Raw genomic sequence first — 115,343 nt, forward strand, 5'->3', positions numbered from 1 at the left:
GGCGGGGCCGAGGCCGCCTCGATCAATTTGCGAAAGAATCTTGACGGTACCGACCAACATGTTGAGACGCCCGCTTATTGCCCGGTCGTAAGCCGCAATAAACTAGGCAGCAGCCTCGCTGACTTTTCCTGAAAGGCCTCAGTGGCGAGTCTCGAAGAAGCGGAAGACGGCCTCATGTTGAATCTGCCGCATCGCTTATAGCCAACACAGCACAGGTCAGAGCGCCGCCGGGGACTAAAGCAGGCCCGCTCCCTCTCCCCACCCCAACATTCCCCAGAAAGTTCGCTGATGTTGACTGGGGTTCCCGTAAAATAAACCCCAACAAAAAATGTGCGGAGTGCTGGCCTGGAGCTGCCTTTGGACCCTATTGGCTGCTCACCGAGAGGCTCCGCTATGAAACGACCCCTTTACTACCTGCTCTGCGCGATCGCGTGCACGTCCATGGTCAGCTCGACGATGCCCATGGCAGCCGTCGCGGAAGCCATCCAGCCTCAGGCAGCCGCAGTGCAGCAGGCGCAAGCCGACGCCGCGAGCAGCGACGCAGGCAAGGCCGAAGACGGCCCCAACACAAATGCGACAGCAGATACCGTAGAGGACAGCACCGCAACATCCACCGGCACCAGCGCCGTCAACACGGAAAGCGCCGACGGCACCGCCGCCGCAACAGGCACCCCCGCCCCATCCCTACGAGCCCAAGCCAATCCCGCGCCCGAGGCGATCTCCGCCACGTCACAAACCGGCTACGCCCACTCCGCCACCGCAAGCCAAAACGGCGTCACCTTCACCGTCTCGTGGAACGACGCCCCCGCGGGCACCGCGACGACCTTCCACGTAACCCAGGCCAACGGCTCGTCCCAGGCCAAGGCGCGCATGGACGTGCCCACCTATTGGGACGGCGGCAGCCAGGAAAGCGTCTGCGACCCGTCACGCCCGGCATGGGCCAGCTACTACAGCCTGGGCACCGCGGGCCACGACTTCACCTTCGACTTCACGGCATCGGGCACGTACCGCATCCACTTCTACTTTATGGACAACGACAGAAACGACCCCCAAAACGACAAGGGGATCTACTACCTGCGCACCACGGCGGAGGTGACCGTAAACGACGCCGCACGCCCAAGCGTCACGCAGATCCTCAACAACGCCGTGGCTCTGTGCAGGCAAGAGACAAACGGCTCGGAATACGACATGGCGCTGTGGCTCCACGACTGGACGCTCGACCAGCTGGAGTACGACCACAGCCTCAACTGGTGCTCGGCCGAAAGCGGCCTCACGCGCCACCAGGGCACCTGCGAGAGCTACCAGCGCATCTACTCCAAGCTCCTTGACGCTGCGGGCATCGCCAACGGGCGCATCACCGGCAACGGCCACACCTGGAACGCCGTAAAGATCGACGACAAATGGTGCCAGATGGACCTAACTTGGGACGACACCAGCGACAACTGGTACGGGGGCCTGGACCAGCGACATCTGTACTTTGGCCTGACCGACGAACTCATGGCTATCGCCCACTCCGACCACACGGCCAACTATCAAAAGGACGACTACGCCTACCGTTCAACTGATCTGTCCAACAATTACTTTGTGCGAAACGGCAAAGCAGATGAATGGACAGAGAAGTGCGCCGCAGCCAATGCCAATATTTGACTGCGACGCGAAGCAGGCGGTTGCCATAAATGGGCACCGAAACCCAAGCTAATCCCGTTGCCCAAGTGCTAAATTGCCGTTATTGTACTTAGATATAGCAGAGATGATATGAACCCCGGTGCTTTATTGTTTATCGTAAAACGGATACTGGGCGCCACCCTAACAATATGGCATTCAATGCAATCTGCCATCCATCTATTGGAACATATAAAACGAACGAAGGTCATAACATATTAATAAGGGGTGTCAACTTAAGCTGACACCCCTTATTTCAATATTGGTAAGTTAGATCAATACATCACTTTTGAACCAAAGACCTAACATCATGGATAACCATAAATGCCATGAGAGCAAAGCCAAGGTACCCATTAAGCCCGTAAAGAACATTCAGAAGCGGAGCGTAAGGAACCAGACAAGCGATAATGCATCCAATAACTCCTCCGAGAATGACGACACACTTATAACGTGAAGTCCCCTCAACGGCCATACGCTTAACTCCGGTCCATAGCAACGGCACAGCACTCGTATAGATACCGACAAATATGACAACAGCAAATATAAGTCCAAGAAAAGGGCTCATTCTGTTAGCGAGCACAAGTGTTGGGATTGGCGCATCCCACACTAAATCGATATTTGAAATCAAAGCAACGCAGCACAGTGCCGCCGTGCCAAATATAAACAAACTCGAAAGCAACATTCCGCGCTTGACATCTTTTAATTGTTCCCTTGCGCCAAGCTCGCCAAGAAAAGCAGCAAACCACAGAATTACAAAGCCAGCATATGATGCGCCTGACGCCAGAGGATTACCGCCGCCAATCTGAACGACATCAAATACATTAGAGTCGATGGCAGATGAGCCGTCGACGAATCCCATTGAGCCAAAGATCGACGAGTACCCAACTATGGCAAGTAAAAAAACAATAATTAGCGGACCGAGAAAGCTTAAAACTTTAACGATATTCTCTAGTCCGTAAACCACCGTTACAACGGCCGCAAAAGCAAGAATCACAGCACCGACCCCATTGGGCAAACCCCACTGTTGCATAGCGGTCGAATTCGCACCGCCGAGCATTACTACAAAGCTCATGTAGCAAAACAGCGCCGCAAACCAGTCATAGAAACCACCGATGATTTTGCCGCAATATACACCATAAATATCGCCGCCGCGCTTAATCTCATTCTTTGCACCATTAATAGAAAAGGACAAATTGGTATAAAGATAAACAATAGCAGTAACAGCAATAACAACCCAAAACATACTGCCGTAGGAGGCCTCGTATTGCAAGACTTCCTGCATGCTAGCGAAACCCGAACCGATGTACAACCCTATACAAGCGCCACAAACTGCAAGTACTTTTTTGAAATTACTCAAATCGCACACCAGCTTAGCGATCCAAATGCAGCTTGCGACGAACACTCGTCCCGAGCAAAGAAGCCACAGGTGCAATATCGCCATGACGGCCTAGATAATACCTGCAATCTGCATTCTTAAAATCAGAAAGCCATGCCCCCAAGGAAACTTTGCCTTTCTTTACGCGCTCGCGGTAGTCAGTAATCTCCACCATTGCAGTAAAACCATCAGGCACTTTACGCAGAAGTGACCGATCAACTATGCCCGTGAGTTGAGAATCAGCCCATATCAGTGCAAGCGGCATGCCAGCACATGTGGAAGCATAACTCCAGGTGGAGTTCCTAAAGTTGATCTCGCCAAACCAAAGGTTGCCCTCTTGGTCCTCCAAAAACTCTATTTCAAAAACTCCAGTGAAACCAATGTCGGCCATGAGCTCGCTCAGCTTCGCCTCAAGCTCAGGATTTTTGAGATTGCCCACCGTCATATAAGGGCTATAGCTCATCGGAAGATAATAATTGTATGTAGACGCAATGGTAATCAACATGTCGCACCCCTCGGGAGAGGAAATGCCTTCCATGCATAGCTCATTCTTTTTAACGATATATTTCTGAACAAGCACTTCATCGCTTCGAATGGAATCGAAAGCCGCGCGAAGCTCATCTTCGTTATTACAAATGTGCATATCGTTTTTCCAAGCGCCCATAGTCGGAGTTATCGCTTTGGTAATCACAGGGTAATCTAGACCCTCTGGCACAACGCCGCGTTCGGTAACAACCGCATCCAAAACATTAAGACCGTGCTTCTGAGCTGCAGCGAGAATCGCTTTCTTATCCATAAATGCTGTTACACGGCCCGCTTTTCCAGCGTTAAAAAAATAAGCCTTATCAACAAGCTCGTCATAGCGCTGATCAAGGTAGCTCTCAGTCGTATCGTCAGAAGTCAAGATAAACGGCCTGGGACCCTCACAACTTTCTATAAACTTAAGTAGCTTATAGTAGGCTTCATCGAGCGACTCGAACTCATAGACCTTCTTCAAATACTTACTTTTTGAAGTCAGCCTCAACCCGCCTCCATATACAAAGGCAGTCGGATGGATGCCATTTTCACCGAGCGTTCTCACAATCCCCAAAGGGTTATAGTGTTCTTGGCCGAACACAACAAAGGGATGCTGGCGTAGCTTTTCAATATTCATATAGAAGTCCTAACTGACAGTACTGTAAACACGCGAATCGATAAACTCCCTCGATCCGTTATTAGAGAGTTTCTTTGCGGGAACTCCACCCCAAGTTGTATTTGGCTCCAAAATATCCTTCACTACGACAGCATTCGCAGCAATTGAAACACCGTCGGCAACGGTAATACCGCCAATTAGCTTTGCTCCAGTTCCAATGAACACGTTATTGCCAACCATTGGCGAAAGACTGTTGCCCCCGGTCGCCCCAAGATTCACACACTCCTGTATACGACAGTTTCGACCAACCTTTGAATGAGCGTTAACGACAATTGTTCCGTAATGAGCAATCGATAGTCCTTTATCGAAAACATTAATTGGAATAGAGAATCCAAGCCTTATAGCGCGCTTAGCAAGAAGGTGCCTACTGATCAGAAATTTCACAGCGTTAAAAGGATTTCTCAGACACTTCCCCGAGTACCAATACCATTCAGTCTTTCGCAAACGAATCTGATATTTCCACACATCGTCACCGAAGAATCTTGGGCGAGACCTCGTCTGATGTAAAGCAAGCCTATCGCACTCGAGAAACTCATTGAGTTCTTGTTTAGATGTAATCATTTTTCACCAGACTCGCGAATCTCTCGTTCAACGGCAGCGCGTTTCTCCGACCAGGCCATCATCTTGGTATGCAAAAAAGACCCTTCACTCTTTCTTCGATACTCCTCCACGCTCTCAATAACTCTCGCAGGCACACCCACCGCCACAGAATTGTCAGGGATGTCATGGGTAACAACTGCACCAGCACCGACAATGCAGTTTTTACCGATAGTGACGCCCGGCATGATTGTCGCATTGAGACCTATATGGCAGTTATCGCCAATCTTCACCCTAGAAAAGCAATCGATGTCGGATAACTCCGGATATAGGTGGCGAAGAACCCATACACCACCATCATGCGTCGTGATATTCACGCCGCGCGTAATACGAACGTTGTTACCGATCTCGACCAGATAAGGCTCTGACCCAAATTCATATCCGTTGAGAATTTCACATCCTTCACCGATAACAAGGCCACGCTTTTTTAGTTTTTCAAGTTTCTTCTTGCTGGGCATTAACTTCCAAGCAATATTCGACACGATAGACATAAATTCACCCTATCCGAGGTCTGCCAGCCTCATCTTCACGATCCGTACCTTGGTTAAATTGGTGGACAAATACTGGAGCGCTGAAGCGAGAACAATTGCATAAACACCGAGATAGCGAACCAGCGCAAAAGCAACACCAAGATAGACAGCATTGGAGACAAGACTGACCATGCTGTCCTCTTTGGCAAGTCCAAGAGAGAAGAAATACGGATGAAGGGCAACATACATCAGCGCATAGAAATGTACCGCGAGCAATATAAGAAACAGCGGAAGATTTGCAGCATAAACGTGCCCAAAGAGAACATTGAATAGCGGGTAGCCTAGCAATGATGCTCCGATCAAGCAAGCAACCATAACCATGCAAATGGCATTTCTAATCTTGAGGACAACATCAAACGCCTTCCTTTGTTCTCCCTCCGAGACAAGTTCAGACATTTGAGGCATGATAGCGGTCGAGATGGGGTTAGTTAACAGCGAAAAAACTTGTAACGCCTGCTTAAAAACCTTATAGACTGCGACCATCTCAACAGAAACCGCAGAAATAATGAATACATCGAGGTACTTTACAGGAACATCGACAGTTGTACCCAGGTTTGACCAGAGGCAAAATGAAACAAATTCGCGATCGCGACAGGAGAGTGGTGCAAGCAAAATTCTTCTAAGCCCAAACCTACGGTGCAAGAAAAATAATGCCAAGAAAAGCAAAGAAACATGGTTGGCAATATCCGTCGCAACGTAAACAACCACATACCCAATCATCGTGTGCTCTATTGGCAAAAAGCAGTAACCGCCAACCACTAGAAGCTTTAACACAGCAAGAGCAATGCTGTTAATTGCCGTCCATTGGAACTTGTCAAATAGGCGAAGAATGCCAATCGAAGAGCCCTCAATATGAAAAACGATCTCAAGGGAGAATATATAGGCAGCCAGTCTGACCTCGGAGCCCCAGCCCATCAGGTCGCAGACGAATGTAAGGACAAGAAGACCAAGAACCGTTCCAGCCACTGCAGTAGCAACGTCCATCAAAATGCCAAGCTTCAGGTCAGCGAACAGTCGCTCGTCCTCCTTCTTTGACTTTGCGTCGGCACCAAACTTAATTATTGCTTGCCATGACTGGAAGTTCACGAGTGCATCAACGACGGTCATATACTGTTGTCCAAGAACGAAAAACGCATATTGAGTGACGCCAAGCGATTGCACGAGAATCGAAAGGGTAATAATCCCTATCGCTTGTGCCCCACTAGTTCCTAGTAGCGCTGTTGCAGCGTTCCTGAACAGGCGAGCCCAGAAGCCCTCGCCCCGCACCTTTCGCTTGATCCCTCTAAGGTCCAACTTCTTCAATCCGTTCTCCTACATATGTAGTAATCCTTAGCAAACGCAGTCAATCCCTGACCCTTGAAGCCTAGCTCTGCGGCATGAGAGAAAGCCTTCTCGATGACACCAAACAGGTCGTCGACAGAATTCTCGTCCGGGAAATTTGGGCTCCCCCCGGGCATGAGCTCCGAGGAGTGGATCATGAACATCGCATACGTGTCGGCTGACGAGTCGACATCGTCTAGAAGACCGCGCAGAGCGCTCGCCGAAGGATTCTTGGGTGGTCTCAACCACTGCCACTGACCCTTAACAAGCCGTTTACCTTGGCGAAGCACATCCTTCGGCTCAAGAAGGGCATCGAAGGCGAACCGGTGAGTCCTCCTGATCGTCATTGGCACCTCAAGAAGCCCGGAATACAGCTCGAAAGGATGCTCGGGTGACTGCGAGTAATCGCTACCAGGGAGGCCCGTCTGCCCCGGCGCCATAGTCCAGTCCATATGCGGGGTCACGGAACAGTCGACAATGAAACCCTTCTTCGCGAGGAGGGCCGCGTACCTTTCATCGAGCGCCCAGCGCCCGCTCCTATGGGAGGTCACGGGAGCTTCGAAACGATTGCGGAGCGACTCGAGCAGAGTGTCGAACTTGGCCTCCATCTGCTCCTCGGGATACTCGATGAGGTAGGCGCGCTGATCGGTCTTTTCCTCGAGTGGAAACTCCGGCGGGTTGTTCCAGGCATGCAAATGCATGCCGATCTCGCATTTACCTGAGTCGTTCTTAGGCTTCATGTACCTCACGAAGCGATCGTCTTGGCACATCTCCCAGTTGGTAAGCCAGGTGGGCACAAAACCGTAATTCTCGGCAAGCTCTTGGAATCTCGGTAGGAACAGAGTGTTCTCGGTCGAGATGCCGTTCGAGACATCCCACTGGTTGTCCGCCTCAGTGTCTATGGTTATGAGCAGCTTCTTAGCCATTTCCTATCCTTTCAACGACTCGAGGAACCGGTCCGCCTGCGCGCCGACCAGGTATCCCCGTGCAGCCTCGACGGCGGCGTCCCCCATCGACCTTCTAAGCCTCTCGTCGCCGAGAATCTCCATAGTGCGCTCGGCAAGGGACTCCACGTCCCCGTTGGGAACGATGAGGCCGTCCACCGGGTCATCAATGAGCGAGCAGGGGCCGTCGTTCTCAAAGGCAACGCAGGGAACGCCGTGCGACATCGCCTCCAGGATGGACAGCCCAAACCCCTCCCAGCGAGACGGGGAGATGAGGACGGTCGCCTGTTCGTAATAACGCTCAGCGTCGGTGACGAAGCCCTTGAGCTCCATTTTGAACGGTAGCCTAGCGTCCTCTAACCATTCCTCAAGGCTCGGGAGGTAAGGGCCGTCTCCCACAACGAGGAATTCTCCGGCAAAACCTCTCACCGCGAGCGCCTCCGCGATGCGCGGGATGTAGTCGGCGCCTTTGGAGCCGGGATCAAGACGACCGCAGTAAAGCACGCAGTTCTCCGCGTAGCCTCTCGTGCCCATATTCACGATGGAATTGGGGAGGACAATCGCCGAATGCCCGGTGTGTAGCTCATAGACTTCCTTGCTCTGCTCGGTAAGTACGAAATTCACCTTGCAGCGCCTGAGCGCAAATGCATAGAGGCAGTCTTGACCGTAAAAGCCCCTGCCGCTCTGATTGAAATAGCCGTCATAGGTGCTGTGCTGCCAGCCGCAGACATCGATGCTCAAGCCGTCGCAGGCATACACCGCAACGATAGTATGAAGCGGATCACAACCGACAACCACGTCGAAACGGCCCTCTTTTAGAGCCTCGTGCACAGCCGCAAGGGACTTTTTATCAATTACTGAGCCACCGAGACTGTGCTCGTGACAAATTGGCTTCAATAAACCGGAATGTCGCCTGACCTTAGAAACGAGCTTGCCAAGCGGCTTGGAAGCCCCTTTGATGCCGACGGGCAGGATCGAAACATCAGAGCTCAAGCCATAGGGATTCTCGCCCAGCTCGGGGGTATCCATGAGAACAGAGACATCCACACCGCGCGAAACGAGCTCGTTGGCCAACAGCGCGACAGCCCTCTGAAGCCCACCAAGACCGGCGAGCGATTGGCAGACAAAGCAAATGCGCAAATTACTCACCCGGTTCAGTGCTTCGCGAAACCTGAAGATATGCCAAATATCGAGCTGCCCCGATAAAAAGCCAAGCGACAATTACACATTGCAACATTCCGTCCTGGGTCGAACAAATTGATGAATAGGTATTGACATGAACAAAATACAAAGCAAGAAGACCACAAGGAACGGCACCGAGGCTTCTAAACGTCTGCATAAGTGGCAACAAAAATAAGTAGATCCCCAGCAAAACGGCAAAAGCAATCCCATAACTGAAAGCAAATCTGAGAAGAGGGTATTCCAGTGCAATAACTAATAAGCCATTAGAATAGTCAAACTCATGACCAGCAAACCATTCATAACGAATAATGCCCGCAGCAATCAACTGGTCAAGTTGAATATTGCGCGATGAAGTCATGTCTCCTGTTTTGATACCGATCATTATTCGATCAATCATAGTGTCGAATAAGCCAGCTAAGTAAAACGCAAACAAACCAAAAATAATAACAATGCAGTATTTAATGTTGTCCGCATTTGAATACGCAAGGATAAACATGCAAAGCAGACAAACCATCGCCGAGCGACTTCCGGTAAGAAGGACAACGGCGGCCGTGATAAGAGTAACGAGAACCTGATTGACCCTGATTCCCATTGCTCTGTTAGCAATATGGCTCAAGGCAAAATATAACAGTGCGACTTCAGCAGTTAGGAGACTGTGACCCATGATTGAGACAAGGCGACCTGAAGAACTCATGCTAACAAGACTGGCTGAGCCATAAAATGCAGTGAAGGTTTTCGATACAGCAGAACCGCTCACAACATCGCACGCAGCGCATGCGACGATAATAACCATAACGACATTTAAGACCCTCATAAACCCCTCAAAAAAAGACGGGAAGATGGTCTCCGGAATAACAATCAATAGAAGAACCAGAGGAAAGAGACAAGAGATGAGATAAGAGATAGACATCCCAGTTGAGAAAGCAAGAAAGACCAGACCAGCAAACAATACGAAACGGACCACGCTAACGCTTCGAGACATTGAGTACTTATGACCAAGCATGTATAGAAGAAGCCAAGCGACAGACAGCAACACAAGAGGATTAAGGGCCCAGACCGCCTCGCTACCAGGGATAATTCTATGCCTCAAAACATAAGGAGTGGCAAACAAACCAAGAGCAATGAATATGCCAGCCCTTCTGCCGACCGCCTCGTCCTGTTCAATAGGGCGTCGATTATTTCTTGAAAAAACGAGGTTATCTACATTCACCCACAATCACCTCACTCCACATATCGGCAATAGCATTAGCAGAAAGTAACTCCCTCACACCAGCAGCGTTTGCCCCTAGGCGATAAGCGAGGTCATTATCATCCGCTACGCGTGTCATCGTTACAGCAAGCTCATGTTCGTCGCCAACAGGAACCAGTATTCCGTTTTCGCCGTCATGAATCACCATGCGCGCACCGCCGCAGGGGCAGTCGGTACAAATACACGGAAGGCCAATTGCCATGGCCTCAAGCATGGAGTTGGAGAGTCCCTCATAATCGCTGGGCAGGACAAACAACCCGGCATCGCGCACCACATCGTGCACGTCCTGACGCCCGGGGTTGATGGAGACGACATTCGCAATGTCCAGTTCTTCCGCGAGTGCGACGAGCGAATCGCGCTCCGTGCCGTCGCCATAGACCTCGAGTGTCCAATCATCATGAGAAGCAAAGAACTCCGCGAAGGCGCGAAGCAGCATACCTAGATTCTTCTGCTTCTCCAAACGGCAGAAGCAGGCGACCAAATGCCGGCGCTCTCCGCAAAAAGGTTCAGGCAAATTGTCCTTTACTGGATTGAGGATCACGGTCTTCGCAACCTTATCCGAGAAATACGCCGCCGCATCGTCGGTTTGGCAGACCAACATATCCGCATAGCGGTAGAGCCTCTCGCGAAGCCAATTGGTCTTTTTACCACTGCCTACACGCGCCGGATCGTTGCGCTCTGAGATTACTAAGCGATTGGGCAGCCCAGCGAGTGCAATGATGGTCTGCATGTTCACGAAGTACTCGAACGCCACGAAACATGCATAGGGGTTATGTTTGGCAATACCACGCAGCCAGGAGATGCGATTCACCTTGGAATGCCCGCCGGAACCCTGAGGCCCATACTCCTTTTGGACCCCATCTACGACCGGATATTCACCCTCATAATTGTTGTACACGGCGATGCCAACACGCTTACCGCGACGGGTGAACTCTGCCGCTAGGACGCAGATGACACGAGCAGCGCCCCCGTTTGCGAGGGCGTTGCTCACGAAGATAATGTCTCGATTCTCTAATATCACGATTCCCCTTGAGGTCCTAACAGCTGCCAAAGCAGCCGTTAATGTACTCAGTAACGTTGAACGAACGGTTCGCCCCGAAGGGCTCCCACGAAGCGGGTATGAACCCGCAGCTCCGCGGACAATGAATACGTCTGCAGCACTTAATGTCCGGATGATCCTTCGCCGCAAAGACGAGCTTGTGCTCGAGCGGCAGGGCGTCAAAAGCAAGCAGGTCTTCCTCGGTGGCACCGTTCTGGTCGTTCAGCTTGAAAATCAGACGGTTGCGGTCGACGCGGCCCACGCGGCTCTCCCACTTGCGGCGGGCGGTCGCCTCGTCGTGGTGGTGGAGCATTTGGAGCTCGACGTCCCCCAGCCGCCCGATGAGGTACGTCCCCCAGTTCCCGTTGGAGCTGAGGACTTCCCTCCATTTCGACTCCTCGGGCGATATGAACTCGAGCGGCTCGGAGAGATGACGGTCAAGGTCAGCACAGAAGCGCACGAAGTCACTCGGCATGATGAACATGCCCACGGTCGGCGAGGCCTTGCGCATGCCGTAGCTCTCGTAGATCGTGCCGCCCCAGCAGTTGTTGGAAATGATGGTGAAGCCGTCCACGTCAAGCCCCTTCGCCCTGGCCTTGCAGGTGAGGGGCAGCCACAGCCCGTTGCGCAGCTTGAGCCGAACCGTCTCGCGCTTGAGCTTCTTGAGGGGTCCCGGGAGCGCCATCTACGCCACCGCCCTCTGGGAAGGTCCGCCGCACCAGACAAGCTGGAGCCCCGACATAGATGCCAGGCTCCTCCAGGTCCCTCGTGACGGCAGACCCCCCCCCGATGCAGATTCGATCGGCAATATGGACGCCCTTGGTCACGAGAACGTTGGCACCAAGCCAGCAGCAATCGCCAATCTCGATAGGCGAGCTCACGAGTCCCCCGTGAACGCCCTTAGAGTCAAAGACGTGATCATGGTCGAACACACAGGCGTTGGGTCCGAACATGGTATGCCCACCCACGCATACGGAATCGGCGGCGACAACGCGACAGTTGGTATTGAAGTAGCAGCCCCCGGAGAGCTCCATGCGCGCTCCGGGCAATACCTGAAGACGGCAGAGATCGTCGATATAAACGCCGCTCCCGAGCACCATGACACCATCGGGCGCGACATCGAGCCTCGCCGCGCGGCCAAGATATACAGGCTTGCCGCCGCGGGGCAGGAAAAGCCTAGACCCGAGCCGAATCTTCGCGCACGCGACGCGGGCCGCGCTCGCGCACCATTTGAGGCACTTCCCCATCATTCACCGCCTAGATAAATCGTCTTCAGCCTCTTGGAGGCCTCGCCTATATCAAAACCGTGCTCGCGCAGCGCGGGAAGCGCGCGCCGGCTCGCATCGAGGCGCGCGTCGGCGCCGCCAGCCGCCGCAAGGGCATCCCGCGCGCAAGCGGCCCACGCGGCGGCACCATCCCTAAGTGAGAGGAATCGAACGAGAGGGGTAACGGCGCACTCCCCCGTCACGACATCGGAGACCAGACAAGGAAGTCCAGCCGCCTGCCATTCGAGTACAACGCTGGGCAACCCCTCGAAGAGCGAGGGGAGCACCATAAGATCGAATGCCTGGAGGAACTCATCAACATTTGAAACGCGCCCGGTAATCGTCACGCAGTCCGCGAGTCCCTTCTCGGCAATTAATCCCTCAATCTTCGAGCGGTCGGGGCCCTCGCCAACGATGAAGAGCCTAGCACCCGGAACATCGCGAGACAGTAGCTCGAACACATCGATGAGGAACGATTGATTCTTCACGTAGTTGATGTTGCCGACGAAAGCGACGGCAGGTTCATCCCCGAATCCGAGGCGTAAGCGCACCTCGTCGCGCCGCACGGCATCGAAGGCATACTTCTCAAGGGCAAATCCGTTGTGGAGGACCTCGAAGGGGCTATCTTCAAAGAGCCACCTGCCAGCGTCCTCGCCGCACGCGAGTGCCCGCGTCCAACTACCACGGAAGAAGGGGCGAAGCATCTTGTCCCGTCGAGGATCATCGCTCCTGGTGTTGTGCGAGTGCGCAATCCGCTCGCGCACTCCCGCGAGCTGCGCACACCGAAGCTCGATGGCCATAACCGAGCTGCTCCCGTGAACGTGCACCACGTCGATACGCTCTCGCCTCATATACGAGATGAGAAAGCGCACATACCCAAAAGTGTCGGAGCGTCTGTCGGGCGTCTCCACGACATCGCATCCGAGCAATCTCAACTCGTCAAGAACGTCTGACTCATTGTTATATACGGCCGCCACGCGGACATCAAGTCCGTCGCGATCCATGGAGCGCATGAAGCTCAGTATGGAGGACGTAATTCCCTCGCGGCGCAGCCCGCCAGTCGGGACCACGAGAACCTTCCTATCCATCGCAGCTCACGTCCCAAAAAGCTTTGATGTGGTTTCCCCCATTGGTATGGATGACCTCGCCGGACACACACTTAGAGGCATCACTTAAAAGGAAGCACGCGACCTCGGCGACCTCCTCGGGCCTGAATATACGGCCCGAGGCACACTCGCGGTACATATTGCCGTCGGAAGCCTCAGCGTAGTCGCGCGTCATGTCCGAAAGTGTAACGCCAGGTGCCACGGCGTTCACGCGAACCCCAAGCGGATACATACGCCTAGAAGCAGCACGCACGAAGCTGTCCATGGCGGCCTTGGTCATGCCGTAGGGGATATCATAGGCCTGCTCGCCCGTCTCGCTCGTGATAACGAGAAGCTCACCCGAGGGCTCCTTCTCACGCCCTTTACGGCAAAGAAACTCGCGACAAAGGAAATACGCCCCGCGCATGTTAATGGCGAACTGCTTATCGAAACCTTCGATGGTCACGTTGTCGAAACGATTCTCGTGAAGACTCACGCCGGCGTTGCTCACCAGGCAGTCGATGCGCCCGCCGAGTTTAGCCTCGCATGCGTCCAGAAACTCGCCGGCGCGCTCCGCCTCGGAGACATCGGCGACCACATAGGTAACACAGGAGCCAAGTTTCTCGCAGGCAGCTTTGAGAGTGGCTTCCTTGCGGCCAGAGATGACGACCTTGGCACCCTCCGAAATGAACTTTTCTGCCATGGCGAGCCCGAGCCCGCGCCCGCCGCCAGTGATGACGACAGTCTTTCCCTTAAGCACGTTGCCCGCGCTCACCTGCGCGACTTCGACATTCACGAACTTCTCTGGAGACGACGCCAGGACAAGCTTTGCAGCTTTACGAATAACTCTTTTGAATCCCATGCGACTACCTTTTGAAAATCCCGGCGATTTTCTGGGCCTTCTCCTGCCCGATGGTCGCCTTGATGAGCTCCTTGGACTTGCGGATCGCTTCCGACTGCGCGTCGCGGGGACGGGTCATGTCGAAAACGTCGTAGACAAGCTTGGAATCCGCGCTCATCTCGGAAAAAACCTCGAGCAGGACGGGGCCCTCAGCGTCGTCATCGAAGAACTCCTCGACTGCCGCGTCGAGCTCCTCGGGGTTATGCGCGCTCAGGTAACGGAATCCGCATTCGCGCACCCAGCCCTCAGCCTTGGTGTGGTGACGAGCGCAGGTGTGGAGGTCCGAGGCCTCGTCCTTCCACACCTGGTTGAAGTAGAACTCCTCGCCCCCCTCGTTGTTGAGGAGGAGGATGCGCACCTTGTCGGTGACGTGGCGAATGCGAAGCGCGTTCATGTCATAGAAGAAAGCAAGGTCGCCGATCACGAGATAGCTGGGCCTGCCGCTCGCCGCGGCCTGGCCCAGGAGGGACGAGAGACAGCCGTCGATGCCGTGCGTGCCGATGTTCGCGTAGACCTTGACACCCGACTGAAGCTTGAAGAAATTTGTGAGACGGATTGCGTTGTTGATCGCGAGGTGCAGGATGGAGCCCGTTGGCACGCGCTCGACAACCTTGCGGATGGCGGCCATGTTCGAGTAGGGAAGCTCCGGCACCGTCGCGGAGGCCTCATAGGCCTTAAGGGCGGCGAGGTAGCTCCCGCCGGGCTTGCACGAGGAGGCATCGGCCATGCGCGAGAAGAACTCAGCAGGTGTGCACTCGAACACCCTCGTTAGGCTCCTGAACATATCGCAGACAGAACCGTCCTCGCTGATAGACCAGTGCTCATAGGACCCTGCGAATTTACGCAGCATATCCTTGAGGCCCGCAGTCATGTTGCCACCGAAGGTGATGACCACGTCGGGCATGAACTCGGAGAACTTCTTGGGCGTGATGTAGCGGTACTCCATGCACAGCGTCGGGTTGAAGGCGTGTTCGCGAGGGATGTTCGCCATGTACTCGGCCGCAATGGCCACCTCGTAGCTGGCTGCAAAGCTCTCAAGGGCGCACGCGAGCTCGGCGGCGCAGGAAGACTGCTGGCCGGCGACCACGAGCACGCGCTTGGCTCGAGAGAGTCGATCCGCGCATGCGGCCCACTCAACGGCCTGGTCGGCTTCGACCCTGCGGATCCTAGTGACCTTCGGTAGTTCCTTGACGTTGAACGAGTTGTTGTACGCCTTCATCGGCACGTTGATGTGGACGGGGCCCGTGCCGTGGTGATCGAGCTCGAGCAGGGCCTCGTTGACGAGACGCTCGCAGAAGTGCGCGTCTTCGGCGTCGTTGATGATGGGCAGGTTGACGGACTTGCGCACGTGACGGTCGTACATGCCCACCTGGTCGATCATCTGGTCCTCCCACTGCCCGAGCATCGCGGGATTGCGGTCGGACGTGAGCACGACGAGGGGCACGTCCTGGTAGAAGGCCTCCGCGACGGGCGGCCAGTAGTTGCAGGTCGCCGTGGAGGAGGTGCATGAAATCACGACGGGCTCGCCGAGCTCCTGAGCAAGCCCAAGCGCGAAGTAGCCGGCACTACGTTCATCGACGACGGAATAGCAGGTGAAATACGGGTCCTCCTCGACGGAGTGCACGAAGGGGACGTTGCGGCTGCCGGCAGAGAGCACTAGATGGCGGATACCGTACTCCTTGAGCAGGGCGATGATGATCTGGTAGGACTTTAGCTCCGTATACATGCGGAGACCTCCTTCTTAAGATAGGCGCGTGCAGCCTCGCGGCTCGTGTGAATGACGGCGTCGGTGGCGGCCCAGTCTACGGGCGCATCAAGGGCGGCGGCGAGCTCGCCCGACCCAGCTGCAGCACGGGAAGTCAGGCCCAGACGGCTCAACAGATCGGTGAGCTTCTCGGAGTTACCGTAGCCCGAGCTCCTCACGAAGGAGACGAAGGGCGTGTGTGCGATGGTCGAGAAGATGGTGCCGTGGAAGGTGTCGGTCACCACGGCCTCAGCATGCTTGAAATAGGAAAGCACCTCAAAGGGCGAGCAATCCACGAAGCGATCACAGACGCCCTGAACCCCGCCGATGTTGAGCACTTTGAGACCGCGCTGATCGGCGTAGGCGCGCACGGCGACGCACTCCTCGGCCGTGAGGCGACCCGAGTATCCGTATGCGATCATGTAGCGGTCCTCGTCGACCTCGGTGGGAATCAGCCCGCACTCGCCAAAATAGTCGTAGGCGAGCACCGGGTCCAAGCTGAAGGTCGGTACTTCCCCCGTAAGTGACTCGACAATGGCGCCCGTGTTGGCATCGCGAGCCGAGACGGCGTCGAGACGCTTTAAGTAGCCCGCGACCTCTTCGCGCTTGCCGTAACGGTCAAGCTTGTCGAGCGTGGTGTTACCGAAGGAAGCGGCGTAGGTCACCTTGCGTCCGGCGCGCAACCCGGTACCGAAAAGCGCGGGCGTGAAGCCGACATTAGCGTTATCCTGAACGCAGTTGAACACCTCGTCGCTGCCGATGACCAGGAGGTCGATGTCGGGGTCAAGATTGGGCTCCTCGGTGAGGCCGAGTATCGGGTAGAAGCGCTGAGCGTATGTGCGCTTGTAGCGGATGAAGGCGAGCTTGTCCCTGAGCGGAGCGTCGTAGCGGAATACCTCAAGGACCTTCTCCGCCTTGCGGGCGACGCCCTTCTTCGATGACGGGGACGTGACCAGGCACTTGCCAGGCTCGTAGTCAACGAACTGCACATCGCAGCCAAGGGACTCCAGGATGGACTTCAGGCCGAAAGCCTGCAGGAAGGACCCGTAGTTGTAGATCCTCTGCATACTGAGTATGCCGGCGCGGGGTTTAGTCATGCGATTAAATTCCTTCTATTAGTCTCTCGAGCTCTCGGCAGAACTCGGCGTTGTGGCTCTTAAAAGTGACGCCGCGCGAGAGCTCGCGGGCGCGCTCGATGGCGGCGGAAAGGTCCATCACGTCGTAGACGGGCACGATCCCGCCTTGGCGCTCGGCGACGATGCGCACGAAGTCGGCCTGATGGTTGTTCACGTGCTCGTCAAGGTCGCCCCTGCGAGGCACAACGACGGGTACCTTGCCTGCAGCCATGGCCTCGATGAAGCTTGAGGGGCCGCCGTGCGTGATCACCACATCGGCACCCTCCATGTAGCTCTTCATCTGTTGGAACGGCACGAACTGCGAGTGGTCGCAGTGGACGGGCTCGTACGTCGAGTAACCCGTCTGGATATAGACGGGCTCATCGAGCGTGCCGTCCTCCTTGAGATCGTCAACCGCCTTAACCAGGCGGTCGAACTGCTGCTCGTGGGTGCCCACGGTCACGAATACCATGCGCGTCCCTCCTAGAAGATAGAGCCAAGGTCAACGGCGTTCTTGTAGACCCCGAGTTGCTCGGGCCACTGAACCACAAAGAGGTCGGCCACTCCGTTGAGTATGCGACCGGTCATCGTGGACTTGTCCACGCGGTCGAAGACCTCCACGTAGACGCATTTGGACCCGAGCATCTTTCCGATCAGGAAGAACGGCACAGCAACCGCGGCACCGGAGCTGATGATCAGATCGGGACGCTCCTTGCGGAGCACCTTCCAGGCGAGAACCGTGTTCTTCAGCAGGTTCGGTATGTTGCGGTTCGTCGGATAGTGGCAATGGTAGACACGCTCCCCTTCCAGAAGAGAGTTCGCGTCCTCCTTGTCGAAGGTCACCCAGAATCGATCAGCCGCACGTTCCCATACAGGTCTCAGGAGCCACATATGCGTAAGATGCCCACCACTTGAGCTGGGAATGCAGATCTTTGCCTTAGAAAGGTCCACGATGAGCTACTCTCCGATTCCGTAGTACTCGCGATACCACTTGGCGAAAACCCTCAGGCCGTCCTCGAGCGGGGTCGCGGGCTTGTAGCCCAGGTCCCGCTGGAGTGCTGTGGTGTCGGCGTAGGTGACGGGCACGTCGCCGGGCTGCATCGGCACGAGTTGCTTATGCGACTCGAAGTCGTAGTCGGCCGGGAGCACACCCTCCTCCACCAGCACGCGCTGCAGCGTGTCGACGAAGTCGAGAAGGTTCTCGGGGTGCGAGTTGCCAATGTTGTAGACGCGGTGCGCGGCGAGCGGCAGCCCGTCCTCGCCCATCTTCACCTCGGGGGCGGCGTCCATGACGCGCCTGACGCCCTCGACGATGTCGTCGACGTAGGTAAAGTCGCGGCGGCAGTCGCCCATGTTGAAGATCTTGATGGTGTCGCCTCGGCGCAGCTTCTCGGTGAAGCCGAAGTAGGCCATGTCGGGCCTGCCCATGGGGCCGTACACCGTGAAGAAGCGCAGGCCGGTGGCCGGGATGGAATAGAGCTTTGAGTAGGCGGCCGCCATGAGCTCGTTGGACTTCTTGGTGGCGGCGTAGAGCGAGACCGGCGAGTCGACGCGGTCCTCCTCGGAGAACGGAACCTTCTTGTTGCCGCCGTAGACCGAACTGGAGCTGGCGTAGACCAGGTGCTTCACCGGGTGGTGGCGGCAGGCCTCGAGCACGTTGAAGAAGCCCACGAGGTTGCTCTCAAGGTAGGCGCGCGGGTTCTCGATGGAGTAGCGGACGCCCGCCTGGGCGGCGAGGTTCACCACGACGTCGAAGCCGTTCTCCGCGAACAGGCGCTCGATGAGGGCGGCGTCGCACAGGTCGCCGCGAACGAAGGCGAAGTGGCCGTCGGTGTCTACCTCGGCCAGCATGCGCAGGCGCGCTTCCTTGATGCCGGGGTCGTAGTAGCTGTTGAGGTTGTCGAGGCCGACGATCACGTCATCGGTTTCCTCGAGCAGCTTCTTGACGAGGAACGCACCAATAAAGCCGGCGGCTCCGGTGACGAGGACTTTTCTATTTGCCATTCATACCACCTAGTCTCGTTTAAACAGGTCGCGTGTATAGACCTTGTCCGCCACGTCCGCGAGCTCGTCGCTCCAGCGGTTGGCGACGATCACGTCGCAGCCGGCCTTGAAGGCCTCCAGGTCGTGGGTCACCTCGGAGCCGAAGAACTCCGGCGCGTCCAGCGTGGGCTCGTAGACCACCACGGGCACGCCCTTGGCCTTCACGCGCTTCATGACGCCCTGGATGGAGCTCGCGCGGAAGTTGTCGGAGTTGGACTTCATCGTCAGGCGGTAGACGCCCACGACCGGCTTCGGCTTGCCCTCGTAGACGCGGTCCCACACCATCTGCAGCACCTCGTCGGCGACGAAGTCCTTGCGGGTGCGGTTGGCGTCCACGATGGCCTCGATCAGGTTCTGGGGCACGTCCCTGTAGTTGGCCAGCAGCTGCTTGGTGTCCTTGGGCAGGCAGTAGCCGCCGTAGCCGAAGCTGGGGTTGTTGTAGTGCGACCCGATGCGCGGCTCCAGGCAGACGCCGTCGATGACGTCGCGGGTGTTGAGGCCGCGGACTTCGCAGTAGGTGTCGAGCTCGTTGAAGTAGGCCACGCGCAGCGCAAGGTACGTGTTGGCGAAAAGCTTCACGGCCTCGGCCTCGGTGGTGCCCAGCACGAGCTCGGGGATACCCTTGGAACCGTCGGCGTTCACGCGCTCCAGCTCGGCGGGGTCGGCGCCCTGCGCGAGCAGACGCCCGAAGCGCTCGGCGGCCGCGACGGCCTCCGCGTCGTCCTTCGGCGCGCCCACCACGATGCGGCTGGGGTGCAGGTTGTCGTAGAGCGCCTTGCTCTCGCGCAGGAACTCCGGGCTGAAGAAGATCTTGCTGTCGCCCAACCTCTCGCGAAGGCCCGCGGTGTAGCCCACGGGGATGGTCGACTTGATGACGATCCAGGCGTCCGGGTTCACCGAGCGCACGGCGGCGATGGCGGCCTCGACGGAGCTCGTGTCGAAGAAGTTCCTGTCGCTGTCGTAGTTGGTGGGCGTAGCGATGACGGCGAAGTCGGCGCCAGCGTAGGCCTCGGCCACGTCGACGGTGGCGTGCAGGTCGAGTTCGCGCTCCCCCGCCTTTGCCTCTGCTAGGAAGCGCTCGATCTCGTTGTCCTGGATGGGCGACACGAAGTTGTTGATCTTCTCGACCTTCTCGGGAACGATGTCCAGCGCATGGACCTCGTTGTGCTGCGAGAGCAGGACGGCGAGGGACAGGCCGACGTAGCCGGTACCGGCGACAGCGATCTTCATTTTCTTCTCCGATTCGAATCGAGCATTAGAGTTAGGCATTAGTACGCATCGCTTCCGTTGAAGACCTCCAGAACCGTGAGGAGGACGATCTTGAGATCCATGACGATTCCGCGCTTGGCTATGTACTCGAGATCACGGCGGACCATGCCGTCGAACCCGGTGGAGTTTCGCTCCGTAACCTGCCAGAGCCCCGTAATACCTGGCTTCACCGCTAGCCTCTGCAGGTCGTACTCGGTGTACTCCGCGACTTCGTTCGGCAGCGGCGGGCGCGGGCCGACGACGGACATCTGACCCAGGAACACGTTGAGGAACTGTGGGAACTCGTCGATGGAGTGCTTGCGGATGAACCTGCCGATCTTGGTGACGCGGGGGTCCTCCCTCATCTTAAACATGGCGCCGGCGATCTCGTTCTGCTCCCTGAGCTCGGCGAGGCGCTCGTCGGCGTCCCTGTACATTGATCGGAACTTCCACATGCGAAAGGTTGACAGGCTGCCGTCGCGGTGGGTCTGGCCCACGCGGATCTGGCTGTAGAAGGGGTTGCCCTCGCTCTCCAGGCGGATGGCCGTGGCCAGCACCAGGCTGGGTATGGCGATGACGGCCAGCGCGCAGCCGCTGAAAACGATGTCGAACGCGCGCTTGACGGCGCGGTAGGCCAGGCGCGAGTTGTCCCAGTCCATAATGGATTGCATGGCCTTGTAGCGGCCGGCGCCCTCACGCCGGTCCATGGCCTGAGCAATCAGTACCGCCCCCGCGGGCACATTGCTCTCTGTTACTTCTTTAGCAGCCACAATAAAACTTACGTCCCTGTCCCCAGGAACCCCCCCCCCCCATCTATGAATCCAAAATGCGAACGAATTGCCGGCGCAACGTCTCCCTTACGTTTTGCTGGGCACGTCAAGCGGTAGCAGCTCCCTAAATGTGGAGCCACCATCGCCCACGTCCACCAGGCACCAGCGCTTATGACGATCGATCTTCTTTACACGGGCCTCTTGCCCCACCAAGGGACCCTGCTCTATGTGCAACACGCCGTCTTCTATGCGCGCCACGCTGTTGCGCACCACACCGTCGTCATCCAACACGCTGCGGTACCAATCCTGCGCATCGTCCGGCATGGGCATGTACGCCCGCTCCCTACTGCCGGCGATGCGACAGCCAAAGCTCAACTGGGCCAGGGCCCTATCAAGCGCTGCGACATCGTGCGTGGCGACGAAGAAATATTCCTTGTACATGGGTTTGGTTTGGAGCGACCAGGCACCGTCCCGCTTAAACCAGAACTCCTTTTGCATCACAAAAGCGTTCTGCATCAGCTCGTGCGGGATAATTCGGCGGACCTTTTCGCAGGTCTCGCGCTCTTTTCCATGGGGGGTGTGGACCAGATACCAGCGGACGCGGCCGTGCTGGCTGTTGGTGGTGGCGCAGTTAAATGCGCCCGGCAGCTGCTCTTGGCGCCGTGCCGTCTGCTCCATGTTATCGCCCCCTCTTTTTGCTTTGCGATCCACGCAAATGCAGGGGCGTTTAGAACAGGCTTCTCGCTCGCAGCTAGGCGCAGTCGCAAAAGTACAGGTTTTTGTATCTTTCGACAAACGACATTATACGAGCAATTAATCAGCGTTTGCCCAGATTACGCAAAATGCACTGCTGGTAGGTACATCTCCATACCCCTCTACAAAAACCTGTACCTTTTTGTGCAACAAAAAAAGCCGCTCAACCAGCGGCTTTTCTTATTTGAGCATGAAAAAAGGCGACCGCCCTTTGTGGACGGTCGCCTTTGTTAATTGTTGCGAAGCTTGCCTTAGGCGCGAGTCTTGATCTCCTCGGTCACCTTGGCAACAAACTCATCAACGCTCATCTGAACGGTCTCGTTGGAGCGATCGCGGACGGAAATGTTGCCGGCCTCGACCTCCTTCTCGCCCAAGATGAGCATGTAGGGCACGCGGTCGATGCTGCGGGCCTCGCGGATCTTGTAGCCGATCTTCTCGTCGCGGTCGTCGCAGACCACGCGAATGCCGGCCTCCTCCAGCTTGGCGCACACCTCGTGGGCGTAGTCGCGGCTCTTCTCGGAAACCGGAAGCGCCTTGACCTGCACGGGAGCCAGCCAGGTGGGGAACTTGCCCGCAAAGTGCTCGATCAGAATACCGATGAAGCGCTCGATGGAGCCAAAGCATACGCGGTGCAGCATGATGGGGCGCTTCTTGGTGCCGTCAGCGTCCACGTACTCCAGGTCAAAGTTGAGCGGCATCTGGAAGTCGAGCTGCACGGTACCGCACTGCCAGGTACGGCCGAGCGAGTCCTCCAGGTGGAAGTCGATCTTGGGGCCGTAGAAGGCGCCGTCGCCCTCGTTGACCTCGTAGTCCATGTGCAACTGCTCCAGAGCGGTGCGCAGGCCCTCCTCGGCGCGTGCCCAGTCCTCGTCGGAACCCATGGAGTCCTCGGGGCGGGTGGAAAGCTCAACGTGGTACTTAAAGCCAAACTTCTGGTACACGGAGTCGATGAGGTTGACCACGCCCACGATCTCGTCGGTCAGCTGGTCGGGACGCACAAACAGGTGGGCGTCGTCCTGGTTAAAGCAACGCACGCGGAACAGGCCGTGCAGGGCGCCGCGCAGCTCGTGGCGGTGCACCAGGCCAATCTCGCCGGCACGGATGGGCAGTTCGCGATAGGAGTGCGGCTTGGAGGCATACACCAGCACGCCGCCCGGGCAGTTCATGGGCTTAATGCAGTACTCCTCGTCGTCGATGACGGTGGAGTACATGTTGTCCTTGTAGTGGTCCCAGTGGCCCGAGGTCTTCCACAGCTGCTTGTTCATGATGAGCGGCGTGGAAATCTCCACGTAGCCGGCCTTGTGGTGAATCTCGCGCCAGTAGTCCAGCAGCGTGTTCTTAAGGATCATGCCGTTGGGCAGGAAGAACGGGAAGCCGGGGGCCTCGTCGCGCATCATAAAGAGGTCCATCTCGCGGCCGATCTTGCGGTGGTCGCGCTTCTTGGCCTCCTCCAGCATGTGCATGTGCTCGTCGAGCTCCTCCTTGGTGGCAAAGGCGACGCCGTTGATGCGGGTGAGCATCTTGTTGTCCTTGTCGCCCTTCCAGTAGGCGCCCGAGACGCCGGTGAGCTTAAAGGCCTTCAGCGCCTTGGTGTAGCAGATGTGGGGGCCGACGCACATGTCGATGTAGTCGCCCTGCTGGTAGAAGGTGATGCGGGCGTCGTCGTCCAGGTCACCGATGTGTTCGACCTTGTACTTCTCGCCGCGCTCTTCCATAAGGGCGATGGCCTCGGCGCGGGGCTTCTCGTACACGGAGAACTTGAGGTTCTCCTTGACGATCTTTTTCATCTCGGCCTCGATCGCGGGGAAGTCGTCCTCGCTGATCTTGACGCCCTCGGGCAGGTCGACGTCGTAGTAGAAGCCGTTGTCGGTCGCGGGGCCGTAGGCAAAGTCGGCCTCGGGGTACAGGCGCTTGATGGCCTGCGCCATGATGTGCGCGGCAGAGTGGCGGATGACGTGCGTGACCTCGTCCTGCGGGAGCTCGGCCACCGAACCGTCATTGTAGAGTGCCTTCATGGGTATGTTTTCTCCTCTCGGATGCCTGATGCAAGTGCGTGCGATGCGCTCGGCGTTTTTGACTTGCATCATTATAGGCAGGTTGCCTTGGTATACAAGCGCCCGCCGCACCTTAATGGCACGGCGGGCGATTTTCTACGCATGCTTCATCGTGTGGGGGCGGGGTGCGCGTATGGCTTGCGGCGTGCCCGTGGCTTGCGGCCGGCCCGGCGATGGATGCGTTACTGGATGCGAGTTCGGCAGTAGGGGCAGACCTTCCAGTGCGCATCGAGTGGACGATGGCAGCTGGGGCAGACGTTGCGAACCTGGGTATCGCACACCGGGCAGACGACGAAGTCCTTCTCGATGGGCGCGCCGCACTGCGGGCAGGTGCCGTACTGGGCAAGTTGGCGCTCGCGCAGGGCCATGTCCAGCTCCTGCTCCTCGCGGTCGGACGCGTAGGAGTGCGGGCGCAGGACCAGGTAGGCAATGAGGCCCACAAACGGGATGAGGGCGATGATGCCCCATGCCACGTAGGCGCTGGCGCCGCGGCGGCGAGCGTCGATGAACACATAGACGACCGACAGCACATACAGGGCGATGATAAAGCCAACGAAGGCATAGACGACGCCCATAAGCTGCGGCGACATGAGCTCGGAGATGTACTTGGACATTACGGGTACCTTTCGGAATATTAACAGTCCGGTCAAGTTTACCACGGGCTTTGTTTATATGGGACCACGGCCAGGGGCGGGGCTGGCGCGGACACAAACATCTCAATCTGTAACAGGTGGGAGCGGGATCCGGGTCTAGGTGTTACAGATCGAGACAAAGGGGTCCCTCCCCGACTTCAATCTCGATCTGTAACATCTTAGGCCCCAAAACCCCTCTTGCTGTTACAGATCGAGACATTCAAAATCCGCCGGAAGGTTTGTCTTGATCTGTAACATCTAGAACCCAAATCCTTGTCTAACTGTTACAGGTCGAGACGAACGGTTGCCGTAGCTGTCGGCAGACGAGGCCAACATCCGTGCCGGGTCTCCCCTCGCCTGCCGTTGGCGGGTGTTGCAGGGCTGTTCGCCGCATTGCCGCTGCGCTGGGGGTGCGCAGACCGTAGGATGGACTTATTGACATCCTGTCAACTTGTCTGGGAGGCACCGTGGCAGAAACGTTTGATATCGCAATTGTGGGCGCGGGCATCACCGGGTGCGCCATCGCGCGACAACTCGCACGGTTTGACCTGTCCATTTGCGTGGTCGAAGCGACCAACGACATCGCCCTGGGCGCGTCGAAGGCCAACGGCGGTCTGGTGCACGCCGGCTACGATCCGGCGCCGGACACGGTCAAGGCGCAGGTCAACGCCCGTGGTTGCGAGCTATATGACACGTGGGCCCAGGAACTGGGCTTTTTGTTCCGCCGCACCGGGTCGATGGTGCTGGGCTTTAACGACGAGGACCGTGCACAACTGGAGCAGCTGCGCAGCAATGGCCACGCCAACGGCGTGCCCGAGTTATCGATTATCGGCCCCGAGCGCATCCGCGAGCTGGAACCACGCGCGAGTGCCGAGGCGACGTGCGCGCTGTGGTGCCCCTCGACCGGTTTTGTCGATCCGTTTGAGGTCGCCATTGCCGCGCTGGAGAACGCCGTCGCCAACGGGGTGACGTTTATGCGCTCCGCGCCGGTGGAAGCAATTGAGGTTGCTGGCGGCGAGGCTACCGACAGGGCTGCGCGCTTTACGCTAGTGACGCCTGCCGGCGATGTGCGCTGCCGCCATCTGATCAACGCCGCGGGCAACGGTGCCGCGGACATCTCGCATATGGCGGGCGCCGAGGAGTTCCAGATGGTCTGGCGCCAGGGAAACATTGTGGTGCTGGACAAGGAGCCGCGTACGCTCATGCCGCTCTACCCCGTGCCCACGCCGGTGTCCAAGGGTGTTATCGTCACGGGTACCGTACACGGCAACACCGTAATCACCGCGACGGCCGCCGTGCGCGAGCCGGGCGACACACAGACCTATGCGGGCGACGTCAGCGCGCTACTGAGCGGTGCCCGTAAGCTGGTGCCCGATCTGGACACGCGCCGTGTGGTGCGCGCGTTTGCCGGCGGGCGCCCCGTCATTCAGGGAACGAACGACTTTTTTATTGGGCGGTCGGCCGTGGTGCCGGGACTGTTCCAGGCCGCAGGCATTCAGTCGCCGGGCGTGGCGAGCGCGCCGGCCATTGCCGAGCGTATGGAGCAGATGCTGCGCGACGCCGGCGTTGCCCTGCATGAACGGGACGATTGGGACCCGATTCGCCGTGCGCCGAACGACTTTGACCGCGCGCCGCTCGCGCGAAAGAAAGAGCTCATTGAGTCCGACCCCGCGTGGGGGCAGATCGTCTGCCGCTGCGAGACGGTGCCCGAGGCCGAGATTGTGGCCGCGATCAGGCGCCGCCCGGGCGCGGTTTCGGTCGAGGGCGTCAAGCGCCGCTGCCGTGCGGGCATGGGCCGCTGCCAAAGTGGCTTTTGTCAGAGCCGCGTGGTGGTGATTCTGGCCCGCGAGTTGGGCTGCGACCCCAGCGAGGTACTGTTGGAGGATACTGGTTCCTGGCTGGTCGAGGGTCCTTTGAAGGGGGTGCGCTAGATGGCGACGTTTGATATGCGCGACGAACGCGCGGAGGCCGGAGCTGTAGCGTCGATGTCGACGCAGGCCTTCGACGTAGTCGTCATCGGAGGCGGCCCCGCCGGCATGGCGGCCGCACTTGCCGCGCAAAAGGCCGGCGCGCGCGTGGCCATCGTGGAGCGCGAGCAGCATCTGGGCGGCATCCTGCGTCAGTGCATCCACCCCGGTTTTGGCCTTTCGCACTTTAAGCAGGAGCTCACCGGCCCCGAGTACGCGCAGCGCTTTATCGACCAGATGCGCGCGACCGACATCGCGCTGTTCTTGGACAGCATGGTACTTGGGATTGATTCGGGAGAGGGCGCGGGCGCGTCGAGCGTGGACGAGGGTGCGGGAGATGCCGCAGTCCATACCGTCACGCTCATGAGCCCCGTCGGCATGCTGCAGCTCACCGGGCGGGCGATCGTCCTTGCTATGGGCTGCCGCGAGCGAACGCGCAGCGAGATCAAGATCCCCGGTAGCCGCCCCGCCGGCGTGTTTACGGCCGGCTTGGCGCAGCGATACATCAATATCGAAAACCTCAAGCCCGGCTCGCGCGCCGTCATTTTGGGCTCGGGCGACATCGGGCTTATCATGGCACGCCGCTGCACGCTCGAGGGGATTTCCGTCGAGGGCGTGTACGAGCTCATGCCGTACGCCAACGGTCTGCGCCGCAACGTCAAGAACTGCCTGGACGACTTTGGAATTCCGCTGCACTTGTCCACCACCGTCACGCGCGTGATCGGGCACGACCGCGTGGAAGCCGTCGAAGTGAGCCAGGTCGACGAGCATCTGGCGCCCATTCCGGGGACCGAGCGCGTTGTTCCGTGCGACACGCTGCTGCTATCGGTGGGATTGATTCCCGAGAACGAGCTTTCGGTTGCCGCAGGCGTGGAGCTTGACCCGCGCACGCGCGGCGCCGTAGTGGATCAGAGTCTCCAGACAGGCGTCCCGGGCATCTTTGCCTGTGGCAACGTGCTGCACGTACACGACCTGGCCGACAACGTGACGACCGAGTCCGAGCGCGCCGGCGCGGCTGCGGCGGCATGGGCGCTGGGCTGCGGTGTTGGGGCCGAAGCGAGCGCGGCGGGCACGGGCTGCGAGCTCACGGTCTCCCCTGCCGGCATCGCAGGCTACGCGCTGCCGGGACGCATTACGGCCATGGCACTCACCAAGCTCAACTTCCGCGTACGCCGACCGGTCAACGCCGCCCGCGTGCGCATTCTTGCAGGCGACGAAGAACTGTTTGCAGGCAAGGTCCGCCCGTTTAAACCGAGCGTAATGGAGAGCTTCCCGCTGCCGGCAAAGGTGATTCAGCGCGCGCTCGACCTAGGTGTAAACGAAATTGTCCTGTCTGTCGACCCCGTTGAGGAGGCGTAAGGCCATGAGCATAAACGCGATCGAAACGCTGCAGTTCAACTGCACCACCTGCCCATCCGAGTGTCTCCTGACCGTAGAGGTAGAGCGTGACGCAGACGGTGCCGTGGTAGAGGTGCGCTCCGTAACCGGCAACAGCTGCCCGCGTGGCGATAAGTTCGCACATCAGGAGCTCACCTGCCCCATGCGCGTGCTCACCACCACCGTAGCCGTATCCGGCGGCGACGAGGCGCTGCTGCCCGTGCGCACGTCCGAAGCCATCCCGCTGGCACTCCATGCCCAAGCCATGGACCTCATCCGCGGCCTGGTCGTCGACGCCCCCATCCGCATGGGCGACGTCGTGCTGGAAGACCTTCTCGATACCAGCATCGACCTCGTCGCCAGCATGGACATCAACCCCGCCTAAGCAGCTAATTTAGGACGGGGCTCTTTTAGCTACCCCGCCATCCACCCCGCCCCTCCTCAATTGTGATGAAATAGTTCCTGATTTCCGCCAAAACCCCGGCATCCAGGAACTATTCCACCACAACTATCCTTGGAATTGGTATTTAGCTTGTGCCTACTTTAATGCCATTTCTAAACTATGCCGGATTACGGGGCTGATTCGGAGACCCCCATCCATACCGGCATTTTTCGATTTTTGATAAGCCGTCTACCTGCGGTTTTAATTTCGCGATTTTTCCCATGATCAAGTAATACAGGTCCAGCCCCGTAATCCGCCATACTTTTGAAACCAGCCCATTTGGGACGGGCCTCTTTTGACAACTTTTACTGCTTGATAGGCTGGTCATGCCAAGGAGTGTCCCGAAGTGCCGGCATAAAAGGAACGTCCCTATCTGTCAGGCATGGGATACCATGGTGGCAACCTAGCGAAAGGACGATGTATGGCACATGTCGATGATCAGCGCGTGGCGCGCGTGCTCGATACGCTCGAGGCTCAGCACCCCGGCGCGCAGCTACTCGTAAACGACCCATGGTCGATTTATTACCTGACCGGCTTTTATGCCGATATGTTCGAGCGTTTCTGCGGGGTGCTGCTCGCGCGCGATTGCGAGCCTGTGATCTTGGTCAACGCACTGCATCAGCTGACCGAGTATGACAATGCCCGCGTTGCCTACCACACCGATACCGACGTCGTGGCCGACGCCATAGCTCGCGAGGTCAATCCGACCAAACCGCTCGGCATCGACACCGTCATGCGCTCCGGCTTTTTTATGCCGCTTATGGAGCGCCACGCCGCCAGCGAGTTTTTCCTGGGCGACTTTGCCGTCACCGCCGCACGCACCCACAAGGACGCCACCGAGCAGGAGCTCATGCGCGTGTCCTCAACCGCTAACGACGCCGTGATGGCCGATGCCATCAAGCTCGTCCACGAGGGTGTGACAGAGCGCGAGATTGCCGACCAGATGCTCGGCTTGTATCGCAAGCACGGCTGCGAGGGCTTTAGCTTTCCGCCCATCGTGAGCTTTGGCGCCAACGCCGGCGACCCGCACCACGAGCCCGACGATACGGTGCTCAAGCGCGGTGACGTGGTGCTGTTCGACATTGGCGGACGCCGCTGCAACTACTGCTCGGACATGACGCGCACGTTCTTTTGGAGCGAACCGGACAAGGAGACGGCGCGCATCTACGATATCGTGCGCCGTGCCAACGAGGCCGCCGAAGCGCTCATCGCACCGGGCGTGCGCATGTGCGACCTGGACCGCGCCGCGCGTAATGTGATTGAAGACGCGGGCTATGGGCAGTACTTTACGCATCGCCTGGGACACTCAATCGGCCTGCAAGACCACGAGCCGGGCGACGTCTCGCTCGTCAACGAGCAGGTTGTCGAGCCGGGCATGACCTTCTCCATCGAGCCGGGCATTTACCTCCCCGGCCGCACCGGCGTCCGCATCGAGGACTTGGCCCTGGTTACCGAGACCGGCGTCGAGATCCTCAACGACTACCCCCACGACCCAGTCCGCCTAGACTAGCCAATGTGGCAAAGGGACAGTCCCTTTGCCACATCCTGCCAACGCTGCGCCACGAAAACGGACTATCTACTACGTTTAACCCGCATGGGTCGACCACACCCGCGTTTTCGCAAAATCGGAAAGCCTTCTACCTGCGGTTTTTATTTCGCAATTCTCGGCATGGTCGAGGGTAACCGGTCAAACGTAGTAGATAGGCCCATTTCGTGGCGAGCAGGCCAAATTAGCTACCCGGCAAATGGGACTAGCGCAGCAGACCGGCTACTTCGCCGGCTAGGGTGATGGTGCCGGCGGCTACGAAGGGCTCGCCCGCGGCATCGAAGGCGGCGAGAGCCTCGGATACACTAGGGTACACACCTGCGAGCTTATCAGCGTCCACAAGACCAGCGAGCTCCTCTGCCGGCAGGGCGCGATCGGAATCGGTCTGCGTCACGACCACGCGCGGGAAGGCCGGAATCAGCACGTCAACGATACCCGCCACGTCTTTATCGGCCAGCGCTGCACACAGCAGCGTGGGGCGGTTCTCCACGCACGGATCGATCTCGTCCAGCGCGCTCACAAAGTTCTCGCAGCTCTGAGGGTTATGGCAGGCGTCGATCAGCTTGAGCGGATCGGTTCCCAGCACATCAAAGCGACCCGGCGTGGGGCAGCCCATAAGCGAAGCGTCGAGCGCATCGTGGTCGAGCTCGCGGCCAAGATAGCCCTCGCACAGCATAATCGCGCACGCAGCATTCTGCGGCTGATACGCCGGCTTAACCATACTCGACGTATAGATGGCACGCGGTGTAGTACAGCTAAACTCCACGGTATCGCCTACATGCGCCGGTACCTTGGTCGTGGAATGGCTCACAACCAGCGGCACCACACCGCACTCGCGGCAGCGCGTATCCATTACGCGCTGAACGCTCGGCTCATGCGTGCCCTCGCCCAAAACAACCAATCGCCCAGGCTTAATAACCGCAGCCTTCTCCCCCGCAATGGCCTCGAGCGTATCGCCCAAAATACGTGTGTGATCGAGCCCAATACCCGTAATGGCGACGGCCACGGGATCAGTCGCACTCGTAGCATCCCAGCGTCCGCCCATGCCAACCTCAAGCACGGCAACATCCACGCGAGCCTCGGCAAACACCACAAGTGCAGCAGCCGTCAAAAGGTCAAACGGCGTGATGGTATAGGCGCGCTCCCCCGCCGCCACACGACGGGCATTCACTCGATGCCCCGCCTCAACAGCGGCCGAAACGCCACGGGCGAACGCCTCATCGCTCACGACGCATCCATCGACTTCCATGCGCTCGGGATAGCGTACCAGCTGTGGCGACGTATACAGCGCGGTCTTGAGCCCCTCACCACGAAGAATGGCAGCCGAAAAACGCGTAGTCGAAGTCTTGCCATTGGTACCGGCGACCTGAATGCAATCAAAGTACTCGTCCGGACGCCCCAACTCATCGAGCATATCGACAACCGTCTCAAGCAGAGGCCCAGCATCCCCAGAAATCCGCCCCGTATCAGCAGCCAGCCCAACAGCCTCATCAAATGAAAGCAGCTCAAACGAGAAAGGAACGACATACGACCCCGAACGCTTAGCCATAACCCAAAGTCCCCCATAACAGAAAAAGAGGCCCACCAAAAAGAATGAGCCCCTCACGTTGACAATATCAGCCTTTATCCGCTTGCAGCAAAATCAAGGGCACAACCCAGTGGCCCTGCCAGGCAGCGGACGACCACGTAACCGCCATGGGAGCGGTTTGGGGCATTGCTCGATACAAGTTCCGCACGAGCCGAAGGCCACTTAATGTGGCCTTCGTGCGAGCAGGACTGTCCGCAGTAGCGAGCAATGCCCCAAACCGCGTCCCCCAGTAACGCCTACGAGAAGTCAGCAACCTGAGCAGTCAAAGCCGCCAGGATCTCCTTGAGCTCAGCTGCACGGTCCCTCTTCTTCTGGACCACCGCGGGCGCGGCCTTGGCCACAAAGCCCTCGTTGGCGAGTGTCTTCTCGCAGCCGGCGAGCTCCTTCTGGGCCGCGGCAATCTCCTTCTCCAGGCGCGCCCTCTCGGCCGAAAGGTCGACCTTGCCCTCGAGCACCACAAAGACCTCGACGCCGCTGTCGACCACAGCAATGCTCGCAGCCGGCTTCTCAACGTCGGCACCCATGACCAGCGAGGCGGTGTTTGCCAGCGGCTCGATGGTCGAGCGCAGGCTCTCGAGCTTCTCGATGTCCTCGGCACCGGCGCGCACGACCACGTCAAGCTCGGCCTTGGGGCTCAAGCGATAACGCGAACGCGTGGCGCGGGCGGCGGACACAACGGTGCGGCACAGCTCAAACGCGCGCTCGGCGTCCTCGTCAACATACTTGGCGTAGTCGGCGGGCTCGGGCCACTTGGCGATCATGAGCGCCTCGGCGCGGTTCACGTTGCCCTCGGCGTCCAGATCGAGCACGCTCGCCGGCATGTTATCCCAGATCTCCTCGGTGACAAACGGCATGAGCGGGTGCATCAGGCGAATGGAGGTGTCGAGCACAAAGATCAGGTTGCGCTGAGCCTGCAGACGGCCCTCGCCCTTCAGGCGGGCCTTGGTGACCTCGACGTACCAGTCGCAGACCTCGTTCCAGAAGAACTGCTGCACGCCACGGGCCATGTCGCCAAAGGTGTAGTTCTCGATGCCCTCGGTGACCATCTTGACGGCCTTGGCCAGGCGGCTGAACATCCAGGCGTCGGCCGGCGTCTCCACGACGGGCTCGCCGGGCGTGTAGCCCTCCATGTTCATGAGCAGGAAGCGGCTGGCGTTCCAGATCTTGGTCACAAACGACTTGGCCTGGTCGGTACGCGGGCTGTCGATAAGCTTCTTGGTCTTCTTATCGATGTTCGCGTCGAACTTGACGTCCTGGTTGTTGGTGCACAGCGTGAGCAGGTTGTAACGCATGGCATCGGCACCGTACATGCCAATGAGGTCCATGGGGTCAACGCCGTTGCCCTTGGACTTGGACATGCGGCTGCCGTCCTTGGCAAGGATCGTCGGGTAGATGACGACGTCCTTAAACGGCACCTCGTCCAGGAAGTACAGCGAGCTCATGACCATGCGGGCGACCCACAGCGCGATGATGTCGCGCGCGGTGACGAGAGCCGTCGTGGGGTGATGGCCCTCGAGCAGCTCCGGCTTTTGCGGCCAGCCCTGCGTGGCGAAGGTCCACAGCTGCGAGCTGAACCAGGTGTCCAGCACGTTCTCGTCCTGATGCACGTGATGGCCGCCGCACTTGGGGCACACGTCGGTGTCCTCGGTCAGGGCGTCCTCCCAACCGCAGTCCTCGCAGTAGAACACGGGGATGCGGTGGCCCCACCACAGCTGACGGCTGATGCACCAGTCCTTGAGGTTCTCCATCCAGGTGGTGTAGGTCTGCGTCCAGCGCGCGGGGTGGAAGGTCACCTTGCCGGAGTTGACGGCGTCGAGTGCCGGCCCCTTGAGTTTGTCGACGGCCACGAACCACTGCTCGGACAGCCACGGCTCCAGCGCGGAGTCGCAACGGTAGCAGTGCATGACGGAGTGGTCGAGCTCCTCGACGTGGTCGAGCAGGCCGTGCTCCTCGAACCACTTGATGACGGCCTCGCGGCACTCGTCGCGGTTCATGCCGGTAAACTCGCCGTATCCCTCGACGACCACCGCGTGCTCATCGAAGATGTTGATCTGCGGCAGGTCGTGCGCCTGACCCATGGCGTAGTCGTTGGGGTCGTGGGCCGGGGTGACCTTAACAAAGCCGGAGCCAAAGTTGGCATCGACGTGCCAATCCTCAAAGATGGGAATCTCGCGGTCGACGATGGGGAGTTTGACGGTCTTGCCCACGAAGGCAGCCTTCTCGGGGTCCTTCGGGGAGACGGCGACGCCCGTGTCGCCGAGCATGGTCTCGGGGCGCGTGGTGGCGACGACGATGTAGTCCTGGCCGTTAACCGGCTCGGTCAGCGGGTAGCGCAGGTGCCACAGGTGACCCTTCTCGTCCTTATACTCGGCCTCATCGTCCGAAATGGCGGTGGTGCAGTTGGGGCACCAGTTGACGATGCGCTTGCCGCGGTAGATCAGACCGTCGTGGTACCAGTCGCAAAAGACCTTGCGCACGGCCTGCGCGTAGTTCTCGTCCATGGTAAAGCGCTCGTTATCAAAGTCGACGGAGCAGCCCATGCGCTTGATCTGCTCGACGATGATGCCGCCGTACTCGTGGGTCCAGTCCCAGCAGGCGTCGACAAACTTATCGCGACCGATCTCCAGGCGGCTGATGCCCTCGCTCTTGAGCTTCTTGTCGACCTTGGTCTGCGTGGCGATACCGGCGTGATCGGTGCCCAGCACCCAGCGCGTGGACTTGCCGCGCATGCGGGCCATACGGATGATGGCGTCCTGGATGGAGTCGTCAGTAGCGTGACCCATATGGAGCTTGCCGGTCACGTTGGGAGGCGGAATGGTGACGGTGCAGTCGCCCACGCCCTCACGGCGCTTGTAGTAGCCGCCGTCGAGCCACTTCTGCAGGATCGCCGGCTCGTTGGTCGACGGATCGTAGTTCTTGGGCATCTCTTCCATATATCTCTCCCTTGCCCGTCGGGGAGGAATGTAGGCCCGCCAGGGTCTACATTCCTCCCCTTAGGTATCGATTACTTCAGTCTGATATGACTTCGCTGAGGCTTAAACAAACACACAGAATAACACAGGTAGTTGGGGTTATTGCGTATATATAAAATAGCCTCCGACCGCGGATGGTCGGAGGCTATTTGCAAGCACGTTTTTGGCAGGTTTACCCGTAGATGCGCTGGGGCTGCTCTTCGCCCTTTACGGAGGCTTCGGTCACGATGACCTTGACTACACCCTCCTCGCTGGGCAGATCGAACATCGTCTGCTGCAGCACGTCCTCGCAGATGGAACGCAGGCCGCGGGCGCCGGTCTTACGAGCAAGCGCCATGCGGGCAATCTCGTGCAGGGCCGCGTCCTCAAACTCAAGCTCAACATCCTCGAGCTGGAACATCTTGCGGTACTGGCGCACCACGGCGTTCTTGGGCTCGGTCAGGATCGACACCAGGTCGTCCTCGTCGAGCGCCTGCGTCTGGGTAACGACGGGCGTACGTCCCACGAACTCGGGAATCATGCCAAAGGCGTTGAGGTCCTGCGGGAGCACCTGACGCAGCAGGTCGTTCTCGTCGACCGAGGTGGGGCCGGCGATCTCGGAGTTAAAGCCCACGCCCTTGTTGCCCACGCGGTCGGCGATGATCTTGTCCAGACCCACAAAGGCACCGCCGCAGATAAACAGGATGTTAGTCGTGTCGATCTGCAGCAGCTCCTGCTGGGGATGCTTGCGGCCACCGGTAGGCGGAACGCTGGCCACCGTGCCCTCAAGAATCTTAAGCAGCGCCTGCTGCACACCCTCGCCCGAGACATCGCGGGTAATGGAGAGGTTCTCGGCCTTGCGGGCAATCTTGTCAATCTCGTCCACGTAGATAATGCCCACCTGAGCGCGTTCAATGTCGCCATCGGCAGCATTGATGAGCTTGAGCAGGATGTTCTCCACGTCCTCGCCAACGTAACCAGCCTCGGTGAGCGCGGTGGCATCGGCGATGGCAAACGGCACCTCGAGGATGCGCGCGAGCGTCTGGGCCAGCAGCGTCTTGCCGGTACCGGTGGGACCGAGCAGCAGGATGTTGGACTTGGCGAGCTCCACCTCGTCCATGTCATCGTCAAGCTGCGAGTCCAAACCGTCGTCAAAGGCCGAAAGCGCAGCACCGCCCTCGATGACGCGGCGGTAATGGTTGTACACGGCAACCGACATGGCGCGCTTGGCGTCCTCTTGGCCCATGACATAAGCCGAAAGCTCGTCATAGATCTCGTGCGGCGTCGGCACGTGCGTGATGACCTGGCGGTCGTCCTCGAGCTCAAAGCCCTCGGCCTCGGGGTCCACGGCGGGCTGCCCAGCAGCCTGACCGTGATCGTTGAGGAAGCCCGGCAGCTTGCCGTTGCGGGCAGCGTCCATAAAGTCCGAAGCCAGCGACTCCTCCAAGATCTCAGAGCAAGCGGCAACGCACTCGTCACAGATAAAGATGTTGGTCGGACCCTTTACAAGGCGACGAACCTGGCCCTGCTCTTTTCCGCAGAAGGAGCAGCGGATGGGGTTGCCATTCTCGTCAAAGTTGTCCTGCATGTTTCCTGCCATCCTAGGCGTCCTTCGCGGCGAGATCGCGCGAGGTGACGATACGGTCGATCAGGCCGTAGTCGAGGGCCTCGGCGGCGGTCAGGTAATTGTCACGCTCGGTATCTGCCTGGACCTTCTCGATGGGCTGGCCCGAGGCATCGGACAGGATCTGGTTGAGCTCGCGACGGGTCTTCTTGATCTCCTCGGCAACGATCTCGATCTCGGTCTGCTGACCCTGGGCACCGCCGCTGGGCTGGTGAATCATAACCTTGGAGTGCGGCAGGCAGAAGCGCTTGCCCTTGGCGCCAGCCGAAAGCAGCACGGCGGCCATGGACGCGGCCATACCCACGCAAATGGTGGAGACCTGCGGCTTGATAAAGTTCATGGTGTCAAGAATCGCCAGGCCGGAGTAAACCTCGCCGCCGGGTGAATTGATGTAGAGCGAGATATCCTTCTCGGCATCCTGGCTCTCAAGATGCAGTAGCTGGGCAACGACCAGGTTGGCGCTGACGGAGTTGATCTCCTCGCCCAAGAAGATGATGCGATCGTTGAGCAGGCGCGAATAGATATCGTAGCTGCGCTCGCCGCGCGGCGTCTGCTCGATAACGTATGGCACGAGGGCGGAATCGAACTTAGCGATCATACGCATCTCCATTTCTCTCTTGCGGACCAAATTGGTTCTAGATAAACGTACGGTGCCCGCATGCTATGCATTGGCTGGCACCGTACGAAGCAACCGGATAATCGGCTTATAACTTTACCCCATCACGGGCGCATGCATGCGCTCGTGGGCAAGGTGGCGAGAATTACTCGGCGTCCTTGGCGGTCTCGTCGACCTCGGTCACCTTGGCGTTCTCGACCAGGTGGTCGACGGCCTTGGAGCGACGGATGGACTCGCGGACGGCAGGCATGCGGCCATCGGCGATGAACTCAGCCTTGGAAGCCTCGACGTCCTTGACGCCGGCCTTCTCGAACTCGGCGTTGATGTCGTCCTCGGTGACCTCAATCTTGAGCTCGCGGGCGAGAGCGTCGAGCGCCAGGGACTCACGGGCAACGTCGTTGGCCTGCTTGTGCAGGTCGCCGATGAACTGCTCCATGGTCAGGCCGGAAGCGGGCAGCCAGGTGTCCAGGGTCATGCCGCGGGCAGCGAGGTTGGACAGGAAGTTCTGGCCAAGCTCCTCAAAGACGGACTGCTCGTAGTCGGCATCCATCTCGTCGAGCTGCAGGCGCTCGGCGAGAGCGGAGACGCAACGGTTCTCCTTCTCGGCCGGGAGGCGGGAAGCCTTGTCCTGCTCGATCTCGATCTTGATGGCGTCGCGCATAGCGTCGATGCTGTCGAAGCCAAAGTCGGACTTGACGAGCTCGTCGGTGAGCTCGGGGGTGTTGCGGACCTTGATGCCCTTGACGGTGACCTCGACGGTGTGGGTCTCGGCCTCCTCGCCCTCCTCGGCTTCGTCGGTCCAGGTGACGGACTTGACGTCGTCAACGTTGGCGCCGATCAGAGCCTCGTTGAACTCGGCGGGGTTGCTGTCGCTACCGGCGATGAGCATACGGCCCTCGGCGGCGAAGTTGTCGGCGTTCTCGACGGCCTTGAGGTCGACGGTGACATAGTCCTCGGCCTCGACGGCGCGACCCACGACGTCCTCGAAGGTGGCACGGTAGTTGAGGAGCATCTCGACCTGGTTGTTGATCTCGGACTCGGTGACCTCCGCAGGGGGCATCTCGATCTCGACAGCGTCGAAGGAGGAGAGCTCAGCGGCGGGACGCAGGGAGAACTCGACGGTGTAGGTGTAGTCCTCGTGATCCTTGGCGAGGTCGAGCTCCTTGTAGTCACCGCTCTTGGTGGGGACGATGTCCAGCTCGTTGAGGACGGCGGGCTCGTTGGCGGCGATCAGGTCGTTGGTGGCCTGAGCGAGGGTAGCCTCGGCGCCAAGAGCAGAGTCGATGACCGGACGGGGAGCCTTACCGGCACGGAAGCCCGGGAAGCGGTACTTCTTGGCGGTGTCCTTATAGGCCTTCTTGATCGCGGCGTCGACGTCGGCGGCCGGGATGGTGACCGTAGCGGTGAGCTTGGCGTCCTTGACGTCAGAAGCGGTGATGTTCAACACGTTCCTCCTCATACTGCCCAGCTTATCTGAGGTGCTGGTACCTTTATGCAACAAAGTGTCGCGACGGCCGAAGCCGACGCAGATGCGTTGGTGCGGGCGAAAGGACTCGAACCTTCACGGGAATCCCACCAGAACCTAAATCTGGCGCGTCTACCAATTCCGCCACGCCCGCATGAGCGCACAGACTAGGAATGATAGCAGATACGAACGACAAGCGCACGCACACGTTTTACAGGCTCACGACCTCACCACGAGTGCGAAAGGCGGGGCGAGTTGCCCCGCCCCGCCCATTACGACTTGTTCGCTGACCCGCTACTCCCCCAGCAGGGCCTTCTCGGGCGTGATCGGCAGCGAGCGCACCTGGTGGCCGGTGGCGTGTGCCACGGCCGATGCAACAGCGGCGAGCGGCGTGTTGATGACGACCTCGCCGATCGACTTGGCACCAAAAGGACCCGTCGGCTCGTAGCTCGGCTCAAAGGCCACGCGAATGCTGCCGATATCCAGGCGCGTGGGCAGCTTGTAGCTCATAAAGTTGCCGGTGCGCAGGCGGCCGCGGTCGTCGTGCTCGACGATCTCGTAGAGCGCGTGGCCGATACCCTGGGCAATGCCGCCCTCGGCCTGGACGCGCGCGAGTGCCTCGTTGATCACGGTGCCGCAGTCGACGGCCGCCGCGTAGTCCACCACAGTCACCTTGCCGGTGGCCTTGTCGACCTCGACCTCGGCAATGCCGGCCATAAACGGCGGAGGAGAAACGGGCAGGCAGGCAGAAGCATGCGAGGTCAGTGCGTCGCCGCCAGCGATGTTCTTGACGCACAGGTTGGCAAAGTCGCGCAGTGTGAGGTAGCGGTTCTGCTCACGAGCGGCACGCTCGTCGGACAGGCGCACGTACTGGCCGTCGAAGACCACGTCGGCGGCGTCCACGTCCCACATCTGGGCGGCCTTGGCGCAGATCTTCTCGCGCAGCTCGGTCGCAGCGTTCTTGGCCGCCAGACCCGTCACGTACGTGCCCGAGCTCGCGTACGAGCCGGCGTCGAACGGCGAGACGTCGGTGTCCACGCCGCGCACCACGATCAGCGAGCTCTCCACGCCCAGCTCCTCGGCGGCAATCTGCGCCAGGATCGTGTCGACGCCCATGCCGTTATCGGTGGCGCCGGTGCCGATGGTAATGAAGCCGTCCTCTTCCAGGCGCATATCGATGCCGGCGATGTCGACATTGGAAATGCCCGAGCCCTGCATGGTGAGCGCACAGCCCAGAGCACGCACGCGGTCGCCCAGGTCGACGGCCAGCGGCTTGTCGCGCCAACCGATCATGTCCATCGCGCGCAGCAGGCAGCGGTCGAGTGCGCAGGCGTTGAGCTTTTCGTTGTAGTACTGCGGCATGATCTCGCCCTCGCGCACGATGTTCTTAAGGCGCAGGTCGGCGGGGTCCATGTGCAGCATGTCGGCGAGCTCGTTAACGGCGCTCTCCACGGCAAACTGGCCCTGGGTGGCACCGTAGCCGCGATACGCGCCGCCGCGGTTGGTATTGGTGTAGACAGCGTCCCAGCTAAAGCGGCTCGCCTTCACATGGTTGTAAATCGGCAGGCTCTTGTGGCCCGAAAGGCCGATCGTCGTGGTGGCGTGCTCGCCGTACGCTCCGGCGTTGGACAGCGTGTGCAGGTCGATGGCCGTGATGGTGCCGTCGTTCATGGCGCCCAACTTGACGGTCATCTGCATCTGGTGGCGCGAGTTGCCCGCGGTGATGGTCTCCTCGCGGGTGTAGCAGCAGTAGCTCGGACGGCCAGTCTGCTGGGTGACGAACGCCACGAAGATCTCGCAGCAGCCCGTCTGCTTGGAGCCAAAGCCGCCGCCGATGCGCGGCTTAATGACCTGCACCTGCGACTGCGGAATGTCGAGCGACTGCGCGACCATGCGGCGCACGTGGAAGGGCACCTGCGTCGAGGTGGTCACGGAGATGCGCCCAAACGCGTCGGTCGTCGCGAAGGCGCGGAAGGTCTCCATGGGCGCGGTCTGCGTGGCCTGGCTGGTGTAGGTGCGCTCAAAGACGATGTCGCTCTGGGCGAAGGCCTCGTCCAGGTCGCCAAAATCGCTGGTACCGCTGCACACCAGGTTGCGCGGGACATTGCCGCCCTGCGGGAACATAAAGGTCACGTCGCCCTCGGGGTGGACCACGATATCGTTATCGAGTGCCTGGGTAAAGTCGAGCAGGGGCTCGAGCACCTCATAGTCGACCTTGATGAGCTTGAGCGCCTTGTCGGCAGCCTCCTCGGTCTCGGCAGCGACGATCGCCACCTCCTCGTTTTGGTAGCGCACAAGGTTCTCGAGAATCAGGCGGTCGTAGGGACTCGGCTGCGGATAGCTCTGACCGGCGATAGTAAAGCGGCGCTTGGGCACGTCCTCGTAAGTGTAGACGCCCACAACGCCGGGCACCTTCAGGGCGCGCGACGTATCGATGGAGCGGATCTTGGCGCGGGCATAGGGGCTGCGCTTGAGTTTGACGATCAGGGCGCCGGCGGGCACCATATCGCCCGTGTAGACGGGACGGCCCTCGAGCAGCGCCTTCGAGTCCTTCTTGGGCTGCTTATGGGTGATCTGCTTGTACGAGACACCGTCGCAGCTGGTGTCGTTGACCGGCAGCTCGGGCATCTCAAAGCCCACCTGCACGCCGGACTCGTTGAGGAAGCGCACGATGGCGCGCAGCTGGCTCTCGTAGCCGCTGCAACGGCAGAGGTTGCCGGCGAGCTGGCGCGACAGCTCCTCGCGCGTGGCGACGAGGCTCGGGTCCTCCTTGGCGGCGCGTGCAAGCGCCAGCACGTTCATGATGAGGCCGGGGGCGCAAAAACCGCACTGCTCGGCGCCTTCGGCAGCCATCGCGCGGGCAAGCGCCTCGGACTCAGCCTTGAGACCCTCGAGCGTGGTGATGGTATGGCCCTCGACGCGCGCGGCGGGAACCGAGCAGCTCAGCACCGGGTAGCCGTCGAGCCACACCGTGCACAGGCCGCAGTTGGTGGTCTCGCAGGCGCAGCGCACCGACGCGCAACCCTGCTCACGCAAAAGCGAAAAGAGCATGGTATCGGGGGCAATCTGAACCTTGACCTTGCGGCCGTTGAGCGTAAAGGAAAGATCGATAAATTTGGCAGCCATTAGCGCACCTCGCTAGAATCGACGCCGGGCACGCGGCGGCAGGAATACTCGTCCGTGGCAAACTTAGGGACCTGCACGGTCTCGAGCTCGCGGGCAAGCGCGGCCGAAAGCTCGATGCCGGCGGCGCGGCGCACGGCCTGGACGGCGAGCGGGGCAGAGATGCGACGGCGGTAGTCGGCCGAGCCCCACAGGTTGGTTCCGTAGCTCAGGGCACGCACGGATGCAGCAAGGGCGCGAAGCTCGTCCTCGGAAGGCTGCTCGTTGGTAAGGCCGCACGCCACGCCCTGCAGCAGGGTCGCGCGCAGCGGGCGGGCGCCCACGGTGACGTGCCAAGTGTTGTTCCACCAGGCGGCGGTGACGTTCAACGAGGGGAAGTCGGTCGCGGCCTTGCGCACGGCCTCGTAGCTCGCACGGTAATCGTGTTTAACGACCACGACGTGCTCGATCACGTCGCGCACGTAACCCATGTCGACGAACTCGGCGAGCGGCACGCGGCCGGCGCCCGTCAGCTCAACATACGAATCGAGCGCCAGGAACGCCGAGAGAACGTCCGAGAAGCCAAAGCGGCCATAGATGCTGCCGCCCACCGTGGCGGTATTGCGAAGCTGCACGCCCACGATGTCGTGAACGGCAAACTCAAATACGTTGTTGACGAGCGCGTTGAGCTCGGCATGGCGCTCGAACTGGCGCAGGGTGCACATGGCACCGATGCGAAACTCGGTCTCGGTCTCCTCGATCTGATCGAGTCCGCAGGCCGAAAGGTCAATCGCCGTCGCCACGCGACGGGAACCAAGGCGCATCCAGATGCCGCCGCCCACAATCTTGTTGTTGCGGTTTTTCTGCAAGAGCTCATAGGCTTCGGCCGCGTTTCCAACACGGACGTAGGTACCGAACTTGAGCACGTTCTCCCCCATCTCTTCACTTGTCCAGTGTCCTCTAGTGTACCAAACGAGGGCGCACGGCCCTCACCACCATAGAAAAAGGCTCCCGGCACAAATGCTGGGAGCCTCATCAGTTGCTATGTCGAGCTGGATTTAGCAGACGCCCTGGGCGAGCATGGCGTCGGCGACCTTCAGGAAGCCGGCGATGTTGGCGCCCATGACGAAGTTGCCCTCCTCGCCGTACTCCTTGGCGGTGTCGTCCACGTTGTGGAACATGCCGCGCATGAGCTGCTCGAGCTTGCCGTCGACCTCCTCGAAGGTCCAGGACAGGTGCTCGGCGTTCTGGCTCATTTCCAGGCCGGACACGAGCACGCCACCGGCGTTGGCAGCCTTACCAGGCATAAAGGCGACGCCGTTCTCCTGGAAGTAAGTCGTGGCCTCGATGGTCGTGGGCATGTTTGCGCCCTCGCCGACCACCTTGCAGCCGTTGGCGACGAGCGCCTGGGCGTCCTCGAGCAGCAGCGTGTTCTCGCGAGCGCAGGGCAGCGCGATGTCGCAGGGCAGCTCCCACACGCCGCGGCCGTCGCCCTCGTGCCACACGGCGTTGGGCTTCTCGTCAACGTACATGGCGAGCGTGACGCCCTTGTCGTGGCCGGAGCGCTTCTGGTTGTAGACGTGCTCGAGCACGGAGTAGTCGATGCCGTCGGGATCCTCGACCCAGCCGTGGGTATCGGAGCAGGCAAGCACCTTGCCGCCGAGCTGGGAGACCTTCTGGACGGCATAGATAGCAACGTTGCCGGAACCGTGAACGACGACGTTCTTGCCCTCGAAGGAGTCGCCGCGGCTCTTGAGGTACTCGTCCACAAAGTAGACCAGGCCGTAGCCGGTGGCCTCGGTACGGGCGAGCGAGCCTCCAAAGGAGAGGCCCTTGCCGGTGAGGACGCCGGTCCACTCGTTGGTCAGGCGCTTGTACTGACCGAACAGGTAGGCAACCTCGCGGCCACCAACGCCCAGGTCGCCGGCGGGAACGTCGGTGTTGGGGCCAATGTGGCGATAGAGTTCGGTCATGAAGGACTGGCAGAAGTGCATGATCTCGTTGTTGGACTTGCCCTTGGGGTCAAAGTCGGAGCCGCCCTTGCCGCCGCCCATGGGAAGGGTGGTCAGGCTGTTCTTGAGGATCTGCTCCAGGCCCAGGAACTTGAGCATGCCCAGGGTGACCGTCGGGTTAAAGCGCAGGCCGCCCTTGTAGGGTCCAATGGCAGAGTTGAACTCGACACGATAGCCGCGGTTGACCTGAACCTTGCCCTGGTCATCGACCCAGGGGACACGGAACATAACGATGCGCTCGGGCTCGACGAGGCGCTCAAGCAGGGCGGCCTCCTCGTACTCGGGATGGGCGTCGAGCGCCGGCTGGATGGTGCCGAGGATCTCGGTCGCGGCCTGGATGAACTCAGGCTGCTCGGGATAGCGGGCCTTGAGCTCGTCGAGAACTTTCTGCGTGTAGCTCATGCTTCCTCCAATGATGGGAAACGAAAAATGTTGATCGCGGCACCCCATGCGCCGCGAACTTTATCGTTTATGGATAATATCGCACTGTTGCGGGAAAATTTCGCATAAGCCGACGAGCAGATGTTTCGTTTTGATTACGATGCAGGTAGAAGCGTTTTTGAGCACCCGACGTACAAATCGCGTGTTTCGAAGCTGTTTCGTCCACATGGTCCATACCACCACAAAGAGGACAGGCACCTTTGTGGTGGTTGGCAGGATGCGTTGGCGGGAACGTATGTGAATCGAACACATCCAAGACGTTTTGCACGCCTCACAACGGTTTTGAGGACCGCGGGGCCCACCGGAGCCCATCCGTTCCCAAACGTGGCGGTATTTTACCAAACGCGCAGTGTCGCGCCACGAAAACGGCCCATCTACTACGTTTAACCAGCAAGGGTTAGCCATACCCACTTTTTCGTAACATCGGCAAGTCATCTACCTGCGGTTTTGTTTTTGCGGTTTTTGAAATGGTCGAGGGTAGTCACTTAAACGTAGTAGATAGGCCGGTTTTGTGGCGAACGGCGATTCGGAGCCCTAGCGCAGGGATCTGAGGCCGCCGGCCTCTTTGTCGAACGTCGTAAAACGCATCGCATCCAGGTGTTCCAGGATGCTAATGGCGCGCTTGCGTGACACGCCTAGGGCCTCGCGCAGCACGCTCGTCGTGGCAGCGCCGCCGTCGGCCTCGATAGCCGCGGCGACGACCTCACGCGCATGGGCCTCGGCGGCGGCAGACAAGGCAACGTCGCGTTCGATCTTAACGATCGCGCGGTTGAGCGAAAGCTCGCGCAGGGCACGCGTCATGGTGTCGCGATCGAGCTGCAGACGCTCACCCACCTCGGTCAGCGTCGCCGCACCGAGACCCGCCTCGTCGAGGGCGGCCACGATGCGCTGGCTCGCCTCGCGCACCACACGTATCGCCGCAGCGGCAGAGTGCGGGTCGAACACCTCGGCACCGTCGACGGTGCACACGCCGCGCGCACAGCCCTCGAGAACGAGCGCGGACGCGATGTCTTCGCCCGCTGTCGGCCAGGCGGCATGCGCGACCTCGCCCGGCGTGAAACCCGTCTGCTTGGGCGCGGCCCCGTGCATGGCGGCCAGCGCGACGGAGAGCGTGGCGAGGGCGGCATCGAGCACAGCGGGGGCGGCATAGAGCTCCTCGGTCGAGCGCTCGGCACGAAGCGCCACGGCGTCACCCGAGGAAACCGCCCCGTGCAGGAGCGCAGCCGCCTCGGCACCCGAAAGATCGAGAGCACGGACTGCGGCCGCGGCAGGCACGGGCAGGCGCTGCAGCCCCAACCATGCGGCAACGGCGGCGGCGCGGTCGTCGGCATCCAGGGCCCCGAGCAGCGCGCACTCGCCCGCGGAGAGGACGCGCGAGCGGCGACACCGCGAAAGAAGAACACGACCGCCGCCGATAAGCACCACCGGCGAGAACGCGAGCACAATGAGGCCGTCGCCCGATCGCACGGGAAGGCGCTCCTCCAGACGGACCTGCACGATGCGGGTCTCGCCAGCCTCAATGTGTCCCTCACCCTCCATGAGCATGATTCGGCCGAGGACCTCCGCCGTGCCCACCATCACATGAACGCGCGTACCGGACTCGAAGGGCGCGGGCTTGGTGCCCTCGCGCCCCAGATACGTGAAGCGGGCGATGAGCCTGAGCGTCGAGCCCTCGGCACCAGACCCGCAGAGGACCTCGCCACGCGGAAGGTCGCCCGCACCGTCGCCCACGATGTTGAGCGCCGCGCGCTGTCCGGGCAACGCCCGAGGAGTATCACCATGCACCTGAATCGCGCGCACGCGGCAGCGCACGCCCGCGGGACATGAGACGAGCTCGTCGCCCACCGCTACGGGGGCATCGTGAAGCGTGCCCGTGACGACCGTCCCGGATCCCTTGATGGTGAAGCAGCGGTCGATGGGCAGGCGCGGGGCCAGACCGGGGCGCACCGGGCGGGATGCGGCATCGGCCAGGAAAGAGTCGATGGCGGCATCGAGGGCAAGGCGAACGTCCTCGATGCCCACGCCCGTGCGCGAGGAAACAGGCACCACGGGCGCATCGGCAAAGACGGTATCGCCGAGGAAGTCCATCACGTCGAGCTCGGCGAGCTCCGCCGTCTCGTCATCGGCCAGATCGCGCATCGTGAGCGCCACCACGAGGTGCCTCACGCCCAACAGCTCCAACACGTACACGTGCTCTCGCGTCTGCGGCATCACGCCCTCGACGGCAGAAACCACCAGCAACGCAACGTCCACGCCGGTGGCACCCTGTACCATCGCGCGCAGGTAGTGCGCATGCCCGGGCACGTCGACCAGGCCGACAAGCTTGCCGCTGGGAAGCTCGAGCTCGCCAAAGCCGAGCTCCGTAGTCATGCCTCGGCGTCGCTCGACCTCCAGACGGTCGGGATTTTTGCCGGTCAGCGCCTCGATAAGGGCCGACTTTCCGTGGTCGACGTGTCCTGCTGTTCCAACGACAACGGGACATTCAACAAACTCGCGCGCACTCATCGATGCAAACCCGCCCGCACGGCATCGGCCAACGCGGACGCGCACAGATCAAGGTCGGTATCGTGCAAAAGCGTGCGAACGTCAAAAAGTACCTGGCCATGCTGCACGCGCGTCACGACCGGCGTATCGGGCTCCTGTACCATAGCGCGCTTTAGGCCATCGGCGGACAGGCGCCCATCGACGGGGCAAACGGCAACGCAAAAAGTTGGGAGCTCGACGGTCGGCAGCGAACCGCCGCCGGGAGTAGAGGCGCCCTCGACAACCTGCAGCTCCACGGCCTCCTCGCACTGAGCCTCGCGAAGCTTGCGCAGCATGCGGTCGAGCAGGCGCTTGGCCTGGCGCTCGAGCGGAGCCGGCGCGCCGGAAAGCATGTTGAGTACCGGGATCTCCCGATGCGCCGCATCGGGACCGGTCACATACAGTCGCAAAGTGGCCTCGAGCGCCGCAAGCGTGAGCTTGCCAGGGCGAAGCGCGCGCATAAGAGGATGCGAGGCACAGGCGGCGATTGCCTGGGCGCTGCCGAGAATAATGCCTGCCTGCGAGGCGCCGAGCAGCTTGTCACCCGAGCACGAGACGACGTCAACGCCAGCGCAAAGCGAGGCGGACACGGGCTTCTCCCCCGCATCGGCGAGCACCCCGTCTGCAAGCAAAGCGCCCGAGCCCTGATCCTCGTACAGCAACAGCCCGTGCTCATGCGCCAGCGCGGAAAGCTCCGCCGCGGAAACCTCCTCGTGGAAGCCCTCGATACGGTAATTAGAAGGATGAACTTTCAAGATCATCGCCGTGTTGGGCGTAATGGCGCTTCGATAATCGTCCAGATGTGTGCGGTTGGTAGAGCCAACCTCGACAAGCTTGGCACCCGAAGCCGCCATGATGTCGGGGATGCGGAAGCTGCCGCCCACCTCGACAAGCTCGCCGCGGCTCACGATGACCTCTTTGCCAGCCGCGTGCGCGGCAAGCACCAGCAGCACCGCGGCGGCATTGTTGTTGACAACCAAGGCGTCCTGCGCCCCCGTGAGCGTGCGCAGCAGGCGTGCGGCATGCTCCTTGCGGCCCCCGCGAGCGCAGATTGAGACGTCATACTCAAGCGTGCTGTAGCCTCGGGCGACATCGGTCACCGCCTGCACCGCCGCGGGAGCGAGCGGAGCGCGGCCCAGATTGGTGTGAATCACAACGCCCGTCGCGTTGACGGCAGGGCGCAGGGTCGGCAGCGACAGGCGATGGGTCCGCTGCTCAATTGCCAAGGCGAGCTCGCGCTTGTTCCTTGCAGGGGCGCCGGAGCGAATCGCCGCGCGCTCGGCATCGAGCTCGGCGTCAATCGCCTCGCGTACCATCGTGTCGCCTGCATCGCCAGCAGCCTTCATGACCGGCCACTCGGCAAGCAACTCGTGAACGGCGGGAATGGAACGCAGGCGGCCGCGCACCTCGGCAGACATGGATTCGCAGTCGCTCATGAAAAGCCTTTCGACATGTTCAATAAAAAGCTGGTCCCCCGCGATCGTCATCGGGCAAAAAAATACCGGCGCGCACGCAAAAGAGACAGGTCCATTATGGCAGCTCGTGACAAGACGTCGAAGCGCCTCGTCCAAAACCTGCCAAATAAACCTGTCCCTCTTTGGTCGGTTATGGCTTGGGTCCTTAGGCCTCCCTGTTGGCGTAGATAAACCAGTAGCCCAGCGCCACGATCAGGGCGCCACCCACGATATTGCCCAGCGTGGCGACCGTAAGGTTGAGCGCCAACCCGGCAGCGTTGAGGGCATCGGCGCCAGCGACATCGGCTCCATAGCCGCAGGAGTGCATCAAAATGCCCATAGGCAAAAAGTACATGTTGGCAACGCAGTGCTCAAAACCGCAGGCCACAAAGGCGGCAATGGGCAGCAGAATGCCCACGACCTTATCGACCACGGTCTTGCCGGCGGTACCGATCCATACGGCCAGGCACACAAAGATGTTGCACAGAATGCCGCGGAAGAAGATGGTGACGGCGCCGATCGTAACCTTACCGGCGGCGACACTCACCATGGTGTTGGCGACGGCCTCGCCGTTGAGTTTGTAAATGGCTGCCATGTAAATCAAAAAGACAACGAACAGGGCGCCAGCAAAGTTGCCGATCCACACAATAGCCCAAGCCTTGAGCATCTGGACGAGCGTGATCTTTTTGCTCTTAAGCGCGCAGACCATAAGCGAGTTGCCGGTAAACAGTTCCGCGCCGCAAATGAGCACGAGCACCAGTCCCAGGCAAAAAGCAAGACCGCCCACGAAGCGCTGGGCGCCCCAGCAAAGCGTGGGATCGCTCAGAAAGACCGTGAAGAACAGGCCGCCGAAGGCGATGAACGCGCCGGCGAACATGGCGAGCAAAAAGGCCTTCGAGACCGGCAGGTTGGCCTTGGTAACGCCTGCGGCCTCGGTCTTCGCCTCGATCGCGGCGGGCGCCAGGCAATCGGAGGTGGGGTATTCTGCCTTACTCTGTGCCATGGAAATCACTTCTTTCTTACGATTCGGGACAAACGCTCCTGGTTCATTTGCCCTGCGAGGTCGGACGGTATAAAAATAAACGCGAGCCAAATTAGCATATTGGCCTGCGATTATATAGCTTGGAGCGGGCGACGGGAAGTCCAAGGATTTGCTTCGCTGCGGGCCTTCGGCCCTTGCGTGCTGCGCTGGAAAATGCTCACGCATTTTCTCAGCTCCGCACCCTGGCGGGTTCGATTCCCGTCGCCCGGCGCGTAAACGAAAACAGCTCTGATCCCCAAAGGAAACCAAAGCCGTTAAAACAATTCTTATGGAGCGGGCGACGGGAATCGAACCCGCGTCATCAGCTTGGAAGGCTGGGGTTCTACCATTGAACTACGCCCGCAAGATATGGTCGGGACGACAGGATTTGAACCTGCGACATCCTGCTCCCAAAGCAGGCGCGCTACCAAACTGCGCCACGTCCCGAAGGTGTTGAGCAGCTAAGGTCTAAACCTTGCGTGTCCCAAAGCGAAGGAAATTATAGGGGAGACTCCCCGCCTGTGCAAGCATTGATGCCTTAGCTCCTCGAATGTGCAACAAAACGACTATGGAGCAGACCGATCACAAATGCCACCACGGCAACCGGCGCCCACGCGGCACCGATATCTGCCAGCGGCAACGCATCGAACGGCAGCCACGCGCCAGCAAAGAACGCGTCGCGAACCGAGGTGATCACACTCTGCACGGCAACCACACCGCCAACCCAGACCCACACCTGCGGATGCGCGTCGCAAAAGCCGTGCACCAGGCCCATCAGTACCAGCACGATGGCAACGGGATACAAGGCGTTGAGCATAGGCACCGAGAACATGAGGATCACGTCGAGACCCACGTTGGAGAGCACGCACGAAAACGCTGCGAACACAAAGGCGAGAACCGCAAAGGGACGGCGCATGGCCTCCTCGGAGGCCTCCGCTCCCCCTTTAACCACATACGTCTCGCAGAAGTAACGCGAGCAGCAGCTGATGAGGCCGATGCACACGTTCATGCAGGCAAGGAAGAAGATGGCGAAGACCACGACCGTGCCGGCAAGCCCAAAATGCATGGAGGCCGAACGGGCGAGGATGGCGGCGCCGTTGGTAGCGTCGGGCATCACGGTGCCGAGCTGCATACCGGCAAGACCCAAGCCGCAGTAGATGATAGCCATGAGCACGCCGGCGATCACACCGGAACGCGAAATCTCAAAGGCCACGCGCTTGTCATCGGTAACACCCAGCTCGTGGATGGTCTCGGCGATGATGATGCCAAAGGCGAGCGACGCGAGCAGGTCCATGGTCTGATAGCCAGTCAGAAAGCCCTGCACGGCAGCACCGGCATCGTAAGGGGCCTGCGGCGCGGCAGCCGGTCCCAGCGGCGAGATCACGGCAGCACCCACGACCAGCACGATGAGCGCAATGAGCGCAGGGCCCGTAATGCGGCCGAGCACACGCGTGATGACGCCTGGACGCAGCGTGAGCGCAAACGCGACGACGAAGAACCCGATGGCAAACACCAGACGTGCCGTGCCGAGCGAAACGCCCTCGGGTAGCAGCGGCACCAGCATTTCGAACGCCGTAGAGCTTGTGCGCGGAATGGCCAGGCACGGACCGATGGCCAGGTAGACCGCCGCAACGAAGAATTCGCCAAACTTAGGATGCACACGCCCGGCCAGCTCTCGGGCCGTGCCAGCGAGCGCGACGGCGATAAATCCCATAACGGGCAGACCGATAGCGGCAATCAAAAAGCCGATCATGGCAACCGGCGTGGCAGAACCTGCCTGCAGCGCCAGCAGCGGCGGAATAATGAGATTACCGGCGCCAAAGAGCATCGAGAACAGCGCAATGCCGACGGTAACGACATGGTCGGAACGCAGACCGCGCGGGGCGGATGAAGCCATAGGCACACCTTTCGGGTCGAAACAAAAACGGGACGGGCAAAATACCCGTCCCGCAAGTATAAACGGTCCAGCAGCTTTAGCAGGCTAAATTGCGCAGAGCATCGATAGCCGTGTCGACTTCTTCGGTCGTGTTGAAATACCCAAACGAGAACCGAACCACGCCCTGGCGCTCGGTTCCCAACGCACGGTGCATGAGCGGAGCGCAATGGGCGCCGGGGCGCGTCGCAATCCCCCACCCTTGCATGAGCGCGTCCGAGATCTCGGCAGAGTCGATATCACCCACGTTGAGCGACACGATCGCAGAGTGCGCCGGCTGGTCAAAGGCACCGTAGAGCTTAATCCCCGGAATCTCGCACACACCGGCAAGGAAGCGATCGGCGAGCGCACGCTCGTGGGCAGCAATCGCCTCGACCCCACCCTGGGCCTCGATAAAGTCGAGGCCGGCAGAAAGGCCCGCGATGCCGTGGCCGTTGAGCGTGCCCGCCTCAAGGCGCGTGGGCCACTCAAGCGGCTGCAGCGTATCGAAACTGTGCACGCCCGTGCCGCCCATGGCCCACGGTGCCACGTCAATGCCCTCCGCCACGGCCAGCCCGCCGGTGCCTTGGGGTCCCATGAGCCCCTTGTGGCCGGTAAAGCACACGACGTCGAACCCCATGGCTTGCATATCGATATGCGCCGTACCGGCAGACTGAGAGGCATCGACGATCACCAACGCGCCGACCGCATGGGCGATGGCAGCCACACGCGAAACGTCGACCGCGTTGCCGGTCACATTGGAAGCGTGCGTCACCACCACGGCACGCGTACCGGGCGTGACCAACCGCTCGAGCTCGTCATAGTCGAGCACGCCGTTCGCGTCACAGCCCGCATGCTCAACGGTCACACCCCGCTCCACTGCCAGGCGGTTGAGCGGACGCAGCACGGAGTTGTGCTCGAGCACCGTCGTGACCACGCGGTCGCCGGGGCGCACCACGCCACAGATGGCGGTGTTGAGCGCCGCCGTAGAGTTGGGCGTAAAGCACACATGGTCCGCCCTCGGGCAACCTAAAAGGCGCGCGAGCTTGGCACGGCAACCGTGAATCGTACGAGCGGCATCGAGGGCACCCGACGTGGCGCCGCGCCCGGCATTGCCGAGCGAGCACATCGCCTGCGTCACGGCATCGATGACCGTCTGCGGCTTGTGCATGGTCGTCGCCGCGTTATCCAGGTAGATCATCGCACGACCTCCCACATATCAATCACGGTATAGCCCTCGGTGGGAACGCCCGCCGCGGCGAGTTCGCCGCGCAGCAGCTCCTCATCGGCAGGCAACGCCTTCCACGCCAGACCACAGCCGGCAGCGACCTCCCCGGGCACGGGAATCGTTCGCCCGGGAAGGCCGCGCTCGATGCACAGGGACTCGCAGCCCATGACGGCCGCCGTGGTGGGAAACGTGATGACAAGCGCCGGGCGCTTCTCCCTCATGGCAACTCCAACCAATACGCTACGGGCGCACGACGCGCACGGCCTGCTCCATCTTCTCCACGATCACGTACATGTTGGTGACCTCGCCCACCGCAAGCTGGTCCTTAATGCCAAAGTGATCGAGGCAGGTGCCACAGGTAAGGATCTCAACGCCCTGCTCGGCCAGGCCCTTCAGGTCGTCGAGCACCGGCGAGCCCTCAACGGTGAGCTTGGCGCCGCCGTTATAGAACAGCATGGTCGCGGGCAGCTCCTCCTGCTGCGTCACGGCAAAGATGAAGGCCTTCATGAGCTTGTGGCCCAGCTCGTCGTCGCCGCGGCCCATGCAGTCGGTGTAGACGGAAATGACGAGCTTGCCCTTGCCGGCGCTGGCATCACAGAAGGCAGCGCCATCCTGCTCTGGATCGGCCACGGCAACGGCGCCAGAGGTCGCCACGGTCACGTGCCACTCGGCGTCAGAAACCTTCTCGACCGAGGCCGTGCAACCTTTCTCCTGCGCCATCTTGGAGATGTTCTTGACGGCGGTCTCGTTGTCGACCGAGGTCACCACAGCACCCTCGCCATCAAGCTGCTTCAGAGCTTTGAGCGTCTTGACGACGGGCAGCGGGCAGGCATCGCCCATGGCATTAACTTCAATTTTGGTAAACATAGTTTTTCCTTTCAAAAGGGACCGCCCAGAACAACGAACGGTCGCATAAACGGTTTTCCTTAATGAACAACGCGAACGGCAGGACCGCCCGGCTCCGCCTCGCACACGCGCCCGACGACGGCGGCGATACGTCCCTCGGCATGTAGACGGCGCGCAAGCTCATCCACATCGGCAGCAGGCGCCGCGATGAGCAAACCACCCGCGGTCTGCGGATCGTACAGTGCATCCAACATGCCCGGCTCCAGGTCCTCGTCGGCAGCCACGCGCGGGCCAAAGAAGTCCTGGTTGCGGTAGGCACCGGCAGGAATAATGCCCAGACGCGCCATATCGAGCACCTGGTCAAAGAGCGGCACCGCCCCCGACGCAAGTTCAATCTGCACGCCCGAGCCCTCGGCCATCTCGCACGCATGCCCGATCAGGCCAAAGCCCGTGATGTCGGTGCAGCCGTGAAGCTCGAGTCCCTCGGCCAGGCGAATCGGGGCCTCGTTGAGGGTACGCATCGAGTCAAACATGGCTGCGGCCTCGTCCTGCTCGATGAGCTCGCCCTTAATGGCCGTGGTGATGATGCCCGAGCCGATCGCCTTGGTCAGCAGCAGAACATCGCCCACGCGTGCGCCGCTGTTGGCGAGCATGTGGTCGAGTGGCACAAAACCGCTCACGGACAGACCGTACTTGGGCTCGTCGTCGTTGATGGTGTGGCCGCCCGCGATGGAGCAACCCGCCTCGACGCACTTATCGGCGCCGCCCGCCAGAATCTGACCGGCAACTTCAACGCCCAGGCAACTGGGTATGCAAAGCAGGTTCATGGCATGGCTCGGCCGCCCGCCCATGGCGTAGATGTCCGACAGCGAGTTGGCCGCAGCGATCTGGCCAAACAGGAACGGGTCATCGACCATCGGTGGGAAGAAGTCGATGGACTGCACGAGCCCCAGGTTCTCCCCTACGCGGAAGACGCTCGCATCGTCGGAGGTATCGAACCCCACGAGCAAGTTGTCGTTATGCACATTGGGTAAGTCGCCCAGGACCTGGGCGAGGGCTCCGGGAGCCAACTTAGCGGCTCAACCGCTCGCGGCCGTCATGGACGTGAGCTTAATCTGATCGTCAGCCATCGATACCTCCTCTCATCGGTCAATCATTTCCTCCCAGTATACGCATGAATGCAGGCCCACGGCCGATGCATTAATCGAGCGCCTGTGCGCGAATCGCCGCGCCGATCGCTCCGGCAAAGCGAGCCTGGGGCGAGGTGGTCACCGGCGACCCCAGTAGCTCGCCCAACCGCTCCACCACGAAGGCGTTCTCGCACAGGCCACCGGTCAGGTAGTACGGGGCACCCGCGGCCTGCCCGGCCATGGTCGCCACGCGCGAGACCACGCTGTCGATCACGCCACGCGCAATGTTCTCGCGCGGCTCACCGCGACCGATCAGGCTGATGACCTCGCTTTCGGCAAACACCGTGCACATGCTGCTGATCTTGGTGGGCTCGCCGGAACGCGCCAGGTCGGCCATCTGCTGCTGGGAAATGCCTAGGCGGTCGGCCATGATCTCCAGAAAGCGCCCCGTGCCGGCGGCACACTTGTCGTTCATGGCGAACTTGGCCACGCGGCCGCCCTTGAGTTGGATGACCTTGGTATCCTGGCCGCCCACGTCGATCACCGTGCCCTGCTCGCCAAACAGGCGGACCGCGCCGGCACCATGGCAGGTGATCTCGGTCACCACCTTGTTGGCATAGGGCACCGCGACACGGCCGTAGCCAGTCGCGATCACGCGAACATCGTCGCCCGTCACGTCATAGCCGGCTGCGGCGAGCTCACCGCGTAGGCGCTCGGCCGCATCGACCGACGAATACCCCGTCGGCATGACGCAGGTCCACGCAATGGCGTTGTCCGTCTCCACCACCGCAGCCTTCGCGGCCGTCGAGCCTATGTCGATACCAATGCCAACCACGGCATCCTCCTTCTATGCGGCAAAGCAGCTATCCCTTTGCCGCATTTGTCCTACAGGGTCTCGATAAAGGCAGCGATGCGCGTCTCGATCTGGCCCATGTCACCGTTGCTGTAGTCGGTCTCGATCTTCATATACGGAATACCCGCACCCTCGACAGCCTCCTGCATGCGCGCACTCTCCACGTTAAAGGTGTGGCAGGCCTGTAGCACGCTCTCTACCACGCCATCGACATGATACTTCTCGCACATGGCCAGCGTGTTTTCCATACGACCGTCGTTGGGCGTCATGACCGAGCAGTTGATGTCCAGGTAGCGGTCGGCGATGGCGCGCAGGATATCGGGAGCCTCCGGGTCGATCATCATGGCCGCCGTGCGCTCGCCCGAGCAATCGTCCATGCACACGACCACACCGCCGTTGGACTCGATGGTGCGACCGATCTTGTTGATTACGCCACCCACTGGGCAGCCAGTGATCAGAATGCGCTTGGCATCCGCCGCAACCGGGCGCTCGCCCGCGTCGTAGGTCTCGCGCAGCTTGGCAACCTTTTGCTCCAGCTGCTGCGTATAGGCCTCGATATCAAAGCTAAACGTACCGGCAAACATGGTGCTCATCAGGTCGACGCCGCTCATGGCCGCCGGCTGGTTGGCCTGCAGTGCAAACATCTCGAGCTGGGCCGCACGCAAGCGGTTGCGACGACGGACGGCAGCGCGCAGGTCATCGTCGGTAATCGTGATGCCGTAGAAGCCCTCGAGCTCCTCCTTGAGCAGGCGGCACTCCTCGTACCAGCCTTCACGCTCGTAGGCACGATCGCGACCCTGCGGAAGATGCAGAATGTGCGTGCGCTTGAGCTCGTTGAGTAGCTCGTACATCTTCTTCTTGCCGTCGCAGGTGGTCTCGCCGATGATCATGTCGCTAAAGTACGTAAACGGGCACTTTTGCGAGTAGGCAAAACCGTAGGTCGACTTGATGAGCGGGCACAGGTTTGCCGGCAGCACCTTCTCGGCCTCGGGAATCACCTCGTCGGACGTACCACACAGAGCCACGCTCGAGGCGCCCGCGGCATCGATAATCTCGAGCGGCGTATAGCTGCACAAAAAGCCGACCAGGCGATTACCCGCCTGCTTATAATCCTTGACGCGAATAAACGCCGCCTTGCGTTGCTCGTTGAACTCCTCAAACGTTCTGGGCAACGTAACCTCTTCGATTGCTTCAGCCATAACGGTTCCCCTCTCGAACCAAAAACGGATAACAGCGGTATCGATGCACGACGGACGGCGATTGCCCGGCCGTGCTCAAACCCGGAATTTTAGGGAACCTGCTTTGCGGTCGATGATTTAGTTGTGCGTCGTCTCTCCCGGAGCCGTGAACATACCTGCTCATATGCGACTCCGAGCCATATGCTGGGCGCGCGCGGCAACGCGGCGAATGTATGTCGTCTGCGGCATGTGCGCACCCTCCTTAACCAGTCGAGGTCAACTATATCAACGGTCATCGCCCCTGCGAACACCGTTGACATTCGTACGACAGCCTCGTGTGCCGTCGTTTAATAAATAATTATCTTGATTGATAAGAGTTTGTCATCCTTCATTCGGCGAACGGCAAGACAAAGCCGCCGAGGCTTATATCCCCGACGGCATTACCCGGCGCTATCGACAAACCAAGTGGATCTTACTCGCATCGAAGTGCATGCGCAGGGTCTCGTCGGCCTGCGGCAGCCCGTCGGCAGCTACGTTCACTTTGTTGACCTTCCACTGCAGGCGCGTCGGCGCATCGACACGTGGCACGTCCAACAGCACCAAGCGCTCAAAACGCGAATCGCTCACGCGAGCCACATGCAGGTCGTAGCTGTTACGACCCCGCTCTGCGCGGTTGTCCATATGGAAGTAGCTCGCACGAATACCGAGGTACGCCACGTTATCGGGAACCTCACGGCCCACGTTGAAGGTCATGCCCCAGTCGAGGGCCTCAACTTCCTCGTCGCCGATCTTACGCGCGCGGCTCGTATTCTTGCAGCCCGTCAGGCGCAGCGCAGCCAAGGTTTGCGGCCGGCGGACCACGTCCTCGACGGAGCCGATCTCCTCCACATGCCCGTTATGCATCACGCAAATGCGCTCGCACAGGCGGCATGCCTCGTCAATATCGTGGCTCACGTAGAGCACGGTACGGTTACAGACGTCGAACAGGTCGAGCATGTTCTGCTCAAGCGCGCTCTTGAGATACGCGTCGAGCGCGCTCATGGGCTCGTCGAACATAAAAATGCCCGGGTGTGCCGCCACCATGCGAGCAAGCGCCACACGCTGCTGCTGGCCGCCCGAGAGGCGCGCGGGATAACGGTCGGCAAAGTCGGCCAGTCCAAAGATACCCAAGTAGCGCTCGGCAAGTTGTCTGCGCGCTGCGGCGTCGCCTGCACCCTCAACGCCGGCACATACGTTATCGGCCACCGTCATGTTTGGAAACAGCTGATAGCTTTGAAACATCAGGGCGCATTTTCGCTCCTGGGGCGAAAGGTTGATGCCCGTCGCAGAGTCAAAAAAGGTCACGCCGTTGACGACGATCTTGCCCTCGTCGGGTGCCTCCACGCCGGCAATGCAGCGCAGCGTGCAGCTCTTGCCGCAACCCGAGGCGCCCAGCAGCGCCACACGCTCCTCGCCGGCATCGAGCTGAATGTCGAGGGTAAAGCCGGGATAGCGCTTTTTGATATCCAGGACAAGCGACATGGTCTATCGACCTCCCTTCGAGACGGCGTCATCGCGCATAAGCTCGGCCAGCGCCTCGCGATCGATACGCAAGGCATCGCCGCCCGCCGGGTCGAGCGAATCGCCCTGTCCGGCGAGATCTTTGGCCTGTTTGCGCTCTGCACGGGAGAGACCACGCTCGCGATACTTTTGCGAATGCGCCGTATACATGTTGATGAACAGAATGACCAGGAAGCTGAACGCAATTACGACCACGACCCAAAAGAGGGCCACCGACGTGTTGCCGCCCATCCACTCAAAGTAGATGGCGATGGGGATGGTCTGGGTAATGCCGGCGTAGTTGCCCGCAAAGAACAGGGTGCAGCCAAACTCGCCCATGGCACGCGCGAAGGCAAGCACCGCGCCGGCGGCAATCGAGGGCCAGCCAAGCGGCATCATAAGCTTGGTAAAGATGCGACGCTCGGACCATCCCAGGGTTCGCGCGGCATCGAGCATCTGCGTGTCAAGGCTCTCAAAGGCTCCGAGCGCCGTGCGGTAGACCAGCGGAAACGACACAACGACGGCCGAAATGACCGCCGCGGGCCAGGTAAAGACGATCGAGATGCCGTGCGCGATGAGCCACTGGCCCACCCCGGTCGAGCGGCCAAACAGCATGAGGAGCAGAAAGCCGCAGACCGTGGGCGGCAGCACCATAGGAATCGTAAAGACTGAATCGAGCAGGCCCTTGATGCGACTCGAGGTACCCATAGTCTTCCACGCGGCAAACAGGCCCAGCGCAAAGGCAATCACCAGGGCAAGGCCACTCGTTTTAATGGACACCCAAAACGGGCGATAGTCGATGTCGCCCAAAAAGGAAGCCAGAGAGGTCAAGGGGCCCTGCTCATCCCGCAATACGACAGACGATGCTTCTACCATTTGAGCGCTATCAAGCCAACGCGCGCCGCCCTTGGCATCACCCGAGGCCGATGCAATCACCACATAGCGGTCCCCATCCGCACCGCGCTCGTCAAAGCCATAGGTATACCCGCCGGCATCAAACGTTGTTTCCGCCGTAACATACCAAGGAAGATCAACGTCCCCTAGCTGCGCACCTCCCATGGAGTTTGCGCTGTCGAGCTCACAGACGAGGGCCTTGAGACCCGATACGCACTCGTTGTCCTGCGGATCCAATCCATACTTCTCGGCCGCCTTGGGCGATATCCACACCACAACGCGATCGGCAGCAGGCGCCACTACAAGGTCCACATCCTCGTCAACGGGAAACCGGTAGCCCTCGGGCTGGCCCTCCATAGCACGAGCGGTCCCCTTGGCCAACCGCTCAAAACCCTCGATCCCATAGGAAAGCCCATGAGCGGTCGCAGCAACCTGGGCCCCGTCCTCAGCGACCCCAGCAAACGCAAATCCCGGCACCCAGCAAAGCGCGAAGGTCAAAGCACAGGCGACAAGCATGCGGAATCTATTAAGCACGAAAAGCTCCAAGCGAATAGAAGGACGGAGTGAAACACAAAACGATGGAATTATCGCGCCAAGCCGCACTACGCGGAAAGCTCAAAGCCGTACTTAGCCCAAATCTTCTGAGCCTTCTTGTTGGTCAGACAGAAGTCGATAAACGCCTTGGCCTCGTCGGCGTGCTCGGAGCTCTCGGCAACGGCGCCCGGGTACACGATGGGCTTGTGCGAATCCTCGGGGCACACGAAGGCCTCCTCGATGCCGTCATAGCGGAAGATATCGGAGCTGTAGACAAAACCGGCCACGCAGTCGCCCGTAGAGACGTAAGACGCAGCGGTACCAACTTTGTCGGCCAGTGCGACCTTGTCGGCGATCTCGGGTGCGTACCCGCCGTCGTCACCCTCGGTACCGGTGTAGAGGCCCACAGAAGCCAGCGCCTGGTTGGCGTACTTGCCGGCAGGAACGGTCTTGGCGTCGCCGATGGCGATCTTGCCGTCCAGATTCGCGACGTCGGCGATGGCCTCGACCTTGGTGTCGGAGCCCTCGGCGCGAATGATCACGAGGTCGTTGACGAACATGTCCTCACGAGTGTCGGTGTCGACGAGCTCGGCGGCCTCGGCGTCGTCCATGGTGCCCTTGGAGGCGGTGATGAGCACGTCGACCGTGGCGCCAGCACGCATCTGCTCAACGAGGTCGCCAGAAGCCTTAAACTGCGTGTCGGCAAAGGCGGTGCCGGTCTGGTCGGTGTAGAGCTTCTGAACCTCGGGCAGAGCCTTCTCGAGCGAGTTGGCGGCAAAGACCTGCAGCTCGACAGCCTTCTTGGACGAAATCTTGGCGGAGCCGGCATCGGAACCGGTCGACTCAGGCTCCTTGTTTCCGGAGCAGCCGGCAAGGCCAAGGCCGGCAGCGGCGACAGCGGAGAGTGAGACGAATCCGCGGCGAGAAACCATATCGAACATGTTCAACCCTTTCGGACCTTGCGCCCGGGTACCCCACCGCGGGCTTTATTCTGTAATTAGATTATACTTCGATGCGAATAATGATTATGAGAAATTATTCTCGTCTGAGAATATAGTTTCAAGCATGCCTACAGAATGCCGTCCCCTTGGGCGCAAATAAAAGGCGGAGCAGCCGTTCAGGTCGCTCCGCCGCAGGTAAACCGCTTAGTTGGTATGTCCGCCGCCCGCTGTCATCTGAGCCGCATGCTCCAGCTGGTCCGCTATGGCCTCCCAGCTTTCGCGGGCGGCCTTCGTAGAACCGGGAAAGTTAACGACAAGTGTATGACCTCGTTGCATACAAATAGCGCGCGAGAGCATAGCGCGGCGCGTCTTGGTCATGGAGTACGCACGGATCGCCTCCGCAATACCCGGCACGTCGCGGTCGCAGACGGCACGCGTCGCCTCGGGCGTCACATCACGCATCGAAAGCCCCGTGCCGCCGCAGGTGAGCACGACATTGGCGTGGCACTCATCGGCGGCTTCCACAATGGCATCACCGATCTCGCTGACGTCGTCGCGCACGACCACATGCGAGGCGACCATCCAGCCCTGCGCCTCGATAAGTTCCTCGAGTGCGGCTCCAGCCTCGTCCTGGGCAAGATCGCGCGTATCCGAGCACGTCACGATCGATATCTTCAGCTCCATAGCATTCCTCCTACAACACGGCGCCCTCGGGCAGGTCGACGCGAACAACGTCCACGACATCGCCCACCTTGAGGTCGCACGGTCCTTCGTCAACACGCAACAGGCAGTTCGCACGCTGCATCGTTCCAAGCAGCGCCGAATTCTGCGTCTTAGCCTCGGTCACCAACAGCTCACCGGTCTCGGGGTCACGCAAAACCGTGGCGCGATCGAAGAAGCGGCGATGCTGTCGCTTTTTCACGCCGTGCGTGAGCGTCGCCTGCTGCACGGGACGCACGCCCTCGGCAAAGCCGCGCATCTTGCGAATCGCCGGGCGGGCAAGCATCTCAAAGCCTACATACGCCGCGGCCGGATTGCCTGAAAGTCCCAGGTAAGGCTTACCCCCAAGCAAGCCAAACGTGATGGCCTTGCCCGGACGCATCGAGATACGATCGAACAGCACCTCGCCCTCGCGCCGGACGAGCGCCGTCACGTAGTCGTAGTCGCCTGCCGAGGCGCCACCGCTCGTAATGACAAAATCGCACTCCAGCATGGCGCGATGCACCAGCTCGGCAATCGCCTGCTCATCATCGGGCGCAATGCCGTAGAACACGGGCTCGGCTCCTGCATCGAGCGCTTCGGCCATCAACGCCGACGAGTTGGAGTCGCGAATCTGCCCGCGCGCCGGCAGCTCACCCGGCGCGACCAGCTCCGTGCCCAGCGAGATAATGCCCACACGCGGCGCGGCATGCACCTTCACGCTCGCATACCCGGCGCTCGCCAACAAGCCGGCGCCCGCCGGAGCCACGACCTCGCCGGCGTGCATCACAACATCGCCGGCATGGGCCTCCTCGGCGGCAGAGCGAACGTTCTCCCCTACTTTGGCAGGCGCCGAGAACCTCATACGCGAACCCTCGTTGCCGTCACCGACGAGCACATCGACGATCTCATACTTCACCACGGCATCGGCACCTTCGGGTACCGGCGCGCCCGTCATGATGCGGACCGTCTCGCCCGCGCCGATTGTGCCCTCAAACACATGGCCCGCAGCCTCGTGTCCGATAACGTCGAGCGTCACCGGCGCCTCGCCAGATGCCTGCGCCAAGTCCGCCGAGCGCACGGCATATCCGTCCATAGCGCTGTTGGCAAACGGCGAGATGTCGATATCGGCCACCGCATCCTCTGCCAAGGGAAGACCGGCGGCCTGCCACACGGGAATCTCGACGACTTCGGTGCGATTCACGTGCGACAAGACGATCGCCTGCGCGTCCTCCAACGGAATGAGTTTCTCAGCCATATACACCTCTAGCATGCTGCGGCGCGCAACAAAAGCGCCGATTCTTTATGTTTCTCTCAGTATAATCCCTCGACGCGCGACCGCGACTTGGCCTGTACCCGCAAATACATCTGTCGGCCGCAAGCCGCGAAACAAAACCAAAACCAACCCACCGGCTCGTCGCGTTTACCGCGTTTTATAATGCTCGTGTTGCAACCCAAAAGAGGAACGTATGACTTTTACCGACAAACCCGAAAGCGCAAACGAAGCGCAGGATCATTCTCAGTCGCTCGACGACGGCGGCTTTTTCTCCCTGAACGACGTCATCATGGCCGGCAGGCATCAGCTCACCCGCTCCGAGCATCTCTTGGCCGCCGACACGCGCCGCAACGCCCGCAACCTACTCGCGAGCGCCAAGTTGCTCACACTCGTCGTCATCGTCTCGCTCGCCATGGGCGTTGCCGCCTGGGCGTTTTTGACCTCGCTGAATATCGCGACCGACTATCGCGAGCACCATGCATGGGTCTACGCCTTGCTTCCCGTTGTGGGCGTTGCCACCGCATGGGTGTACAAAAACCACGGCCTTGCCGCCAAACGCGGTAACAACCTGGTCATCGACTCCGCTCTGGGCACACGCCTCATCCATATGCGCATGGCCGTTCTCACCTTCGTCTGCTCCACGCTCACGCACCTAACAGGCGGGTCGGCCGGTCGCGAGGGAGCTGCGGTGCAGATTGGCGGCACCATCGCCAGCAACATCTCGAGCCTCGCCCACCTCAAAAAGCATGACCACCACGACCTCATGCTCGCCGGCATCTCGTCGGCCTTTGGCGCCGTATTCGGTTCGCCCCTTGCTGGAGCTTTCTTTGGCATGGAGATGTGCTTTATCGGCAAGATCGACTACACCGCGGGCATCTACTGCCTGGTCGCCTCGTTTACCGGCTACTTTACGTCGCTTGCCTTGGGAACCGAGTACGAGGCGAATGTCATCGCCAGCGTTCCCAACATGACACCACGGACGGTTGTCATCGTTGTTATCAGCGCCATTATCTTCGGCCTGACGGCACGCCTCTTTGCCTGGTCGGTTCGAACCGTCAAAAGCCTGTACGGTCGCTTTATCGCCAATTACCTCGTTCGCGCACTCATAGGCGCACTCGTGGTTTTGGCCGCCTATGCCCTCCTTGACGCCTGGGACTACGCCGGCCTTTCCACGTGGCTTTCCGGCGCCGGATTTGCAGGCAACACCACCCTGGCGGACGCAGCCATCAAGTTGGTCGTCACAGCGCTTACCCTGGGCGCGGGCTTCCAAGGCGGCGAGGTCACGCCCCTGTTTGGCATCGGTGCGGCACTCGGTGGCTGGATCGGTTGCCTTACCGGGCTTGACCCCAGTTTTCTGGCGGCTCTCGGCATGCTCGGCGTGTTCTGCGCCGGCCTCAACGTGCCCATCACCACCTGCATGATGGCCATCGACCTGTTCCACGGCACGGCCGCCGGCTTCTTCGTGATCGTGGCGTTTATCAGCTATCTCGCCGGCGGACACCGCGGCGTGTACCCCGCCCAGCGCATTGTCTCGCCTAAACGCCGTTCGCTTATTGTGGACGAGGGCGGCACGGTGGCAGAGGCTATCGAGCGCCACAACGACCTGATAGAGTAGACGTTAGTATTCGCCGTGCAGCCACAATCGGGAGCAATTCGACCCGAGCGCGACCGCACCGTCACGTCATACGCCGGGAGTCGCCCCATGCACGCAACTGATTTTGGTCGCACGCTCATCATCGCCAACCCAGCCGCCCAGTCGGGTGCGGCACGCGAAGTTGCCGAGCGCCTGCAACGCTTTTTGGACATGACTGCACGCGCATCCCAGTTTGACCTGGTGTTGACCGAGCGTATGGGACACGCCAAGGAGCTGGCCGCACAGGCACAGGGTTATCGCACCGTTATCGCCCTTGGCGGCGACGGCGTGATTCACGAGGTCGTCAACGGGCTTATGACGCAAAAGGAGGACGCCCGCCCCGCCCTTGCCGTCCTGCCCGTGGGCTCCGGCAACGATTTTGCCCAGACGCTCGGCATCGACGATTTCTCCGGCAAGGATTTTGGCGCGCTGCTCACCTGCGAGCTGCAGCGTCAGGACATCGGGCGCATTCGCTCGTGGAGCCCCGCGAGCGGCAGCGGCGAGGCTACCGTAGAGTACTACGACCAGACGCTTTCGGTCGGCATCGATGCCGCCATCGGCCTTGGCACCACCGAGCTGCGCAAAAAGACCGGCCTGACGGGCGCGCCGCTCTACACCCTCTCAGGACTTGAGCAGTTTGGCCTACGCTATCGCAACTACCCCATGACAGTCAGCTTTGACGGCGCGCCCGCCGAGCGCGTGAGGGCGGTCATCATGGCAATTCAGCTGGGCCCCACCTATGGCTCGGGCTATCGCATCTGCCCCGATGCCGACCCCTGCGACGGCATGCTCGACGTCTGCTACGCCTGCGGTCCCGTCCCTCGCGCGGTAGCCCTGCCAATGTTCCTTTCGGCCAAGGACGGCCACCATACCAAGTTGCCACCGATTCGCATGCGCCGCTGTCGCCATGCCGAGCTCACCTTTGAGGAGCCCGACTACCCCATCCAGGCCGACGGCGAGCCCGTTGTCGCCTCGCGCATTGAGGTCGACATCCTCGCCGGCGCCCTCCAGGTCTGGCACCCCACCCGCTAGCAAGACCAGCGAAACAATCGGCTACTCGTCGCTCCCCGGCTTGCGACGGTTGGCCTTTTTAATCGCGTTGAAGTGCTTGTCATTGAGCCTCCGCTGGCGCGAGCGCTGAGGCACCTTGGTCTTTACGCGTCGGCGCGGTGGACGCCCGCGACGCTCAAGCTCAGCGCGCAGCTTACGCAGGCAGCTACTACGGTTTTGGAACTGACTGCGGCTCTCGCGCGCCGTCACGGTAATTCCCGAAGGGATATGCTTCATGCGCACCGCCGAGTCCGTCGTGTTCACGCCCTGCCCGCCCGGACCCGTCGCGCGAAACACCTGCACCTCGCAATCGCGCGCCAACTCCTCGGCCGACATCTCGGCATAGCGCGCATACTCGCGCCATCCCATCTTGTTCTCATCCATATCAACACCTCCCCTCATACAAAAAATGTGACAAAGGGACAGTCCCTTTGTCACATCGCATACCAATCGCTTGTGTTGCGCGCTTAGGCGAAGGTGATCTCGCCGGTCTCGCAGTCCATATCGGCGATACGGGCCAGGCTCTCGACGCGAAAGCCGCGCTCGCGGAGCTTATCGCCGCCGCCCTGGAAGCCCTTCTCCACCGCAATGCCAATACCGGACACCTCGGCACCCGCAGCCTCGCAGATCTTGATAAGACCCTCGAGCGCGCAGCCGTTGGCCAAGAAGTCGTCGATGATCAGAACCTTGTCGCCCTCAGACAGGAAACGCTTGCCAACGATGACCGGGTACTCCTTCTGCTTGGTAAAGGAGTAGATGGTCGTGGCGTACTGCTCGCCGTCGAGGTTGATGGACTGTGCCTTCTTGGCAAAGACCACCGGCACGCCGCCAAAATGCTGAGCCGCGATGCAAGCCATACCAATGCCAGAAGCCTCGATCGTCAGGATCTTGTTGATCTCGACATCCTTGAACAGACGGGCCCACTCGGCGCCCATGTGGTCGAACAGCTCAACGTCGCATTGGTGGTTGAGGAAGGCATCAACCTTAAGGACGTTACCGGCCTTTACGATGCCGTCATGGCGAATACGATCCTCAAGCTCCTGCATGGCGCAACCCCTTCTCGCGGCAACGATACCGCGCGATTAATAAACGTTGTTCGATAGTCTACCACGGACCGACCCCCGCCCGTCCCACAAGCCGCATCGCACCACAAACCAGTTTTTTTGAGACGGCGCGAATACGTGGCAGGCAGCCTCCTAACACGCTAATGGCGGGCGCGCATCCTCACCAAACGCACCATGGCGAGCGCAAAACCCACAGCGGCCACAGCCATAAGCACGTAGAACACCGAGCGAAAACCGAATAGGAATACATCCGGACGGCCTGCAACGAAACTGGTCACGGCCTCGCCCATCGCCACGCTCATCTGCCCATACAGGATATTCGACGCCACCGTAATGCCCACTGCCATACCCGCATAGCGCGCCAGGCTACCCAGGCTGCCAGCAAAGCCGAGCGCTTCGCGCGGAGCCGAGCCCATGTACAGTGAGTTATTGGGGCTCTGAAAAATCGACGTTCCGCACGACATAAACGCGACACAGCACACGATCACAGGGATGGAAGAGTGCTCGTCGAGCGTACTTACCGCAAAGAGACCGCACACGTACACACCCAGGCCCACCGCCGTGGGGCCCTCGCAGCCAACGCGGTCCGAAACCGTACCCGAAAGCGGGCCGATAAAGGCATTCACCATCGGCAGCGCCAAAAAGAGTAGTCCAGAGATGTCGGAACCAAAGCCGTGAGCGTCCTGAAAATAGAACGGCAGGATAAACTCGGATGCGCCAATACCAACGAACACGATGAGCATGCAAGCAAGGTTGATGGTGAAGGCCGAATTTGCAAAGCAGCGACGAGCAGCCTCAATCAGGGACATGGGGCGCTCGCCGGCCTCCGGCTTAACATGCGGCAGCGTGGAGAGCCCCACGATAAACGAGATGACGCCAATGGGCAGGTTGATGAGGAAGATGCTCTCCCAGGGAAAGCTTGCCACCAGCACGCCACCCAGCACGGGGCCACACATCATGCCGAGGGCCACGAAAGTCGCGAGAATACCCATGGCACGACCGCGCTCGCGCGCCGGAAACGACTCGGTGATGATACCCATGTTGTTGGCCATGGCCGCTGCGCAGCCGACGCCCTGCACAATGCGTGCCAGAATAAGAACTTCGAGCGAACTCGAAAGGCCGCAAAGCAGCGAGCCGACCGTAAAGACGATGACGCCCAGCTGGAACACGCCCACCTTGCCGCGCACGTCACCCAGGCGGCCAAACGGCAGCATAGCCACGCACGTCGCAAGCAGGTACACCGAGCTCACCAGCTGAATGCGGTCGAGGCCCACGCCCAGCTCCTTTTGCATCACGGGCAACGCCACGGTCACGACGGTCGAATCCAGACACGACATAAACGTCATGATGAGCACGGTAAACAGAATCGCCCATTTGTTCTTGCCATGGGTGTCGCCCTCTAGGGCAATGTGCTCGCGGCGCAGCTGCTCTGCGGTTTTCTCCATATCCATCCTTTCGAGTGGCGCAATGCAAAAAACGGGACCCCGATCGCCTGCAAACAGTCGCGATTGGGGTCCCGCCTACGGAATCGGAACGAAAAGTCACCGAAGCTTTCTGCCAGCATCGGCACCTTGTACGGAGCTAGCCTAGCACTGCTCGAGCGCCTGCTCAAGGTCGGCAATCAGATCGGCCGTGTCCTCGAGGCCGCACGACAGGCGTACCATGTCGGCGGAAATGCCACAGGCGATGAGCTCCTCATCGTTCATCTGGCGGTGCGTGGCGTTAGCGGGATGCAGGCAGCAAGTGCGGGCGTCGGCCACATGCGTGGCGATCTGGGCGAGCTTGAGGCTCTTCATAAAGGTCTCGGCCGCCGCGCGACCACCGTTAAAGCCAAAGCTCACGACGCCGCATGTGCCGTTGGGCATGTACTTCTGAGCCAGGTCATAGTACTTATCGCCCTCCAGGCCCGGATAGCTCACGAAGCGCACCTTGGGATGACTCTGCAGGAACTTGGCAACGACCAGGCCGTTCTCACAATGACGCGGCATACGCACATGCAGGCTCTCGAGTGAGCTGTTCAAGAAGAACGCCGCCTGCGGGTTCTGCATGGGGCCAAGATCGCGCATGAGTTGCGCGGTGGCCTTGGTAATGAAGGCACCCTCGCGACCGAACTTCTCGGCATACGTCACGCCGTGGTAGCTCTCGTCGGGCGTGGTGAGACCCGGGAACTTGTCCGCATGGGCCATCCAGTCAAACTGGCCGTGGTCGACAATCACGCCACCCAGGTAGGCTGCATGGCCATCCATGTACTTGGTGGTGGAGTGCGTGACGATGTCGGCGCCCCACTCAAAGGGACGGCACATCACAGGCGTCGGGAAGGTGTTGTCGACCATCAGCGGCACGCCGTGGTCATGCGCGGCCTTGGCAAAACGCTCGATATCGAGCACGGCAAGGGCAGGGTTGGCGATCGTCTCGCCAAAGACGAGCTTGGTGTTGGGCTTAAAGGCGGCCTCGAGCTCCTCATCGGTGCAGTCGGGGGCAACAAAGGTGCAGGTGACGCCCATACGACCCATGGTGTGGGCGAGCAGGTTGTAGGTACCGCCGTAGATGGCAGAGCTTGCGACCACGTGATCGCCGGCACCGGCAACGTTAAAGATCGCGAGGAAGTTCGCAGCCATGCCCGAGCTCGTGAGCATCGCCGCGGTACCACCCTCCATCTCGCAGATCTTGGCAGCGACCAGATCGCACGTGGGGTTCTGCAGGCGGCTGTAGAAGTAGCCCGACTCCTCCAGGTCAAACAGCTTGCCCATGTGCTCGGACGTGTCGTACTTCCACGTGGTGGACTGGTAGATGGGCACCTGGCGCGGCTCCGCATCGCCCGGATGATAGCCGCCCTGAACACATGTAGTTCCGATGGTCTGCTCGCTCATATCCAACTCCCTTACTTGGGTTTTGTTTTTATTCGGTTCACGATACCGCTACCCCGCACCCCTCTCAACCCATCCCCAAGGTAGGTTATGTGACAAATGAATCAGAGGCATTCGTCTCAGCCTTAGGCATTTGTTCGATGGATATAAATGAGGCATACGTGAAGCTCTCAATGATTACATGCACGGGCAAGGGTACCATAGGCGGGTACACCGTAATCAAGGAGACACCGATGAAGCGAATCGATACAGCCCAGCTCGACATCACCGCCTGTCAGGCTCAGGCTGCCGAGTACCACGCCCGCGGCTTTAACTGCGCGCAGGCCGTCGCCTGCACGCTCGCGCCCGCCGTCGGGCTCGACCCCCAGGTCGCCTTTACCCTCACCGAGGGCTTTGGCGCCGGCATGGGCGGCATGACCGAAACCTGCGGCGCCATCTCGGGTGCCGTGGCCATCATGGGCTTTGTAATGAGTGACGGCATGGAGAACCCCAAGACCAAGGGCCAGACCTACAAGCTGTCGCGCGAAATCGCCAAGCGTTTTGGCGAGAAGAACACGACGACCGTCTGCGGCACGCTCAAGGGCATCGGATCGGACAAGGGTCCGCTCCGCAGCTGCCCCGGCTGCATCGACGATGCCGTCGAGATCGCCTGCGATGTGCTAAAGCAGCTCGCCGAGTAAACGGCAGCAACATAAAACGACGGCCGGCGCGCTTGGGATTCATCCAAATGCACGCCGGCCGTCGTCGTTAGAACTCAGCAAACACGGGAGCGCTGACCTCAATCTCCTCGCGCCCCGCCATAAGCTCGCGCATCTTAGCGCAAAACGGCTCTTGCTCCCCAGCTTTAAACACCAAGTGAAGTATCACAGCATCCGCGTAATCGGTATCCGAAACCTTGGCACCCGAATCCTGCGCCAAGCGAAGCACCTGCTCATACTGTGGATAGGCCACATGCACATCAACCGGCACGACGCTCGTCATCTCGACGATCCGCCCGGCCTCCTGAGCCGCGGCCACCGCCGCCTGCGTCGCCGCGGTATAGGCGCGCACCAAACCACCAGGCCCCAACAGCGTGCCACCAAAATAGCGCGTTACTACGCAGCAAACATTTTTGAGCCCCGCACCGCGCAGCACCTCGAGCGTCGGCATACCACTCGTGCGGCTCGGTTCACCATCATCGCTCTGGCGCTCGCGTCCATCGACCAAAATCCACGCGGGAACATTGTGTCGAGCGTCATAATGACGCTTGCGAACCATCTCAATAAAGGCATTCGCCTCATCCTCGGACTCAATATGGACCAGCTGGGCAATAAACCGGCTCTTGCGTTCCACAAACTCGCCCGAAGCCTCAATATTCGATTGCAGAGTAAAATAGCTGTCCAACAAAGCCCCTCAACAAACCAAAGCGCAGCAACAAACAGCCTCAATAATACGGCAAAGGCCGTACCGATAACCCCGGTAAAAAGAACGGCGACGCCGATGACCAGGCAAAGGCAGCGAAACGCTAAGAACGGAACCGCCAATGATTCCGTCAACGAAAGCGAGAACCCGTCAGCGTGAGCAAGGTGCCTTGAAAGGCGAGGGCATTGACCTTATGGTCATGCCCGAAGGCTTGAAAGACAGATTGCCGCGCTGACGGGTTCGCAGCGTCAACAAAGTTGCTAAGTGGGCCTATAAGCCGGGTTCTGTCGTGAACGGTCATTTATCTTGTCTGCACGTTACCGTGCAGCTCCACGCACGCTACCCGAACGCGGACCGGGCCGGCCCATGGCGTTCCTATTCGCGCTTGCTCCGGATGGGGCTTGCCAAGCCGCCGTGTTGCCACGACGCTGGTGGTCTCTTACACCACCGTTTCAGCTTTTCCCTTTACGCCTTGCGGCGCAGGTGGGAGTCTTCTTTTCTGCGGCGCTTTCCGTCGGATCACTCCGCCCGGCCGTTAGCCGGCATCCCGCCCTCTGGAGCCCGGACTTTCCTCACGCGTGCTGCAAGCAGCACATCGCGCGACCGTCTGGCCCACTCAGCTGTGCAAGAGTGTAGCACACCGTTGCCGCAGGCAACGGCACAACACAAGCGCTCGCACGATAAACCAAGAACCACCCATGCGCTACAATAATCACGTCGATGGGCAACGTCGTCAGTCGAGACGCGACCGCGCTCCGCACCCCTCCGTCTACTCGGTGCGTTCCCGCCTCCTCCCCGAGGCGGGATGTCGGCATTTTTTCATGCACCGAAAACCTAATAGCCTGTGGACAGCCCGGACAGCATTGCGCGCGGACGACATCGCGCACCTCAGCAGCAAATGCAAAAAGGGACCCGTCCATTACGGACGGATCCCTTAAAACAAGTGATCGTCAAACCGATTTACTCGGCGTCGGTCTCCTCGTCCTTCTTCTCGGAAGGCAGCGGGGTAACCTCGATCTCGACGCCCAGAGTCTCAGCAGCAGACTTCATGGACAGAGAGATACGACGACGGTCGAGGTCGATCTCCATGACCTTGACCTGAACCTTGTCGCCCACGTGAGTGACCTGAGAAGGCTGGTCGACGTGCTTGTTAGCCATCTCGGAGATGTGCACCAGACCCTCGATGCCCTCGCCCAGGTCGACGAAAGCGCCGAACGGGACAAGCTTGGTCACCGTGCCCTCGACGATAGCGCCGACGGGGTACTTCTTGACCAGTGCGCGCCACGGATCCTCGGTGGTCTGCTTGAGACCCAGGGAGATGCGCTCGCGGTTGAGATCGACGTCGAGAACCTCGACCTCAACCTCCTGGCCGACCTTGACAACCTCGGAAGGATGGTTGACGTGGTTCCAAGAGAGCTCGGAGATGTGGATGAGGCCGTCGATACCGCCGAGGTCGACGAAGGCGCCGAAGTCGACGATGGAGGAAACGGTGCCCTGGAGACGCATGCCAGACTTGAGCTTGGACAGGATCTCGGAGCGCTCGGCCTTACGGGACTCCTCGAGCACGACGCGACGGGAGAGGACGACGTTGTTGCGGTTGCGGTCCATCTCGATGACGCGGGCCTCGATGCGGGTGCCCATGTAGGAGGTGAGGTCCTTGACGCGACGGAGGTCGACGAGGGAAGCGGGCAGGAAGCCACGCAGGCCGATGTCGAGGATCAGGCCGCCCTTGACAACCTCGATAACCTCGCCCTCGACGTTCTCGCCGGAGTTGAACTTCTCCTCGATGCGGTTCCAAGCACGCTCGTACTCGGCACGCTTCTTGGACAGGACCAGACGACCGTCCTTGTCCTCCTTCTGGAGAACGAGGGCCTCGATGGGATCACCGAGTGCAACGATGTCTGCAGGGTTAGCGTCCTTGCGGATGGACAGCTCGCGGACCGGGATAACGCCCTCGGACTTAAATCCGATGTCAACGAGCACCTCGTCATGCTCGATCTTAACGACAGTGCCGTTAACGAGATCGCCCTCATCAAAGTCGGTAATCGTACCGTCGATGAGGTTGTTCATCTCCTCCTCGTTGACATCGTCAAGAGAGAAAATGGACGAGTTCTGAATCTCACTCAAAGGTGGACCCCTTTCGAACTACGGGGCCCCGATTGCTAGGACCTACAGAAGGGTGCGACAAGCACACAACGTTTAGGAACACTCGGGAGCCGACAGATACTGATGTGACGCTTATGCAATCACGTCCGTATAGATTACGGGGAAATCACTTCGATTTCAAGCGTGAACTGCGATTTTTTACTCGTATGGAGACTTTTTCGCAATCTTGTGAACGACTGTCTCCACAAGTTGACGATAAGCAGTGAAGCATACTGCTTTGGGGTAAAGTATCCCAGACATACGATTCTGGAACGATTTTTCGAGAAAGGTGCCCGCGTGCTCAAAGCAGTCGTTTTCGATATGGACGAGACGCTTCTTAGCATTAACCTCAATGCGTTCATCCTTCGCTATTTTAAGGATGTCTCATCGATGCTCGCGGATATCGGACGTCGCAGCCGCGGGGGCACGATGGCACGCCTCGGCACCATCCTGGTCGACCTCAACGCCAATCGCCGCAGCGGCACGGACAACCGCACCAATCTTGAGTTTTACCAAGAAGAGGTCAAGCGCCGATGCGGGATTTGCCTCTCCGATCCCCTCATCTACGAGGCGTTTACCTACTACGACCGCGAAGTTCTTCCGTACAAGAATGACGAACTCATCAACGCCCATGCCATGCCGGGCGCACACGCCGCGCTCCAGGCCGTACAGGACGCAGGGCTGCGCTGCGCGCTCTTTACCAACCCCAGCTTTCCGCAGGGGGCCATCGAGTGCCGCATGGGTTGGGGCGACCTGGCCGACGCCCCCTTTGAGCTCGTCACGCACATGGGAAACGCCACCCGCTGCAAGCCTGATGCCACCTACTATCTAGAGCAGCTTCAGGTGATGGGGCTCGAACCGCACGAGGTCCTTATGGTGGGCAACGATCCCAAACGCGACTTCCCTAGCCCCGCCTGCGGCATTCAGACTGCCTATGTAGGCCAGGGCAAGCCCAACCGAGTCACCTGGCGCGGAACCATGGAAGGCTTCGCCCGCGACTTTAACGCCGTAGTAGAAGCCTTCTACGAACACCAAGTAGCCGACGAACTGTCCTAGCACACTTGGGTTTTGCCGATCATGATGTTGAGGATCTCGACGTCGGTGTCCTTCATACCCACACGGCCCACGTAGCCCATGCTGGCAATCGTCTGCTCGACGGTATCCTGGATCAAACCCTCGCCGGCACGGAAGCCACGCCCCTGCATGGCCATGTCATGTCCCAGAATCGCCGCATCGACGGCAGCCGAAATCTTGGCGGCACAACTCGCCTTGGCGCCGTCGCACACGATGCCGCCCACGTTACCGAGCGTATTCGAGACCGTCGCGCCAATCTGCTCGCGCGTGCCACCGCACAGCCAGGTAATCGCAGCGCCGGCGCCGCACGCGGCGCAAATAGCACCGCAAAACGCCGAAAGCGCACCAATATAGCTCTTGATATGCACGGCGATAAGATCGGACAGCATCACGGCGCGCACCAGACGCTCGTGGTCGCAACGCAGGTACTCGGCATACTCCATGACGGGCAATGCGCAGGTAATGCCTTGATTGCCCGAGCCGCACACAATGGCGACCGGCAGCGCGCAACCGTTCATGCGGGCGTCGGACCCGGCGGCCGCACGGGCACGGGCACGGCAGGCGACGTCATCGGCACGAGCACCTAGCAGCGTACGACCCACCTCGGCGCCCCAAGCGTGCGCAAGGCCCTCGGCACTGATTGCGCCATTCAGCTCAATCTGACGCTCAACGGCAGCGCGGGCGCCCTCAATGTCACCGTCCTCGATAAAGTCGATGATGGAATCAATGGACATGGGCGTATCGGCGTTATCTGCCGCACGCTCGGCCACCACGCGCTCGGCGCAGGCGGCGCACTCCCCCGCCGACTTGCCGCATACCGGAATACCATCGAGCGTATGGCACGTGACATTAGTGTGGTGATCGGTAATCTCGACGACCGCGGTATGGCCCCCGGCCGTCGCAGTCACCTTGATGTAGAGGTTGGGCACACCCTCGACAAGCGACACATCGCAGTAGCCAGCGTCGGCGAGGAGCTCGGCCACACGAGCGCGGTCTTCATCGTTAACGCTCTCGAGCACCTCGAGCGCGCTCTTGGCGTCACCGCCCACGGCGCCCAGCACGGCCGCGGCCTCAATACCGTGCATACCGCCCGAGTTGGGCACGGTCACGCTCTTAACGTTCTTGATTATGTTACCCGAGCAGGCAACATCCATATGATCGGGTTCGCAACCGAGCGTCTGGCTCGCCAGCGCCGCTGCATAGGCAACGGCAATGGGCTCGGTGCAGCCGAGTGCACAGACAAGCTCGCGGTTCAAAACATCGCAAAACGCGGCATCACGGATGGAATCGGTAGGCATAGGTATCTCCTGCTTGCATAACGGGCTGGACTCTCAAAAAAGTTAGCTCCTTTATTTGATAACAATGCATCAAAAACCGCAACCACGGTTCCGGCGGACGGCGCTCAAGCACAAACTGGCGGCATTCATTCATGAAAAGCAGGTCTTGTTGCATGCTTAAGCGTTTGACCAAAAAACGCCCGAGCGTTTACACAAAAGTCGCGCTATCATGCAGTCGAACGCGGTAAAACCTTTAGCAATTCCGCCGCACGGACCAGAGAGGAACCACTCATGAAGATCGGTATCGGTAACGACCACGCCGCCGTCGAGCTCAAGAACATCATTTCCGAGCACCTGAAGGAGCGCGGCTGCGAGGTCGTGAACTATGGCACCGACACCTCCGAGAGCTTCGACTACCCCATCGCCGGTTACAAGGTGGGCAAGGCCGTGGCCAACGGTGACGTCGACCTGGGTATCTTGATCTGCGGTACCGGCGTCGGGATTAGCCTGGCTGCCAACAAGGTCGAGGGCGTACGCGCCGTCGTGTGCTCCGAGCCCTTCAGCGCCAAGCTCTCCCGTATGCACAATAACACCAACGTGCTGGCCTTTGGCGCCCGCGTCGTTGGCTCCGAGCTCGCTAAGATGATCGTCGACGAGTGGCTCGACGCCGAGTTCGAGGGCGGCCGCCACGAGCGTCGCGTCAACCTCCTCAACGAGATCGACCAGACCCGCGGTCTCAAGGTCGTCGACGAGGCCTAAAAACTTACAACGCCATACGCTAGCGACAGCCCCCGCCTGGAATGCACGCACATTCCAGGCGGGGGCTCTTTAGTAGATTTCTAGACATGTCCCAAAAATCTACTGGAATATAAAAGGACGCCGCGGATGGAGTTCCGCGGCGCCCAAGCCACACGCTAACAGCTTTAAGGAGTCAAAGCTGGTTTAGCCAAAGAAGCGCTTGATCTCGATCTCGGCGTTCTCCAGGCAGTCGGAGCCGTGGATCACGTTGGCGTTGACATCGACGGCGAAGTCGCCGCGGATGGTGCCAGGAGCAGCATCAAGCGGGTTGGTGGCGCCCATAAGGGTGCGCATCTTGGAGACAGCGGAAAGACCGGAAACAACCATCTTGACGACCGGACCGCTCGTCATAAAGTCGCAGAGACCGCCAAAGAAGGGCTTGTCGGCCAGATGGGCGTAGTGCTCCTCGACGGTAGCGCGCTCGAGCGTGGTCATCTCCATGCGCTCGATGACAAGGCCGCTACGCTCAATACGAGCAACGATCTCGCCGATCTTGCGATCGCGCACCGCGTCGGGCTTAATCATGATGAAGGTCTTCTCGATAGCCATAAGGTAGCCTTTCAAGTAGGTTCGCGCGTGCCCAAGTCCCATTCCGGCACCCGCCTGGACTGCATCGTAACAGAGTTTTAGCTGCAGTTAAACAAAAAGCTGTTTATTGAAACGCTGCAATTTATTAAAGCGCTCCATATGTGTCACTTCTGTTTCGAAGCCCGATTAGAGTACCATCCGACCGCTCATCAACCACATGGAACAGAGCGGGCGGTCGGTTGCCACCCGCGAACGTACCCCCTTCACAACCTGCCCAAAGGTCCTACAGAAGTTCTCGACAAGCCCCTCCCCCATAGCAGCAAAATAGGGGCGCCCGCATCAGCAGACGCCCGTAAAGCTAAAACGATTTATCAATAAATGGACAATACGTCTTCAGCCAAACCTCTACTTTGCCCCGTGACCCATCTCGACAACCTTGGTTAGCGATCCAAACACGCCTTCGTCGGCCACGAGCTGCGCCTCGGCACGCTGCAGCTGCACGGCAACGGCGGCAGGGGCGGTACCGCCCTCGGTCGTGCGCGCGGCGACAATCGACGGGATATCGAGCGCCTCGGTAATATCGCGCTCAAAGAGCGGGCTTGCCTCCTGGAACACCTCAAACGGCAGGTCCTCAAGATTGCAGCCGCGCTTCTCACACATCAGGACCAGGTGCCCCACCACGGCATGTGCCTCGCGGAACGGTAGACCGCGCTTTGCCAGGTAATCGGCAACATCGGTGGCGGCAAGGTGCCCCACGCCGCACTCGCGCGCCATGGCATCCTCGTTGACGGTCCAGGTCGAAATCATTCCGGCCATAACGGACAGGCACTGCATGAGCGTGTGAGCGGTATCGAGCGCGCCCTCCTTGTCCTCCTGCAAGTCCTTGTTATAAGCGAGCGGCAGGCCCTTCATGGTTACCAGCAGCTGCACCAGGTTGCCGTACACGCGACCGCTCTTACCGCGGATAAGCTCGGCAAAGTCGGGATTCTTCTTCTGCGGCATGATAGACGAGCCGGTGGAGTAGGAGTCTGAAAGCGTGATAAAGCCAAATTCGGAGCTCGACCACAGCACGATCTCCTCGGAAAGACGCGACAGGTGCATCGCCATGACGGATCCGGCGTAATGCAGATCGAGCAGGAAATCACGGTCGGAAACCGCATCGAGCGAGTTGGGAATCACGCCCGCAAAGCCAAGTTCGGCAGCCGTCATCTGGCGATCGAGCGGATAGCTCGTACCGGCAAGCGCGGCAGCACCCAGCGGGCAGTTGTCGGCGGCATCAAAGGCGGCCTTCAGGCGCGTAAAGTCGCGCGCGAACATCCAGGAATACGCCAGCAGATGATGCGAGAGCAGCACGGGCTGAGCGTGCTGCATATGCGTGTAGCCCGGAAGAATCACCTTGTCGTACTTCTTGGCCGCATCCACCAGCACATGGCGCAGCTCAAGATTGGCCACCATGAGCTCCTTGGCCAGCGCCTTGACGCCCAGGCGCGTATCGGTCGCCACCTGATCGTTGCGCGAACGCCCAGTATGCAAGCGCTTGCCAGCCTCGCCGATACGACGCGTCAGCTCGCTTTCGATGGACATATGAATGTCCTCGTCGTTGATATCAAAGGTGAAGTTGCCGGCATCGATATCCTGTTCGATTCCGGTCAGGCCCTCGGCAATCGCCTGCTCGTCCTCGGCGCTGATAATGCCCTGGGCCGCCAGCATCTTGGCATGTGCCTTAGATCCGGCGATATCCTGCTTATAGAGATGTTTGTCAACCGGCAACGACGCGCCAAACTCCTGCGTGACCTCGGCCACGCCTGCCTCAAAACGACCGCCCCAAAGAGCCATGGAACCGTCCCCTTTCATCAAATCCCAAAACAAGCGCCCAAAGCAATGCGCCCTGTCGCTAAAGCGATTTCTCAACCGCTAGTTTTGCATATTCCCCACCATGTGCGAGGCCATATAGCTAATTTGCAAAGAAGTGACGCGCCATGCACTTGGCGCCCAACGTCTCCCTCCGAATGTTGCCCTGCGAACCATCGATCCAGGCCTTTAGGCTCATAGGAACGTCCTCGACCTTTGCAGCATCGAACTCGGGCGCGAGGGCAAGTAAAGCATGCGCGATAGCATTGAACATAATGGATACTCCCCATATATATAGGCGCAGGGCCGTCAAATTGATAGGAGGAGCCCCGCCGGACAACCCCGGCGGGGCTCGGACTCAGCCGCAGACGCGGCATCATATATGCGGGCGGAACGTAGGGGCCACCGATGTTAAGAAGTGTCAGCAAGCATAACGAAAGGTAGGGACCCCATGCGCCCGTTATGTATCACGCGGATGGGCCGCGCGGATACCAAAGGAAGGAGGCGCTAGGCCTGGGCGGCAGCAGAGCTGGGGCCCTGGACCTTAGCCCACGTCTTGAGCGACAGCGTATCGATCTCGATAAAGCCGGCGCTGGCCTTCTCGTCAAACGTAGTGTCGCGGTCGTAGGTAGCCAGACCGTAGTCATACAGGCTAAACGGACTCTTGCGGCCGACGACATGGCAGTTGCCCTTAAAGAACTTCAGACGGACGGTGCCGGTCACGAACTTCTGGGTGTCGGCCATAAAGGCATCGAGCGCGTTTTTGAGCGGGCTGTACCACTGGCCGTTGTACACGGCGGTGGCCCAATCCTGCTCGAGCTTAATCTTGGTCTTGAGCAGGTCGCCCTCGACGCAGATGTCCTCGAGCGCCTTGTGGGCGGTGATGAGCGTCAGGGCGCCAGGAACCTCGTAGCACTCGCGACTCTTGAGGCCCACCAGACGATCCTCGACCAGGTCGAGACGGCCAAAGCCGTTGTCACCCGAAATCTTGTTGAGGGCGATGACGATCTCGGAGAGTTTCATCTTCTTGCCATCGACGGCGACGGGCTTGCCCGCCTCAAACTCAATCTCGGTGTAGGTCGGGGTGTCCGGCGTGTCCTCGGGGTTCTTGGTCATAACCCAGGCGTCGTCGAGCGGCTCGTTCCAGGGATCCTCCAGGTGACCGCACTCGATGGCGCGACCCCACAGGTTGTCGTCGATGGAATAGGGGTTGTCGTTGGCGCCCTCGGGAACCGGCACGTTGTGGGCGTGAGCATAGGCAACCTCATCGGGACGGCACTTCAGATCCCACTCGCGAACCGGGGCGATAACCTTAAGCTCGGGGTCGAGGGCCTTGACGGCAGCCTCAAAACGAACCTGGTCGTTACCCTTGCCGGTGCAGCCGTGGGCGACGTAGGTCGCGCCAAACTCGTGAGCGACCTCGACAAGCTTCTTGGCGAGCAGCGGGCGAGACAGCGCGGAGAGCAGCGGGTACTTGTTCTCGTACATGGAGTTTGCGGCGATGGCCTTAGTCAGGAACTCATCGGAGAACTCGTCGCGCAGGTCGAGCACCTGGCAATCGAGAACGCCCAGGTCAAGCGCCTTCTGCTTCTTGGCATCCAAGCCGGTCTCCTCCTGGCCCACGTTGCCGCAGACGCAAACGACATCGAGATTCTTCTCGTCCTGGAGCCACTTGACACATACGGATGTATCAAGACCACCGGAATATGCGAGAACGACTTTTTCCTTGCTCATGGCTGTTTCCTTTCGCCCTTGGTAGCTAGTTAGAACATCGGTCAGTTGCAAGTCATTTCGAGGTCAAAAAACCGTGCAATATCAGGTTAAATAGCAAAAAGCAGCACAGCATGCCCTAGAAACATGCGTTTATATCGTGCTAAAACCCAACGACCCCAAAATGACTCTGTTGGGGCAATTCGCCCCATGCGGACAGAGACGATTGTTATCGTCGTCGGGAAATTGCGCGCTGGCGTCGGATGGCATTATCTGCAGTGGTGATGATCTTTACGAACTGCATCTGCCTCTCCTTTCACCTATCGCCGGGCGCAATTCTAATATCGTAAACGGTACCTTTTCTTCGGTAAGCGGTTGTATTTCCGTCTCCGTTTTCGATGGTCGCTATATTACGCTAAAGTGCCCGCAGCACAAGCGACAAATTCAAATTTCTGAAAAGTTTTTTCATTACTTTGTGAAGCGTGGTGCAAATACGCTCCGTTCCTGCGACAATACGCTCAGTTACTGGTTGATGGTTATAACGTCTGAAACAATTTCGAAACGAAAGGCGCGCTTTTATGCAAACTTACGAATCGGACACCAATATCGGAAGCATTAAGATTCTCGCCGTCGACATGGACAAGACGCTGCTCACCGACAAGCGCGTGTTGCCGCAGGGTCTTGATGAGCGCCTGGACAAGCTCGCCGACGCAGGCATTGTATTCTGCCCCGCCAGCGGACGCCCCGCCCCCAAACTCGAGGAAATGTTCGAAAGCATTAAGAACCGCCTTGCTTTTTGTCCCGACAACGGAGCCTGCGTCATCTATCGCGGCAGCTATATCTATAAGAGCAACATCGATGTGGCGCTGTATCAGCAGGTGCTCGCCCGTGCCTCGGAGGACCCGCGTGCCGTTCCCGTCTTGTGCTGCTACGACGAGTTCTATGTGCTCGCCCGCGACCATCAGTACCACGACGAGATCAGCGTGTACTACAACACGATCAACTACGTCGATAGCTTTGAGGGCATTGACATCGAGTCTAACAAGATTTCGATCTTCTTCCCCGCCTACGATGCCGAGCCAGCGTTTCGCGAGGACTACAGCCCGGCATTCTCGGACCGACTCTATGTCACTAATGCTGGCCGCGAGTGGATCGACTTTATGAACCTGGGCGTCGACAAGGGGTCGGGCGTCGCGCACCTGTGCGACCACCTGGGCATCGATATCGCCGACGCCGCCGCCGTGGGCGACACCTACAACGATATTCCCATGCTCGAGCGCGTCGGGCATAGCTTTATCGTGGACAATGCCGAGGAGCACATGAACGCGCATGCCAAGTGGCGCATTCCGAGTAACAACGACGGGGGCGTACTGACGCTCATCGACGCCATCTTGGCGGCTCGGTAACGTTACTCGTCGGACCTGGCCGGGCGGCGCGGGTAAGTTTTTCGTTCGGTCAGGTCCTGGGCTCGCTCGGAAAGCACATTAAGTGCTTTCCGGCTCGTGCGGAATCTACGAAAAACTTACCCGCGCCGCCCGGTCAGGTCCTAGGTTTACTTGCTTGCCGCCTAGATGGTGTCTTGGCGTCTAGATACTTGGCTGAAATTTTGGAATGAAGGACGCTCCTTGTTGATGAGGGGCGTCCTTCTGTTTTTGGTTACTTTGGTGTTGTGAGGGCGGCTTTACTTGGCGTCGGCCCAGGTTATGCCGGTGCTGGCTTCGGCGATCAACGGTACGCGGAGGTCTACTACGTGTTCCATGACGTCGCGGACCATGGCGGTGAGGCGCTCGACTTCGTCGACGGGGCACTCAAAGTCCAGTTCGTCGTGTACCTGCAGGATCATGTGGGCGGCAAAGCCTTCTTCTTCCAAGCGACGGCTTACGCGGGCCATGGCGATCTTGATGATGTCGGCGGCGGTGCCCTGCATGGGGTGGTTCATGGCCGTGCGCTCACCAAAGCCGCGGAGCTGTGGGTTTTTGGCCTTGAGCTCGGGAATATGGCGTCTGCGGCCATACATGGTCTCGGCATAGCCCGTCTGCTTGGCTCGCGCCACCACATTGTCGAGGAACGTGCGCACGCCCGGGTAGGCCTCGTAGTAGCGATCGATCATATCGCGCGCCTCGGCCATCGAGATGTGCAGCGACTGCGACAGACCATAGGCCTGCTGACCGTACACGATGCCAAAGTTCACGGCCTTGGCGCGGCTACGCAGGTCGGGTGTCACCTCGGACACCGGCACGCCAAATACGCGCGCGGCCGTCTCGGCATGGAAGTCCTCGCCCTCGTTGAAGGCGCGTACCAGGTGCTCGTCACCCGAAAGATGCGCGAGCAGGCGCAGCTCGATCTGCGAGTAGTCCACCGCCAAAAAGACGCTGCCCTCGCCCGCCGAGAACGCCGTCTTGACGGTACGCCCCAGCTCCGAGCGCGTCGGAATGTTTTGCAGATTGGGGTCGCTCGAAGACAAACGCCCCGTCGCGGTGATGGTCTGGTTGTACGTGGTGTGCACACGCCCGTCACCACGGCGCAGCGGGCCCAGCGTGTCCAGATAGGTCGACTTAATCTTGGACTTCTCACGCCAGTCCAAAATCAGGCGCACGATCTCGTGGTCGCGGGCAAGGTCGCTCAGCACCTTGGCGTTGGTCGAATAGTAGCCGCGCTTGGTCTTTTTGAGGCCCTTGGTCGGAAGTCCCATAACATCAAACAGCACGTGCGAGAGTTGCATGGGGCTGCCGATGTTAAAGGTCTCGTCGCCGGCCAGGTCGCGAATGCTGCGCTCGACATCGGCAATCTGGGTCGCCAGGCCCTCGGACAGACTGTGCAGGCGGTCGGGGTCCACGAGCATGCCCGCGCGCTCCATCTTGGCAAGCACCGGCACGAGCGGCATCTCGATCCCATCGAACACGTTGGCGGCGTTCTCGCGGGCCATGCGGTCACGCAGCGGTGCAACCAGCGCCAGCGTCAAGGCCGCCGTGCGAGCGGCGGGCGCAGGAGCATCCTCGCCAGCACCCTCTGCGCCGCGCGCCGCAGGCAGCGCCATCTGCAGATACGTATCGGCCAGATACACCTCGTCAAACTCGGAGCGGTCGGAATCCAACAGGTAGGCGGCAACGATGGTATCGAAGATGCGCGTGGAATCGACTGCCAGCGGATCCATGAGCTCGAGCTCAGAAGAATCGATGGGCGAAAGCTCATGCAGAAGCGCCTTCATATCCGGGCTCGCCACACGGCCTTCCATAAACAGACGCGCGAGCACGCCGGCAATCACGCCGTGGGCGAAGTTGAAGCCCTCAACCTCAGCCGCCGCACCACTGTCGCCCTCCTCGAGCGCAAACAGGCCCTTGGACGTCGCCAACCACAGCGTGCGCGTCAGCCCAAAGAGCGCGCCCTCTTCCTTGTCATCGTCCACCACGGCGGCGACCCACTCGCCGGCATCAATCACGCGGGAGACCTCAGCCGCAACGGCACCAAGCGCGCCAGCATCGCCGGCGGCTGCGCGCAAAACGGCGGGAATCTCAAACGTGCTGGCAGCTGCCCCGCCCTCGCCGCCGATCAGCGCCAAGAAACGGTTCTGCATGGCGGTGATACCAAGCGTGCCCAGCGCCGCGGAAACCTCATCGGCGGAAAACGCCGGGAAGGACGTCGCCTCAAAATCGAGCTCAACGGGCGCATCGGTGCGGATGGTCGCCACCTTACGGCTCAGCAGCGCGTCGTCGATGTGTGCGCGCAGGTTTTCGCCCATCTTGCCCTTGACCTCGTCGGCGTGTGCGATGACCTCGTCCAGGCTACCGTACTGCGCAATGAGCGCGCTCGCCTTTTTGGGGCCGATGCCCGGCACGCCGGGGATGTTATCGGACGTGTCGCCCTTCAGACCATAAAAGTCGGGCACGAGCGCCGGCGTAATGCCGTGATACAGATCGTCCACGCTCTCGGGCGTCATAATCGCCACGTCGGATAGGCCTTTACGAGTCGAGACCACGTTGACGTGCTCGGTCACAAGTTGATACATGTCGCGATCACCGGTCACCAGCAGTATGTCACAGCCGGCCTGCTCGCCCAGGCGCGCCATAGTACCCAGGATGTCATCGCCTTCCCAGCCCTCGGACTGCAGAATCGGCACGTTGAGCGCGGCGAGCAGCTCCTTGATCATGGGGAACTGCGCGTGCAGGTCGGGGTCCATGGGCGGGCGCTGCGCCTTGTACTGCGGCAGCATCTCCATACGCACGCGCGGCTTGCCCTTGTCAAACGCCACGACAACGCCGTCGGGATTAAAGGCATCGATCATCTTGAGGAACATGTTCAGAAAACCAAAGATCGCGTTGGTGGGGCGACCGTCCGGCGCGTTCATGGTCGGCGGCACGGCGTGGAAGGCGCGATGCATGAGCGAGTTGCCGTCGATGACGGCAAAGGTACGGCGCTTTTCAGACATATTGAATACCTCGCTTTGGGCTGGGCACGGTTTGCTCACACCAGTTTACACGCTCCCCGCCCCGCGGCCACCGCACATCAGGCTTCCCTGCCGCCGCGGGCCCGCGCGTGATACGATGGCTCACGGTACATCAACCAGCACGATCGATCCGAAAGGAGCCTGCGTCATGGAGCGTCCCAGCGCATGGAAAAAGTACACGCCACAGCAGATCGAGGAGCTCGAGGAGCTTTGCCGCGGCTACAAGCAGTTTTTGAGTGAGAACAAGACCGAGCGTCTGTGCGTCAAGGCCGGTATCAAGATGGCCGAGGAGGCGGGCTACGTCAATCTGGAGACCGTGATCGCCGAGGGCCGCGCGCTCAAGGCCGGCGACAAGGTGTACGCCGCCAACCACGGCAAGGACCTCATGCTCGTCAACCTGGGCACCGCCCCGCTCGAGCAGGGCTTTAACATCCTGGGCGCCCACGTGGACTCGCCGCGCCTGGACCTCAAGCAGAACCCCGCCTTCGAGGCCGGCGACATGGCTTATCTCGACACGCACTACTATGGCGGCGTCAAGAGCTACCACTGGGTCGCTTCCCCGCTCGCACTCGTGGGCGTCATCTGCAAAAAGGACGGCACCACCGTCGACATCAACATCGGTGACAAGGCCGACGACCCGGTCTTTACCATCTCCGACCTGCTGATCCACCTCTCGAGCGAGCAGATGGCCAAGCCCGCCAAGGACGCCGTCGACGCCGAGATCCTCGACGTGATCGTGGGCGGCCGCCCCGTCAAGTTTGACGAGGACGACAAGGACGCTCCCAAGGAGCCCGTCAAGCAGATGTTCCTGGATATCCTCAAGGAGCAGTACGACGTCGAGGAGGAGGACTTCCTCTCCGCCGAGATCGAGGTCGTGCCCGCCGGCCCCGCCCGTGACATGGGCCTCGACCGCTCCATGATTCTGGGCTATGGCCACGACGACCGTGTCTGCGCCTATCCGTCCATGCTCGCCCAGATCAACGTCGCCAACGTGGAGCGCACGAGCATCACACTCATCGTCGACAAGGAGGAGATCGGTTCCGTGGGTGCCACCGGCATGACGAGCCGCTTCTTCGAGAACACCGTCGCCGAGATCATGACGCTTGCCGGCGAGGATAGCCCGCTGGCCCTGCGCCGCGCGCTCGCCCGCAGCCGCATGCTCTCCTCCGACGTGTCCGCCGGCTTCGACCCGGGCTACGCCGGCAAGTTCGAAACCAAGAACGCAGCCTTTATGGGTCGCGGCCTGTGCTTTAACAAGTACACGGGCAGCCGCGGCAAGGGCGGCTCTAACGACGCCGACGCCGAGTATGTGGCCCTCATCCGCGACATCATGGACGAGGCCGGCGTGGACTTCCAGACCTGCGAGCTCGGTCGCGTCAACGCGGGCGGCGGCGGCACCATCGCATACATCATGGCTAAGTACGGCATGAACGTCATCGACTCTGGCGTTGCCGTCCTGTCCATGCACGCCCTGTGGGAGGTCGCTAACAAGGCCGATATCTACGAGGCCTATCGCGGCTACAAGGCCTTCATCGAGCGCGCGTAACCAACCCTTCATCAGTTGCGGTGAAATACAGACTAAACTGGCCCATAAACGGCCAAAACAGACCGTATTCCACCGCAACTTCCTTTTTGGCAGAGGAGAGTCCATGCTGCAGGTCGTCATTTCGCCCGCCAAGCAGATGCGCGCGGCCCAAGATGCTTTTGAAGTCCTGGGCATTCCACCCTTTGCGCGCGAGACGGCTCGCCTCCACCGCGCACTGCTAGATATCGAGCGGAATGAAGGCAGCGACAGCCTGCAGGCGCTATGGAACGTGAGTGACAAACTGCTGGGGCCTTGCCTCAACACCCTGCATGAGTTCGGGCCCATCCTGAAAAACGGCGATCTCGACAATCCCGCACTCGCCTGTCACCTCTCCCCTGCCGTCATGTCCTACCACGGCATTCAATACCAGAGCATGGCGCCCGAGGTGATGGATTCCGCGCAGCTCGCATGGCTGCAAAGCCACCTGTGGATCCTCTCTGGCCTCTACGGGTGCGTTCGCCCCTTTCATGCCGTCGAACCATATCGGCTGGAGATGGGCGCGAAGCTCGCCGTTGACGATGCCCGAGACCTCTATGCGTTTTGGAGCGACAAGCTCGCGCGGGCTATCGCCCCGGCAGGCTCAAACACCACGATCGTCAACCTCGCCAGCGTAGAGTACGCCAAAGCCGTTCTGCCCCATCTCGCGGGCGACGCCACGGTCGTCACGTGTCTCTTTGGCGAAGGCATCCGCAACGGCAAGCCCATCCAGCGCTCGACCGCCAGCAAAAAGGCACGTGGTTCCATGGTGCGCTGGATGGCAGAAAACAAGCTCGAGGATGTAAGCGGGCTCACCGCGTTTGACGTTGGTTATCGTCACTTTCCCGAGCTTTCAAATAAGAACACTTTGGTCTTCCTGAACGAACAGACCTTGTAGGACCACCGCTACTTTTGAATGTGCTGCCTAGGCACGGCGTCTATTCCGCCAAGCCGTCGGCTTTGGCAACTTCGTTTGTCGAGCCATCTTGGTAGGTAATCTTAACGTGCTCTACCTCGGACACCGCAGCACCCGATGGGGGCTCCAAGCGCCATTCCGTCAGCGCGATATCCATAGTCGTAGGCACGTCGCCCTGATTCTTGAGCTTCACCGTCAGCGTTTTGAGCGCCGCATCATACGTCACGCGTTCGATTTCCTCACCAGGAATAGACCCACCGCTCAGCTGAAGCTGGACAAATCCATCGCGCGAATACCAATAGTCGCCCGGCGCGGCAACGGTATTGCCGCCCGTAACCTTCACTGTCATGATCGGCAGGGCATCGTCGGCCTCGAACTCCCATGCTGCGCCGCCGTGACCGCCAAACGTCCAGATACAAAAGGCAATCACCAGCACGGCAAGCACCGCAAAACCAATCGCGACAAGGCCATGGTGCGCACGGCTTTCCTCGGCCGATACATCCCATTGCGTCTCTCGATATAGATGCTTGTCTTCCATGTTCGCCTCCCCACAGGCACGCTCGTTATGCCAATCGTACCCATTCGAGCTATACTTGAGCCCATTACATAAACGGGGAGCTTGCAGGACAAGACGGCAGGCTGAGACTGGGCGCGCCCGCCCTGACCCGCAAACCTGATATGGGTAATGCCAACGAAGGGAGCCGTGCCAATGAGCACACAGACCGAGCCCAAGCTCGTCACGCAAATCGACTTCGCCCGCGCCGGGCAGATCACGCCGCAGATGAAGGAAGTCGCCGAGCGCGAGCATCGCGACCCCGAGTACATCCGCGAGCGCGTGGCCGACGGCCGCATCGCCATTCCCGCCAACATCGTGCATATCAAAAAGGGCATGCGCGCCTTTGGTGTCGGCGAGGGCCTGTCCACCAAGGTCAACGTCAACCTGGGCATCTCGGGCGACAAGGCCGATGCCGCCGAGGAATGGAAGAAGGTCAAGATCGCCGAGGACTTTGGCGCCGACGCCATCATGGACCTTTCCAACTCGGGCAAAACGCGCCAGTTCCGCCAGCAGCTCATCGACGAGACGCCGCTCATGGTGGGCACCGTCCCCATGTACGACGCCATCGGCTACATGGAAAAGCCGCTGGTCAAGCTGACCAAGGACGACCTGTTCGAGGTCGTGCGCGCGCACGCCGAGGATGGCGTGGACTTTATGACCATCCACTGCGGCATCAACAAGTCGGTCACCAAGACCTTTAAGGAGACCGGCCGCCTGATGAACATCGTCAGTCGCGGCGGCTCGCTACTGTTTGGCTGGATGGAGGTCACCGGCAACGAAAACCCCTTCTACGAGTACTTTGACGAGCTGCTCGAGATTTGCCACGAGTACGACGTGACGATTTCGCTCGGCGACTCCTGCCGCCCGGGCTGCCTCTACGACTCCAACGATGCCACCGAGACCGCTGAGATGATCGAGCTGGGCAAGCTGTGCAAGCGCGCTTGGGCCGCCGGCGTCCAGGTCATGGTCGAGGGCCCGGGTCACATGGCGCTCGACGAGATCGCCGCCAACATGAAACTGCAGAAGCGCCTGTGCCACAATGCCCCGTTCTATGTGCTCGGGCCGCTGGTGACCGATATCGGCGTGGGTTACGACCACATCACCGCTGCCATCGGCGGCGCCATCTCCGCCAGCTCCGGTGCCGACTTCCTGTGCTACGTGACGCCGGCCGAGCACCTGTGCCTGCCCAACGCCCAGGACGTGCTCGATGGCCTCATGGCCACTAAGATTGCCGCGCACGCCGCCGATATCGCCAAGAAGGTGCCGCACGCCCGCGACATGGACGACAAGATGGGCCAGGCACGCCGCAAGCTCGACTGGGATGCCATGTGGAAGTGTGCTCTCGACCCGGTCACCGGCAAGAAACGCTACGAAGAATCCCCCGCCGCCACCGAGGGCACCTGCACCATGTGCGGCAAGATGTGCGCCGTCCGCACCGTTAACAAGGTGTTCGAAGGCACGACGATCGACCTCGGCATGGAGGACTAACTCGTCACCGGAGCCACAATCGGTAACATGGTGTTCTTCAATTGTTGACGTGTGAACATTTGCTTACATTTGCGTAAAGATTGCATCGCCCGCCCGGGTTCGACATAGAGTCGGCCCGGGCATCTTTATAATGCTGGCTTAAAGACCCATTTGATTCCGACCGAACAAGGGAGCAAACATGGATCGCAGTAAGGTACCTGCCGTCCTGTCCATCGCAGGATCCGATTCCAGCGGTGGCGCCGGCATTCAGGCCGACATCAAGACCATCACGGCGCACCGCCTGTATGCCGAGACGGCCATCACCGCCATCACCGCACAAAACACGCTCGGTGTCACCGCCGTGCAGAATATCTCCCCTGATATCGTCGCTGCGCAGATCGACGCCGTATTTGACGATATCCGCCCCAGCGCCGTCAAGATCGGCATGGTTTCCTCTGCCGAGATTATCGAGGTTATCGCCGACCGCCTGAGCGCCCGGAACGCGACAAACGTGGTCGTCGACCCCGTCATGGTAGCCACCTCGGGCGCACGGCTGATTGCCGAAGATGCCGCCGAGGCGCTCACCCGCCGCCTGTTCCCACTAGCAACCGTCATCACGCCCAATATTCCCGAGGCCATGGCCCTGCTTGACTACGAGGTCGACTCCGAGCGCACACAGCAAAATGCTGCCATGCTCCTCACCCGCCGCTTTGGTTGCGCATCCCTCGTTAAGGGTGGGCATCTTGTCAACGAGGCCAACGATGTATTGGCCGAACCCGCGCCACTCGATGACGAAGGCAACCATATGGGCGATCCGCTCACCACGTGGTTCCGCCACAAGCGCATCGAGACCGGCAACACGCATGGCACCGGCTGCACGCTTTCATCCGCCATCGCCTGCGCATTGGCGCAGGGCATGGATCTTGCCGACGCCGTCAACGCCGGCAAGGCCTACCTAACGGGCGCTCTCGCCGCCGGCTTTGACATGGGCAAAGGCTCCGGCCCTGTCAACCACATGTGGCAGTACTAAATAGCCAGTAACCTGCCAAAAAAAGACAGGCTACCTTGCACCAAAAACCGTCGCAACATTCGATGAAAATCGTGCAAACGCGAAAAATCATTAAATGTTGCGACGGTTTGATTTTAGATAGCGGTCGAGCAAAGGACCAGAGCGCCTATTCGTCGGCGAGTTGAATTCCCAACAAACCCGAGAGTGCCAGCGCCTGCTCGGCATTGACCGTCAAGCCACGCAACTCATGGTAATCGCCCGAAACAACGGGCGCCGCGAATGTACAACGCGATACATCCACGCCGGAAAGCGACGTCTTAAACACATCCATACGCGTCAGGTCACAGCCATCCAGGCGTATCTGACCCAGCTTGGCACCCTGAAACGCGGCCTCGGTCAAACGCGTGTCATGCGCAGCCATGGGGCCAATGCGTCCCTCCGAAAGGTTCGCATAGCTCAAATCGCACGATGTAAACGACACGCTCGACAGACGCGCCCTGAGCAAGTTGAGCCCCGGCGCCGAGCAGTCAACGAAGTCGCAGCGGTTGAGCCAGCAGCCTTCCATGTTGCAGCGGATAAAGCGGCAACCGCGAAACACCACGTCGCGAAACGTCGAGCCGCTCCAGTCAACGCTATCGAACTCGCAAGATCGGAACACGACGCCATCGAAGGTCGCGCCGTTCGCCACGTCGCAGGCAAGATCCAAATCCTCAAAAGCGGTATTGGAGACGAGCTCATCGCCCTCGGCAAAGAGGTCGATGAGCTCGTCCATGCCCATATGGCAGCCAATCCGTTCGTTTACCCGGGCAAAACCACCACAAAGGTGCCTGCCCCCTTTGCGGTGGCTTGGGGTCGCGCTACTCACCGAGCATCTCTTGGAGCTTGGCTGCCACGGCATGTCCCAAGCTCTCGTGGCTTTCGGGCATCATATGCAGATAGTCGATATCGCCCGGCTCGGCAAACTCGGCGGCATTCAAAAAGTCGCAGCCAAACTGCTCGGCCACGTGCGCATAGTACTCGCCAAAATGTTCAGATGCCTCGACGGAACGCTCGTCAAAATCGGTCATATATACATCGGCGATCTGCGGCTTGATCTTGATAGGAGCCATCAGCAGGATGCGCGGGCAAGGCGCAGCGTCGGTCCACGGAAACGCGCGGACGGCGCGAATCAGCGCCATGGCGCCACGGGCGATATCGGAAGCTGTCACGTTAAAGACCGTCTTACAGTCGTTGGTGCCCAGCATGATCACAATGGCGTCCAGCGGCTTATGAGCCTCGAGCAGCATCGGAAGCGCGCGAATGCCGTTGAGGTTAGTGTCCAGATGGCACATGTCGTCGCGTACCGTCGTGCGGCCGTTGAGGCCTTCTTCAATTACATGCCAGCCCTCGCCTAAGTCACGTTGGACCACGCCACACCAGCGCACATCCTGCGCATAGCGCACCGCGGTACCGTCGCGCATGCCCGCCGGATCGTAACCATAGGTGTTGCTGTCACCAAAGCACAGAACGTTTTTCATCGTAAGCTCCCCACTCAATAAAAAGCCGACAGGAGCAGCCTCTCCCGTCGGCTCGGTATATCGCATCACGAGCACCGTTTACAGGTACTTGCGCCAGTCGTCGTCATCCTCGTCATCCTCGGCAGCGGTCTGAGCCTGCTCGGCGGCACGGGCAGCTGCGGCGCGGGCGGCAACCTGAGCATAGGACTCCTCGTTTTGCTCGGGGAAGTTTGCCAGCACGTGCTCGAATTTGGCGAAGTCCTCGTCCCAGCGCGTAGAGGGCACGGCAAAGAAGACCTGCTTGACCTTGAAGTCGCCCGATGCGAGCTCCTTGCGGAAGAGCTCGGCCACGGCCTCTGCGTCAAAGCCGTTGTTCTCGCAGCCCCAAGCACCCAGTACGAGCTTCTCGCGGCCAAGCTCATCGCAGATAGCAAGCACAAAGCGAATGCGGTCGCGCAGGGCGTCAAGCAAGGCATCGTCGCTCACGCGGTACTCCTGGCGAGCACGCTTGGCGTTGGGTGCAGCGGCGACGATCACGTCGGCATAGGCGTGCACATGCTTGCGCTCGAAGCGCACCGCGGGCACCACCAGCGCACGGTTGCGGTACAGCTCACAGTTGATGTTGCGGCGACGGTTCTCACCGTACCATTTACGCTGCTTATCGAGGACGTTGTACAGATACGAATCGGCGCACAGCGTGGCCTCCTGGCCCAGATAACCCTGAATATATCCACCGCCCGGATTGGTAAACGAGGCAAAGGCGAGCACGGCCATGTCGCAGAACTGCGCATAGCCGCGACCGTTATCGAGGATTGCCTGCGTGGCGGAGGCATCAAGCACAGTGACCTCGGGCAGGACCGGAGCGGGCTCCTCAGCAGGCGCGGACTCAGCTTCGGCGATTTCCTCGGCAGGCTCCTCGACGGGCTCGGGCGCCGCCTCGGTCTCGGGCGCCGCCTCGACCTCGGCAGTCTCCGCGTTCTCGACGTCCTCGGCGACCTGCTCTTCGGGGGCCACAGCAGTCTGAACCTTGGCCTTCATCGCCGCGACAAAGCCGGCGGGCATGCCGTCAAACTCGCGAACACCGGCGAGCGAACGCTCGATATCCTTGGCGCAGGCCTCGGACACAGTCATCACATGGCGCTCGGCGGCCTTGGCACGGGCCTCGCGCTTGGGATTGGGCTGACCCGCTCGGTTGGACCTGCGGTTACGGTTCCTGTTGTCGACGTCTGCCATACATGGCCACCTTTCCTGTCGCTGCCGCTATCGGCTTTTCCCATCCATGATACCCCGCCGCGCACAAAAAAGACGGCCCCGAAGGACCGCCTTTCGCATCGTTTTACCGTGTCCGGCAGGAAGCATCGCAATGCCGCGTTTTAATCGCGACGGCCGAGGATGTTCAGGATGCGTAGGAACACGTTGATAATGTCCACGAACAGATTGGACGCCATGAGCACCGCATTGGGCAGCGTAGGCGGCACCGTCGTGGCCACATAGGTGTCGTAGCCAATAAAGCCGGCAAACACCACAATCACGATCAGGTCGGTGATGGACTGCGAAACGCCCATGAACATCAGCACGATCTCGACCAGAATCGTGGCAAGCAAGATGCCAAAACCAATGCCATACACACGCTGGAAGAACTTGGGGAAGGTCACGCCCAGCGCACCAAAGACAAAGGTGATGGCGGCCGTGGCGATAAAGGCGGTGTTAATGGTAGGCAGGTCGTAGTTGGCAAGACCAAACGACGCCGTCAGGCCAAAGGTGCTCGCAAAGACCACGTAGCCCACGAGCGACAGGCCCACGGACTGTTTGCTGGCAGCAGCCGACATCATGACCATGCCAACGATGGTCAAAATAAATGAGCCAAAGACCAGCGGCAAAGCGGCGCCGCTCATCATCATGCGCGCAAATGACATGGTGCTCGTAAAGTAAGCACCGGCGCCCATGGCGCAAAAGCCCAAAAAGATCAGAGCAGACATGACAAGGTTGTACGCGCGCGGCGACATCTCCTTGGCACGGCTTGCGCCGGTCTCGATGGGGCCATTCTGATAGCCCTGGATATCGTTCATACTTTCGTCCTTTCAAAAAGCACCGCGACGGCGCCGTAGCTGACAAGTTTCCTGCCATTGTACCCGAACGCCACGCGTTCTTACCTGCGGCGCTCGCCCTCGAGCGTACGATCAAAAGCCCAGACCCACCAACGCATCACGTGCGCCTGCGAGCCGTCCGCCCGCTCACGCGTTTGGTCCTCTAGATACAACTCGGTCGCATGTCCGCCAAAACGTACCTTATAGGTTGCCGTACGAATGCCGTGAACCGTCAGGCCAAAACCGGTGGACGAGACAATCTCGTCAATCGTAAAGCAGCGACCGTCAACCCAGCAGACGGTAACCGGCACAACCTGTCCGCCCGCGAGAATGCGAGCCACAACGTCCACATACTGCTTGTGCACGCGCCGAGTTTTGCCGTCTGTCTGTCGATATTCCATGGCCCCTATTATCGAACGCATGTTTGCATGTTGTAAAGCGAACAGACTGTGGTTTTGGAGTGTCGGAGCAAACGCACGCGTCCGCATGGCGTGTTAGCAAAAAGAACGACCGCGGTCAACAGGGCTAATATTCAATTTTAGTACCAAAAAATTCACTTCTCCCATCAGAACTCCGTAAAGAAACCCGCAGGAGGTGATACGATTTATCATGTTTTTGTAACGAGTCTGCAAATATCGAGAAAGCCCATATATGGACGTAACGTTCTCAACCTTCCTCGGCCAGCTTGTGTCGAACCCAGTCCTTGCCGTCACCGTGATCCTCGCGCTCGGCGCCATCTTCGTCAACGGATGGACCGACGCGCCCAACGCCATCGCGACCTGCGTCACCACGCGCTGCATGCCCGCCCGCGCCGCCATCCTCATGAGCGCCGCATTCAACTTCTTGGGCGTGCTCATCATGACGCACTTTAACGCGAGCGTCGCCAACACCATCTCACATATCGTCGACTTTGGCGGAAACAGCACCATGGCACTCGCGTGCCTCTGTGCGGCGCTGTTCTCCATCGTCGTCTACGGTGCTACGGCATCGCGTTTTGGTATCCCCACTTCGCAAAGCCACAGCCTCATCGCCGGCCTGACCGGAGCTGCTATCGCCCTCGGTGGTGCCAACAGCGTCAACATTCACGAGTGGATGAAGGTTATCTACGGCCTGGCGCTCTCCATTGGCCTGGGCTTTGTCATGGGCTGGATCCTGTGCAAGCTCGTCTCGATTCTTTTCGCCGCCGCCAACAGGCGACGCGCCAACGTTTTCTTTAAATATGCTCAGATTGCGAGTGCCGCGGCCATGAGCTTTATGCACGGCGCGCAGGATGGACAGAAGTTCATCGGCGTGCTCTTTTTAGGTGTCGCCTTCGCCAACGGCCAGACGAGCGTCGGCGACGCCGGCATCCCCATCTGGATCATGCTGCTGTGCTCGGCCACCATGGGCATCGGCACCAGTGTGGGCGGCGAGCGCATCATCAAGTCCGTCGGCCAGAGCATGGTCAAGCTCGAAAAGTACCAGGGCTTCTCCGCCGACCTGGCGGGCGCCGCGAACCTGCTGCTTGCCACCCTTACCGGCATCCCCGTGTCCTCCACGCACATCAAGACCTGCGCCATCATGGGCGTCGGTGCCGTCAAACGCCTCTCGGCCATCAACTTCGGCGTCGTCAAGGACATGATGTTCACCTGGTTCTTCACCTTCCCCGCCTGCGGACTCATCAGCTTTGTCATGGCCAAGCTGTTCATGATGTTCCTCTAGCCACACCGAGCGTCCATCCGGACCGCAAAACTTCGCCCACCCGTCTTCGCCTCGAAAGGACCCACTCATGGCAAAGAAACCCGATTCATTCTACTTTGACAACTACGTCGCCTGCGCCGACCTTGCCGTCCAGGCCGCCGAGCTGCTTACCAAGATTTTCGAGAACTTCGATCCCGCGAAGATTCACGATATGCTCGACAAGATGCACGCGATCGAGCATGCGGCCGACAAGAAGCACCATGAGCTTGAGGACGCCCTGCTCACGGCCTTTATCACCCCGCTTGAGCGCGAGGACCTGGATCTGATGAGCTGCTCGCTCGACACCGTGCTCGACCGTATCGAGGGCGTCGTGCAGCGCGTCTACTTCACCAACATCCAGAGCATCCATCCCGACGCCATCGTCATCGCCCACAAGGTGACCGACGCCTGCCGCGCCATGAAGGACCTGATGGTCGAGCTGCCCAACTACCGCAAGTCTAAGACCTTGCGCGAGCTCGTCATTCAGATCAACACTATCGAGTCCGAGGCTGACGAGCTCTATATCAACGCCATGCGTAACCTGCACGTTAACGGCAAGGACCCGCTCGAGGTCATCGCTTGGCGTGACGTGTACGCCTTCCTGGAGTACTGCGCCGACTGCTGCGAGAATGTGGCCGATGTCGTGGATTCGATTGTCATGAAGAACAGTTAATTGGGGGTACATGTCCCACCGGTCGCGGGCCCGGCCACTAATAACCTTTTTCACTCCGGCTGCAAGCAGAGTCGTTCAAAAGGTTATTAGTGGCCGGGCCCGCTCCCTTATGCACCACCATTGGGAACTTTGGCTGATAGATTTAGCGCGATGGGGGTTTGGCTGAAGGGACCTTTGGTACCCGTTCGGACACTTTGGCCCTTGATGAGCGTTTGGCTGATTGCTGCTTTGGGTACTCTTTGGGTTACTTTTGGTTTGTTTGATTTTTAATTTTAGGAGGGCTTGTATGTCTTATTTGGATCTGGCTCGGTCTCGGTATTCTTGTCGCGAGTTTGAGAATCGTTCTGTTGAGCAAGCTGTGGTGGATGCCATTGTTGAGGCTGGGCGCATTGCTCCTTCTGCTTGTAATAATCATCCAGCCCGTGTGATGGTGCTGGATACGCCTGAGCTGTTGGAGAAGGCTGCTGCTTGTCAGCCTCGGTTTGCTCGTGATGGGTCTATCTTTGGAGCTCCGCTTGTCTTCCTTATTTGCAGCGTTACCGATGATGCTTGGGTGCGCCCGTATGACCAGATGAATTCCAGTGAAATCGATACGTCCATCGTGTGCGACCAGATGATGATGGAGGCCACCGAGCAGGGCCTGGGAACGTGCTGGGTATGCCATTTTAAGCCTGAGGTGGCACAGGAGCAGTTCAATCTGCCCAAGGGCGTCTATCCCTATCACATGCTCGTCTGTGGCTATCCCGCCGACCACATCGCAGACCCCGAGCATCGCGAGGCCCGCACCATTCCCCTCTCCGACTTCCTCCTCAAGTAGATTTTTGGGACATGCCTTAAAACCTACCCTTGACCGCTCACCCGTTCGCCGAGTTCTGCGCCACTATGTGCAGGGCTCGGTTTTTTATGTTACGCACCCCGGCACAGTCATAAAAATGGACCCGCAAGCTGCGGGTCCTTTCTAGGCACTAAATTGTAGGCCGAATGTTAGTCCAGGTCGTCGGCAGCAAAGTTGTCGATCGGGGCAAAGGGATCGGCCACGGGGACAACCGGGTCAGCGACGGGCAGCGGCTCGGCGGGAACAGTCACCGCAGGAGAAGCGGCAGAACCGACCGGCGTGGAGGCCATGAGGTCGGCCGGGAAGGAGTTCTGGGCATCGTCCATGAAGTGCTGGATGAGCTTGAGATACTCGGCCTTGAACTCCTCACGGGAAGCCTTGAGACGATCGATTTCCTCGAGCTCGGCCTGCTTTTCGGTCAGAGCCTGGCGGATAACCTCGCGGGCCTTGGCGTCAGCCTCGTTGCGGATACGCTCAGCGTTCTCGTTGGCATCGTTGACGATGGTCTCAGCGGTCTGCTGGGCAGCGATCAGGGCAGCGGAAATCTGGCGCTCCTGAGCGGAGAAGTCAGGGGCGGGAGCAGCCACGGGGGCGGCGGGAACGGCCTGGGCGGTGGCATCCTGAGCCTGGGCAAGCTGAGCCTGTGCATCGGCAAGCTGCTGCTCGGTAGCAGTCAGACGACCCTTAAGGTCGACGATCTTAGCGAGCATAGCGTCAACCTCGGAGGACAGCGTCTCCAAGAAGACGTCGACCTCGGCAGGATCGTAGCCACGCTTGGCCTCAGAGAAAGTCTGAGCCTGGATGTCTGCAGGGGTAATAGCCATAACAAGTCTCCTTTTTCATCGCCTCGGCGCTACACGCCCGACGTAAGTTACAAAGTCAGTTCTATACGAGTATACCTATAAGAAGCTGCAGAACCAGCCTCTGCACCAACTGCAACGCAATAATCGCAACGACCGGCGAAAAATCGATACCGCCCATCGGCGGAATGAAACGACGGAACAGGTTGAGCCACGGACCGCACACGCTATCGAGCACCGCAGCAATATCCTGAAGTAAACCACCCTGCTTCATGGGAATCCACGTCATAAAGCAGTAGACGACAATGAGCGTGGAATAGAAGTTGAACAGCGTGTTGACCAGCTGGACGATAGTGTAGATGTTGATGGGAATCTCCTCGTCTTGTCTTTACTTAAGGTAGCCGTCGGCACGAAGCTTCTTGAGATCGGAATCTTTGACCTCGCAACCGGCGGGCAGCACCATGAACACGCGGTCGCCTACCTCCTTGACCGTGGCGCCCAGACCGCAGGCAAAGCCGTAAGAGAAGTCCAAGACGCGCTTGGCAACTTCGGTGCGTACGCCCACAAAAATCAGTGCGACAGGCTGCTTGGTGCGAACGCGGCGCACCACGGTCTCCACGTCGTCATAGCTCTCGGGGCGCAGGACATAGGCCGGCAGTTGCGGCGTGGCGTTGATGATATTGCTCGCATAGGCCGAGGCATCGCTCGGTGCAGGCGCGGGTGCAGCGGCGGCACGGGCGCGGGTGTTCTCGGCGTAGCTCAACGGCGTGTCATAGGCACCAGGACGATAACCGCTCGCAACACTGTCCTGCGAGCGCGAAGGCGGGTTATACGTCGTGGCATGGCGGGAGTCATCGCCGACCAGCTGACCGGAGCGCGTATACACGGCAACCGACTCAGCTTCACCGCGGCGCGTCTGACCAAGCAGGCCGTTGCTCGGCTCGTCTTGGGTGTAGAAGCCCTCGCCCGAAGCACCGCCGTAGCCGTTGCCCTGATAACTATCGTCATAGCCGTCATCGTAGCCGTAGTCGTCGTCCTGGCCATAACCCTGGTCGTAACCCTGCTGGCCGCCCAGGTGCATCTTATTTTTAATCTCGTCAAGGAAGCCCATGGTTGTGTCCTCTCGCGGTTTAGTGCAGGCGCCCCGATAATCAGTGCGCACTTCAGAGCCTTATTTTACTGCAAACTCCGGGCTAAATACTACCCTGCCCAGGCGAACGAGCGTAGAGCCCTCCTCAAGGGCAGGCTCAAAGTCCTCGCTCATGCCGCAGGAAAGCTCAGGCAGGTTCAAATCGGGATGCGCCGCCTCCAGCTCATCCCTCAGCTCACGAAGCCCCGCAAAGGTGCGGCGTGCCACATCCTTATTCCCCCGGGGCGCCATAGTCATAAGCCCCTGCACGCAAATTCCCTCAAGCTCCGCAAGCTCACCCGCGGCGGCGCGAATCTCATCGGGCGAAAAGCCTCCCTTCGACTCCTCACCACTCACATTGACCTCAATGAGCACACGCTGGGGGCCGGCGAGCTCGCCTGCCTCAATCTTGCGGATAGCACGGCTCGAGATCGCCTGCGCCAGATGCAGCGAACCCACCGAGTGAATCAGCTCGGCTGAGCCCAGCACCGCATTGATCTTATTGGTCTGCAGGTTGCCGATCATATCGAAGCGCACCTCGGGCAGCTCCGGATGCTCCGCCAGACCCGTGAGCTTGCGAACCAGCTCCTGCGGGCGGTTCTCGGCAAAATGGCGATACCCCGCCTGGATGGCAGCAACAGTCTCATCGACACCAACGGTCTTGGACACGGCAATGAGGCGCGCGGCGTCGTGGGGGCGGCCCGCGCGATCGAGCGCCGCATAAAAACGTTCCAGAATCTGCTCGCGGCGAGCGCGCATCAAATCCAAATAGTTATCCATTGCTAATCGCCTCCGCTGACAGCCAAACAAGTAGTCCCATGCTAACGCAAGAGCGCGGCCCCGCATGTGCAAGGCCGCGCTCACTTAGGTATTTACAATCTTTCGACGAACGGGGCTACTTACTCCTCGTCGTCCTCGCCATCGTCCTCGTCCTCAAGATGATCGAGCAGGTAGCGAAGACCCTCGCTGACCTCGTTGGCGGGCACCTTGGCAACGTAGCGCGCGTCGACGGCGGGCCTCATGATAACACCCTCGCCCGAAGGCACGCGCATGCTCTCGAGCTCGTCCTCATCAGTGCGGGCGATATCGCCGGCGTTCATACGCTGACCAGTCAACAGGAAGGTCAGACGGCAAGCGGCATCGATGGAAATCGAAGCGATGCGATCGAGGTAGCGCGAAACCATGATGGCGCGGCGCAGGTCGTCATAGTTGCTGTCGTCGTCCATAAAGTCGCCCGTATCCATACGGTTAAAGGTGCGGAAGAACTTCTCGTAGGCAGCGTGCACTGGCTCGTCCTCGACGGCCAAGTTGCAGATGATGGACATGTCATTGGTGACGAGCGCAGAAAGCGAAGAGCCCAGCACCTGGTAAACAGCTTCGGCCTCGGCCTCAACCGTACCGACGAGCTCCTGGGGCAGCGAGATGTCGGCCTTGACCATGTGACGCGTGGCGCGGCAGATCTGGCGAACCTTATCGGTCATGCGCTGCAGGTTAAAGTCGACGTAGATAATCGTCTGCAGCAAGCGGAAGTCGGAGGCGACCGGCGACTGCGTGGCGATCAGGTTGTAGCACACGGCCTCCAAGTTGGCGCAGCGCGCGTCAATCGAAAGCGTGCGCTTCTTGGTCTTGGTGGCGAGCTTGCGGTCGTCGGTCACATAGGCCTTAACGGCATCGTGGAGGGCCAGATCGACGGCCTCGTAGATGCTCAGCATCTCGTGGCGGGCCTCGATGAGCTGACGGGAAAACAGTTTACGCATGGTTCACTCCAATCAGTTGGGTGCGGTCATGCCGCCCGCACAGTGAATACGCACCGGACCAGGTCCGATCGGCTTGGGACTAGTCGCACCGATCAGCCAAAGCGGCCGGTGATATAGTCTTCCGTCCGCGAGTCCACCGGGCCGGTGAAGATCGCGTCGGTTTGACCATACTCGATGAGCGTGGCAGGCTCACCGGCAACTTCCTGCAAGAAGAATGCGGTGTAGTCGCTGATACGAGCTGCCTGCTGCATTGAATGCGTGACGATGATGATCGTCATCTCGGGCGCCAGCTCGGCCATCAAATCCTCGACCTTAGAGACGGACGTGGGGTCGATGGCGGAGCAGGGCTCGTCCATCAGGAGGACATCGGGTTGCACCGCAAGCACGCGCGCGATGCACAGACGCTGCTGCTGACCGCCCGAGAGCGCCAAACCATCCTTGTTGAGCTGATTGGATACCTCTTTCCAGAGGTTGGCGCGCTTGAGCGATTCTTCCACGATGTCATCGAGGTCGCTTTTGCTAGTCACGCCCTGCAGACGAGGGCCAAAGGCGACATTCTCGTAGATGGATTTGGGAAACGGGTTGGGCTGCTGAAAAATCATGCCCACGCGGCGACGGAGGTCGACCGGGTCGACGCCCTCGGCATAGATATCGTTGCCGTCGAGCGTCATGGTGCCCTCGACGCGCGTACCCTCGATCAGGTCATTCATGCGGTTGATGCAGCGCAAAAACGTCGACTTACCGCAGCCCGAAGGGCCAATGAAGGAGGTGATGGCGTTTTTGGCGATGTTGAGGTCGAGCCCCGTCAGCGCATGAAAGTCACCGTACCAAAAGTTGAAATCCTTGGCCGTAATGGCCGCTTGCTCCAGCGTGGGAGCGGACTGATAAACGGACATGGGACTCCTTAACTAGCGACGCTTGCGCGACAGGAAGCGCGCAAACAGGTTGAAGGCCAGAATGATCACCATCAGCAAGAGCGCGGTGCCGTAGGCTGCGTTCATGTTGATGCCGTCGTTGGCAAGCAGGTACAGGTGAACGGTCATGGGGCGGCCGGAATCGAGCGGCGAGATAGGTAGATTGATGGCCTGGCCCATGGTGTAGAGCACCACGGCGGTCTCGCCAATGGCACGGCCGATGGCAAGGACAATGCCCGTGGCAATACGGCCAAAGGCAGAAGGAAGCACGATCTTGGAGACAACCTGCCACTTGGTGGCGCCCAGGCCATACGCGCCCCAACGGATATAGCGCGGAACGGCGCGAATGGCCTCTTCGGTGGTGCGCATGACGATGGGAAGCATCAAGAGCGCGAGCGCCAGAGCGGCCGAGACCATCGAAAGGCCCAGACCCATAGCCTCGACAAACAAGGCGTAGCCAAACAGGCCCATAACGATGGAGGGCACCGAGGCCAAAGCGTCAGCAGCGTAGCGAATGAGCTCGACGATCTTGCCCTGCTTGGCGTACTCGGCCAGATAGACGGCTGCCAGCACAGCGATCGGCGTGCAGATAAGCATGGCGAGCGCCGTCACATAGACGGTCGAGACGATCGTGGGCCAAATACCGCCCTCGGCGTTGACGCCCTGGGGCCAACCGAAGATAAAGTCGAGCGAGATGTGTGGCAGGCCGTTGATGACCACGTAGGCGATGATAGCGACCAGCACCAGCGTGGTGATGTATGCCGCGGCACGGAACACGCCAAGCATGATCTTGTTGGACAGGTCCTTGTTGATGCGGCCCTTCTTGCCGTGGGAAAGGGCACGCTTGATGCGCTCGCGCGACGAGGTCGTATCGACCGTCGTGTCAACGGAATCGGACATAGCCTACCCCCTCTTCTTCTTGGAAATCAGACGGACGATGCCCACCAGCGTGGCGGAAATGATAAACAGGACCACGCCCATGCCGAACAGCGCCGAGCGATGCAGACCCGAGGAATAGCTCATGTCGAGCGCAATCTGGCTCGTGAGCGTCGAGATGGGGCTCGCAATGCTGTCGGGAATAACCGGGGCGTTACCCACGACCATGAGCACGGCCATGGTCTCGCCGATGGCACGGCCCATACCCAGCACGATGGCATCCACGATACCCAGCTTGGCGGCAGGTAACACGACCTTATAGATGGTCTGCCACTTGGTGGCGCCCATGGCATACGATGCCTCGCGAATGCCCATGGGAATGGAATTGAGGGCATCGATGGTGAGCGTGGTGATGGTAGGGACGATCATGATGGCAAGCACGAACCACGCCGTCAGCGCACCAAAACCAAGACCACCGGTCAGCTGCGCGATAAATGGACGGATGATGATCATGCCAAAGAAGCCATAGATGATAGAAGGGATGCCGGCCAACAGGTCAACGGCAGGGCTGATGAGCTTGCGCACGCGCTTGCTGGCGATCTCGACCAGATACACGGCCGTGCCCACGCCTAGGGGCACACCCATGGCGAGCGCACCGACGGTCACCAGACCCGAGCCGGCAAGCAGCGACACGATGCCGTAGTGACCCTCAGAGGGCGCCCACGTAAAGCTAAAGAAGTCCGCCAGACCGATGTCGGTAAAGACGGGCAGCGCCGAGTACGTGGTAAAGACAAAAATCAGGATGACGGTAACGACCGCCAAGAACGCGCAGGCAAAGAAGATCCACTGCAGCGCCTTCTCCTTGATATAGGTACTGCGCGATACGAGCGCCAGCTCGCGCTTCTTGGGCGTCTGAACATTCCGCTCAGTCTGGGAGTTTTCCTGTGCTTCCATGCTACTCACTCCCCTTCTCGTCGTTGGTGACGGGAATAAAACCCGCCTCGCGAATCTGTTTGTCCATCTTTTCGGACGTCACGTAGTCGATGTAATCCTGCGCTTGCTGCGAAGGCGTTCCCTTCACAAAGAAATAGAGGTCGCGGGAGATGGGATAACCGCCACTCGCGACTGTCTTCTCGGACGCCTCGACGTGATTAACCGAGACGGCCTTGACCGAAGTCTTGGCGTTGAGGCTCTCGACAAAACCCAGCGAGATGTAGCCAATAGCACCGCGAGAGCGAGACACGACATCGCGTACCTGGCCCGTACCCGAAAGAACAGCCGAGCGGCGATCGAACGGCGCGCCGTCCATCACGATGGTGCGGAAAGCCTCACGCGTACCGGAAGCCTCATCGCGGTTAATAACCTGAATCTTCAAGTCCTCGCCACCAACCTCTTTCCAGTTGGTGATCTTGCCCGCATAGATATCGCGGAGCTGTTCAGTCGAGAGGTTATCGACCGGGTTGTCGTCGTTCACGATGACCGCGATGCCGTCGTGTGCGATAACGATAGGCGTCAGGCCCAGGTTTTGCTCATCGGCGTTGAGGCCACGAGAGGAGCTGGCGATATCGGCGGTGCCGGCGCTAACAGCTTCGATGCCAGCAGATGAGCCCAGGCCAGAAACCAGCACGTCGGTGCCGGTCTCCTCCTTAAAGCCCTCGGCCGCGATCTCGGCAATGGGAAGGCAGGTGGTCGAGCCGGCCACGGTGATAGAAGACGTAGAAGAGCCCGAGGAGCAGGCACACAGCGCGAGCGTGAGCACCGCGGCGCTCAGGACCGATACAATCTTTCTCATAGCATCACGCCGATCGCAGCATGGCGCCCGCAGGTGCCGCCCTCGTTGCGGTAGGAATAAAAGCGGTCGTTCTGACGCACGGTCGAAAGCTGGGTATCCACAATCCCATCCGCATCGACACCGACATCTACCAGCGCCTCACGAATGGCGGCAGATAGATCGAGCATGCGAGAAGCGCCCGCATCGATGCACGAGAACTCGGCGGCAAAGCGGCCCATGAGCTCCTGGGAAACCTCGTACTCGTCACCCAGGATATGGGGACCGATATAGGCAGAAACATCGCTCGCATTGCAACCAGCCGCCTCGCAGAGCGCCTGGCACGCCTTGGCGGAAATGCGCGCAATCGTACCCTTCCAGCCAGAATGCACCACGGCAAAACCGTTGGGAGCAACCAGCACCACGGGAACGCAATCGGCAAAGCAAAGCATCACGGGCACCTCACGGGCCGTGCAGACGATGGCATCGCAGCCCTCGGCAATCTGCTCGCGAATGTTCTCGAGAACATCGGCGCCGTTCGAGATCACCGTCACGACGTGGTCACCATGTACTTGATTGGGCGCGAGCAGATTATGCTCGCACTCGGCGGCCCCCATGGCCTCGAGCACGCGGCGACGATTTTCTTGAACGGCAAAGGGGTCATCGCCTACATGCGAGCCCAGGTTGAGCGAGGAGTACGCATCTTCGGAAACGCCACCGGCGCGCTCGGTGAAGGCAAAGCGGACATTGTGCGTCGCGCCCTCTACCAATGTAACTCCATCATGGTCGACACGCGAAACCCTGTCCGCACGTGCTGCCATACTAAAGCCTCCTAATAACACAAGTATCGCGGCGTCGCCGCGCGGTCCGCGTTTATACGGCTGTCATACTTCCTTAAAAGGATACCCGCAGCGGTAGGGACCAAACGTAAAGGGAACGTAAGGAGATTGGAGGCTTTCGTTTACAAACGAGAAACAAAACGGGGTGCATCCGAATGGACACACCCCGTGCAGGTCGTTGAGAAAAACGAACTAGAAGCTACCGCGCTTTAGGAAGTCGGGAAGCTCGAACTGGTCGTTGCCAAAGTTGGGCAGCTCGGTACCACCGACGTTGCGGGTCGGAGCGGCCTGAGCCGGGCTGGCAGCCGGAGCGGTGCGCTGCGGCTCAGCGGAGGCAGCGGCCTTGCTCTGAGACTGCTGAGCAGCAAAAAGCTCATCCTGACGGTTGACGTTGGAATCGGAGAAGCCCGTAGCGATGACGGTGATACGCACCTGATCGCCCAGGGACTCGTCGACAACGGTACCGAAGATGATGTTGGCCTCGGGGTCGACGGCGTTGGCGACAACGTCGGCGGCGTCGCTGATCTCCTGGATGCCCAGGTCCTTGGAACCGGCGATGGAGAGCAGCACGCGCGTGGCACCATCGATGGAGCTCTCGAGCAGCGGGCTGGAGATGGCCTGCTGGGCAGCGTCGACGGCACGAGTATCCCCAGAAGAGGTACCGATACCCATCATGGCGGTACCGGCCTGCTTCATGATGGTCTTAACATCGGCGAAGTCCAGGTTGATGATACCGGGGACGGTGATGAGGTCGGTGATGCCCTGGGTGCCCTGGGAAAGGACGCCATCGGCAATCGCGAAGGCCTCGAGCATGGTGGTCTTCTTCTCGGCGATGTCGAGCAGCTTATCGTTAGGAATGACGATCATGGTGTCGACGCAATCGGAGAGGGTCTTGATGCCCTCCTCGGCGCTCTTCTTACGCTTGCGGCCCTCGAAGGTGAAGGGCTTGGTCACGACGGCGACGGTCAGTGCGCCGACCTCGTTCATCGCGATATCGGCAACGATGGGAGCAGCGCCGGTACCGGTGCCGCCGCCCTCGCCGCAGGTGATAAACACCATGTCGGCGCCAGCGAGCGCCTCGGCGATGTCGTCGCGGGACTCATCGGCAGCCTTGCGGCCAACCTCGGGATTGGCGCCGGCGCCCAGGCCGCGGGTAAGATCGGTGCCGATGTGCACCTTGATATCGGCATCAGAGATCGCGAGTGCCTGAGCATCGGTGTTGATGGCAACAAACTCGACGCCGCGGATGCCCTCTTCGATCATTCGATTGACCGCGTTGGTACCGCCGCCGCCGACGCCGACCACCTTAATGACGGCAAGGTAGTTGTTGATCTCTGTCTCGTGCATGTCGGTCCTCCGAACAAAGGTTATAGCCATAGCATGGGTCGACCCCTGCGCACATTAACCTTCAGGTTGAAAGTAAATGCAAAGGTAAACCGTATTATGTTTGCACATTATGAACGTATCAGTCAAATAATTGACCGTGAAAACCAAACAAACCAGATAAACGGCGTGGTATGGCCCCTCAACAAAGCATCAACCAGCGCTACGAGGTCGGAGCATTCCTAAATGTGTAGTTGCCCGGAGAGCGCACATTGATATACGTTACGCCCTCTACCTGCGAAAGCAACTTGGTGACTACGCGTTCCTTCTTGGCGATATCGTCCGAATCGCCCAGCGACACCTCAATGCCGTTATTGAGGTTTGCCGAGATGGCTTCGACCGAAGGCGTGGAAATATCCTTGACTTGTCCCAAGAACTCGCTCGAAAAACCACGCACATAATCCAGGCCGGCCTTAACGGCTTTGGAGTTCACCGCCTGGCCGGAAACCGGAGCGACATCCGCCGAGACATCAGTCAACAACACCGCGCCATAATGCTTGGCGAGCGCCAGCGCGGCATCGATTCCGGTCAAGGTATTTGAGCCCTGCCCTGTCGTGATGACGTTGCCCTGGTCGTCCACTTCGACCGACGTCGACAGCGGGGCGATCCAGGTGTCATCGTCTCCGATAGCCCAGGCAAGGTCGTCGGAGCTGATATACGCAATGGCGATAACTTTACGCTCCGTCGGCGTGATGATAAGCGTATGGGGAAACTGGCGCTGGACATCCACGCCCGAAACCCACGGGTTCTGCTTGAGATCCTCGGTAATCTGGTCGGGATCGACGTTAAAAAGCGACGTTCCCTCGGGCAAGTCGATCAGCTGGATAGCATCGTGCTTCGTCACATGCTCGCTGCCTTGAATCTGAATATCAGTGGCAGTAAACAGTCCAGAGTTGATCACCACGATGGCAACGACGACGAGCACGGCCAAGACGGCCAGAACGCCGCCCACGATTTTGCCTTTGCCTGTAACGACAGAAGCGGCATCTGATGTTTTATTTGCCATCGCTCCAAGTGAAGATAACGGGTTGAAACCTTTTTTACTCGAAGGCTTCTTGGCGGTAGCCGGCACCGATGTCAGCGAGCGCGGTTTCGATGCGCCCAGCGTGAGACCTGGACGCGCCGCTTTAGTTCCCGTCGAGGGCTTGGGAGCTGCCATGGGACGGGCAGGCTTGGCGCCCATAACAGGCTTTGACGTCACCGAGGGACGCGAGGACTTTTTTGCGGCCGGACGATTACCGAGCTGCGAGCCGACGACCGGACGACTGGTCTGTCGAGCATGCCCGACAGACTTAGAGTGCGCGACGGTATTGCGTTGAGGTTTGGCAGGCGCGCCGGAACGCCCTCCGGCGCGGCGGAAGGTGGGTTTCGATGCTCTAGAAGCCGAGGAATTTAACTTCCGGTCTGAGCTCGATGCCATACGCCTCCCTCACCTTTCCGTGCACATGTCTGATAACCGCGGCAACGTCATCGGCCGAGGCAGTTCCGTTATTAACGATAAAATTAGCGTGAACGGGCGAAACTTCCGCGCCGCCAATCGAAAAACCCTTTAATCCACAATCCTCGATAAGCTTGCCCACACTCGCATCGGGCGGGTTGCGAAAGACAGACCCGCAGGATGCGCGACCCATGGGCTGCGTACGCTTGCGCCTTGTAAGGTACCGCTCCATGCGCTCGCGAATGTCGGCCTTGGGCGCCGGTTTAAGCTTGAGCACGCACTCGAGGATGATCTCATTGCGGGGAAGGCTACATTCGCGGTAGCCCCAAGAGATCTCGGACCCCGCATAATGCTTGATACCGGATGCCGGGTCAAACGTTACGACATCCTCAACCAGCGAGCCAATCCACTCGGTCCGCGTGCCGGCATTCATAGATATCGCACCGCCGACCGAACCAGGAATGCCAACGGCAAACTCAAGGCCCGAGAGGCTACGCGACAGGGCATCGTTGACCAGGCGCGCAAACATCACGCCCGCACCGACCGTCAGCGTACAACCGTCATCGGCAACAACCGTGCGCTGGAACTCACGTCCGAGCGAAATGACGGCACCGCGATAACCGCCATCGGCAACCAGCAGATTGGAGCCCTTGCCGATGATGACCCACGGCACCTGCTCGCGATCGAGCACCGCCACGGCGCGGCGGAGGGCATGATAGCTATGGCACGTCACAAAGAGGTCGGCCTTGCCGCCGATACGATAGCTCGTATGACGCGCAAGGCGCTCGTCCTCGATCACATCCGTGTCGATCATGCCCGAGAGCGCCATGACGGCGTTAAACAGACCCATTAGACTTAAGCGTCTTTCTTGGCAGTCAGATACTCAATGAACTCGGGACCGACGGTCGTAACGTCGCCGGCACCCATGGTGAGCAGCAGGTCGCCCTCGCCCACCATCTGCTCGAGCTCCTGATTGAGCTCAAGACGGCTGGAGCAGTACACGACCTCCTTGCCAGGATGCTTGGCGCGCACGGTATCGGCGAGCATCTTAGAGGTGACACCCGGAATGGGCATCTCGCCAGCCGAGAACACATCAATCAGCAGCAGTTTATCGGCATTGGCAAATGCATCGGCAAAGTCGTCGCACAGGGCCTGCAGGCGCGAATAGCGGTGCGGCTGGAACACGACGTCGACGTGCTTGTAACCCAGCGACGAAGCGGCAGCAAGCGTCGCCTTGATCTCGGTGGGGTGATGGCCGTAATCATCGACCACGGTGATGCCATCGATATCGCCCACGTGGGTAAAGCGACGGCGGACGCCCTCAAAGCTCGAGAGCGCCTTGGCGGCGGCGTCGATGTCAAGGCCCAGGACATGGGCGACGGTGAGCACCGCCGTGGCGTTGAGCATGTTGTGGCGACCGGGATTGCTCTTGATCTCCACAGCGCGCTCAGTGCCGTCCTCAAAGCGAACGATAAAGTCACTCTGGATGCCCTTGACATCCGGGTGCATGCAGACGATGTCGTTGCTCTCGGCAAAGCCGTAGGAAAGCACGTGACGGCCCGTCGACTTGGCGAGCTCGACCAGATGCGGGTCCTCACCGCAGACGATGACGGTGCCGTCCTCGCCCACCAGGCTCATGAATTTGGCGAAAGTTGCCTCGATCTCCTCGATACCCGAGTAGTGATCGAGGTGGTCGGCCTCGACGTTGGTCACAATGACTACGTTGGGGTTCAGGAACAGGAAGGAGCTGTCGGACTCGTCGGCCTCGGCGACAAAGTAGTCGCCCGAGCCGTTCTTGCCGTTCGTGTCATAGCCCTCGACGATGCCACCGATCAGGAAGCTCGGATCCAGACCCATGCGGTCGAGCATGGTGGCACACATCGAAGACGTGGTGGTCTTGCCATGCGTGCCGGCAACAGCGACGGTGGTGTAGCCGTGACCCAAAGCAGAGAGCATCTTGGCACGGGGCCACACGGGAATACCAAGCTCGCGAGCGCGCACGAGTTCAGGGTTGGACTCCGGAATAGCGGTGGAGACAACAACCACGTCGGGCTTGACCTCGTCGATCGTGGCGGCCTCATGGCCCACATGCACCTTCACACCAGCGCGGGTAAGCTGGCGGATATAACGTGACGTCTTAAGGTCGGAGCCGGTAACGGCATAACCGCGCTCGTGCAGAACGAGGGCGATGCCGCTCATGCCGGCGCCGCCGATACCGATAAAGTGGGCGCTCTTAAACTCGGGCGCGGAGGTTGCAGTCTGGGAATCAGCCATGTGCTCGTGTACTCCTTGCGTAAACACTGCCTGTAACCCGTTAACTGTACCGCACCTACCGCATCAGCGCGAGGGCGACCGAAGATATCCCGTCTAACTAACGCAAACCCTCTACTGCATCCGCCAGAAGAGCGGCGGCTCTATCCTGAGCCAGACCACGCGCCGCCTGACGCATGGCGTCGCGCGCCGCCGCGTCATCGACCAGGTGCAGCAGCTCATCGGCAAAGGCAGAACCGTCGATATCGGCATCGGCGCAGAGCACGCCGGCCCCGGCGTCGACCAGATAACGGGCATTGGTGGTTTGGTGGTCGGCCGTCGCATGCGGGTACGGCACGAGCACCGAAGGCACGGCGAGCGCAGCGATCTCGGCCACGCTCGATGCTCCCGAACGCGATAGCACCAAATCGGCAGCAGCCAGCATGTCGCCCATGTTGTCGATGTAAGGCTGGACGCGGTAACGCTTCGCCTCCTCGAGCGTCAGCGCCAAAGCGCGCTCGGTCTCCTCAAAGCCGTCGGCACCCGTCGAATGCAACACATAGAGGTTCTTGCGCGAAAGCAGCTCGTTTTTGAGCGAAGCCACGCGCTCGTTGAGGTGCTGGGCGCCGAGTGAACCGCCAAAGACGAGCAGCAGCGTAGCGTCCTCGGGAACGCCAAGTGCCTTGCGGCCGCGAGCGCGATCGCCCTCGATCACCGAGCGACGTACGGGGTTGCCGGTCATGAGCACGTGGTCAGGGTCACCTTCGCGCTCAAAGACCGAACGCGCTGCCGGCACCGAGATGCACACGCGGGCGGCGTGGGAGTTCATCATCTTGTTGGCCAGGCCCGGAACAGAGTTCTGCTCATGCAGCAGATACGGAACGCCTGCGCCCTTGCACCACCCCAGCAGCGGAACCTCGACATAGGCACCAAAACCGATGGCGGCATCGGGCTTGCCGACCTTTGAGAAATGACGGGCGAGCGCACGCTTGGCCTTGTTGACACGCCACAGGGAGGTCAGCGCCGTCCAAGGACGGGAGCGGTCGAAGCCCGTGACCGTAATGGGCACAAAATCAAACCCAGCCTCGGGGACCAGACGACCCTCGAGCTTGCGTGACTGGCCCACGAACACAACGTGGTGGCCACGATCACGCAGCTCTTCGGCCAAGGCGAGCGCGGGGTTGATGTGTCCCGCCGTGCCGCCGGCTGCAATAGCAACGGTCATCTTATCGGTCATGGTAGTCCCTTCGTACACGCGGTCCCTGGTCGTCGGTGCGTAGACGCGCCGACGGGTCCGAGTTCAAATCGATTCGATTATATCCGCCGCCCGCGCTGCGAGGGCTGGGGCGCTGAGGACGACCTTGCGGAGCCGTCCGCGGACGTGGACGAGCTGCCGGCTCGGATGTAGAACCATCCAGAACGGTAAAGCCGCTACGCGAAGGTCGTTCACCGCGCACATGGGCTACGCCGGCGGTACTCTCATCCATAACGGCAAAGCTCTCACGGCGGCGGTCATACTCATCGCGGCGGGCGCTCTCGTACGAAACGCGCAGGATCAGCCCGGCAAGCATAAGCGACACAATAATCGACGAACCGCCGTAGCTAATAAACGGCAACGGTTTGCCCGTCATGGGAAACACGTTGAGGATGCCCAGCGCGTTAATCAAAAACTGCACCGCGAGAATGACCGCGGAGCCAGACGCCATAAGCGCGCCCCGACGATCGGTCGCCTGCTCGGCAATGCGAAACGCCGAGTAGATCAGCATCGCAAACACCAAGAAGAACAGCACGGTTCCGACAAAGCCGACTTCCTCGCCAATGATGGCCAGGATGTAGTCATTGTGCGCCTCGGGCAGATACGAGTACTTCATGGTTGAGTTGCCGATGCCACGGCCGAACAGACCGCCCGAGGCAAAGGCCATGATGGCAAGCGTGGCCTGATAGCCGTCACCATACTCGTCAGCCCAAGGGTTCAAGGCAACCTGAATACGCACCATACGGTACGGCTCTGCGACAAGTGCAATCACGATCACGAGAATGCCGAAGATTAGCACGCCGATGATAAATCTCGGGTCGAGACCCGCAAACAACGCCATGCACATGAGGGTCAACAGGATGATCAGGACAGTACCGAAATCGGGCTGGATAAAGATCAGAAAGAGCGAAATACCCAGGTAGATGCCCATCTTGCGAAGGAATTCGTTGATGTTGCCACCGGGCGAAAAGAAGCGATCAAGCATGATGGCCGAATACGCAATGGCAAATGGCTTTAAAAACTCGGAAGGCTGGAACTGAATACCGGCGATGTTGAGCCAGCGCGTGGCGCCACGGCTGCCGCTGCCCACCAAGAACACCAGAAACAGTAGCCCTATCATGCCGATAAGGAAGATCCTAAGCACATCCTCCCCAAACCAGCTGTCCGGCAAAACGCGCACGATGGCAATCAGCGCCAGAACACCAACCACGGCAAACGCGGCCTGTCGACCCAGGAAAAACGTCGCCGAGCCATTCTCGTGCAGCGCCTCGACCGAAGACGCCGAGTACACCATCAGCAGACCAAAGCACACCAAAGTAAACAGGCAGGCCATAAATATCAGACGGGGGCGCATGATGCGGGCGGGAACGCCGGCAATATAGCGTTCGCTAAACGACTGCCCGCCGCGACCGGAACGCGGTGTGCTACGCCGCGAGGAAGCACGGTCCGAGTCGGGCCTCCTCATACCTTGTCGGGGGCTCTCCTCTCTCACCGGCAACCCCTATTCCATTTGCGATTTCGCCGCAGCGGCAAGCTGAGCCACGTAGTCCTTAAACACGCGGCCGCGCTCCTCATAGCCCGAGAACTCATCGAACGAAGAGCAGGCAGGAGAAAGTAAGATCACGTCGCCACGGCTCGACAGCGAACGGGCAACGTCCACGGCATCGCGTAGGTCATCCGCTTGGGCGATATCCACATCGCCATCGACATCGGCCTCGTCCATAGCGGCGGTAAAGCGCTCGCGCGCATCGCCAAAGCAGACGACCGAGCGCACGTTATCCATAACGACGCGCGCGAAGTCCGTGAGCGGCGTGCCCTTATCGTGGCCGCCGAGCAGCAAGATCACGTTGTCATCGGGAAATGCCGTCAGTGCCTTCTCGACCGCGTCGGTGTTGGTCGCCTTGGAATCGTTGACGTAGCGCACTCCGTCAATCTCGCCGCACGGCTCCACGCGGTGCTCGAGCGGCTGGAACGAGGCCAGACCGCGGCAAATGCCCTCGGGATTGGCACCGACTGCCAGGGCAGCCGTGGCAGCGCACAGGGCATTGATAACATTGTGATGGCCCGAGATCTTGAGTTCGGACGTGGCGACAAGCTGAGTCTCGACGCCCTTCAGGCGCACGACCATTTTGCCGTCGCGCACAAAGGCGGCGTCTGCACCCTCGGGCTCGTCAAAAGCGACCTTGCAGATGCGGCGACCCGGCGTATAGATGTACTCATCGAACTCGTGAATGCCGGCGTCTTCGACGTCGACAACCACCAGATCGTCATCGACCATATTGTCAAACAGCTTGATCTTGGCAAGCGCATAGTTCTTATGGCTCTTATGCCAGCCCAAGTGGTCGGGAGTGATGTTGAGCAGCACCGCCACACGAGGATGGAGCTCGGTGGTCGTAGCAATCTGATAGCTCGAGAGCTCAGCCACAAACCACTCGTTGCGGGCTCGGCCGTCAATCTCGTTGACCGGTGGCTCGCCGATGTTGCCGACAGCTACGCTGGCCTCGCCGGCAGCCTTGAGCAGATAATCGGTCAGCGACGTGGTGGTCGTCTTGCCGTTGGTGCCCGTGATGGCAATCCAGTTATCGGGCGACAGGCGATAGGCAAACTCTGGCTCACCCATAATCTGGGCGGCATGTTCGCGCCCGGCCTTAAAGAAGCCCGAGAACTCCGAGATGCCCGGGCACGTCACGCATGCGTCATAGGCGCCCTCGACCTGTTCGGTCCCATAGACAAACGACGCACCAGCAGCCTCGAGCGCACGCGTGGCGTCATTGGGCTCAGAGGTGCCGCCGCCATACACGGTAACGGCGCTTACGCGCTCGGGATGTGCCAGCGCCCAGCGGGCGACATCGAGACCGGATTTGCCCTGACCCAAAACGAGCAGGCTAAAGACATCAGCAAGAGGCATGAAAGACCACTATCCCAACTGGAAGAACAGAGCAAGGCCAACGGCACCAAATGCCGCAGCGATAATCCAAAAACGGATGACGACCTTGGTCTCGGCCCAACCCTTCTTTTCGAAATGATGATGGATGGGCGCCATAAGGAAGACGCGCTTGTGCGTAAAGTGGAAGTAGACAACCTGAATCATGACCGACAGGGTCTCAACGATAAACAGGCCACCGATGATGAGGGAGACGACCTCGGTGTTAGTCATGATGGACGTACAGGCAAACGCGGCGCCCAGAGCAAGCGAGCCGGTATCACCCATAAAGATGCTCGCCGGATAGCAGTTGAACCACAGAAAGCCCAGGCAGGCACCGGCACACGCGGTGCAGAAGATGGACAGGTTCACGTCTCCGTGCAAAAACGCCATGGCAGCCATGGCGAGCATGGCGATCATGGAGGTGCCGCCAGCAAGACCGTCAAGGCCATCGGTCAAGTTCACGGCATTAGAAAGACCGGCAATCATCAGCCAGCAAAAGACAATATAGAGCCACGGGAACGAATAGCCGCAGATGGTAGTCGAAAGCACGCCAAGGTCAATCGTCAACCCACCGGGAAAACGAATCTCGGGGGCGACGCCGCACCAGTTGACGGCAAGCACCGTAAAGGTGACACAGATAATGGTTAGGCCGATCATCTTGGCATGCGGCGTCAGACCGAGCGAGCGCCCATGCGTAACGGAGGTCAGATCGTCGATCAGGCCCAGCACGCCGGTCGCCAGCGTGGCGAGCAGCACGAGCACGAGCTCGGTGGTGAGCTTGCCCATCAGCAGGCAGGTCAGCGAGATCGCGACGAGGATGACAACGCCACCCATGGTGGGCGTTCCCTGCTTAACCAAATGACGCTTGGGGCCGTCGGCACGAACCTGCTGGCCGATACCCTCGACCTTGAGCAGCTTAATCCACCACGGCATGAGCAGCAGCGCAATGGCTGCGGCGATGCCAAGCCCCAAAAAAGCCTGATACGTTGGATACGAGGGATTGCCGAACATGGGCTAGCACACACCTTCCACAAAGCGGTCGAGCTCAGCAAAGCGGGAACCCTTGACCAGTACAACATCATGTTTTTCAAGCGCGCCGCCCATGCGGTCGAGCACCTGCTGATAATCGGAGAACACCTGGATGCGGTCCTCGTCCATGCCCATCATGCGCGCGGCATCGGCCATAAGCTGGGCCAGCTCACCACCCACGCACGCCAGCATGTCGAGCTTCTTGGCGGCGGCATAGGCGCCCACGAGCTCATGCATGCGAGGAGCCTCATCGCCCATCTCGCCCATCTCGCCCAGGATCGCCATGCGAGACCCCGTGCATGAAAGCGAGCACAGCAGATCGAGGCCGGCTGCCATCGATTCGGCGCTGGCGTTATAGGAATCGTCGATGATGCGTGCACCGCTCTTGGCGCGCTTGATCTCCTGGCGGTGCCCGGTGATCGTAAGACCCCTAAAGGCAGCATCGATCTGCTCGGGCGTCACGCCCAGGCGATAGGCAACCGCGGCGGCCTTAACGGCATTAGGAACGGACTGCACGCCGGGGATGGCAAGCATGGTATCGATTGTCTCGCCCTGACCAAAATCGAGCGTAAAGACCGGACGGCCCTCGTCATCAACGCGAACGTCGCGGGCGCGGACCTCATCATCGTCAGAGACACCGGCCAGCATCACGTCGATACCAGCAGGCTGGGCGAACGTATCGCGAATGAACGGCGTAAAATCGTCCTCGCCGCCCAAAACCAGCAGCGGCAAATAGTCGCCGGCGGCGCACATGCCCTGGACAATCTCGGCCTTAGCGCGGGCGATGTTCTCGCGGCTGCCCAAAATGCCGATATGAGAGGTGCCGATCTTGCTCACGATGGCAAGGTTGGGATTGGCGGACTGGGACAGGCGCTCGATCTCGTGGAAATGGTTCATGCCCATCTCGAGCACCAGGACCTCGGTATCGGCCGGAGCGGAAAGCACCGTGAGCGGCATGC

The 115,343-nt window shown here is 60.0% G+C and carries 99 protein-coding genes, 4 tRNA genes, 1 other RNA gene, 1 pseudogene and 1 riboswitch (1 of these 106 running past the window's edge); of the genes and pseudogenes, 18 read left to right on the plus strand and 87 right to left on the minus strand.

What is annotated here, in order from left to right; genetic code table 11:
- Positions 1-393 precede the first annotated feature (393 nt).
- Positions 394-1,647, plus strand: coding sequence for a transglutaminase domain-containing protein (locus DWW73_RS08305; protein WP_117779294.1), 1,254 nt, complete (start codon positions 394-396; stop codon positions 1,645-1,647).
- Positions 1,648-1,945: 298 nt separating this feature from the next.
- Here DWW73_RS08305 and DWW73_RS08310 read toward each other — a convergent pair whose 3' ends face one another.
- From DWW73_RS08310 to DWW73_RS08420, 22 genes and pseudogenes are all read right to left on the minus strand, one after another.
- Positions 1,946-3,019 carry a hypothetical protein gene (locus DWW73_RS08310; protein WP_199413495.1) on the minus strand — a complete coding sequence of 358 codons (1,074 nt, stop codon included), beginning with the start codon at positions 3,017-3,019 and terminating at the stop codon, positions 1,946-1,948.
- A 13-nt stretch (positions 3,020-3,032) separates the two neighbouring features.
- Positions 3,033-4,190: an ATP-grasp domain-containing protein gene (locus tag DWW73_RS08315; protein WP_117779296.1), complete on the minus strand. Its 1,158-nt coding sequence runs from the start codon at positions 4,188-4,190 to the stop codon at positions 3,033-3,035.
- A 9-nt stretch (positions 4,191-4,199) separates the two neighbouring features.
- Complete coding sequence (locus DWW73_RS08320; protein WP_199413496.1) at positions 4,200-4,613, minus strand: serine O-acetyltransferase; 414 nt, start codon at positions 4,611-4,613, stop codon at positions 4,200-4,202.
- A 290-nt stretch (positions 4,614-4,903) separates the two neighbouring features.
- Positions 4,904-5,047, minus strand: a pseudogene (locus DWW73_RS10415) (DapH/DapD/GlmU-related protein); the annotation flags it as partial.
- Between the two features lie 279 nt (positions 5,048-5,326).
- Positions 5,327-6,658 carry a lipopolysaccharide biosynthesis protein gene (locus tag DWW73_RS08330; RefSeq protein WP_117779298.1) on the minus strand — a complete coding sequence of 444 codons (1,332 nt, stop codon included), beginning with the start codon at positions 6,656-6,658 and terminating at the stop codon, positions 5,327-5,329.
- Positions 6,655-7,602 (minus strand): deacetylase, encoded by a 948-nt coding sequence (locus DWW73_RS08335; protein WP_117779299.1) that lies wholly within the window; start codon positions 7,600-7,602, stop codon positions 6,655-6,657. Before DWW73_RS08335 ends, DWW73_RS08330 begins: the two co-directional genes overlap by 4 nt.
- Positions 7,603-7,605: 3 nt before the next feature.
- Positions 7,606-8,769 (minus strand): glycosyltransferase, encoded by a 1,164-nt coding sequence (locus DWW73_RS08340; protein ID WP_255413127.1) that lies wholly within the window; start codon positions 8,767-8,769, stop codon positions 7,606-7,608.
- Positions 8,762-10,012, minus strand: a complete 1,251-nt coding sequence (locus tag DWW73_RS08345; RefSeq protein WP_117862118.1) for a hypothetical protein — start codon at positions 10,010-10,012, stop codon at positions 8,762-8,764. The genes DWW73_RS08340 and DWW73_RS08345 overlap by 8 nt, the downstream gene beginning before the upstream one ends.
- Positions 9,999-11,072, minus strand: a complete 1,074-nt coding sequence (locus DWW73_RS08350) for a glycosyltransferase (RefSeq protein ID WP_117779302.1) — start codon at positions 11,070-11,072, stop codon at positions 9,999-10,001. Before DWW73_RS08350 ends, DWW73_RS08345 begins: the two co-directional genes overlap by 14 nt.
- Positions 11,073-11,088: 16 nt before the next feature.
- Positions 11,089-11,775, minus strand: coding sequence for a DUF1919 domain-containing protein (locus DWW73_RS08355; RefSeq protein ID WP_117779303.1), 687 nt, complete (start codon positions 11,773-11,775; stop codon positions 11,089-11,091).
- A gap of 561 nt (positions 11,776-12,336) precedes the next feature.
- Positions 12,337-13,443, minus strand: coding sequence for a glycosyltransferase family 1 protein (locus DWW73_RS08365; protein ID WP_117779305.1), 1,107 nt, complete (start codon positions 13,441-13,443; stop codon positions 12,337-12,339).
- Positions 13,436-14,302, minus strand: coding sequence for an SDR family NAD(P)-dependent oxidoreductase (locus DWW73_RS08370; RefSeq protein WP_117779306.1), 867 nt, complete (start codon positions 14,300-14,302; stop codon positions 13,436-13,438). Before DWW73_RS08370 ends, DWW73_RS08365 begins: the two co-directional genes overlap by 8 nt.
- A gap of 4 nt (positions 14,303-14,306) precedes the next feature.
- Positions 14,307-16,067 carry a 2-succinyl-5-enolpyruvyl-6-hydroxy-3-cyclohexene-1-carboxylic-acid synthase gene (gene menD / locus DWW73_RS08375; protein WP_117779307.1) on the minus strand — a complete coding sequence of 587 codons (1,761 nt, stop codon included), beginning with the start codon at positions 16,065-16,067 and terminating at the stop codon, positions 14,307-14,309.
- Positions 16,052-17,182, minus strand: a complete 1,131-nt coding sequence (locus DWW73_RS08380) for a polysaccharide pyruvyl transferase family protein (RefSeq protein ID WP_117779308.1) — start codon at positions 17,180-17,182, stop codon at positions 16,052-16,054. The genes menD and DWW73_RS08380 overlap by 16 nt, the downstream gene beginning before the upstream one ends.
- A 4-nt stretch (positions 17,183-17,186) precedes the next feature.
- Positions 17,187-17,672 carry a glycosyltransferase gene (locus tag DWW73_RS08385; RefSeq protein ID WP_117779309.1) on the minus strand — a complete coding sequence of 162 codons (486 nt, stop codon included), beginning with the start codon at positions 17,670-17,672 and terminating at the stop codon, positions 17,187-17,189.
- A gap of 11 nt (positions 17,673-17,683) precedes the next feature.
- Positions 17,684-18,151: a PssD/Cps14F family polysaccharide biosynthesis glycosyltransferase gene (gene pssD, locus DWW73_RS08390; protein ID WP_304650775.1), complete on the minus strand. Its 468-nt coding sequence runs from the start codon at positions 18,149-18,151 to the stop codon at positions 17,684-17,686.
- 6 nt (positions 18,152-18,157) lie between these two features.
- Entirely contained in the window at positions 18,158-19,204 is a 1,047-nt protein-coding gene (locus tag DWW73_RS08395) for an NAD-dependent epimerase/dehydratase family protein (protein WP_117779311.1), read from the minus strand.
- Positions 19,205-19,213: 9 nt separating this feature from the next.
- Positions 19,214-20,473: a nucleotide sugar dehydrogenase gene (locus tag DWW73_RS08400; RefSeq protein WP_117779312.1), complete on the minus strand. Its 1,260-nt coding sequence runs from the start codon at positions 20,471-20,473 to the stop codon at positions 19,214-19,216.
- 38 nt (positions 20,474-20,511) lie between these two features.
- Positions 20,512-21,261, minus strand: coding sequence for a sugar transferase (locus DWW73_RS08405; protein ID WP_233509173.1), 750 nt, complete (start codon positions 21,259-21,261; stop codon positions 20,512-20,514).
- Positions 21,262-21,348: 87 nt separating this feature from the next.
- Complete coding sequence (locus DWW73_RS08410; RefSeq protein ID WP_117779313.1) at positions 21,349-21,939, minus strand: hypothetical protein; 591 nt, start codon at positions 21,937-21,939, stop codon at positions 21,349-21,351.
- A 326-nt stretch (positions 21,940-22,265) separates the two neighbouring features.
- Positions 22,266-24,029, minus strand: coding sequence for a threonine--tRNA ligase (thrS, locus tag DWW73_RS08415; RefSeq protein ID WP_055309551.1), 1,764 nt, complete (start codon positions 24,027-24,029; stop codon positions 22,266-22,268).
- A 221-nt stretch (positions 24,030-24,250) separates the two neighbouring features.
- Positions 24,251-24,682, minus strand: a complete 432-nt coding sequence (locus DWW73_RS08420; RefSeq protein WP_055251579.1) for a zinc ribbon domain-containing protein — start codon at positions 24,680-24,682, stop codon at positions 24,251-24,253.
- A gap of 485 nt (positions 24,683-25,167) precedes the next feature.
- On the opposite strand from DWW73_RS08420, the gene DWW73_RS08425 reads away from it, so the two are divergent.
- From DWW73_RS08425 to DWW73_RS08440, 4 genes are all read left to right on the plus strand, one after another.
- Complete coding sequence (locus DWW73_RS08425) at positions 25,168-26,631, plus strand: NAD(P)/FAD-dependent oxidoreductase (RefSeq protein WP_117779314.1); 1,464 nt, start codon at positions 25,168-25,170, stop codon at positions 26,629-26,631.
- Positions 26,632-28,026, plus strand: coding sequence for an NAD(P)/FAD-dependent oxidoreductase (locus tag DWW73_RS08430; RefSeq protein WP_199413499.1), 1,395 nt, complete (start codon positions 26,632-26,634; stop codon positions 28,024-28,026).
- Between the two features lie 4 nt (positions 28,027-28,030).
- Positions 28,031-28,429, plus strand: a complete 399-nt coding sequence (locus DWW73_RS08435; protein ID WP_117779315.1) for a DUF1667 domain-containing protein — start codon at positions 28,031-28,033, stop codon at positions 28,427-28,429.
- Positions 28,430-28,907: 478 nt separating this feature from the next.
- Complete coding sequence (locus tag DWW73_RS08440) at positions 28,908-29,996, plus strand: Xaa-Pro peptidase family protein (protein WP_117779316.1); 1,089 nt, start codon at positions 28,908-28,910, stop codon at positions 29,994-29,996.
- Positions 29,997-30,237: 241 nt separating this feature from the next.
- On the opposite strand, the gene DWW73_RS08445 is transcribed toward DWW73_RS08440, so the two are convergent.
- From DWW73_RS08445 to glp, 27 genes are all read right to left on the minus strand, one after another.
- On the minus strand, positions 30,238-31,581 hold the full coding sequence (locus DWW73_RS08445; protein WP_117779317.1) for a folylpolyglutamate synthase/dihydrofolate synthase family protein: 1,344 nt from the start codon (positions 31,579-31,581) through the stop codon (positions 30,238-30,240).
- Between the two features lie 275 nt (positions 31,582-31,856).
- Complete coding sequence (locus DWW73_RS08450; RefSeq protein WP_117779318.1) at positions 31,857-34,553, minus strand: valine--tRNA ligase; 2,697 nt, start codon at positions 34,551-34,553, stop codon at positions 31,857-31,859.
- 211 nt (positions 34,554-34,764) lie between these two features.
- A complete protein-coding gene (gene clpX / locus DWW73_RS08455; protein WP_117779319.1) occupies positions 34,765-36,171 on the minus strand; it encodes an ATP-dependent Clp protease ATP-binding subunit ClpX in 1,407 nt (468 codons plus the stop codon).
- A gap of 1 nt (position 36,172) precedes the next feature.
- Entirely contained in the window at positions 36,173-36,793 is a 621-nt protein-coding gene (locus DWW73_RS08460) for an ATP-dependent Clp protease proteolytic subunit (RefSeq protein WP_022095182.1), read from the minus strand.
- Between the two features lie 163 nt (positions 36,794-36,956).
- The gene (tig, locus tag DWW73_RS08465; RefSeq protein ID WP_233509174.1) at positions 36,957-38,258 is read right to left on the minus strand and encodes a trigger factor; all 1,302 of its coding nucleotides are present in this window, start codon (positions 38,256-38,258) and stop codon (positions 36,957-36,959) included.
- Between the two features lie 88 nt (positions 38,259-38,346).
- Positions 38,347-38,430: transfer RNA gene (locus DWW73_RS08470), tRNA-Leu, on the minus strand.
- A 140-nt stretch (positions 38,431-38,570) separates the two neighbouring features.
- On the minus strand, positions 38,571-41,402 hold the full coding sequence (locus tag DWW73_RS08475; RefSeq protein WP_117779321.1) for a molybdopterin cofactor-binding domain-containing protein: 2,832 nt from the start codon (positions 41,400-41,402) through the stop codon (positions 38,571-38,573).
- Positions 41,402-42,304, minus strand: a complete 903-nt coding sequence (locus tag DWW73_RS08480) for a xanthine dehydrogenase family protein subunit M (protein WP_199413500.1) — start codon at positions 42,302-42,304, stop codon at positions 41,402-41,404. Before DWW73_RS08480 ends, DWW73_RS08475 begins: the two co-directional genes overlap by 1 nt.
- A gap of 132 nt (positions 42,305-42,436) precedes the next feature.
- Positions 42,437-43,792 (minus strand): NADP-specific glutamate dehydrogenase, encoded by a 1,356-nt coding sequence (gene gdhA, locus DWW73_RS08485; protein ID WP_117779323.1) that lies wholly within the window; start codon positions 43,790-43,792, stop codon positions 42,437-42,439.
- A gap of 262 nt (positions 43,793-44,054) precedes the next feature.
- Positions 44,055-44,151 (minus strand) — tRNA-Sec (locus tag DWW73_RS10155).
- A 214-nt stretch (positions 44,152-44,365) separates the two neighbouring features.
- Positions 44,366-46,336, minus strand: a complete 1,971-nt coding sequence (gene selB, locus DWW73_RS08490) for a selenocysteine-specific translation elongation factor (RefSeq protein WP_117779324.1) — start codon at positions 46,334-46,336, stop codon at positions 44,366-44,368.
- Positions 46,333-47,790 carry an L-seryl-tRNA(Sec) selenium transferase gene (selA, locus tag DWW73_RS08495; protein WP_158563807.1) on the minus strand — a complete coding sequence of 486 codons (1,458 nt, stop codon included), beginning with the start codon at positions 47,788-47,790 and terminating at the stop codon, positions 46,333-46,335. Before selA ends, selB begins: the two co-directional genes overlap by 4 nt.
- A gap of 184 nt (positions 47,791-47,974) precedes the next feature.
- Complete coding sequence (locus DWW73_RS08500; protein WP_117779326.1) at positions 47,975-48,811, minus strand: formate/nitrite transporter family protein; 837 nt, start codon at positions 48,809-48,811, stop codon at positions 47,975-47,977.
- 308 nt (positions 48,812-49,119) lie between these two features.
- Positions 49,120-49,193: transfer RNA gene (locus DWW73_RS08505), tRNA-Gly, on the minus strand.
- Between the two features lie 6 nt (positions 49,194-49,199).
- Positions 49,200-49,276, minus strand: a tRNA-Pro gene (locus DWW73_RS08510).
- A 91-nt stretch (positions 49,277-49,367) separates the two neighbouring features.
- Complete coding sequence (gene brnQ, locus DWW73_RS08515; RefSeq protein WP_117779327.1) at positions 49,368-50,726, minus strand: branched-chain amino acid transport system II carrier protein; 1,359 nt, start codon at positions 50,724-50,726, stop codon at positions 49,368-49,370.
- Between the two features lie 76 nt (positions 50,727-50,802).
- Entirely contained in the window at positions 50,803-51,942 is a 1,140-nt protein-coding gene (locus DWW73_RS08520) for an aminotransferase class V-fold PLP-dependent enzyme (RefSeq protein ID WP_117779328.1), read from the minus strand.
- Positions 51,939-52,190: a DUF3343 domain-containing protein gene (locus DWW73_RS08525; protein WP_117779329.1), complete on the minus strand. Its 252-nt coding sequence runs from the start codon at positions 52,188-52,190 to the stop codon at positions 51,939-51,941. Before DWW73_RS08525 ends, DWW73_RS08520 begins: the two co-directional genes overlap by 4 nt.
- A gap of 19 nt (positions 52,191-52,209) precedes the next feature.
- Entirely contained in the window at positions 52,210-52,836 is a 627-nt protein-coding gene (yedF, locus tag DWW73_RS08530) for a sulfurtransferase-like selenium metabolism protein YedF (protein WP_117779330.1), read from the minus strand.
- A 59-nt stretch (positions 52,837-52,895) separates the two neighbouring features.
- The gene (gene selD / locus DWW73_RS08535) at positions 52,896-53,945 is read right to left on the minus strand and encodes a selenide, water dikinase SelD (RefSeq protein WP_117779331.1); all 1,050 of its coding nucleotides are present in this window, start codon (positions 53,943-53,945) and stop codon (positions 52,896-52,898) included.
- Positions 53,946-54,015: 70 nt separating this feature from the next.
- Positions 54,016-54,780, minus strand: a complete 765-nt coding sequence (locus DWW73_RS08540) for an acyl-CoA dehydratase activase (protein ID WP_117779332.1) — start codon at positions 54,778-54,780, stop codon at positions 54,016-54,018.
- A 50-nt stretch (positions 54,781-54,830) separates the two neighbouring features.
- On the minus strand, positions 54,831-55,997 hold the full coding sequence (locus DWW73_RS08545; RefSeq protein ID WP_199413502.1) for a double-cubane-cluster-containing anaerobic reductase: 1,167 nt from the start codon (positions 55,995-55,997) through the stop codon (positions 54,831-54,833).
- A 429-nt stretch (positions 55,998-56,426) separates the two neighbouring features.
- Positions 56,427-57,497 (minus strand): sulfate/molybdate ABC transporter ATP-binding protein, encoded by a 1,071-nt coding sequence (locus DWW73_RS08550; RefSeq protein ID WP_117779333.1) that lies wholly within the window; start codon positions 57,495-57,497, stop codon positions 56,427-56,429.
- A 3-nt stretch (positions 57,498-57,500) separates the two neighbouring features.
- The gene (gene modB / locus DWW73_RS08555) at positions 57,501-58,943 is read right to left on the minus strand and encodes a molybdate ABC transporter permease subunit (protein ID WP_233509176.1); all 1,443 of its coding nucleotides are present in this window, start codon (positions 58,941-58,943) and stop codon (positions 57,501-57,503) included.
- Positions 58,944-59,011: 68 nt separating this feature from the next.
- Entirely contained in the window at positions 59,012-59,884 is an 873-nt protein-coding gene (gene modA / locus DWW73_RS08560; RefSeq protein WP_117779335.1) for a molybdate ABC transporter substrate-binding protein, read from the minus strand.
- Positions 59,885-60,088: 204 nt separating this feature from the next.
- On the minus strand, positions 60,089-60,568 hold the full coding sequence (locus tag DWW73_RS08565; protein WP_117779336.1) for a molybdenum cofactor biosynthesis protein B: 480 nt from the start codon (positions 60,566-60,568) through the stop codon (positions 60,089-60,091).
- Between the two features lie 10 nt (positions 60,569-60,578).
- A complete protein-coding gene (gene glp / locus DWW73_RS08570; RefSeq protein ID WP_117779368.1) occupies positions 60,579-61,841 on the minus strand; it encodes a gephyrin-like molybdotransferase Glp in 1,263 nt (420 codons plus the stop codon).
- A gap of 211 nt (positions 61,842-62,052) precedes the next feature.
- On the opposite strand from glp, the gene DWW73_RS08575 reads away from it, so the two are divergent.
- Both DWW73_RS08575 and DWW73_RS08580 read left to right on the plus strand, forming a co-directional pair.
- Entirely contained in the window at positions 62,053-63,474 is a 1,422-nt protein-coding gene (locus DWW73_RS08575) for a chloride channel protein (RefSeq protein WP_199413503.1), read from the plus strand.
- An 87-nt stretch (positions 63,475-63,561) separates the two neighbouring features.
- A complete protein-coding gene (locus DWW73_RS08580; protein WP_117779337.1) occupies positions 63,562-64,524 on the plus strand; it encodes a diacylglycerol kinase family protein in 963 nt (320 codons plus the stop codon).
- A gap of 21 nt (positions 64,525-64,545) precedes the next feature.
- Here the strand turns inward: DWW73_RS08580 and DWW73_RS08585 are convergent, their stop codons facing one another.
- The 4 genes from DWW73_RS08585 to DWW73_RS08600 form a co-directional block, all read right to left on the minus strand.
- Entirely contained in the window at positions 64,546-64,926 is a 381-nt protein-coding gene (locus DWW73_RS08585; protein WP_192919550.1) for a peptide chain release factor-like protein, read from the minus strand.
- Between the two features lie 83 nt (positions 64,927-65,009).
- Complete coding sequence (locus tag DWW73_RS08590) at positions 65,010-65,588, minus strand: xanthine phosphoribosyltransferase (protein WP_117629416.1); 579 nt, start codon at positions 65,586-65,588, stop codon at positions 65,010-65,012.
- A gap of 158 nt (positions 65,589-65,746) precedes the next feature.
- Entirely contained in the window at positions 65,747-67,051 is a 1,305-nt protein-coding gene (locus tag DWW73_RS08595; protein WP_117779338.1) for an MFS transporter, read from the minus strand.
- Between the two features lie 141 nt (positions 67,052-67,192).
- Complete coding sequence (locus DWW73_RS08600) at positions 67,193-68,476, minus strand: O-acetylhomoserine aminocarboxypropyltransferase/cysteine synthase family protein (RefSeq protein WP_117635735.1); 1,284 nt, start codon at positions 68,474-68,476, stop codon at positions 67,193-67,195.
- A 230-nt stretch (positions 68,477-68,706) separates the two neighbouring features.
- On the opposite strand from DWW73_RS08600, the gene DWW73_RS08605 reads away from it, so the two are divergent.
- Entirely contained in the window at positions 68,707-69,153 is a 447-nt protein-coding gene (locus tag DWW73_RS08605) for a C-GCAxxG-C-C family protein (protein WP_117779339.1), read from the plus strand.
- Between the two features lie 67 nt (positions 69,154-69,220).
- On the opposite strand, the gene DWW73_RS08610 is transcribed toward DWW73_RS08605, so the two are convergent.
- The 3 genes from DWW73_RS08610 to rpsA form a co-directional block, all read right to left on the minus strand.
- A complete protein-coding gene (locus DWW73_RS08610) occupies positions 69,221-69,859 on the minus strand; it encodes a YigZ family protein (protein ID WP_199413504.1) in 639 nt (212 codons plus the stop codon).
- Positions 69,860-70,131: 272 nt separating this feature from the next.
- Positions 70,132-70,493, minus strand: an RNA gene (gene rnpB, locus DWW73_RS08615) — RNase P RNA component class A.
- A 341-nt stretch (positions 70,494-70,834) separates the two neighbouring features.
- Entirely contained in the window at positions 70,835-72,001 is a 1,167-nt protein-coding gene (gene rpsA, locus DWW73_RS08620; protein ID WP_022095232.1) for a 30S ribosomal protein S1, read from the minus strand.
- A 315-nt stretch (positions 72,002-72,316) separates the two neighbouring features.
- Between rpsA and DWW73_RS08625 the strand changes: the two genes are divergently transcribed.
- Positions 72,317-73,075 carry an HAD family hydrolase gene (locus DWW73_RS08625; RefSeq protein WP_117779341.1) on the plus strand — a complete coding sequence of 253 codons (759 nt, stop codon included), beginning with the start codon at positions 72,317-72,319 and terminating at the stop codon, positions 73,073-73,075.
- Here the strand turns inward: DWW73_RS08625 and DWW73_RS08630 are convergent.
- Positions 73,072-74,391, minus strand: coding sequence for a serine dehydratase subunit alpha family protein (locus DWW73_RS08630; RefSeq protein WP_117629410.1), 1,320 nt, complete (start codon positions 74,389-74,391; stop codon positions 73,072-73,074). The two genes, DWW73_RS08625 and DWW73_RS08630, sit on opposite strands and share 4 nt — an antisense overlap.
- A gap of 270 nt (positions 74,392-74,661) precedes the next feature.
- Between DWW73_RS08630 and rpiB the strand changes: the two genes are divergently transcribed.
- The gene (gene rpiB / locus DWW73_RS08635) at positions 74,662-75,129 is read left to right on the plus strand and encodes a ribose 5-phosphate isomerase B (protein ID WP_089571605.1); all 468 of its coding nucleotides are present in this window, start codon (positions 74,662-74,664) and stop codon (positions 75,127-75,129) included.
- A 183-nt stretch (positions 75,130-75,312) separates the two neighbouring features.
- Here rpiB and ndk read toward each other — a convergent pair whose 3' ends face one another.
- From ndk to DWW73_RS08650, 4 genes are all read right to left on the minus strand, one after another.
- On the minus strand, positions 75,313-75,717 hold the full coding sequence (gene ndk / locus DWW73_RS08640; protein WP_055251725.1) for a nucleoside-diphosphate kinase: 405 nt from the start codon (positions 75,715-75,717) through the stop codon (positions 75,313-75,315).
- A gap of 384 nt (positions 75,718-76,101) precedes the next feature.
- On the minus strand, positions 76,102-77,532 hold the full coding sequence (argH, locus tag DWW73_RS08645; protein WP_117779342.1) for an argininosuccinate lyase: 1,431 nt from the start codon (positions 77,530-77,532) through the stop codon (positions 76,102-76,104).
- Positions 77,533-77,650: 118 nt separating this feature from the next.
- Positions 77,651-77,821: a hypothetical protein gene (locus DWW73_RS10160; RefSeq protein WP_156058436.1), complete on the minus strand. Its 171-nt coding sequence runs from the start codon at positions 77,819-77,821 to the stop codon at positions 77,651-77,653.
- 233 nt (positions 77,822-78,054) lie between these two features.
- Complete coding sequence (locus DWW73_RS08650; protein ID WP_035138001.1) at positions 78,055-79,281, minus strand: argininosuccinate synthase; 1,227 nt, start codon at positions 79,279-79,281, stop codon at positions 78,055-78,057.
- A 554-nt stretch (positions 79,282-79,835) separates the two neighbouring features.
- Between DWW73_RS08650 and DWW73_RS08655 the strand changes: the two genes are divergently transcribed.
- Positions 79,836-80,663 (plus strand): Cof-type HAD-IIB family hydrolase, encoded by an 828-nt coding sequence (locus DWW73_RS08655; RefSeq protein ID WP_117779343.1) that lies wholly within the window; start codon positions 79,836-79,838, stop codon positions 80,661-80,663.
- A 275-nt stretch (positions 80,664-80,938) separates the two neighbouring features.
- Here the strand turns inward: DWW73_RS08655 and polA are convergent, their stop codons facing one another.
- A complete protein-coding gene (polA, locus tag DWW73_RS08660) occupies positions 80,939-83,683 on the minus strand; it encodes a DNA polymerase I (RefSeq protein WP_117779344.1) in 2,745 nt (914 codons plus the stop codon).
- Between the two features lie 166 nt (positions 83,684-83,849).
- On the opposite strand from polA, the gene DWW73_RS08665 reads away from it, so the two are divergent.
- Both DWW73_RS08665 and DWW73_RS08670 read left to right on the plus strand, forming a co-directional pair.
- On the plus strand, positions 83,850-85,247 hold the full coding sequence (locus tag DWW73_RS08665; protein WP_117655131.1) for an aminopeptidase: 1,398 nt from the start codon (positions 83,850-83,852) through the stop codon (positions 85,245-85,247).
- A 103-nt stretch (positions 85,248-85,350) separates the two neighbouring features.
- On the plus strand, positions 85,351-86,160 hold the full coding sequence (locus DWW73_RS08670) for a YaaA family protein (RefSeq protein ID WP_117647252.1): 810 nt from the start codon (positions 85,351-85,353) through the stop codon (positions 86,158-86,160).
- Between the two features lie 40 nt (positions 86,161-86,200).
- Here DWW73_RS08670 and DWW73_RS08675 read toward each other — a convergent pair whose 3' ends face one another.
- Positions 86,201-86,716: a hypothetical protein gene (locus tag DWW73_RS08675; protein WP_117779345.1), complete on the minus strand. Its 516-nt coding sequence runs from the start codon at positions 86,714-86,716 to the stop codon at positions 86,201-86,203.
- A gap of 63 nt (positions 86,717-86,779) precedes the next feature.
- Positions 86,780-86,895: riboswitch (TPP riboswitch) on the plus strand.
- Here DWW73_RS08675 and thiC point away from each other — a divergent pair.
- Positions 86,888-88,222, plus strand: coding sequence for a phosphomethylpyrimidine synthase ThiC (gene thiC / locus DWW73_RS08680; protein WP_099431544.1), 1,335 nt, complete (start codon positions 86,888-86,890; stop codon positions 88,220-88,222). It overlaps the preceding riboswitch by 8 nt.
- Before the next feature lie 178 nt (positions 88,223-88,400).
- Positions 88,401-89,231 (plus strand): bifunctional hydroxymethylpyrimidine kinase/phosphomethylpyrimidine kinase, encoded by an 831-nt coding sequence (gene thiD, locus DWW73_RS08685; RefSeq protein WP_117779346.1) that lies wholly within the window; start codon positions 88,401-88,403, stop codon positions 89,229-89,231.
- Between the two features lie 145 nt (positions 89,232-89,376).
- Here the strand turns inward: thiD and DWW73_RS08690 are convergent, their stop codons facing one another.
- From DWW73_RS08690 to DWW73_RS08710, 5 genes are all read right to left on the minus strand, one after another.
- The gene (locus tag DWW73_RS08690) at positions 89,377-89,988 is read right to left on the minus strand and encodes a pentapeptide repeat-containing protein (protein WP_117779347.1); all 612 of its coding nucleotides are present in this window, start codon (positions 89,986-89,988) and stop codon (positions 89,377-89,379) included.
- Between the two features lie 79 nt (positions 89,989-90,067).
- Positions 90,068-90,727: an SGNH/GDSL hydrolase family protein gene (locus tag DWW73_RS08695; protein ID WP_117584214.1), complete on the minus strand. Its 660-nt coding sequence runs from the start codon at positions 90,725-90,727 to the stop codon at positions 90,068-90,070.
- Between the two features lie 78 nt (positions 90,728-90,805).
- Positions 90,806-91,939 carry a TIGR02452 family protein gene (locus DWW73_RS08700; protein ID WP_117779349.1) on the minus strand — a complete coding sequence of 378 codons (1,134 nt, stop codon included), beginning with the start codon at positions 91,937-91,939 and terminating at the stop codon, positions 90,806-90,808.
- Between the two features lie 140 nt (positions 91,940-92,079).
- Entirely contained in the window at positions 92,080-92,775 is a 696-nt protein-coding gene (locus tag DWW73_RS08705; RefSeq protein WP_117757011.1) for a Bax inhibitor-1 family protein, read from the minus strand.
- Positions 92,776-92,855: 80 nt separating this feature from the next.
- Entirely contained in the window at positions 92,856-93,194 is a 339-nt protein-coding gene (locus DWW73_RS08710) for a hypothetical protein (protein ID WP_117854961.1), read from the minus strand.
- Positions 93,195-93,444: 250 nt separating this feature from the next.
- Between DWW73_RS08710 and DWW73_RS08715 the strand changes: the two genes are divergently transcribed.
- From DWW73_RS08715 to DWW73_RS08725, 3 genes are all read left to right on the plus strand, one after another.
- Positions 93,445-94,494, plus strand: a complete 1,050-nt coding sequence (locus tag DWW73_RS08715; protein WP_117779351.1) for an inorganic phosphate transporter — start codon at positions 93,445-93,447, stop codon at positions 94,492-94,494.
- Positions 94,495-94,561: 67 nt separating this feature from the next.
- The gene (locus DWW73_RS08720; protein ID WP_055251695.1) at positions 94,562-95,185 is read left to right on the plus strand and encodes a DUF47 domain-containing protein; all 624 of its coding nucleotides are present in this window, start codon (positions 94,562-94,564) and stop codon (positions 95,183-95,185) included.
- A 286-nt stretch (positions 95,186-95,471) separates the two neighbouring features.
- Positions 95,472-96,002, plus strand: a complete 531-nt coding sequence (locus tag DWW73_RS08725; RefSeq protein WP_117779352.1) for a nitroreductase family protein — start codon at positions 95,472-95,474, stop codon at positions 96,000-96,002.
- Positions 96,003-96,169: 167 nt separating this feature from the next.
- Here DWW73_RS08725 and DWW73_RS08730 read toward each other — a convergent pair whose 3' ends face one another.
- From DWW73_RS08730 to murF, 19 genes are all read right to left on the minus strand, one after another.
- Positions 96,170-96,844 (minus strand): DivIVA domain-containing protein, encoded by a 675-nt coding sequence (locus tag DWW73_RS08730; protein WP_006234242.1) that lies wholly within the window; start codon positions 96,842-96,844, stop codon positions 96,170-96,172.
- 61 nt (positions 96,845-96,905) lie between these two features.
- Positions 96,906-97,193 (minus strand): YggT family protein, encoded by a 288-nt coding sequence (locus tag DWW73_RS08735; protein WP_040358293.1) that lies wholly within the window; start codon positions 97,191-97,193, stop codon positions 96,906-96,908.
- 15 nt (positions 97,194-97,208) lie between these two features.
- Positions 97,209-97,931 (minus strand): cell division protein SepF, encoded by a 723-nt coding sequence (locus tag DWW73_RS08740; protein ID WP_117779353.1) that lies wholly within the window; start codon positions 97,929-97,931, stop codon positions 97,209-97,211.
- Between the two features lie 60 nt (positions 97,932-97,991).
- Entirely contained in the window at positions 97,992-98,729 is a 738-nt protein-coding gene (locus tag DWW73_RS08745; RefSeq protein ID WP_117757008.1) for a YggS family pyridoxal phosphate-dependent enzyme, read from the minus strand.
- A 119-nt stretch (positions 98,730-98,848) separates the two neighbouring features.
- Complete coding sequence (locus DWW73_RS08750; protein WP_117779354.1) at positions 98,849-99,706, minus strand: PhoU domain-containing protein; 858 nt, start codon at positions 99,704-99,706, stop codon at positions 98,849-98,851.
- 92 nt (positions 99,707-99,798) lie between these two features.
- A complete protein-coding gene (gene pstB, locus DWW73_RS08755; RefSeq protein WP_117779355.1) occupies positions 99,799-100,602 on the minus strand; it encodes a phosphate ABC transporter ATP-binding protein PstB in 804 nt (267 codons plus the stop codon).
- A 12-nt stretch (positions 100,603-100,614) separates the two neighbouring features.
- On the minus strand, positions 100,615-101,520 hold the full coding sequence (gene pstA / locus DWW73_RS08760; RefSeq protein WP_055251684.1) for a phosphate ABC transporter permease PstA: 906 nt from the start codon (positions 101,518-101,520) through the stop codon (positions 100,615-100,617).
- Positions 101,521-101,523: 3 nt separating this feature from the next.
- Positions 101,524-102,450 carry a phosphate ABC transporter permease subunit PstC gene (gene pstC / locus DWW73_RS08765; RefSeq protein ID WP_117757006.1) on the minus strand — a complete coding sequence of 309 codons (927 nt, stop codon included), beginning with the start codon at positions 102,448-102,450 and terminating at the stop codon, positions 101,524-101,526.
- A 1-nt stretch (position 102,451) separates the two neighbouring features.
- On the minus strand, positions 102,452-103,288 hold the full coding sequence (locus DWW73_RS08770) for a phosphate ABC transporter substrate-binding protein (RefSeq protein WP_117779356.1): 837 nt from the start codon (positions 103,286-103,288) through the stop codon (positions 102,452-102,454).
- Complete coding sequence (locus tag DWW73_RS08775) at positions 103,285-104,085, minus strand: polyphenol oxidase family protein (RefSeq protein WP_117779357.1); 801 nt, start codon at positions 104,083-104,085, stop codon at positions 103,285-103,287. Before DWW73_RS08775 ends, DWW73_RS08770 begins: the two co-directional genes overlap by 4 nt.
- 210 nt (positions 104,086-104,295) lie before the next feature.
- A complete protein-coding gene (gene ftsZ, locus DWW73_RS08780; protein ID WP_055251674.1) occupies positions 104,296-105,450 on the minus strand; it encodes a cell division protein FtsZ in 1,155 nt (384 codons plus the stop codon).
- A 199-nt stretch (positions 105,451-105,649) separates the two neighbouring features.
- Positions 105,650-106,492 carry a cell division protein FtsQ/DivIB gene (locus tag DWW73_RS08785; RefSeq protein WP_055251672.1) on the minus strand — a complete coding sequence of 281 codons (843 nt, stop codon included), beginning with the start codon at positions 106,490-106,492 and terminating at the stop codon, positions 105,650-105,652.
- 370 nt (positions 106,493-106,862) lie between these two features.
- Positions 106,863-107,774, minus strand: a complete 912-nt coding sequence (gene murB, locus DWW73_RS08790; protein ID WP_117636007.1) for a UDP-N-acetylmuramate dehydrogenase — start codon at positions 107,772-107,774, stop codon at positions 106,863-106,865.
- A gap of 5 nt (positions 107,775-107,779) precedes the next feature.
- A complete protein-coding gene (gene murC / locus DWW73_RS08795; protein WP_117636008.1) occupies positions 107,780-109,198 on the minus strand; it encodes a UDP-N-acetylmuramate--L-alanine ligase in 1,419 nt (472 codons plus the stop codon).
- Positions 109,199-109,295: 97 nt separating this feature from the next.
- Positions 109,296-110,411 (minus strand): undecaprenyldiphospho-muramoylpentapeptide beta-N-acetylglucosaminyltransferase, encoded by a 1,116-nt coding sequence (gene murG, locus DWW73_RS08800; protein WP_117779358.1) that lies wholly within the window; start codon positions 110,409-110,411, stop codon positions 109,296-109,298.
- Positions 110,401-111,894: a putative lipid II flippase FtsW gene (gene ftsW / locus DWW73_RS08805; RefSeq protein ID WP_117779359.1), complete on the minus strand. Its 1,494-nt coding sequence runs from the start codon at positions 111,892-111,894 to the stop codon at positions 110,401-110,403. The genes murG and ftsW overlap by 11 nt, the downstream gene beginning before the upstream one ends.
- 36 nt (positions 111,895-111,930) lie before the next feature.
- The gene (murD, locus tag DWW73_RS08810; protein WP_117779360.1) at positions 111,931-113,337 is read right to left on the minus strand and encodes a UDP-N-acetylmuramoyl-L-alanine--D-glutamate ligase; all 1,407 of its coding nucleotides are present in this window, start codon (positions 113,335-113,337) and stop codon (positions 111,931-111,933) included.
- Between the two features lie 9 nt (positions 113,338-113,346).
- The gene (mraY, locus tag DWW73_RS08815) at positions 113,347-114,366 is read right to left on the minus strand and encodes a phospho-N-acetylmuramoyl-pentapeptide-transferase (RefSeq protein ID WP_089571579.1); all 1,020 of its coding nucleotides are present in this window, start codon (positions 114,364-114,366) and stop codon (positions 113,347-113,349) included.
- 3 nt (positions 114,367-114,369) lie between these two features.
- Positions 114,370-115,343 carry the 3' portion of a UDP-N-acetylmuramoyl-tripeptide--D-alanyl-D-alanine ligase gene (gene murF / locus DWW73_RS08820; RefSeq protein ID WP_117779361.1) on the minus strand. 451 nt of this gene lie beyond the right edge of the window, so the window shows 974 of its 1,425 coding nt (coding positions 452-1,425); its start codon lies beyond the right edge, outside the window; it ends in the stop codon at positions 114,370-114,372.

The sequence above is a fragment of the Collinsella sp. AF16-8 genome, assembly GCF_003462695.1.
GTDB lineage: Bacteria > Actinomycetota > Coriobacteriia > Coriobacteriales > Coriobacteriaceae > Collinsella.

What these genes read in the sequence shown, in the direction of transcription:
- DWW73_RS08305 (WP_117779294.1), top strand. Translation starts at nt 394, where the DNA reads ATGAAACGACCCCTTTACTACCTGCTCTGCGCGATCGCGTGCACGTCC.
- DWW73_RS08315 (WP_117779296.1), bottom strand. Translation starts at nt 4,190, where the DNA reads ATGAATATTGAAAAGCTACGCCAGCATCCCTTTGTTGTGTTCGGCCAA.
- DWW73_RS08335 (WP_117779299.1), bottom strand. Translation starts at nt 7,602, where the DNA reads ATGGCTAAGAAGCTGCTCATAACCATAGACACTGAGGCGGACAACCAG.
- DWW73_RS08355 (WP_117779303.1), bottom strand. Translation starts at nt 11,775, where the DNA reads ATGGCGCTCCCGGGACCCCTCAAGAAGCTCAAGCGCGAGACGGTTCGG.
- DWW73_RS08365 (WP_117779305.1), bottom strand. Translation starts at nt 13,443, where the DNA reads ATGGATAGGAAGGTTCTCGTGGTCCCGACTGGCGGGCTGCGCCGCGAG.
- DWW73_RS08370 (WP_117779306.1), bottom strand. Translation starts at nt 14,302, where the DNA reads ATGGGATTCAAAAGAGTTATTCGTAAAGCTGCAAAGCTTGTCCTGGCG.
- menD (WP_117779307.1), bottom strand. Translation starts at nt 16,067, where the DNA reads ATGTATACGGAGCTAAAGTCCTACCAGATCATCATCGCCCTGCTCAAG.
- DWW73_RS08380 (WP_117779308.1), bottom strand. Translation starts at nt 17,182, where the DNA reads ATGACTAAACCCCGCGCCGGCATACTCAGTATGCAGAGGATCTACAAC.
- DWW73_RS08385 (WP_117779309.1), bottom strand. Translation starts at nt 17,672, where the DNA reads ATGGTATTCGTGACCGTGGGCACCCACGAGCAGCAGTTCGACCGCCTG.
- DWW73_RS08395 (WP_117779311.1), bottom strand. Translation starts at nt 19,204, where the DNA reads ATGGCAAATAGAAAAGTCCTCGTCACCGGAGCCGCCGGCTTTATTGGT.
- DWW73_RS08400 (WP_117779312.1), bottom strand. Translation starts at nt 20,473, where the DNA reads ATGAAGATCGCTGTCGCCGGTACCGGCTACGTCGGCCTGTCCCTCGCC.
- DWW73_RS08410 (WP_117779313.1), bottom strand. Translation starts at nt 21,939, where the DNA reads ATGGAGCAGACGGCACGGCGCCAAGAGCAGCTGCCGGGCGCATTTAAC.
- thrS (WP_055309551.1), bottom strand. Translation starts at nt 24,029, where the DNA reads ATGAAGGCACTCTACAATGACGGTTCGGTGGCCGAGCTCCCGCAGGAC.
- DWW73_RS08420 (WP_055251579.1), bottom strand. Translation starts at nt 24,682, where the DNA reads ATGTCCAAGTACATCTCCGAGCTCATGTCGCCGCAGCTTATGGGCGTC.
- DWW73_RS08430 (WP_199413499.1), top strand. Translation starts at nt 26,632, where the DNA reads ATGGCGACGTTTGATATGCGCGACGAACGCGCGGAGGCCGGAGCTGTA.
- DWW73_RS08435 (WP_117779315.1), top strand. Translation starts at nt 28,031, where the DNA reads ATGAGCATAAACGCGATCGAAACGCTGCAGTTCAACTGCACCACCTGC.
- DWW73_RS08440 (WP_117779316.1), top strand. Translation starts at nt 28,908, where the DNA reads ATGGCACATGTCGATGATCAGCGCGTGGCGCGCGTGCTCGATACGCTC.
- DWW73_RS08445 (WP_117779317.1), bottom strand. Translation starts at nt 31,581, where the DNA reads ATGGCTAAGCGTTCGGGGTCGTATGTCGTTCCTTTCTCGTTTGAGCTG.
- DWW73_RS08450 (WP_117779318.1), bottom strand. Translation starts at nt 34,553, where the DNA reads ATGGAAGAGATGCCCAAGAACTACGATCCGTCGACCAACGAGCCGGCG.
- clpX (WP_117779319.1), bottom strand. Translation starts at nt 36,171, where the DNA reads ATGGCAGGAAACATGCAGGACAACTTTGACGAGAATGGCAACCCCATC.
- DWW73_RS08460 (WP_022095182.1), bottom strand. Translation starts at nt 36,793, where the DNA reads ATGATCGCTAAGTTCGATTCCGCCCTCGTGCCATACGTTATCGAGCAG.
- DWW73_RS08475 (WP_117779321.1), bottom strand. Translation starts at nt 41,402, where the DNA reads ATGGCTGCCAAATTTATCGATCTTTCCTTTACGCTCAACGGCCGCAAG.
- gdhA (WP_117779323.1), bottom strand. Translation starts at nt 43,792, where the DNA reads ATGAGCTACACGCAGAAAGTTCTCGACGAGCTCAAGGCCCGCTATCCC.
- selB (WP_117779324.1), bottom strand. Translation starts at nt 46,336, where the DNA reads ATGAGTGCGCGCGAGTTTGTTGAATGTCCCGTTGTCGTTGGAACAGCA.
- selA (WP_158563807.1), bottom strand. Translation starts at nt 47,790, where the DNA reads ATGAGCGACTGCGAATCCATGTCTGCCGAGGTGCGCGGCCGCCTGCGT.
- DWW73_RS08500 (WP_117779326.1), bottom strand. Translation starts at nt 48,811, where the DNA reads ATGGCACAGAGTAAGGCAGAATACCCCACCTCCGATTGCCTGGCGCCC.
- brnQ (WP_117779327.1), bottom strand. Translation starts at nt 50,726, where the DNA reads ATGGCTTCATCCGCCCCGCGCGGTCTGCGTTCCGACCATGTCGTTACC.
- DWW73_RS08520 (WP_117779328.1), bottom strand. Translation starts at nt 51,942, where the DNA reads ATGATCTACCTGGATAACGCGGCGACGACCATGCACAAGCCGCAGACG.
- DWW73_RS08525 (WP_117779329.1), bottom strand. Translation starts at nt 52,190, where the DNA reads ATGAGGGAGAAGCGCCCGGCGCTTGTCATCACGTTTCCCACCACGGCG.
- yedF (WP_117779330.1), bottom strand. Translation starts at nt 52,836, where the DNA reads ATGTTTACCAAAATTGAAGTTAATGCCATGGGCGATGCCTGCCCGCTG.
- DWW73_RS08545 (WP_199413502.1), bottom strand. Translation starts at nt 55,997, where the DNA reads ATGGCTGAAGCAATCGAAGAGGTTACGTTGCCCAGAACGTTTGAGGAG.
- DWW73_RS08550 (WP_117779333.1), bottom strand. Translation starts at nt 57,497, where the DNA reads ATGTCGCTTGTCCTGGATATCAAAAAGCGCTATCCCGGCTTTACCCTC.
- modA (WP_117779335.1), bottom strand. Translation starts at nt 59,884, where the DNA reads ATGTTCGATATGGTTTCTCGCCGCGGATTCGTCTCACTCTCCGCTGTC.
- DWW73_RS08565 (WP_117779336.1), bottom strand. Translation starts at nt 60,568, where the DNA reads ATGGAGCTGAAGATATCGATCGTGACGTGCTCGGATACGCGCGATCTT.
- glp (WP_117779368.1), bottom strand. Translation starts at nt 61,841, where the DNA reads ATGGCTGAGAAACTCATTCCGTTGGAGGACGCGCAGGCGATCGTCTTG.
- DWW73_RS08575 (WP_199413503.1), top strand. Translation starts at nt 62,053, where the DNA reads ATGACTTTTACCGACAAACCCGAAAGCGCAAACGAAGCGCAGGATCAT.
- DWW73_RS08580 (WP_117779337.1), top strand. Translation starts at nt 63,562, where the DNA reads ATGCACGCAACTGATTTTGGTCGCACGCTCATCATCGCCAACCCAGCC.
- DWW73_RS08585 (WP_192919550.1), bottom strand. Translation starts at nt 64,926, where the DNA reads ATGGATGAGAACAAGATGGGATGGCGCGAGTATGCGCGCTATGCCGAG.
- DWW73_RS08590 (WP_117629416.1), bottom strand. Translation starts at nt 65,588, where the DNA reads ATGCAGGAGCTTGAGGATCGTATTCGCCATGACGGCATCGTAAAGGCC.
- DWW73_RS08595 (WP_117779338.1), bottom strand. Translation starts at nt 67,051, where the DNA reads ATGGAGAAAACCGCAGAGCAGCTGCGCCGCGAGCACATTGCCCTAGAG.
- DWW73_RS08600 (WP_117635735.1), bottom strand. Translation starts at nt 68,476, where the DNA reads ATGAGCGAGCAGACCATCGGAACTACATGTGTTCAGGGCGGCTATCAT.
- DWW73_RS08605 (WP_117779339.1), top strand. Translation starts at nt 68,707, where the DNA reads ATGAAGCGAATCGATACAGCCCAGCTCGACATCACCGCCTGTCAGGCT.
- DWW73_RS08630 (WP_117629410.1), bottom strand. Translation starts at nt 74,391, where the DNA reads ATGCCTACCGATTCCATCCGTGATGCCGCGTTTTGCGATGTTTTGAAC.
- rpiB (WP_089571605.1), top strand. Translation starts at nt 74,662, where the DNA reads ATGAAGATCGGTATCGGTAACGACCACGCCGCCGTCGAGCTCAAGAAC.
- ndk (WP_055251725.1), bottom strand. Translation starts at nt 75,717, where the DNA reads ATGGCTATCGAGAAGACCTTCATCATGATTAAGCCCGACGCGGTGCGC.
- argH (WP_117779342.1), bottom strand. Translation starts at nt 77,532, where the DNA reads ATGGCTCTTTGGGGCGGTCGTTTTGAGGCAGGCGTGGCCGAGGTCACG.
- DWW73_RS10160 (WP_156058436.1), bottom strand. Translation starts at nt 77,821, where the DNA reads ATGTTCAATGCTATCGCGCATGCTTTACTTGCCCTCGCGCCCGAGTTC.
- DWW73_RS08650 (WP_035138001.1), bottom strand. Translation starts at nt 79,281, where the DNA reads ATGAGCAAGGAAAAAGTCGTTCTCGCATATTCCGGTGGTCTTGATACA.
- DWW73_RS08655 (WP_117779343.1), top strand. Translation starts at nt 79,836, where the DNA reads ATGCAAACTTACGAATCGGACACCAATATCGGAAGCATTAAGATTCTC.
- polA (WP_117779344.1), bottom strand. Translation starts at nt 83,683, where the DNA reads ATGTCTGAAAAGCGCCGTACCTTTGCCGTCATCGACGGCAACTCGCTC.
- DWW73_RS08665 (WP_117655131.1), top strand. Translation starts at nt 83,850, where the DNA reads ATGGAGCGTCCCAGCGCATGGAAAAAGTACACGCCACAGCAGATCGAG.
- DWW73_RS08670 (WP_117647252.1), top strand. Translation starts at nt 85,351, where the DNA reads ATGCTGCAGGTCGTCATTTCGCCCGCCAAGCAGATGCGCGCGGCCCAA.
- DWW73_RS08675 (WP_117779345.1), bottom strand. Translation starts at nt 86,716, where the DNA reads ATGGAAGACAAGCATCTATATCGAGAGACGCAATGGGATGTATCGGCC.
- thiC (WP_099431544.1), top strand. Translation starts at nt 86,888, where the DNA reads ATGAGCACACAGACCGAGCCCAAGCTCGTCACGCAAATCGACTTCGCC.
- thiD (WP_117779346.1), top strand. Translation starts at nt 88,401, where the DNA reads ATGGATCGCAGTAAGGTACCTGCCGTCCTGTCCATCGCAGGATCCGAT.
- DWW73_RS08690 (WP_117779347.1), bottom strand. Translation starts at nt 89,988, where the DNA reads ATGGGCATGGACGAGCTCATCGACCTCTTTGCCGAGGGCGATGAGCTC.
- DWW73_RS08695 (WP_117584214.1), bottom strand. Translation starts at nt 90,727, where the DNA reads ATGAAAAACGTTCTGTGCTTTGGTGACAGCAACACCTATGGTTACGAT.
- DWW73_RS08700 (WP_117779349.1), bottom strand. Translation starts at nt 91,939, where the DNA reads ATGGCAGACGTCGACAACAGGAACCGTAACCGCAGGTCCAACCGAGCG.
- DWW73_RS08705 (WP_117757011.1), bottom strand. Translation starts at nt 92,775, where the DNA reads ATGAACGATATCCAGGGCTATCAGAATGGCCCCATCGAGACCGGCGCA.
- DWW73_RS08710 (WP_117854961.1), bottom strand. Translation starts at nt 93,194, where the DNA reads ATGGAATATCGACAGACAGACGGCAAAACTCGGCGCGTGCACAAGCAG.
- DWW73_RS08715 (WP_117779351.1), top strand. Translation starts at nt 93,445, where the DNA reads ATGGACGTAACGTTCTCAACCTTCCTCGGCCAGCTTGTGTCGAACCCA.
- DWW73_RS08720 (WP_055251695.1), top strand. Translation starts at nt 94,562, where the DNA reads ATGGCAAAGAAACCCGATTCATTCTACTTTGACAACTACGTCGCCTGC.
- DWW73_RS08725 (WP_117779352.1), top strand. Translation starts at nt 95,472, where the DNA reads ATGTCTTATTTGGATCTGGCTCGGTCTCGGTATTCTTGTCGCGAGTTT.
- DWW73_RS08730 (WP_006234242.1), bottom strand. Translation starts at nt 96,844, where the DNA reads ATGGCTATTACCCCTGCAGACATCCAGGCTCAGACTTTCTCTGAGGCC.
- DWW73_RS08740 (WP_117779353.1), bottom strand. Translation starts at nt 97,931, where the DNA reads ATGGGCTTCCTTGACGAGATTAAAAATAAGATGCACCTGGGCGGCCAG.
- DWW73_RS08745 (WP_117757008.1), bottom strand. Translation starts at nt 98,729, where the DNA reads ATGGATAACTATTTGGATTTGATGCGCGCTCGCCGCGAGCAGATTCTG.
- DWW73_RS08750 (WP_117779354.1), bottom strand. Translation starts at nt 99,706, where the DNA reads ATGCGTAAACTGTTTTCCCGTCAGCTCATCGAGGCCCGCCACGAGATG.
- pstB (WP_117779355.1), bottom strand. Translation starts at nt 100,602, where the DNA reads ATGTCCGTTTATCAGTCCGCTCCCACGCTGGAGCAAGCGGCCATTACG.
- pstA (WP_055251684.1), bottom strand. Translation starts at nt 101,520, where the DNA reads ATGTCCGATTCCGTTGACACGACGGTCGATACGACCTCGTCGCGCGAG.
- pstC (WP_117757006.1), bottom strand. Translation starts at nt 102,450, where the DNA reads ATGGAAGCACAGGAAAACTCCCAGACTGAGCGGAATGTTCAGACGCCC.
- DWW73_RS08770 (WP_117779356.1), bottom strand. Translation starts at nt 103,288, where the DNA reads ATGAGAAAGATTGTATCGGTCCTGAGCGCCGCGGTGCTCACGCTCGCG.
- DWW73_RS08775 (WP_117779357.1), bottom strand. Translation starts at nt 104,085, where the DNA reads ATGGCAGCACGTGCGGACAGGGTTTCGCGTGTCGACCATGATGGAGTT.
- ftsZ (WP_055251674.1), bottom strand. Translation starts at nt 105,450, where the DNA reads ATGCACGAGACAGAGATCAACAACTACCTTGCCGTCATTAAGGTGGTC.
- DWW73_RS08785 (WP_055251672.1), bottom strand. Translation starts at nt 106,492, where the DNA reads ATGGCAAATAAAACATCAGATGCCGCTTCTGTCGTTACAGGCAAAGGC.
- murB (WP_117636007.1), bottom strand. Translation starts at nt 107,774, where the DNA reads ATGGGTCTGTTTAACGCCGTCATGGCGCTCTCGGGCATGATCGACACG.
- murC (WP_117636008.1), bottom strand. Translation starts at nt 109,198, where the DNA reads ATGGCTGATTCCCAGACTGCAACCTCCGCGCCCGAGTTTAAGAGCGCC.
- murG (WP_117779358.1), bottom strand. Translation starts at nt 110,411, where the DNA reads ATGACCGATAAGATGACCGTTGCTATTGCAGCCGGCGGCACGGCGGGA.
- ftsW (WP_117779359.1), bottom strand. Translation starts at nt 111,894, where the DNA reads ATGAGGAGGCCCGACTCGGACCGTGCTTCCTCGCGGCGTAGCACACCG.
- murD (WP_117779360.1), bottom strand. Translation starts at nt 113,337, where the DNA reads ATGCCTCTTGCTGATGTCTTTAGCCTGCTCGTTTTGGGTCAGGGCAAA.
- mraY (WP_089571579.1), bottom strand. Translation starts at nt 114,366, where the DNA reads ATGTTCGGCAATCCCTCGTATCCAACGTATCAGGCTTTTTTGGGGCTT.